The organism is Caloranaerobacter longqiensis, from assembly GCF_050286925.1.
Lineage (GTDB): Bacteria > Bacillota > Clostridia > Tissierellales > Thermohalobacteraceae > Caloranaerobacter.
The window spans coordinates 1-115,343 of record NZ_JBFWFX010000005.1; the positions used below are offsets into that span (position 1 = coordinate 1).

At 28.7% G+C, this 115,343-nt stretch carries 121 protein-coding genes and 2 other annotated features (1 of these 123 running past the window's edge); of the genes, 107 read left to right on the forward strand and 14 right to left on the reverse strand.

What is annotated here, in order from left to right; genetic code table 11:
* The first annotated feature begins 602 nt into the window (after nucleotides 1-602).
* From AB4Y15_RS05745 to hydE, 3 genes are all read left to right on the forward strand, one after another.
* Nucleotides 603-1,580 (forward strand): YeiH family protein, encoded by a 978-nt coding sequence (locus AB4Y15_RS05745; RefSeq protein WP_427339030.1) that lies wholly within the window; start codon nucleotides 603-605, stop codon nucleotides 1,578-1,580.
* A 212-nt stretch (nucleotides 1,581-1,792) separates the two neighbouring features.
* Nucleotides 1,793-2,749, forward strand: a complete 957-nt coding sequence (locus AB4Y15_RS05750) for an ADP-ribosylglycohydrolase family protein (RefSeq protein ID WP_427339032.1) — start codon at nucleotides 1,793-1,795, stop codon at nucleotides 2,747-2,749.
* Between the two features lie 87 nt (nucleotides 2,750-2,836).
* Nucleotides 2,837-4,189 (forward strand): [FeFe] hydrogenase H-cluster radical SAM maturase HydE, encoded by a 1,353-nt coding sequence (gene hydE, locus AB4Y15_RS05755; RefSeq protein WP_427339033.1) that lies wholly within the window; start codon nucleotides 2,837-2,839, stop codon nucleotides 4,187-4,189.
* 28 nt (nucleotides 4,190-4,217) lie between these two features.
* On the opposite strand, the gene AB4Y15_RS05760 is transcribed toward hydE, so the two are convergent.
* Complete coding sequence (locus AB4Y15_RS05760; RefSeq protein ID WP_427339034.1) at nucleotides 4,218-5,162, reverse strand: phosphoglycerate dehydrogenase; 945 nt, start codon at nucleotides 5,160-5,162, stop codon at nucleotides 4,218-4,220.
* Nucleotides 5,163-5,364: 202 nt separating this feature from the next.
* On the opposite strand from AB4Y15_RS05760, the gene spoIIAA reads away from it, so the two are divergent.
* The 11 genes from spoIIAA (at nucleotide 5,365) to AB4Y15_RS05815 (ending at nucleotide 12,267) form a co-directional block, all read left to right on the forward strand.
* Nucleotides 5,365-5,700 carry an anti-sigma F factor antagonist gene (spoIIAA, locus tag AB4Y15_RS05765; RefSeq protein ID WP_427339035.1) on the forward strand — a complete coding sequence of 112 codons (336 nt, stop codon included), beginning with the start codon at nucleotides 5,365-5,367 and terminating at the stop codon, nucleotides 5,698-5,700.
* A gap of 13 nt (nucleotides 5,701-5,713) precedes the next feature.
* Nucleotides 5,714-6,151, forward strand: a complete 438-nt coding sequence (gene spoIIAB, locus AB4Y15_RS05770) for an anti-sigma F factor (protein ID WP_427339037.1) — start codon at nucleotides 5,714-5,716, stop codon at nucleotides 6,149-6,151.
* 5 nt (nucleotides 6,152-6,156) lie between these two features.
* Entirely contained in the window at nucleotides 6,157-6,930 is a 774-nt protein-coding gene (sigF, locus tag AB4Y15_RS05775) for an RNA polymerase sporulation sigma factor SigF (protein ID WP_427339038.1), read from the forward strand.
* Between the two features lie 235 nt (nucleotides 6,931-7,165).
* Nucleotides 7,166-7,771 (forward strand): stage V sporulation protein AA, encoded by a 606-nt coding sequence (locus AB4Y15_RS05780; RefSeq protein ID WP_427339260.1) that lies wholly within the window; start codon nucleotides 7,166-7,168, stop codon nucleotides 7,769-7,771.
* Nucleotides 7,772-7,793: 22 nt separating this feature from the next.
* The gene (locus AB4Y15_RS05785) at nucleotides 7,794-8,210 is read left to right on the forward strand and encodes a stage V sporulation protein AB (RefSeq protein ID WP_427339039.1); all 417 of its coding nucleotides are present in this window, start codon (nucleotides 7,794-7,796) and stop codon (nucleotides 8,208-8,210) included.
* 9 nt (nucleotides 8,211-8,219) lie between these two features.
* A complete protein-coding gene (locus AB4Y15_RS05790) occupies nucleotides 8,220-8,378 on the forward strand; it encodes a hypothetical protein (protein ID WP_427339040.1) in 159 nt (52 codons plus the stop codon).
* Between the two features lie 12 nt (nucleotides 8,379-8,390).
* Nucleotides 8,391-8,834 (forward strand): stage V sporulation protein AC, encoded by a 444-nt coding sequence (gene spoVAC / locus AB4Y15_RS05795; RefSeq protein WP_427339041.1) that lies wholly within the window; start codon nucleotides 8,391-8,393, stop codon nucleotides 8,832-8,834.
* Nucleotides 8,835-8,846: 12 nt separating this feature from the next.
* A complete protein-coding gene (gene spoVAD / locus AB4Y15_RS05800) occupies nucleotides 8,847-9,866 on the forward strand; it encodes a stage V sporulation protein AD (RefSeq protein WP_427339042.1) in 1,020 nt (339 codons plus the stop codon).
* Nucleotides 9,867-9,876: 10 nt separating this feature from the next.
* Complete coding sequence (gene spoVAE / locus AB4Y15_RS05805) at nucleotides 9,877-10,233, forward strand: stage V sporulation protein AE (protein WP_427339044.1); 357 nt, start codon at nucleotides 9,877-9,879, stop codon at nucleotides 10,231-10,233.
* Nucleotides 10,234-10,250: 17 nt separating this feature from the next.
* Complete coding sequence (gene spoVAEA / locus AB4Y15_RS05810; protein WP_427339045.1) at nucleotides 10,251-10,802, forward strand: stage V sporulation protein SpoVABEA; 552 nt, start codon at nucleotides 10,251-10,253, stop codon at nucleotides 10,800-10,802.
* Nucleotides 10,803-10,812: 10 nt separating this feature from the next.
* Nucleotides 10,813-12,267, forward strand: coding sequence for a spore germination protein (locus tag AB4Y15_RS05815; RefSeq protein WP_427339046.1), 1,455 nt, complete (start codon nucleotides 10,813-10,815; stop codon nucleotides 12,265-12,267).
* Nucleotides 12,268-12,285: 18 nt separating this feature from the next.
* On the opposite strand, the gene AB4Y15_RS05820 is transcribed toward AB4Y15_RS05815, so the two are convergent.
* Nucleotides 12,286-15,216 carry a penicillin-binding protein 1A gene (locus AB4Y15_RS05820; protein ID WP_427339047.1) on the reverse strand — a complete coding sequence of 977 codons (2,931 nt, stop codon included), beginning with the start codon at nucleotides 15,214-15,216 and terminating at the stop codon, nucleotides 12,286-12,288.
* A 215-nt stretch (nucleotides 15,217-15,431) separates the two neighbouring features.
* On the opposite strand from AB4Y15_RS05820, the gene AB4Y15_RS05825 reads away from it, so the two are divergent.
* The 4 genes from AB4Y15_RS05825 (at nucleotide 15,432) to AB4Y15_RS05840 (ending at nucleotide 18,604) form a co-directional block, all read left to right on the forward strand.
* Nucleotides 15,432-15,854: a hypothetical protein gene (locus AB4Y15_RS05825; RefSeq protein ID WP_427339048.1), complete on the forward strand. Its 423-nt coding sequence runs from the start codon at nucleotides 15,432-15,434 to the stop codon at nucleotides 15,852-15,854.
* Nucleotides 15,855-15,914: 60 nt separating this feature from the next.
* Nucleotides 15,915-16,571: a sporulation protein YunB gene (gene yunB / locus AB4Y15_RS05830; protein WP_427339049.1), complete on the forward strand. Its 657-nt coding sequence runs from the start codon at nucleotides 15,915-15,917 to the stop codon at nucleotides 16,569-16,571.
* 72 nt (nucleotides 16,572-16,643) lie between these two features.
* Nucleotides 16,644-17,948 carry a GTPase HflX gene (gene hflX, locus AB4Y15_RS05835; protein ID WP_427339050.1) on the forward strand — a complete coding sequence of 435 codons (1,305 nt, stop codon included), beginning with the start codon at nucleotides 16,644-16,646 and terminating at the stop codon, nucleotides 17,946-17,948.
* Nucleotides 17,945-18,604: a HEAT repeat domain-containing protein gene (locus AB4Y15_RS05840; RefSeq protein ID WP_427339051.1), complete on the forward strand. Its 660-nt coding sequence runs from the start codon at nucleotides 17,945-17,947 to the stop codon at nucleotides 18,602-18,604. The genes hflX and AB4Y15_RS05840 overlap by 4 nt, the downstream gene beginning before the upstream one ends.
* Here AB4Y15_RS05840 and AB4Y15_RS05845 read toward each other — a convergent pair.
* Entirely contained in the window at nucleotides 18,593-19,048 is a 456-nt protein-coding gene (locus tag AB4Y15_RS05845; protein WP_427339053.1) for a DUF3189 family protein, read from the reverse strand. The genes AB4Y15_RS05840 and AB4Y15_RS05845 overlap by 12 nt on opposite strands.
* Nucleotides 19,049-19,219: 171 nt before the next feature.
* Between AB4Y15_RS05845 and AB4Y15_RS05850 the strand changes: the two genes are divergently transcribed.
* The 3 genes from AB4Y15_RS05850 to AB4Y15_RS05860 all read left to right on the forward strand — a co-directional run bounded on the left by AB4Y15_RS05850 (nucleotide 19,220) and on the right by AB4Y15_RS05860 (nucleotide 20,882).
* Complete coding sequence (locus AB4Y15_RS05850) at nucleotides 19,220-19,654, forward strand: NUDIX hydrolase (protein WP_427339054.1); 435 nt, start codon at nucleotides 19,220-19,222, stop codon at nucleotides 19,652-19,654.
* A 91-nt stretch (nucleotides 19,655-19,745) separates the two neighbouring features.
* The gene (locus AB4Y15_RS05855; RefSeq protein ID WP_427339055.1) at nucleotides 19,746-20,393 is read left to right on the forward strand and encodes a YigZ family protein; all 648 of its coding nucleotides are present in this window, start codon (nucleotides 19,746-19,748) and stop codon (nucleotides 20,391-20,393) included.
* Between the two features lie 96 nt (nucleotides 20,394-20,489).
* Entirely contained in the window at nucleotides 20,490-20,882 is a 393-nt protein-coding gene (locus tag AB4Y15_RS05860; protein WP_427339056.1) for a CoA-binding protein, read from the forward strand.
* A 25-nt stretch (nucleotides 20,883-20,907) separates the two neighbouring features.
* Here AB4Y15_RS05860 and AB4Y15_RS05865 read toward each other — a convergent pair whose 3' ends face one another.
* Nucleotides 20,908-21,258 (reverse strand): TSUP family transporter, encoded by a 351-nt coding sequence (locus tag AB4Y15_RS05865; protein ID WP_427339057.1) that lies wholly within the window; start codon nucleotides 21,256-21,258, stop codon nucleotides 20,908-20,910.
* Entirely contained in the window at nucleotides 21,255-21,620 is a 366-nt protein-coding gene (locus AB4Y15_RS05870) for a sulfite exporter TauE/SafE family protein (protein WP_427339059.1), read from the reverse strand. Before AB4Y15_RS05870 ends, AB4Y15_RS05865 begins: the two co-directional genes overlap by 4 nt.
* Before the next feature lie 136 nt (nucleotides 21,621-21,756).
* Between AB4Y15_RS05870 and cysK the strand changes: the two genes are divergently transcribed.
* Nucleotides 21,757-22,671, forward strand: a complete 915-nt coding sequence (gene cysK / locus AB4Y15_RS05875) for a cysteine synthase A (protein WP_427339061.1) — start codon at nucleotides 21,757-21,759, stop codon at nucleotides 22,669-22,671.
* 165 nt (nucleotides 22,672-22,836) lie between these two features.
* Here the strand turns inward: cysK and AB4Y15_RS05880 are convergent, their stop codons facing one another.
* Nucleotides 22,837-23,292, reverse strand: coding sequence for a zinc ribbon domain-containing protein (locus AB4Y15_RS05880; protein WP_427339062.1), 456 nt, complete (start codon nucleotides 23,290-23,292; stop codon nucleotides 22,837-22,839).
* A gap of 415 nt (nucleotides 23,293-23,707) precedes the next feature.
* Here AB4Y15_RS05880 and nadE point away from each other — a divergent pair, with 415 nt between their 5' ends.
* The 30 genes from nadE to aspS all read left to right on the forward strand — a co-directional run bounded on the left by nadE (nucleotide 23,708) and on the right by aspS (nucleotide 53,350).
* The gene (gene nadE / locus AB4Y15_RS05885) at nucleotides 23,708-24,433 is read left to right on the forward strand and encodes an NAD(+) synthase (protein WP_427339063.1); all 726 of its coding nucleotides are present in this window, start codon (nucleotides 23,708-23,710) and stop codon (nucleotides 24,431-24,433) included.
* Between the two features lie 12 nt (nucleotides 24,434-24,445).
* Entirely contained in the window at nucleotides 24,446-25,186 is a 741-nt protein-coding gene (locus AB4Y15_RS05890) for a YebC/PmpR family DNA-binding transcriptional regulator (RefSeq protein ID WP_427339064.1), read from the forward strand.
* Between the two features lie 545 nt (nucleotides 25,187-25,731).
* Nucleotides 25,732-26,025: a hypothetical protein gene (locus AB4Y15_RS05895; protein ID WP_427339065.1), complete on the forward strand. Its 294-nt coding sequence runs from the start codon at nucleotides 25,732-25,734 to the stop codon at nucleotides 26,023-26,025.
* 388 nt (nucleotides 26,026-26,413) lie between these two features.
* Entirely contained in the window at nucleotides 26,414-27,148 is a 735-nt protein-coding gene (locus AB4Y15_RS05900) for a hypothetical protein (protein WP_427339066.1), read from the forward strand.
* Between the two features lie 66 nt (nucleotides 27,149-27,214).
* The gene (locus AB4Y15_RS05905) at nucleotides 27,215-27,823 is read left to right on the forward strand and encodes a BofC C-terminal domain-containing protein (RefSeq protein WP_427339067.1); all 609 of its coding nucleotides are present in this window, start codon (nucleotides 27,215-27,217) and stop codon (nucleotides 27,821-27,823) included.
* A 95-nt stretch (nucleotides 27,824-27,918) separates the two neighbouring features.
* Nucleotides 27,919-28,413 (forward strand): crossover junction endodeoxyribonuclease RuvC, encoded by a 495-nt coding sequence (gene ruvC / locus AB4Y15_RS05910; RefSeq protein ID WP_427339068.1) that lies wholly within the window; start codon nucleotides 27,919-27,921, stop codon nucleotides 28,411-28,413.
* Nucleotides 28,414-28,428: 15 nt separating this feature from the next.
* Nucleotides 28,429-29,013 carry a Holliday junction branch migration protein RuvA gene (ruvA, locus tag AB4Y15_RS05915; RefSeq protein ID WP_427339069.1) on the forward strand — a complete coding sequence of 195 codons (585 nt, stop codon included), beginning with the start codon at nucleotides 28,429-28,431 and terminating at the stop codon, nucleotides 29,011-29,013.
* Between the two features lie 13 nt (nucleotides 29,014-29,026).
* Nucleotides 29,027-30,046 carry a Holliday junction branch migration DNA helicase RuvB gene (gene ruvB, locus AB4Y15_RS05920; protein ID WP_427339070.1) on the forward strand — a complete coding sequence of 340 codons (1,020 nt, stop codon included), beginning with the start codon at nucleotides 29,027-29,029 and terminating at the stop codon, nucleotides 30,044-30,046.
* Nucleotides 30,047-30,051: 5 nt separating this feature from the next.
* Nucleotides 30,052-30,267 (forward strand): DUF2905 domain-containing protein, encoded by a 216-nt coding sequence (locus AB4Y15_RS05925; RefSeq protein ID WP_427339071.1) that lies wholly within the window; start codon nucleotides 30,052-30,054, stop codon nucleotides 30,265-30,267.
* 29 nt (nucleotides 30,268-30,296) lie between these two features.
* On the forward strand, nucleotides 30,297-31,919 hold the full coding sequence (locus AB4Y15_RS05930) for a SpoIID/LytB domain-containing protein (RefSeq protein WP_427339073.1): 1,623 nt from the start codon (nucleotides 30,297-30,299) through the stop codon (nucleotides 31,917-31,919).
* A gap of 13 nt (nucleotides 31,920-31,932) precedes the next feature.
* Entirely contained in the window at nucleotides 31,933-32,958 is a 1,026-nt protein-coding gene (gene queA, locus AB4Y15_RS05935) for a tRNA preQ1(34) S-adenosylmethionine ribosyltransferase-isomerase QueA (protein ID WP_427339074.1), read from the forward strand.
* 16 nt (nucleotides 32,959-32,974) lie between these two features.
* Nucleotides 32,975-34,093 carry a tRNA guanosine(34) transglycosylase Tgt gene (gene tgt / locus AB4Y15_RS05940; RefSeq protein WP_427339075.1) on the forward strand — a complete coding sequence of 373 codons (1,119 nt, stop codon included), beginning with the start codon at nucleotides 32,975-32,977 and terminating at the stop codon, nucleotides 34,091-34,093.
* Between the two features lie 54 nt (nucleotides 34,094-34,147).
* Nucleotides 34,148-34,417 (forward strand): preprotein translocase subunit YajC, encoded by a 270-nt coding sequence (gene yajC / locus AB4Y15_RS05945; RefSeq protein ID WP_427339076.1) that lies wholly within the window; start codon nucleotides 34,148-34,150, stop codon nucleotides 34,415-34,417.
* 100 nt (nucleotides 34,418-34,517) lie between these two features.
* Nucleotides 34,518-34,907 carry a TIGR04086 family membrane protein gene (locus tag AB4Y15_RS05950; RefSeq protein WP_427339077.1) on the forward strand — a complete coding sequence of 130 codons (390 nt, stop codon included), beginning with the start codon at nucleotides 34,518-34,520 and terminating at the stop codon, nucleotides 34,905-34,907.
* A 65-nt stretch (nucleotides 34,908-34,972) separates the two neighbouring features.
* On the forward strand, nucleotides 34,973-35,110 hold the full coding sequence (scfA, locus tag AB4Y15_RS05955; protein ID WP_427339078.1) for a six-cysteine ranthipeptide SCIFF: 138 nt from the start codon (nucleotides 34,973-34,975) through the stop codon (nucleotides 35,108-35,110).
* A gap of 120 nt (nucleotides 35,111-35,230) precedes the next feature.
* On the forward strand, nucleotides 35,231-36,580 hold the full coding sequence (gene scfB / locus AB4Y15_RS05960; RefSeq protein WP_427339079.1) for a thioether cross-link-forming SCIFF peptide maturase: 1,350 nt from the start codon (nucleotides 35,231-35,233) through the stop codon (nucleotides 36,578-36,580).
* 22 nt (nucleotides 36,581-36,602) lie between these two features.
* Nucleotides 36,603-37,106 carry a gamma carbonic anhydrase family protein gene (locus tag AB4Y15_RS05965; protein WP_427339080.1) on the forward strand — a complete coding sequence of 168 codons (504 nt, stop codon included), beginning with the start codon at nucleotides 36,603-36,605 and terminating at the stop codon, nucleotides 37,104-37,106.
* A 117-nt stretch (nucleotides 37,107-37,223) separates the two neighbouring features.
* Nucleotides 37,224-38,492, forward strand: a complete 1,269-nt coding sequence (secD, locus tag AB4Y15_RS05970; RefSeq protein WP_427339081.1) for a protein translocase subunit SecD — start codon at nucleotides 37,224-37,226, stop codon at nucleotides 38,490-38,492.
* 16 nt (nucleotides 38,493-38,508) lie between these two features.
* On the forward strand, nucleotides 38,509-39,396 hold the full coding sequence (gene secF / locus AB4Y15_RS05975) for a protein translocase subunit SecF (protein ID WP_427339083.1): 888 nt from the start codon (nucleotides 38,509-38,511) through the stop codon (nucleotides 39,394-39,396).
* Between the two features lie 115 nt (nucleotides 39,397-39,511).
* Nucleotides 39,512-41,191 carry an ABC1 kinase family protein gene (locus tag AB4Y15_RS05980; protein ID WP_427339084.1) on the forward strand — a complete coding sequence of 560 codons (1,680 nt, stop codon included), beginning with the start codon at nucleotides 39,512-39,514 and terminating at the stop codon, nucleotides 41,189-41,191.
* A gap of 12 nt (nucleotides 41,192-41,203) precedes the next feature.
* Nucleotides 41,204-41,608 (forward strand): LapA family protein, encoded by a 405-nt coding sequence (locus AB4Y15_RS05985; protein WP_427339085.1) that lies wholly within the window; start codon nucleotides 41,204-41,206, stop codon nucleotides 41,606-41,608.
* A gap of 65 nt (nucleotides 41,609-41,673) precedes the next feature.
* The gene (gene recJ / locus AB4Y15_RS05990) at nucleotides 41,674-44,214 is read left to right on the forward strand and encodes a single-stranded-DNA-specific exonuclease RecJ (protein WP_427339087.1); all 2,541 of its coding nucleotides are present in this window, start codon (nucleotides 41,674-41,676) and stop codon (nucleotides 44,212-44,214) included.
* Entirely contained in the window at nucleotides 44,205-44,717 is a 513-nt protein-coding gene (locus AB4Y15_RS05995) for an adenine phosphoribosyltransferase (protein WP_427339088.1), read from the forward strand. Before recJ ends, AB4Y15_RS05995 begins: the two co-directional genes overlap by 10 nt.
* Nucleotides 44,718-44,872: 155 nt before the next feature.
* Nucleotides 44,873-47,032 carry a RelA/SpoT family protein gene (locus tag AB4Y15_RS06000; RefSeq protein ID WP_427339089.1) on the forward strand — a complete coding sequence of 720 codons (2,160 nt, stop codon included), beginning with the start codon at nucleotides 44,873-44,875 and terminating at the stop codon, nucleotides 47,030-47,032.
* Between the two features lie 13 nt (nucleotides 47,033-47,045).
* On the forward strand, nucleotides 47,046-47,495 hold the full coding sequence (dtd, locus tag AB4Y15_RS06005) for a D-aminoacyl-tRNA deacylase (RefSeq protein WP_427339090.1): 450 nt from the start codon (nucleotides 47,046-47,048) through the stop codon (nucleotides 47,493-47,495).
* 11 nt (nucleotides 47,496-47,506) lie between these two features.
* Complete coding sequence (locus AB4Y15_RS06010; RefSeq protein ID WP_427339091.1) at nucleotides 47,507-48,127, forward strand: MBL fold metallo-hydrolase; 621 nt, start codon at nucleotides 47,507-47,509, stop codon at nucleotides 48,125-48,127.
* Between the two features lie 183 nt (nucleotides 48,128-48,310).
* Nucleotides 48,311-48,484 (forward strand): hypothetical protein, encoded by a 174-nt coding sequence (locus tag AB4Y15_RS06015; RefSeq protein WP_427339092.1) that lies wholly within the window; start codon nucleotides 48,311-48,313, stop codon nucleotides 48,482-48,484.
* An 11-nt stretch (nucleotides 48,485-48,495) separates the two neighbouring features.
* Nucleotides 48,496-49,974 carry a coproporphyrinogen dehydrogenase HemZ gene (gene hemZ / locus AB4Y15_RS06020; RefSeq protein ID WP_427339093.1) on the forward strand — a complete coding sequence of 493 codons (1,479 nt, stop codon included), beginning with the start codon at nucleotides 48,496-48,498 and terminating at the stop codon, nucleotides 49,972-49,974.
* A 38-nt stretch (nucleotides 49,975-50,012) separates the two neighbouring features.
* Nucleotides 50,013-50,225: a binding site (T-box leader), on the forward strand.
* Between the two features lie 69 nt (nucleotides 50,226-50,294).
* On the forward strand, nucleotides 50,295-51,563 hold the full coding sequence (gene hisS, locus AB4Y15_RS06025) for a histidine--tRNA ligase (RefSeq protein ID WP_427339094.1): 1,269 nt from the start codon (nucleotides 50,295-50,297) through the stop codon (nucleotides 51,561-51,563).
* Entirely contained in the window at nucleotides 51,563-53,350 is a 1,788-nt protein-coding gene (gene aspS, locus AB4Y15_RS06030) for an aspartate--tRNA ligase (RefSeq protein ID WP_427339095.1), read from the forward strand. The genes hisS and aspS overlap by 1 nt, the downstream gene beginning before the upstream one ends.
* Nucleotides 53,351-53,373: 23 nt before the next feature.
* Here the strand turns inward: aspS and AB4Y15_RS06035 are convergent, their stop codons facing one another.
* Genes AB4Y15_RS06035 through AB4Y15_RS06045 form a run of 3 tightly spaced genes read right to left on the reverse strand, consistent with a single transcriptional unit; the run spans nucleotide 53,374 to nucleotide 54,710 of the window.
* Nucleotides 53,374-53,904, reverse strand: coding sequence for a permease (locus AB4Y15_RS06035; protein WP_427339096.1), 531 nt, complete (start codon nucleotides 53,902-53,904; stop codon nucleotides 53,374-53,376).
* Complete coding sequence (locus AB4Y15_RS06040; protein ID WP_427339097.1) at nucleotides 53,901-54,383, reverse strand: permease; 483 nt, start codon at nucleotides 54,381-54,383, stop codon at nucleotides 53,901-53,903. The genes AB4Y15_RS06035 and AB4Y15_RS06040 overlap by 4 nt, the downstream gene beginning before the upstream one ends.
* 3 nt (nucleotides 54,384-54,386) lie before the next feature.
* A complete protein-coding gene (locus tag AB4Y15_RS06045) occupies nucleotides 54,387-54,710 on the reverse strand; it encodes a cupin domain-containing protein (protein WP_427339098.1) in 324 nt (107 codons plus the stop codon).
* Between the two features lie 102 nt (nucleotides 54,711-54,812).
* Between AB4Y15_RS06045 and AB4Y15_RS06050 the strand changes: the two genes are divergently transcribed.
* The 4 genes from AB4Y15_RS06050 (at nucleotide 54,813) to AB4Y15_RS06065 (ending at nucleotide 57,198) form a co-directional block, all read left to right on the forward strand.
* Nucleotides 54,813-55,499 (forward strand): Crp/Fnr family transcriptional regulator, encoded by a 687-nt coding sequence (locus AB4Y15_RS06050; RefSeq protein ID WP_427339099.1) that lies wholly within the window; start codon nucleotides 54,813-54,815, stop codon nucleotides 55,497-55,499.
* A gap of 188 nt (nucleotides 55,500-55,687) precedes the next feature.
* A complete protein-coding gene (locus AB4Y15_RS06055; RefSeq protein WP_427339100.1) occupies nucleotides 55,688-56,443 on the forward strand; it encodes a tRNA threonylcarbamoyladenosine dehydratase in 756 nt (251 codons plus the stop codon).
* Between the two features lie 39 nt (nucleotides 56,444-56,482).
* The gene (locus AB4Y15_RS06060) at nucleotides 56,483-56,908 is read left to right on the forward strand and encodes a SoxR reducing system RseC family protein (RefSeq protein ID WP_427339101.1); all 426 of its coding nucleotides are present in this window, start codon (nucleotides 56,483-56,485) and stop codon (nucleotides 56,906-56,908) included.
* Between the two features lie 20 nt (nucleotides 56,909-56,928).
* Entirely contained in the window at nucleotides 56,929-57,198 is a 270-nt protein-coding gene (locus tag AB4Y15_RS06065; RefSeq protein ID WP_427339102.1) for a metal-sensitive transcriptional regulator, read from the forward strand.
* 219 nt (nucleotides 57,199-57,417) lie between these two features.
* Here the strand turns inward: AB4Y15_RS06065 and AB4Y15_RS06070 are convergent, their stop codons facing one another.
* Nucleotides 57,418-57,867 carry a threonine/serine exporter family protein gene (locus tag AB4Y15_RS06070; RefSeq protein ID WP_427339103.1) on the reverse strand — a complete coding sequence of 150 codons (450 nt, stop codon included), beginning with the start codon at nucleotides 57,865-57,867 and terminating at the stop codon, nucleotides 57,418-57,420.
* 2 nt (nucleotides 57,868-57,869) lie between these two features.
* Nucleotides 57,870-58,646: a threonine/serine exporter family protein gene (locus AB4Y15_RS06075; protein WP_427339104.1), complete on the reverse strand. Its 777-nt coding sequence runs from the start codon at nucleotides 58,644-58,646 to the stop codon at nucleotides 57,870-57,872.
* Between the two features lie 216 nt (nucleotides 58,647-58,862).
* Here AB4Y15_RS06075 and glyA point away from each other — a divergent pair, with 216 nt between their 5' ends.
* The 16 genes from glyA (at nucleotide 58,863) to AB4Y15_RS06155 (ending at nucleotide 78,107) form a co-directional block, all read left to right on the forward strand.
* Complete coding sequence (gene glyA, locus AB4Y15_RS06080) at nucleotides 58,863-60,092, forward strand: serine hydroxymethyltransferase (RefSeq protein ID WP_427339105.1); 1,230 nt, start codon at nucleotides 58,863-58,865, stop codon at nucleotides 60,090-60,092.
* 246 nt (nucleotides 60,093-60,338) lie between these two features.
* On the forward strand, nucleotides 60,339-61,748 hold the full coding sequence (locus AB4Y15_RS06085) for a sigma-54 interaction domain-containing protein (RefSeq protein ID WP_427339106.1): 1,410 nt from the start codon (nucleotides 60,339-60,341) through the stop codon (nucleotides 61,746-61,748).
* Between the two features lie 385 nt (nucleotides 61,749-62,133).
* A complete protein-coding gene (ord, locus tag AB4Y15_RS06090) occupies nucleotides 62,134-63,180 on the forward strand; it encodes a 2,4-diaminopentanoate dehydrogenase (RefSeq protein WP_427339107.1) in 1,047 nt (348 codons plus the stop codon).
* An 8-nt stretch (nucleotides 63,181-63,188) separates the two neighbouring features.
* The gene (gene ortA, locus AB4Y15_RS06095) at nucleotides 63,189-63,503 is read left to right on the forward strand and encodes a 2-amino-4-oxopentanoate thiolase subunit OrtA (protein WP_427339108.1); all 315 of its coding nucleotides are present in this window, start codon (nucleotides 63,189-63,191) and stop codon (nucleotides 63,501-63,503) included.
* Nucleotides 63,496-64,914 (forward strand): 2-amino-4-oxopentanoate thiolase subunit OrtB, encoded by a 1,419-nt coding sequence (gene ortB / locus AB4Y15_RS06100; RefSeq protein ID WP_427339109.1) that lies wholly within the window; start codon nucleotides 63,496-63,498, stop codon nucleotides 64,912-64,914. Before ortA ends, ortB begins: the two co-directional genes overlap by 8 nt.
* A gap of 16 nt (nucleotides 64,915-64,930) precedes the next feature.
* The gene (locus AB4Y15_RS06105) at nucleotides 64,931-65,296 is read left to right on the forward strand and encodes an ornithine aminomutase subunit alpha (RefSeq protein WP_427339110.1); all 366 of its coding nucleotides are present in this window, start codon (nucleotides 64,931-64,933) and stop codon (nucleotides 65,294-65,296) included.
* Nucleotides 65,296-67,524, forward strand: coding sequence for a D-ornithine 4,5-aminomutase subunit OraE (gene oraE / locus AB4Y15_RS06110; protein ID WP_427339111.1), 2,229 nt, complete (start codon nucleotides 65,296-65,298; stop codon nucleotides 67,522-67,524). Before AB4Y15_RS06105 ends, oraE begins: the two co-directional genes overlap by 1 nt.
* Complete coding sequence (locus tag AB4Y15_RS06115) at nucleotides 67,514-68,881, forward strand: GlmL-related ornithine degradation protein (RefSeq protein WP_427339112.1); 1,368 nt, start codon at nucleotides 67,514-67,516, stop codon at nucleotides 68,879-68,881. The genes oraE and AB4Y15_RS06115 overlap by 11 nt, the downstream gene beginning before the upstream one ends.
* Before the next feature lie 40 nt (nucleotides 68,882-68,921).
* Nucleotides 68,922-69,986 carry an ornithine racemase Orr gene (gene orr, locus AB4Y15_RS06120; RefSeq protein WP_427339114.1) on the forward strand — a complete coding sequence of 355 codons (1,065 nt, stop codon included), beginning with the start codon at nucleotides 68,922-68,924 and terminating at the stop codon, nucleotides 69,984-69,986.
* A 302-nt stretch (nucleotides 69,987-70,288) separates the two neighbouring features.
* On the forward strand, nucleotides 70,289-70,657 hold the full coding sequence (queD, locus tag AB4Y15_RS06125; protein ID WP_427339115.1) for a 6-carboxytetrahydropterin synthase QueD: 369 nt from the start codon (nucleotides 70,289-70,291) through the stop codon (nucleotides 70,655-70,657).
* 6 nt (nucleotides 70,658-70,663) lie between these two features.
* Nucleotides 70,664-71,296, forward strand: coding sequence for a 7-carboxy-7-deazaguanine synthase QueE (locus AB4Y15_RS06130; RefSeq protein WP_427339116.1), 633 nt, complete (start codon nucleotides 70,664-70,666; stop codon nucleotides 71,294-71,296).
* A 19-nt stretch (nucleotides 71,297-71,315) separates the two neighbouring features.
* Nucleotides 71,316-71,987: a 7-cyano-7-deazaguanine synthase QueC gene (gene queC, locus AB4Y15_RS06135; RefSeq protein WP_427339117.1), complete on the forward strand. Its 672-nt coding sequence runs from the start codon at nucleotides 71,316-71,318 to the stop codon at nucleotides 71,985-71,987.
* A gap of 61 nt (nucleotides 71,988-72,048) precedes the next feature.
* The gene (locus tag AB4Y15_RS06140) at nucleotides 72,049-73,002 is read left to right on the forward strand and encodes an SDR family NAD(P)-dependent oxidoreductase (RefSeq protein ID WP_427339119.1); all 954 of its coding nucleotides are present in this window, start codon (nucleotides 72,049-72,051) and stop codon (nucleotides 73,000-73,002) included.
* A gap of 151 nt (nucleotides 73,003-73,153) precedes the next feature.
* Nucleotides 73,154-74,479 (forward strand): AAA family ATPase, encoded by a 1,326-nt coding sequence (locus AB4Y15_RS06145; protein ID WP_427339120.1) that lies wholly within the window; start codon nucleotides 73,154-73,156, stop codon nucleotides 74,477-74,479.
* A 35-nt stretch (nucleotides 74,480-74,514) separates the two neighbouring features.
* Nucleotides 74,515-76,131, forward strand: coding sequence for a Spo0B domain-containing protein (locus tag AB4Y15_RS06150; protein ID WP_427339121.1), 1,617 nt, complete (start codon nucleotides 74,515-74,517; stop codon nucleotides 76,129-76,131).
* Between the two features lie 11 nt (nucleotides 76,132-76,142).
* Nucleotides 76,143-78,107 carry a molybdopterin-dependent oxidoreductase gene (locus AB4Y15_RS06155; protein ID WP_427339122.1) on the forward strand — a complete coding sequence of 655 codons (1,965 nt, stop codon included), beginning with the start codon at nucleotides 76,143-76,145 and terminating at the stop codon, nucleotides 78,105-78,107.
* Nucleotides 78,108-78,142: 35 nt separating this feature from the next.
* Here the strand turns inward: AB4Y15_RS06155 and AB4Y15_RS06160 are convergent, their stop codons facing one another.
* Nucleotides 78,143-78,946, reverse strand: a complete 804-nt coding sequence (locus AB4Y15_RS06160; protein ID WP_427339123.1) for a glycosyltransferase family 2 protein — start codon at nucleotides 78,944-78,946, stop codon at nucleotides 78,143-78,145.
* 71 nt (nucleotides 78,947-79,017) lie between these two features.
* On the opposite strand from AB4Y15_RS06160, the gene AB4Y15_RS06165 reads away from it, so the two are divergent.
* Complete coding sequence (locus tag AB4Y15_RS06165; RefSeq protein WP_427339124.1) at nucleotides 79,018-79,314, forward strand: putative Se/S carrier protein; 297 nt, start codon at nucleotides 79,018-79,020, stop codon at nucleotides 79,312-79,314.
* On the opposite strand, the gene AB4Y15_RS06170 is transcribed toward AB4Y15_RS06165, so the two are convergent.
* Entirely contained in the window at nucleotides 79,307-80,875 is a 1,569-nt protein-coding gene (locus AB4Y15_RS06170) for a hypothetical protein (protein WP_427339125.1), read from the reverse strand. The two genes, AB4Y15_RS06165 and AB4Y15_RS06170, sit on opposite strands and share 8 nt — an antisense overlap.
* A 111-nt stretch (nucleotides 80,876-80,986) precedes the next feature.
* Between AB4Y15_RS06170 and AB4Y15_RS06175 the strand changes: the two genes are divergently transcribed.
* The 25 genes from AB4Y15_RS06175 (at nucleotide 80,987) to sigK (ending at nucleotide 105,582) form a co-directional block, all read left to right on the forward strand.
* Entirely contained in the window at nucleotides 80,987-81,625 is a 639-nt protein-coding gene (locus tag AB4Y15_RS06175) for a hypothetical protein (protein ID WP_427339126.1), read from the forward strand.
* A 98-nt stretch (nucleotides 81,626-81,723) separates the two neighbouring features.
* Nucleotides 81,724-82,758 carry a glucose-1-phosphate thymidylyltransferase gene (locus tag AB4Y15_RS06180; protein WP_427339127.1) on the forward strand — a complete coding sequence of 345 codons (1,035 nt, stop codon included), beginning with the start codon at nucleotides 81,724-81,726 and terminating at the stop codon, nucleotides 82,756-82,758.
* Between the two features lie 145 nt (nucleotides 82,759-82,903).
* A complete protein-coding gene (locus AB4Y15_RS06185) occupies nucleotides 82,904-83,353 on the forward strand; it encodes an RrF2 family transcriptional regulator (protein WP_427339128.1) in 450 nt (149 codons plus the stop codon).
* Nucleotides 83,354-83,534: 181 nt separating this feature from the next.
* Entirely contained in the window at nucleotides 83,535-84,713 is a 1,179-nt protein-coding gene (gene nifS / locus AB4Y15_RS06190; protein WP_427339129.1) for a cysteine desulfurase NifS, read from the forward strand.
* Nucleotides 84,713-85,138, forward strand: coding sequence for a Fe-S cluster assembly scaffold protein NifU (gene nifU, locus AB4Y15_RS06195; protein WP_427339130.1), 426 nt, complete (start codon nucleotides 84,713-84,715; stop codon nucleotides 85,136-85,138). The genes nifS and nifU overlap by 1 nt, the downstream gene beginning before the upstream one ends.
* A 223-nt stretch (nucleotides 85,139-85,361) precedes the next feature.
* Nucleotides 85,362-86,456, forward strand: coding sequence for a tRNA 2-thiouridine(34) synthase MnmA (gene mnmA, locus AB4Y15_RS06200; protein WP_427339131.1), 1,095 nt, complete (start codon nucleotides 85,362-85,364; stop codon nucleotides 86,454-86,456).
* 58 nt (nucleotides 86,457-86,514) lie between these two features.
* Nucleotides 86,515-87,054 carry a PRC-barrel domain-containing protein gene (locus AB4Y15_RS06205; protein WP_427339133.1) on the forward strand — a complete coding sequence of 180 codons (540 nt, stop codon included), beginning with the start codon at nucleotides 86,515-86,517 and terminating at the stop codon, nucleotides 87,052-87,054.
* A gap of 43 nt (nucleotides 87,055-87,097) precedes the next feature.
* A complete protein-coding gene (locus AB4Y15_RS06210; RefSeq protein ID WP_427339135.1) occupies nucleotides 87,098-87,259 on the forward strand; it encodes a hypothetical protein in 162 nt (53 codons plus the stop codon).
* Nucleotides 87,260-87,299: 40 nt separating this feature from the next.
* On the forward strand, nucleotides 87,300-88,478 hold the full coding sequence (locus tag AB4Y15_RS06215) for an AI-2E family transporter (protein ID WP_427339136.1): 1,179 nt from the start codon (nucleotides 87,300-87,302) through the stop codon (nucleotides 88,476-88,478).
* 55 nt (nucleotides 88,479-88,533) lie between these two features.
* Nucleotides 88,534-88,739: a binding site (T-box leader), on the forward strand.
* Nucleotides 88,740-89,120: 381 nt separating this feature from the next.
* Nucleotides 89,121-91,760 (forward strand): alanine--tRNA ligase, encoded by a 2,640-nt coding sequence (alaS, locus tag AB4Y15_RS06220; RefSeq protein ID WP_427339137.1) that lies wholly within the window; start codon nucleotides 89,121-89,123, stop codon nucleotides 91,758-91,760.
* Between the two features lie 119 nt (nucleotides 91,761-91,879).
* Nucleotides 91,880-92,134, forward strand: coding sequence for an IreB family regulatory phosphoprotein (locus tag AB4Y15_RS06225; RefSeq protein ID WP_427339138.1), 255 nt, complete (start codon nucleotides 91,880-91,882; stop codon nucleotides 92,132-92,134).
* A 15-nt stretch (nucleotides 92,135-92,149) separates the two neighbouring features.
* Nucleotides 92,150-94,342: a hypothetical protein gene (locus tag AB4Y15_RS06230; protein ID WP_427339139.1), complete on the forward strand. Its 2,193-nt coding sequence runs from the start codon at nucleotides 92,150-92,152 to the stop codon at nucleotides 94,340-94,342.
* Complete coding sequence (locus tag AB4Y15_RS06235; RefSeq protein ID WP_427339140.1) at nucleotides 94,314-95,264, forward strand: aldo/keto reductase; 951 nt, start codon at nucleotides 94,314-94,316, stop codon at nucleotides 95,262-95,264. Before AB4Y15_RS06230 ends, AB4Y15_RS06235 begins: the two co-directional genes overlap by 29 nt.
* A 12-nt stretch (nucleotides 95,265-95,276) precedes the next feature.
* Nucleotides 95,277-95,690 carry a Holliday junction resolvase RuvX gene (gene ruvX, locus AB4Y15_RS06240; RefSeq protein WP_427339141.1) on the forward strand — a complete coding sequence of 138 codons (414 nt, stop codon included), beginning with the start codon at nucleotides 95,277-95,279 and terminating at the stop codon, nucleotides 95,688-95,690.
* A gap of 12 nt (nucleotides 95,691-95,702) precedes the next feature.
* The gene (locus tag AB4Y15_RS06245) at nucleotides 95,703-95,960 is read left to right on the forward strand and encodes a DUF1292 domain-containing protein (protein WP_427339142.1); all 258 of its coding nucleotides are present in this window, start codon (nucleotides 95,703-95,705) and stop codon (nucleotides 95,958-95,960) included.
* A 109-nt stretch (nucleotides 95,961-96,069) separates the two neighbouring features.
* A complete protein-coding gene (locus AB4Y15_RS06250; protein WP_427339143.1) occupies nucleotides 96,070-96,507 on the forward strand; it encodes a Fur family transcriptional regulator in 438 nt (145 codons plus the stop codon).
* A gap of 150 nt (nucleotides 96,508-96,657) precedes the next feature.
* Entirely contained in the window at nucleotides 96,658-98,325 is a 1,668-nt protein-coding gene (locus tag AB4Y15_RS06255; RefSeq protein WP_427339145.1) for a ribonuclease J, read from the forward strand.
* A gap of 157 nt (nucleotides 98,326-98,482) precedes the next feature.
* The gene (locus AB4Y15_RS06260) at nucleotides 98,483-98,836 is read left to right on the forward strand and encodes a YlbF/YmcA family competence regulator (protein ID WP_427339146.1); all 354 of its coding nucleotides are present in this window, start codon (nucleotides 98,483-98,485) and stop codon (nucleotides 98,834-98,836) included.
* A 25-nt stretch (nucleotides 98,837-98,861) separates the two neighbouring features.
* Nucleotides 98,862-99,332: a QueT transporter family protein gene (locus tag AB4Y15_RS06265; protein WP_427339148.1), complete on the forward strand. Its 471-nt coding sequence runs from the start codon at nucleotides 98,862-98,864 to the stop codon at nucleotides 99,330-99,332.
* A 124-nt stretch (nucleotides 99,333-99,456) separates the two neighbouring features.
* Complete coding sequence (mltG, locus tag AB4Y15_RS06270; RefSeq protein ID WP_427339149.1) at nucleotides 99,457-100,491, forward strand: endolytic transglycosylase MltG; 1,035 nt, start codon at nucleotides 99,457-99,459, stop codon at nucleotides 100,489-100,491.
* Nucleotides 100,492-100,589: 98 nt separating this feature from the next.
* Nucleotides 100,590-101,222 carry an O-methyltransferase gene (locus AB4Y15_RS06275; protein WP_427339150.1) on the forward strand — a complete coding sequence of 211 codons (633 nt, stop codon included), beginning with the start codon at nucleotides 100,590-100,592 and terminating at the stop codon, nucleotides 101,220-101,222.
* Nucleotides 101,223-101,233: 11 nt separating this feature from the next.
* Nucleotides 101,234-102,463, forward strand: a complete 1,230-nt coding sequence (locus tag AB4Y15_RS06280; RefSeq protein ID WP_427339152.1) for a peptidase U32 family protein — start codon at nucleotides 101,234-101,236, stop codon at nucleotides 102,461-102,463.
* Nucleotides 102,460-103,098 (forward strand): uridine kinase, encoded by a 639-nt coding sequence (gene udk / locus AB4Y15_RS06285; RefSeq protein ID WP_427339154.1) that lies wholly within the window; start codon nucleotides 102,460-102,462, stop codon nucleotides 103,096-103,098. Before AB4Y15_RS06280 ends, udk begins: the two co-directional genes overlap by 4 nt.
* 62 nt (nucleotides 103,099-103,160) lie before the next feature.
* A complete protein-coding gene (locus AB4Y15_RS06290) occupies nucleotides 103,161-104,807 on the forward strand; it encodes a peptidoglycan D,D-transpeptidase FtsI family protein (protein WP_427339155.1) in 1,647 nt (548 codons plus the stop codon).
* A gap of 70 nt (nucleotides 104,808-104,877) precedes the next feature.
* On the forward strand, nucleotides 104,878-105,582 hold the full coding sequence (sigK, locus tag AB4Y15_RS06295; protein ID WP_427339157.1) for an RNA polymerase sporulation sigma factor SigK: 705 nt from the start codon (nucleotides 104,878-104,880) through the stop codon (nucleotides 105,580-105,582).
* A gap of 38 nt (nucleotides 105,583-105,620) precedes the next feature.
* Here sigK and AB4Y15_RS06300 read toward each other — a convergent pair whose 3' ends face one another.
* Nucleotides 105,621-106,448 carry an SDR family oxidoreductase gene (locus AB4Y15_RS06300; protein ID WP_427339158.1) on the reverse strand — a complete coding sequence of 276 codons (828 nt, stop codon included), beginning with the start codon at nucleotides 106,446-106,448 and terminating at the stop codon, nucleotides 105,621-105,623.
* A 158-nt stretch (nucleotides 106,449-106,606) separates the two neighbouring features.
* On the opposite strand from AB4Y15_RS06300, the gene AB4Y15_RS06305 reads away from it, so the two are divergent.
* From AB4Y15_RS06305 to pilM, 9 genes are all read left to right on the forward strand, one after another.
* Nucleotides 106,607-107,887: an aminotransferase class I/II-fold pyridoxal phosphate-dependent enzyme gene (locus tag AB4Y15_RS06305; RefSeq protein ID WP_427339160.1), complete on the forward strand. Its 1,281-nt coding sequence runs from the start codon at nucleotides 106,607-106,609 to the stop codon at nucleotides 107,885-107,887.
* A 106-nt stretch (nucleotides 107,888-107,993) separates the two neighbouring features.
* The gene (locus AB4Y15_RS06310) at nucleotides 107,994-108,488 is read left to right on the forward strand and encodes a YqeG family HAD IIIA-type phosphatase (protein WP_427339161.1); all 495 of its coding nucleotides are present in this window, start codon (nucleotides 107,994-107,996) and stop codon (nucleotides 108,486-108,488) included.
* A complete protein-coding gene (gene aroE / locus AB4Y15_RS06315) occupies nucleotides 108,488-109,363 on the forward strand; it encodes a shikimate dehydrogenase (RefSeq protein ID WP_427339162.1) in 876 nt (291 codons plus the stop codon). The genes AB4Y15_RS06310 and aroE overlap by 1 nt, the downstream gene beginning before the upstream one ends.
* A gap of 61 nt (nucleotides 109,364-109,424) precedes the next feature.
* Nucleotides 109,425-111,104 (forward strand): type II secretion system ATPase GspE, encoded by a 1,680-nt coding sequence (gene gspE, locus AB4Y15_RS06320; RefSeq protein ID WP_427339164.1) that lies wholly within the window; start codon nucleotides 109,425-109,427, stop codon nucleotides 111,102-111,104.
* An 8-nt stretch (nucleotides 111,105-111,112) separates the two neighbouring features.
* Nucleotides 111,113-112,168 (forward strand): type IV pilus twitching motility protein PilT, encoded by a 1,056-nt coding sequence (locus AB4Y15_RS06325; RefSeq protein WP_427339166.1) that lies wholly within the window; start codon nucleotides 111,113-111,115, stop codon nucleotides 112,166-112,168.
* 25 nt (nucleotides 112,169-112,193) lie between these two features.
* Entirely contained in the window at nucleotides 112,194-113,405 is a 1,212-nt protein-coding gene (locus AB4Y15_RS06330; RefSeq protein ID WP_427339167.1) for a type II secretion system F family protein, read from the forward strand.
* A gap of 18 nt (nucleotides 113,406-113,423) precedes the next feature.
* Complete coding sequence (locus AB4Y15_RS06335; protein WP_427339168.1) at nucleotides 113,424-113,828, forward strand: type II secretion system protein; 405 nt, start codon at nucleotides 113,424-113,426, stop codon at nucleotides 113,826-113,828.
* Nucleotides 113,829-113,866: 38 nt separating this feature from the next.
* Nucleotides 113,867-114,625, forward strand: a complete 759-nt coding sequence (locus AB4Y15_RS06340; protein ID WP_427339169.1) for a prepilin peptidase — start codon at nucleotides 113,867-113,869, stop codon at nucleotides 114,623-114,625.
* Between the two features lie 5 nt (nucleotides 114,626-114,630).
* Nucleotides 114,631-115,343: the 5' portion of a type IV pilus assembly protein PilM gene (pilM, locus tag AB4Y15_RS06345; protein ID WP_427339171.1), read on the forward strand. The gene runs 346 nt beyond the window's last position; the window shows 713 of its 1,059 coding nt (coding positions 1-713); the start codon lies at nucleotides 114,631-114,633; its stop codon lies off the right edge, out of view.

A 115,343-nucleotide genomic window follows, 5' to 3' on the forward strand; every position in this document is an offset into this window, starting at 1 on the left:
TATATATGCCTTGCCGGCAAACTAGTAAACAAAAGGCTTAGCCAACTTCAATAGGCTACCATACCTGCTTCTCCATGTAAATTCTACTGGAATTAAAATAATAACACTTTTCCTTGAGGTGGGGGAATTTTCGATTAATATCGTGGGAACTTTTCGATTAATATAAACATCTCTCAAGTTAGGTGTTCTTATTTTCTCTACATCAAGTGTGATTTTGTTATTTTTAAGAAAAGTTAAAAAACATAAAAGTCAGTAGAATAACTTGTTATAGTTGATTTTGAAGCATTTTTTTCTGTTTTTAAATAATCTAAAAATTCATCAAACAAATCTTCAATATTGTACATAACTACTCATTTCCATTTTGCACAGAACTCGATAAATTTTTAATTGCATAAAATGAAATAATTATTTATAATTCTAATTATGTACTGTAATTTTAAGCATATAATTTGGAGTTCTGTGAAATATTTTTATTTTCAAAAAGCATTCTTAAAAATGTTGATACAGAACTCGGTTTACAGGCTTACTCGTTTTACTATTGTGAGAATTCAAGGTTTAAAAACCTTGATAAAAAACTAAAGAGTATAGAGGGAGTGGTATTTGTGAAAAATGTTAAAAGATTAATACCAGGTATTTTGTTTGTTTATTTGATATCATTTATTTCTATATTTATCAATGATTCAATAAAGCATATTGTAAATTTAGAAGCTTTAACTATAGGTATTATTATAGGAATTTTGTATAATAATTTATTAGAAACTAGAGAAATATTTAAACCAGGTATAAAATTCTCTGCAAAAAAACTTTTGAAGGCAGGAATTATTCTGCTGGGTTTTAAACTTAACTTTAAGTCTTTATTAAACCTTGGACCAAAAGTTATTTTAATGATAATAATATTTGTTCCAATTGTCTTAATAATTGCTTATTATTTAGGCAAATTATTTAAGATGAATAATAAAATTCCTATACTTATAGGAGTTGGTTCCAGTATATGTGGAGCTTCTGCTATAGTGGCAATGGCTCCTTGTATAAATGCAGATGAAGATGATGCTGTAGTTGCAGTGTCTATTATTAATTTTTTAGGAGCTATAGGAGTTTTGGTGTATTCAGCTATAGCTTTAGTTTCAGGAATTAGTGATATTGAATATGGGATTTGGTCTGGAATGTCACTTCAAGGGGTGGCTCATGCAATAGCAGCTGCTTTCGCTAGAGGTAGCGAAGCAGGAGAAATAGGAACATTTGTAAAGATGGGTAGAGTTGTAATGTTAATTCCTGTAGCTATGGTTCTAAGTTTTATATTTAATAAAAAAGAAAAGAGTTCTAGTGTAAAATTTCCGATGTATATATTCTATTTTATAATAGCTGGTATAATAAGTTCATTAGGCATAATTCCAAACCAGCTTTCGATGATATTAGTAAAATTAAGTTCTACTTTTATACTTATGGCTATGGTTGGAATGGGACTTTCAGTAGATTTAAAAAGCATTAAAGATAAAGGGCTAAAATCATTCTTATTTGGTTTAATTTTATTTTCTTTAATATCAATAACTACTAATTTTATAATTACAAAATTAATTTAACAGACTGTAGACAAAATAAAATATTTATGAAAATAACGTTCATGTGAAAGAATTTAGAAAAAACTTAAGGCTCAAATTTTTAGAAAATCTTAACGCACCTATTTATTTCCATATATTTTTTTAAAAGATTAACTTTGTCAACAAGCTCAATTTAAGTTTGTTGATAAATGTGATGCTCAAGCGAAAATTGTGAAAGCTCAGGAGATGATAAAATGAGCAAAAATAAAATATTAGGTGCAATATTTGGGTTTTGTGTTGGAGATGCTCTAGGTGTACCTGTTGAGTTTAAATCAAGAGAAGAATTAATAAAAGAACCTGTAACAGATATGCTTGGTTATGGGACTTATAATCAGCCACCAGGAACATGGTCAGATGATACTTCTTTAACTTTATGTTTAGTCGAAAGCTTATGTAATGGATTAAATTTAGAAGATATAGGGGAAAAATATGTAAAATGGTATTATGATTCTTACTGGACACCATATAATGTAACATTTGGTGTAGGTAATACAACTAAAGAAGCTATTCGTAGAATTTTTAAAGGTGTAAGCCCTAAACAAGCTGGACTTGATGATGAATATTCAAATGGGAATGGTTCGCTTATGAGAGTGCTGCCTTTAGCATTTTATTTAAAAGACTTTAAAGATGAAGAAAAATATAATACAGTACACCAAGTATCTTCGATTACACATAGACATTTAAGAAGTATTTTAGCTTGTAGTATATATGTAGAATATGCAATAAATCTTTTGAAAGGTTGTTCAAAAGAGGAAGCCTATAAAAATATGAAAGAAAATATTATTAATTTCTATTCTAATACTGATTTTAGAAAAGAATTTGATTCATACAACAGGATATTAAAATATGATATTGCAAAGCTAAAAGAAGAAGAAATAAAGTCAAGTGGTTATGTTGTAGATACTTTAGAGGCCGTATTTTGGTGTTTCTTAAATGGAGATGGATATAAAGAAGTAGTTTTAAAAGCTGTAAATCTAGGAAATGATACAGATACAATTGCAGCAATAGCAGGCGGACTTGCAGGTATATATTATGGTATAGAAGCTATTCCGAAAAAGTGGATAGATGCAGTTGCTAGAAAGAATGACATAATTAAGTTGGTTGAGCAATTTAGCAACAGTTTAAATATTAATAATTTAAATGACAATTAATATAATAAGATATTAACTAATTTATGTTATAATATAGAAGGGAAAAAGTACTTTTCAAAATAATTTATTAAATAGAAGAGGGATTTTATGGCACTAATAAACAAGTTTCTAAAGAATAACTTTAAAGAACCATATATTTTAGTTTGTTCATCTAAATCACAGATGTTGTTTAGTAAGGATTTATTAGATAAAGAAGGTATAGAAAATGATTTAATTCCTACACCAAAAGGATTTGGTGGAGTATGTACGACAGCTATAAAGTTTGATAAAAAATTTAAGCAAAAAGTAGAAGAAATAATAAAGAAAAATAATATTGAATATGAAGGAATTTATTCTTTAAAAGATAAATATAAATATGATTTATCTGAAATATTTAATATGAATATTTCAGATACTTTTAGAGATATAGTAAAAAAAATAGAGGCTAATATAGAATTAAACAAGGAAGAAATAAAATATTTGCTAGAAGTAGAAAATGAAGAGTATAATGCATTAATTCGAGTAGCAGATATTATAAGAAAAGAATGTGTTGGAGACAGGGTAGAAATAAGGGCTGCAATTGAATTTTCTAACTATTGTAGAAAGAATTGTAATTATTGTGGGGTTAGAAGGGATAATAAAATAAAAAGATATAGAATGACTAAAGAAGAAATAATAAATGAGGTTGAGAAGTTATATAAAGTAGGTATAAAAACAGTAATATTACAATCAGGTGAAGATCCATACTATACAACTGACAAGTTATTATCAATTATTAAAGAAATAAAGCAAAAATTTAGAATGGGTATTACTTTAAGTATAGGGGAAAGAGACGAAAAAGAGTATAGGCTATTTAGTGATGCAGGTGTTAATAACTATTTATTGAAAATAGAAACTGCAAGTAGAAGATTATTTGAATTAATTCACCCTGATGATGATTATGATATTAGAGTAAAACATACTAGACTTATAAAAGAAGCTGGAATGAGAGTAGGTTCTGGAGGAATGATAGGACTCCCTACTCAAACTATTGATGAAATAGCTGAAGATATTATATTCCAGAGAGATTTTGGTATTCATATGATTGGATTTGGACCTTTCTTACCAGCTAAGGGAACACCATATGAGAATTGTAAACCAGGAGATCTTAAGCTATCATTAAAAGTTGTAGCGGTAACTAGAATAGTATGTCAACATGTGTTTTTGCCAGCTACTACAGCAATAGCTACATTGCACCCAGATGGACAAACTCTAGCATTAAAAGCAGGTGCTAATACAATTATGCTTATTAGTACACCTCCTAGTTTAAGGGACAACTATCAAATTTATTCAAATAAAAATATGGTTGATTTGAGTTTTGCAATAAAGTCAACAAGAGATGCGAAGCGAAAGCTTCCTAAATATTTAAATTATGATTACTTAAGAGAATTAGGATATGAAATCGAAGATGAATTAATATAGAAGCCATCGGCAAAGTGCCGATGGCTTTCTAGTATCCTTTTTTTAAGTCAACTATATTAATTAACTTTTCACCATTGATATATCTTTTCATGTTTTCATATATAACGTTATATCTTCTTTCATTTCTCATTTCTGAAACCCAAGAATTATGTGGAGTTATTATAACATTATCTAAGTCCCATAAAGGATTATTCTCATTTAATGGTTCATTTTCAAAAACGTCTAATGCAGCAAATTTTATTTTTCCGTTTTTTAAATATTTAATTAAGTCAGCTTCATTTATTATACTGCCACGAGAAACATTTACAATATATACGCCATCTTTCATTATTTTAAATTTGCTTTCATTGAGTAAATGATGAGTTTTTTCTGTATATGGAATAGTAAGAACTAAAATATCGCATAAACTTAAAAAGTGGTCAAATTCGGAAATACTAAAGCATTTATCAAAGTACTTTACACTTCTACCTGTAGTGTTTAATCCGTATATATTTACTTCAAAACCTGTGAGTCTTTTTGCTGATTCATATGCGATACTTCCTGTTCCGATAAAACCTATTGTTTTGCCATAAAGCTCTATAATAGAAGTATCAATTTTCCAAAGTTTATTATCTTGCTTTTTATAGAAACTCTTGCTTCTTTTTAGCATTTCTAGTATTTTTAATACAACCCATTCACCCATAGGGATGCTATATCCACCTTTATTATTGGTTAACAAGATTTGTTTTTCCAATAAATATTGTTTAGGAACTTGGTCTATACCAATACTTGATAATTGAATCCATTTTAACTTATGTAATTTAGTAATATCTAAAGAGTTGAAAGGATTATAGCATACAAGAACTTCTATATCTTTTATTTTTTCGTTATAGGATAGTTCTTGTTCTTTAATATACACAATTTCATAGCCTAAATCTTCGATTTTTTTCATTTTTTCTTTGCCATAATCATAGGTAAATAAGACTTTTACCATAATTCACCACCTTTATAATATACTTTGTATATATTATATCAGAATATTTTGATAAAGTTTATCATTATTTTTATCATTATTTTAAGAGGCATTACTGAGAAAATATTACTTAAAATTACAAAATAAGACAATTTTCATTGAAGGGAAAATATATGGCGATAGAGAATAAGTGATAAGATATTAAAAGATAGGGGGGTTAGCTTTGCAATTGAACTTTTATGTAACAGGTAAAACTTTAGTTGTAGGCTTTAGTGGAGAGTTAGATCATCACACTGCAGAAAATATTAGGAAAGAGATAGATAATTATTATGATGAAAAAATGTTAAAAAATATTATTTTGGATTTAGATAATTTAAATTTTATGGACAGCTCTGGTATTGGTTTAATTCTAGGAAGATATAAAAAAGCTATGAATAATGATGGAAAATTATTATTAGTAAATGCAAGCACTAGAGTTAAAAAAATTTTAGAAATGTCAGGAATAACAAAGATAATTAAAATTTATAATTCTGTTAATAATGCTTTAGACAATATATAAAGGGGTGTTTTATATGCATGATAATTACATGAAATTAGAAATACCAAGTAAATCACAAAATGAGGCTTTTGCTAGAGTAGTAGTAGCTTCATTTGCGTCTCAATTAGACCCTACTATTGAAGAATTAGCTGATGTTAAAACAGCAGTATCGGAAGCTGTTACAAATGCAATAATTCATGGTTATGAAAATAAAATAGGAATAATAACTATAGAATGCAGAATAATAAAAAATAAATTGGAAATAATTGTTGAGGACAAAGGGAAGGGAATAGAAGATATAGAGAAAGCAATGGAGCCATTTTATACTTCAAGACCTGAAATGGAAAGATCAGGTATGGGATTTACAGTAATGGAAACTTTTATGGATGAGCTAAAAGTGCAATCTGAAGTAGGTAAAGGTACTATAGTGAAGATGGTAAAAGTATTTAAAAGTATATCATCTGAGGGGTAGATAATATGATCACTAGTACGTTGAGAAAAACCTCAACTGAATTGCTTAGTCATGAAGAAACTATTAAGCTGATAAAAAAAGCACAAGCTGGGGACAAAGAGGCACAGGCAATACTTGTAGATCACAATCTTGGATTAGTTAGAAGTGTATTAAAAAGATTTAATAATAGAGGATACGATATAGAAGATTTATTTCAAATAGGTTGTATTGGTTTGATTAAAGCAATTCAAAAATTTGAACCTAAATATGAAGTTAGGTTTTCTACATATGCAATTCCTATGATTGTAGGTGAGATAAAGAGATTTTTGAGAGATGATGGAATAATAAAGGTCAGTCGATCACTTAAACAAACTGCAGTAAAAGTTAATTTAGCAAAAGAAAAGTTAACAAAAAAATTGGGTAGAGAACCAACTATAAACGAGATATGTGATGAAGTAAAAATGGACAAGGAAGAAGTTGTTATGGCTTTAGATTCTAACTATCAGCCTGATTATTTATATGATGTAATACATCATGACAATGGTTCACCAATTCATTTAATAGATAAAATTGGTAATAATGAAACTGAAGATTCAGAAGTGTTAGATAGAATTGTTCTTAAACAGGCTTTAAATCAGCTTAAACCTATAGAAAGACAGATCATTATAATGAGATACTTTAAAGATAAAACACAGACTGAAATTGCTGAAATGCTAGGAATATCACAAGTCCAAGTTTCAAGAATAGAAAAAAAAGTTTTACAAAACATGAGGAATTATCTAAATAGACATCAAACTTAGATGTCTATTTTTTTGTATTAAAAGAAAGATTGAAGCAAATAATAAGATATGTAAAAGAAATGGAGTGGTTGTTATATGAAAAGATATTTTAAAATTATTATTTGTTTATTTTTATTTATTGTACTTATTACTTTTGGGTGGTATGTATTTCTAAGCAATAAGTCAATGAAACAAATCCCTAGAAGAGCTAAGCTAGTTTTAAATGAAAATATTGATAATAATGGGGTGATATACTATAAAAAATACTAATGTATATTTATTTTTTAAAACAAAAGTTACAAAAGAAAAACAAGAGTCAGTAAGGATAAAAGATATTGCTGATGTTTACTGTGATGATGTAAATTTACAGAAAGCAATACTAGACATTAAGCTAATTAAAATACCTAATGATAAGAAATTTGTGAAAATATCTGTACTTGAAGTAATCAAAAAGATAGAGTCTGAATATAAAAATTTGACTATATCAACATTTGGAGTAGATGAAGTTTTAGTAGATATAAATAATATTAGAGAATTAAATAAGTTTTTACAATTGATTAAAGTATTTTTAATATCTTTGATTCTTTTTATTGGAGCGGGTCTTGCTATAATAAATTTTCATGCTGATGTAAATATGGAAAAATCACATAAGATAATATACTATCTTATAACTGGCAAAAAAACTGATAACCCACTAACATTACAGATAGCATATTCTTTAGGCATTGGTATTGGTATGACCATTTTTTTAAACCAATTCGGTAAGAAAAGGGAAAAAGAGCCTAGTCCATTAGAAATAGAGATGTATAAATTTAAGAAAGATATAGATGATTATAAGATGAATAACAAAAATGAAAGTTAGTTTGTAAAATATGGTGATGAAAATGTTTAATACTATTCTTTTAACATTAATAGGGTTTTCAGGAGGTATTGTAATTGGAAGTGCTTTTATTGCAGTTATCGTATTATTAAATATAATTCCAAGATTAGCTCAAATGTCTCATACAGAGAAATTTATTAATATTTATGAAAAAGTTATGATTTTGTCAGTTGTATTAATTACATTATTAGATTTCTTTGATGTTACGTTAAGGATAAGTGAAATTTATTTAGTTCCAATCGGATTAATCATGGGAATTTTTATTGGAATTTTAGCGGCTGCATTAGCTGAAGTTATTGACGTAGTAGCTGTTTTTGAAAGAAGGGTTAAAATTAAAGATTATATTATTTATATTTTAATAGCTATAGCTTTTGGGAAAACTGTAGGTTCATTAATACAATGGTTAGTTTTAGAAAGATAAGGTGATTAAATGGTAAAAGATATTTCGAAATATTATAAGGAGTTAGGTAAAAGTGTTTTTAAAGAGAATATTAATGAAAATGAATTAAGATATCAAGAAAATGAAATACATTCTGACGATTTAATATCAAAAAGTGAATTCTTTAAAAAAATAAATCAAATTAAGTAAAGGGGTGATTCTATGGATAAGATTAATCCTAAGGATTATAACAAATATGTTCAGGAGAAAATCCCGAAACCAACGTTTTTAAAAAATTCTCTTTGGGCTTTTTTTATTGGTGGGCTTATTTGTACTTTTGGTCAGTTTGTGATAAATTTCTATAAAAATATGGGACTTGATAAAGAAAGGGTATCGACGGCAACAGCAATTACTCTGGTGTTTCTAGGAGCTTTTTTTACTGGATTAGGATGGTATGATAAGTTAGGAAAAAGAGCAGGAGCGGGTTCTATAGTGCCGATAACAGGTTTTGCTAATTCTATTGTATCACCTGCAATGGAATTTAAAAGAGAAGGGTTTATATTCGGAGTAGCAGCTAGAATGTTTACAATAGCAGGACCGGTTCTTGTATATGGATATGGAAGTTCAGTTATAGTAGGGTTAATATATTATCTAATTAAAAAGTAAGGAGGTGTAAATTTGGCTGTTAAAAAAATTGGAAAGCAAACAGTAAGATTTGAAAACCCACCTTCAATTATATCTACTTATAGTATTGTTGGTCCAAAGGAAGGTGATGGTCCACTTAAGGAATATTTTGATCTTATTTTACAAGATGATTTATGTGGTCAAAAAACTTGGGAAAAATGTGAATCTAAAATTCTTGAAGATGCCATAAAGATGGCAATAAAAAATGCACAATTATCTGAAACGGAGATAGAGTATGTTTTAGCTGGAGATTTATTGAATCAAATTATATCATCTTCATTTGCAGTAAGGAATTTAGGTATACCTTATTTTGGTTTATATGGTGCTTGTTCGACAATGGCAGAAAGTTTGAGTTTAGGTTCTATGCTAGTTGATGGAGGCTATGCTGATTATCTTGTTTGTGCTACATCAAGTCATTTTTGTACTGCTGAAAGGCAATTTAGATTTCCGTTAGAGTTAGGTAATCAAAGACCACCAACTTCCCAATGGACCGTTACTGGAACTGGAGCGGCTGTTTTGTCTTCAAATGGTCTAGGTCCATATATAACTCATGTTACAACTGGAAAGATAATAGATGCTGGTATTAAGGATGTAAATAATATGGGAGCTGCAATGGCTCCAGCAGCGGCAGATACTATAATACAACATTTTAATGATACAGGTTATAGAATAGATGATTATGATTTAATAATAACTGGAGATTTAGGTATAATAGGCAAAGAAATAGCTGAAGAATTTATAACTAAAGCTGGTTATGATATTTCGGGTGTATTTACAGATTGTGGAATTGAAATATTTGATCATGAAAGACAGGATACTCATGCAGGAGGTAGTGGATGTGGCTGTTCAGCTGCAGTATTCTGTGGATATATTTACAAATTACTTAAAGATAGAACTTTAAATAGAGTATTATTAGTCTCAACTGGAGCATTACATTCAACGACAAGTTCTCAACAAGGAGAGTCAATTCCAGGAATAGCTCATGCAGTTACTATTAGTAACACAAAAGAATAGGAGGGTTTTAATGGATTATATAAGAGCATTTATTGTTGGAGGTTTAATTTGTGTCATTGGGCAATTGTTAATGGATGGAACCAAGTTAACACCTGCACATGTGTTGGTAGCTTTTGTTACATCAGGAGTAATATTGACTGCTATAGGTATATATGAGCCAATAGTAAATATTGGTGGAGCAGGAGCTACTGTACCATTACCAGGTTTTGGTTATTCATTAGCGAAAGGCGTTTTTAAAGCAGTAGATAAAGATGGTTTAATAGGCATTTTTACTGGTGGTATTCAGGCTACTGCAGGAGGTGTGTCAGCAGCAATATTTTTTGGTTATATAATGTCTTTAATATTTAATCCTAAAACAAAAAGTTAATTATTGGAAGTGATATCTTGAAAAGAAAAGTTATTTTAGTTACTGATGGAGATATTAATGCACGAAGAGCAGTTGAGATGGCTACTGCTAGAATAGGAGGAAGATGTATTTCTAGATCTGCTGGAAATCCAACTCCTTTGTCAGGTGAAGAAATTATTGAATTAGTAAAGATAGCAAAATATGACCCAGTTATTGTTATGGTTGATGATAAGGGTAATCCAAATCAAGGACAAGGAGAGCAAGTTATAGAAGAGATACTTAAAAGTGATGAAATAGAGGTTTTAGGAGTTATAGCTGTAGCTTCAAATACTGAAGGTGTTGACGGTGTTGCAGTAGACTTTTCAATTAATTCTAAAGGGGAAAAAATAGAAAATGCGGTTAATAAATGTGGTACAGAAACTAATAGTAAAGTTTTATATGGGGATACTGTAGATGTTTTAAATAAATATAAAGTACCAGTTATAGTAGGAATTGGAGATATAGGTAAAATGAATGGGAAAGATGATTCAAAAATAGGGGCTCCTATTTTGACTAGAGCAATAGAAGAAATATTAAAAATAACTGAATAAGGTGATAGTAATGAAAGTATATGACGAAAGAATAAATTATATTTCTGAAAAAATAGGTGTAGGAAAAAGTTTTGATGCTGTTAGGAGAGATTTTGAAGTAGCTGGCAAAAATGCCTCTCTTTTTTTTATAGATGGTTTTGTAAAAGATGAACTAATGATATGGATAATAAAAAGGTTACAAGAGGCAAGTAGAGAAGAAATAGTACCAAATACTTTGACTAAGTTAATTAAAAGAAAAATATCATATATTGAATGTGATAGTAGTGAAGATTTAGAGGAAATTCAATATTCTTTACTATCAGGTTCTGCTGTATTGTTTATTGAGGATTTAAAAGAAGCTTTGATAATTGATGTGCGAACTTATCCAGCGAGAGGACCTGAAGAACCAGATTTAGAGAAAGTTACGAGAGGGTCTAGGGATGGTTTTGTTGAAACTATTGTTTTTAATACTGCTTTAATAAGAAGACGGATAAGAGATCCAAACTTGCGTTTTGAATTATATAAAGTTGGTAAAAGGTCTCAAAATGATGTAGTTATTGGTTATATTGAAGATATTACGAATAAAGATTTAGTCGATAGTCTTAAAGAAAAAATAAAGAGTATAGATATTGATTCATTAGTAATGGCTGAAAAGAGTTTAGAGGAATTTATTTTAGGTAGAAACTTAAATCCATTTCCTCAAGCAAAATTTACTGAAAGACCAGATGTAGCTGCAGCACATTTATTAGAGGGGCATATAATAGTTTTAGTTGATACAACTCCTAGTGTAATGATATTACCTGTAAGCATGTTTCATTTTACACAACATGCAGAAGATTACTATCAAAACCCTATTATTGGAACGTACATAAGATGGATAAGATTTTTAGCTATTATTTTATCGTATCTTTTGCCTTCATTGTGGCTCTTATTGATTAAGAATAAGTCTATATTGCCTGAGTTTTTAAAGTTTATTGGCCCTAAAAAATCAGGAGCGATACCATTATTATTTCAGTTTTTAATACTTGAGGTAGGTTTAGATATGTTAAGAATAGCATCGATTCATACACCGAACGCATTAACAACTTCTCTTGGTATTATAGGAGCATTACTCTTAAGTGATTTTGCAATAAAGGTTGGTTGGTTTATACCAGAAACAGTTTTATATGGTGCAATTGCTGGTATAGGAATGTTTGCAACTCCAAGTATTGAATTTGCTATGGCGATAAGAATATTTAGATTAATTTTGCTAATTTTGACTGGATTATTCAATACAATTGGTTTTATAATAGGTATTTTTATATTTTTAATTACTTTACTGAGAACAAAATCTTTTGGAGGCATTAATTATACTTGGCCATTAATACCGTTTGATGGAAAAGCTCTATCTACAGTATTAACTAGAAAACCTATTCCAGAAGTATATCAAAGACCTGATTTTATTAGAGCAAAAGATAAAGATAAGATGGAAGTTGATAAAAAATAAAGAGGCTAAAAAGCCTCTTTAATCATTATTGTTTTCGCTATCATTCTCCTGTGGTTGTATATTTTCTTGGTTGTCCTCAGATTCATTTTTGTTTGTATTTTGCTCAGTATTTTTGAAAAACCATTTATTCAGCCAATCTTTAAAGCTATTTTTTTCATTATGAACATCACATACTTCTGTCGGTAATGTATATTGATAATCTGCTGGAATATATCCGTTATTTTCTTCTGGTATATATGGAGTTTTTCTTTTTATAAATACTCTTTTTTCAACTAGTTCTGGAGGACAGAATTCATTTGCTAGTTTATTTGTACTTGTGTCGATTAATGCTTCTACATGGACATCACAAAACTCAGTTGGTTCTGTTCCTTTTATGAATATTTCTGACCTAACAGTACTTCCTCTTGGGTCTCTTTCACATAAATCTGTTGCTAGCTTACCAGATTCTGTACAGATATTTCTAACAACAAATCCTTGAGGTTTAATAAAGTCTTTAGGTTCAAAACCATTATGGATTTCTTTCATGATATTCTTCCATAAGATAGAAGCTAATTTACTACCTTGTGATAGTTTTATTCCTGGATTATCATTACCTATCCAAACACCAGCAATATAATATGGTGTATATCCAATGAACCAAGCATCTGCTTTATTTTGTGTTGTACCAGTTTTACCTGCAACTGGTATTGTTGTATTATATTGATAAAGTTGAGCTCTCCAACCAGTACCTCTTGTTACAACCCCTTTTAGAATATCAGTCATAAGATAAGCTACTTGAGGTGTAACAACTCTATTTTTAAGAGCTTTGTTTTCATATAAAACATTTCCATCTCTGTCAACGATTTTTGTAAAAGTAATCGGTTCAATATAAATGCCTTGATTAGCAATAGCAGCATAAGCTTTAGTCATATCCAATGGTGTAAATCCTTTTGACAATCCTCCAAGAGCAAGTGCAGCTAGATTTTCATCATTTACTCTTCTATTTTCACTCCTTGACACGAAATTGTCTTTACTTGGATCATTTTCATTAATTATACCTAATCTAGTTAAATATTCGATTGAAGTATCGATACCTATATCTTCTAATACTTTTACTGCTATGACATTCATTGATTGCTCAACAGCTTCTCTTAAAGTAGTTAAACCTAAAAATTTTCTATTCCAGTTCTTAGGCCATAATCTACCTTTACTATCGTAATGAGGAATATCGTCGATTACTGTAGCTGCAGTATAACCGTTATCTAAAGCTGGTAAATAAACTGCTATTGGTTTTATAGCAGAACCAGGTTGTCTTTGTGAATGAACTGCTCTGTTAAGAACTTTATTACCTTTTACATTTCTTCCACCAACTAGAGCTTTTATTTCACCTGTTCTATAATCCATAACTACTACAGCAGATTGTGGTTGTACAACACCTGTTTTATTAATATAGAAATATTTTGGATTAATTAAAAGATTTTTATTTTCATCAATTTTATAAAAATCTTTATTTTGATTTAGAAAACTACTTTTAATAACTACTCTTTTATTTTTGTCTATATAATAATTTTCTTTTGAAATATCAAGTGAACCAACATTATGTGTAACAAGATTTTTATTGTTATCAATAGTATAGTAATCTGTTATATCCACAGTTTTTGGATATATGTTTAACTTTTTATTTTTTATTACTAAATTACCATTAGAAAAATCATAAGTTCCATTTTCGATAATCAAATTATAATTTTTATCTAATAAATTTTCTTTTTTGTAAAGTATGACTTTTTTCTGACTATCTAAAACATTTCCGTACTTATCTTTTGACCAGCTTATTAATACAGGTCCATTAACTTTAGATGTGTCTCCTACTATGACATTAACGAAATTATCATAAATTTTTTCGACTTTATGCTGCATATTAATATCCATAGTAGAATATATTTTTAAACCACCTGTATATAATTCTCTTTTAGCTCCTTCATTTGTATATCCTAACTTATTTACTAAAGTATCTAAAACTTGTTCTTTTACATAATCAGTAAAATATGATGAAATACCTTTTATCTTTTTCTGTCCTGGTTTTATGGCTTTCTTAATATCTTCACTAAGTGCTTTTTGATATTCTTCTTCAGTAATATAGTTTTGTTCTCTCATTAGTTTTAGTACTAATCTCTGTCTTTCAAGAGCTTTATTGTTAAAGACAGCGGTATATTTTGTTCCATATATATCGTATTCTCCAATGATATAGTATTTATCTTTATCAACATTTTCGGATTTTAACAAAATATATGGAGAATAGATTGTTGGACTCTTTGGTATACCAGCTAATAATGCACTTTCTGCTATAGTTAATTCATTAACATTTTTTGAAAAATATGTTTGTGCAGCTTCTTGGATTCCAAAAGCACCTTTGCCCAGATCGACGGTATTAAGATATAGTTTTAAAATTTGATCTTTTGTTAGATGTCTTTCAATTTGTATTGCTATATAAGCTTCTTTGATTTTTCTAGTAATCTTTTTTTCGCGATTTAAATATATATTTCTTGCAAGCTGTTGAGTTATTGTACTTCCACCTTGTACAAGTTTTCTTGCTTTTATATCTTCAATCAAAGCACCAATTATCCTTTTAAAATCTATTCCTATATGTTTTCTAAATCTGGCATCTTCTACAGCAATAAAAGCATTCTCTAAATAATCTGGGACTTCATCAAGATCTTCTATTATCGTTCTGTATTCTTGAGTTTCAATTTTTTCAATTAGATTTCCATTCTTATCTAAAATAACTGAATTTTCACTTAACATAGAATCAATTTTTGTTGGGTCAATTTTTGGTGTGTTTTTAATAACAGCAAATACAAGGCCTCCAACGGAACCAACAATAATAAATGTTACCATTAATAGAACAATTAGTATAAATTTCAGGATACTGAGCTTTTTCTTCTTTTTAGATCTTTTTTTGTTTCCTGTCATAATATTACCTCCTTTAAAATGAGGGCACCAACATCAAAGTTAATTATAACATATAAACAGAAGTTTGTTAAATCAGAGTAGGTTATAGTTACTGTTAAGTAAAAGTTGACGTTTTTATTTCAATGTTGTTATTTTTAATAAAATATTATGTAACCTAAAAATCATATAAACATATTATACTAATGAAAAAACACAGGAACAAAGGAGGTCAAAAAATGGATAATAACAAATTAAACTTTGATTATATGTTTAATAGAATATTATATGATGATATTATTATAAATAAATTTGATGAATTTCTTAAAAAATATGGAGATAAACCTGATAGATATATTTATCAAGAAATAGAAAAAGTTCAAAAAGAAGTACCTGATGCAGTTAAAGTAAGGCACATTAAAAACCTTGAAGCAATTTCTAAATTTGAAGGATTTGTAACAGAAGATATTAAAAGAGAAATTGAAAAACTAAAAAGATTAATAAATGTAGACTCTTCAGAAAACAAAAAAATATCAGATAGAGAACTAGAAAGCCAATTTTTTAGTCCTTCCAGTCTGTTGTTATGGTTCTTATTATTAGTAATAATATACAGAAGGAGATATCGTAGACCATATCATAGAAGACCTTATAGATATTATTAGAATAAAATTTCAAATACAACTTTACCCTTCCTGCATATAATGTTAGGAGGGGTGTTTATTTTGAAACAAGCTAGAAATAAAAAAAAGAAAACATTTATTATATTAGTTGTAATACTAGTTTTAATAATTTATGGATTTATTATAATAGATAGAAATATCAAACCAACTGTTTTAGCTATTTGCGAGGCTAAAGCAAGAATGATAGCAACACAAGCAATAAATGATGCAGTACGAGCAAAAATAAACGAGGATATTAATTATAATGATTTAATTTTTGTAAAATATGATAATCAAGGTAAAATTACAATGATGCAAGCTAATACAGTTTTAATGAATAGCATTGCATCTGAAGTAGCATTAGAAGTTCAGGAAAACATGAGACAAATAGCAGCAAGTAATATAAAAATTCCTTTAGGTAATGCACTTAACAGTCAGATACTATCTCAATGGGGTCCAAAAATAAATATCAATATAGTACCACAAGGTACAGTAACTGTAGATTTTACAACAGAATTTGAAGAATCAGGTATAAATCAAACTAGACATAAAGTTTTTTTAACAATAAAAACTAATGTAAGAATCATTGTTCCTTTGACTTCAGATATAATACAAGTATCAACTAATGTCCCAATAGCTGAAACGGTTATAGTAGGAGATGTACCTCAATACTATATTAAAGTACCAGAAAATGAAATACTTAATGTTATACCTAACTAGATATGTATAGAAATAAATTTCAAATTGGTATATTATATTAATAGCAGAAAATATAAATGCAGAGGTGAATATATGGCAATTTACAGTAATATACCAGAAGATGAAAGAGTTCTGTTAGTAGGGGTAGACTTACAAAAAAAATCACAGATTAGTATAGAAAGCTCAATGAAAGAGTTAGAGGAATTAGTAAAAGCTGCTGGAGGAATACCAATTTCAAGTATTGTTCAAAAGAGAAACAAAATAGATTCTTCTTATTTTATAGGTAAAGGTAAAGTTGAAGAAATTAGATTATATTGTGATGAGTTAGATATAGATACTGTTGTTTTTAATGATGAATTGTCTGGTATGCAAATTAGAAATATCGAAAATATAGTAGAAAGAAAAATTATTGATAGAACTACATTAATATTAGATATTTTTGCAAATAGAGCTGCAACTAAAGAAGGAAAATTACAAGTTGAATTAGCACAATTAAAGTATAGATTACCTAGATTAGTAGGTTTAGGTAAATCTCTGTCAAGAACAGGTGCGGGTATTGGAACTAGGGGTCCAGGAGAGAAAAAATTAGAAATTGATAGAAGACACATATTGAGGAGAATTTCAGAAATTGAGAGACAATTACAAGAAGTAAAAAAAGTTAGAGAAGTTAAGAGAAAACGTAGAGACAAAGCTTCATTGCCAATCGTTGCTTTAATCGGGTATACAAATGCAGGAAAATCTACATTATTGAATACTATTTTAAATATTTGTGGTGAAGATTTTGAGAATAAAGAAGTATTTGCATATGATATGCTTTTTGCTACATTAGAGACAACACTAAGGAGAGCAAAATTGCCTAATGGACATGATTTTTTGATAACAGATACAGTTGGTTTTGTAAGTAAGTTGCCAACTCATTTAATTGAAGCATTTAAAGGTACTCTAGAGGAAATAAAATATGCTGATTTATTACTTCATGTAGTTGATTGCACTAATAAAGATTTAGATATACAAATTAAAACAACTTTAGATATTATTAAAGATTTAAAAGTTTCTGATAAACCTATTATAACTGTTTTCAATAAGGTAGATAAAATTATGGAAGAAGATGTGGTATGTAATATTAATGGGCCAAAATTGTTTATATCTGCAAAAGAAGGCAAGAATATTGATAAATTATTGAACATGATACAAGATTATTTTAGTAGGAAATATTATAAAGTAAATCTTCTAATCCCTTATAGTGATTTAGATATAATGTCGAAATTTTTTGATATGTCTAAAGTAGAAGAATATATTTATCAGGAAGATGGTGTTTTAATAAAAACTGTATTAGATGAAGTAAATTACAATAAGTATTCTAAATATGTAATTGAAAATAAGGATGATACTATATGAAAAAAACTGAACTATCTTGGAGTAATATAAAGAAGTTGAAGGATTACCATATAACTTATTTACTATATTTAGAAGGTAGGAATATTGATGAAATTTCAATTATTAGAAGAATGCCTAAAGAACAAGTTGAAAGACATATTTTAGAATGTAAGATTAGTTTAAGTAAAAAAACATCAGAAGAAGATTTACTAATTAAAATAATCAGTTTAAATAAAAAGGATAGGCTTGAATATTTAAGTAAAGTAAATGAATCTGAAAGAGAAACTTTAGTAATGGAAATATACAAAAGATATATAAAGTTCAAAAATCCTGAGGATAGAATGATTTTAATATGGTTAATAGGAGAGATTAAAGATAAGAGATTACTACCTTTTATTAGAATGGAGCTTAGAAGTAAGTATGTAAATTTAAGGAGATTATGTTGTTCGGCACTTGGCAAAATTAAAGATGAGAAAACAAAGGATTGGTTAGAAGAGGCATTAGAAGATGCCAATCCTCAGGTTAGACAGTATGCAGCAAAGGCTTTAAAATATGTAGGTGATTTAGATACAATTAACAAACTTAGAAAAATAATTGCTGATGAAAAAGAAAAAGGTTATGTAAAAAAAGCAGCTTATAATTCTTTAGTCAGTATTGAAGCAAAATTAGCTAATTAATTTTTTGGTATTCTCAACTATTTTAACTAACTTATTATATGTTAATATTGTACCGTAAGCAACTATAGGACGTCCAAATGTAACAAGATTAAGTCGTCTTGAGCTGAAGCCTCCTATTTTCATTAGGAAATTTACACCATCCATTGTATTGACTAATAATAGTTCGTCTTTATTTCCTCCAGCAAGCTCCCATGCATCTTTTATTGCCGGTATTACAAGATGTGGTACAAATTGTCTGCTTAAAGTAAATACTTTATGTCCATTTTCATCTATGCCTCGGAAGATTATTTTACCTTGGTCTTTTTTATTTAATGTATCAAAATATGATAAAGATAATATATCTTTTAAACTAGGTTTTTTATTATTTGGAAGTATACCAAGATGAATTGCAGATGCTATTGCAGATGAATGAGTTCCACCTACACAATGGTAAATTATATACATTTAATCACCTCGTGAAAAATTAATACAAATATAATTTCCCCAAATTTTATAAAAATAATTATATAATTTAAGTTTTAAACATAAACTAATTGTAAAAGAAAATTTCAGAATTATATTGAAATTTAAAATTTTTTAAACTATAATAAAATTAAAAAGTGGGAGGGAATACCAATGCTGTTTAGAAACTGTGCTGGTGGTGTAGTATTTTATGGCGACAGAGTTTTTATTTTGAAAAATGAAAAGGGTGAATGGGTATTACCTAAAGGGAAAATTCGTGACGGTTTCCTAGCGCATGAAACTGCTGTAAGCAGAGTGAAGGAAGAAACAGGGCTTGAAGTTTCTATTATATCAACTGCTGGGGAGACTAGTTACGAATTTTTTTCTATAACGAGAGGAAGACCTGTTTGCAATGAGATAATATGGTATATTATGGAGGCTAAAAATGAAGATTTTGTTGTAAATAAAGATGAAGGTTTTAAAGATGGCGGATTTTTTGATATTGAAGATGCACTTAAGTTGATTACATATAGTCAGGATAAGGCTTTAGTTAGTTTATCGTTTAAAAAATATCAAAAATTAAGAGATAAACAAGTAGCTTATGTATAGGGCAGTTATTGCCCTTTATTTTTTTTATTCAAATGATTATAATTAAAATAGCTAAAAGAGCTAAAGTTTGAGCACAAAGGGGAGAGGCATAATGAAAAATAGATATAAAACATTACATAAATATGGTGAAGATGAGATTATTATTAACAAATCAAGATTTATTGGATATGCTAAACCTATAAATAGTGAACAAGAAGCACTTGAATTTATTAATGAGATAAGGACTAAACACAGAGATGCAACACATAACGTGTATGCTTATGTTTTCGGTGAAAATAACAACATACAAAGATATAGTGATGATGGAGAGCCTACTGGAACTGCAGGAATACCAGTTCTTGAAGTTATAAAAAAGGAAGATTTGAGGAATGTCGTTGTGGTAGTAACTAGGTATTTTGGTGGAATTAAGCTTGGAGCCGGAGGATTAGTTAGAGCTTATACTAAAGGAGCAAAGATTGGTATTGAAGCTGGGACTATTGTTGAGAAGGTATTATTTAAAAGAATAATGACAAGAATAGATTATACTTTATATGGAAAAGTTGAAAATGATTTACTTAAAGATGGTTATATTATAGATAATGTTACTTATGATACAGCAGTAAATTTATTTATTTTATGTGAAATAGATAAGATAGAGGAATTAAAAAATATATTAATCGATATAACTAATGGTAGAGCACAAATTGAAGAACTAGATGAAGAATATTATTCAGTAAAGAATGGTAAAATACTTAGGTAAAAATGTTTGTTTAACAAAAATATTCAATTTTTTAAGAATTAGAGCTATAATATACATAGGTAGGGTATCTATTATTTAGATAGGAGGGAATATAATATGGATAAAATTGAAATGAATAAAAAAGAAATGTTAGAAAAGAAAGTATGGGCGGTAGTAGGTGCTACAAATAATAAAGAAAAATTTGGCTATAAAATATGGAAAAAGTTGAAAGACAATGGATATGAGGTTTATCCGGTAAACCCTAAATATGACAATATTGACGGTGAAACTTGTTATCCTACATTGAAAGATTTACCTAAAATACCTGATGTAGTTGATTTTGTAGTTCCACCTAAAGTAACGTTAAAAGGTATAGATGATGCACATGAACTTGGAATAGAATATTTATGGTTTCAACCAGGAACAGCAGACGAAGAAGTCATTGATAAAGCTGAGAGTTTAGGTAAAAAAATAGTTTTTCATGATTGTGTTTTAGTAGCATTAGATTAGGAAAAAGGTTCCAATATGGAGCCTTTTATTTTTTTTTATAGCAAAATTCATAAATTCCCATAAAAAATAAAAAAACTGCAAAAATTTTTCTAAGCATTTCTGGATTGATGTTAACTGCAATCATAGAACCTACAAATGCACCAATTAGCCCAGTTATAATTATTGGAAAAGCTATTTTTAAAAGTATATTTTTATTATAGAAATGAATAAATAATGCAGTTATTGCAGTTGGTATAAATACTAAAAGATTAATACCTTGAGCTTCATGTTGAGTTAAGGCTGTAAATAAGATAAGACCAGGAATTAGTATAGTACCACCACCAATACCTAAACCACTTATTATTCCAGAAAAAAAACCTATAATAAACAGAATCATTTAATCACCATCCTAATTGCTGCGATAATCATAAAAATGCCAAAGATTTTCCTTAGTATATTCGTAGGAATTTTATTTAATAATTTTGATCCTATTATACTTCCTAAAATTGCTCCGATAATCACAGGTATTGCTACTTTGTAAACCAACATTCCCTGTTTTAAATAAATAAAAGTGCTAATAAAGGTAATAGGTAAGATTATAAAAATTGCTGTAGCGTGAGCTTTATGTTCTTCTATACCTAATAAAAATACAAGAGAGGGTACTATAATAGTACCTCCACCTGCCCCAAATAGACCATTAATTATTCCTGTTATAAAACCTACTATTAAAGACTTATATATTTTTTTATTTAGTATCATACTATCACCATAAAAGATATTTTATTTGTAAATTTTCCTTAAGTAGCTTTAATTATTCACTTGACAAAAATTAATATAAAAAATATTATATACATATAAACCTATAAGAATACTAGGGAATAAAAGGAGGTTTATTATGATTTATAATAGTATAATAGAAACGATAGGAAATACTCCTATAGTAAAATTAAACAGAACAGTTGATAAAAATAGTGCAGATGTATATGTAAAGCTAGAGTATTTTAACCCTGGAAGTAGTGTTAAAGACAGAATAGCTTTAAGTATGATTGAACAAGCAGAAAAAGAAGGTAAATTAAACAAAAATTCAGTTATAGTAGAGCCTACTAGTGGAAATACAGGTATAGGATTAGCTATGATTGGTGCAGCTAAAGGCTATAAAGTAGTTCTAGTAATGCCAGATACAATGAGTTTAGAGAGAAGAAACTTATTAAAAGCTTATGGTGCTGAATTAGTATTGACTCCTGGTGCAAAGGGTATGAAGGGAGCAATAGAAAAAGCAAAGGAACTTGTAGAGAAAAATGAAAATTACTTCATGCCGCAGCAATTTGAAAATCCAAGCAATCCAGAAATTCATAGAAGAACAACTGCAAGAGAAATTATAGAACAAATGAATGGAGAATTTGATGTATTTGTAGCTGGAGTTGGTACAGGAGGTACTATAACTGGTGTTGCTCAAGTACTAAAGCAAGAGATGAAAAACGTAGAAATTGTAGCTGTTGAGCCTGAAAAGTCACCTGTTTTGTCTGGAGGACAGCCTGGGCCACACGGAATACAAGGTATAGGAGCTGGTTTCATACCAAAAATATTAGATAAAGATTTGATAGATAGTATAGAAAAAGTAAGAGATGAAGATGCAATTAATACAATAAGAAAAATAGCTAGAAATGAAGGAATGTTACTAGGTATATCATCAGGTGCAGCTATATATGTAGCTTTGAATAAAGCAAAGAAATTAGGAAAAGGTAAAAAAGTAGTTGTAATTGCTCCTGATAATGGAGAAAGATATTTAAGTACAGGAATATTTGAGTAAACTATTTACTATCTCCATTAAAAGTGGTATTTTACACTCAAATATTTAAGTATAGTGGCATTATTTTTCATAACAAAGGGTTATCAACATCAAAATAAGATAATTAAATTTTTGATGTTGATAACCTCTAAAACTATGTACTAGGTGTTTGTGATTGTTGCAAAGCTATAATTCCTTTCCACATTCATTACAGAACTTTGCATTTTCATCATTTAATTTACCGCAATTTCTACATCTAATCTTGACAACCTCTTTTGTAACCGAAGAAGATTTCCCATTAAAATTTTTTAAAATATCTATATTTTCAACAACATCATTAATCATTTTCCCTTTTGCAGTATTAAAGGGTTTTAAATCTTCTCTAGCTTTTTCTGGGTCAAGTATGATTCCTGAACCAGCAGCACCTCTTTTCCCAATGTTTTGTAAAATAGCACCTGCGATTACAAGAATCATACCAATTGGAGCTCTAACAAATGCAGAACTAATACCACCAAAGTTTGGTTCATTAATAGCTGTAAATCCAATGAAAAATACAGAGAAGAACATTAGAAAACCAATGATTGTAAGTGAAATTCCTATATAGTATGTAACTTTTCTTTTAGTAGAAATTTTATTTGACACATAATCCCCCCGTATTAGTTTTATTTGGTAATTATTATATAGTAAGTAAAAACAAATTTCAAATTAGTCGTTTAATTATAATATTTGACAGATAAAAATATATTTGCTACCCTATACTATAGGTATATTTAGGTATATTAATATTTATGAAGAAGTAGTGTTTAACATTAGATTTTAACTATTAAGTTGTTAAGGTGTGTTTAAAATTAAGCAGCTTTTTTAAAAATATTGCTTTTATGCTTTTGACTTTCTAGCCCATTTTGCTGACATTGTTTTATATCTGTTTAATTTAGAACCTAACATGAATGTGTTATTACAAATGATAGGTTTAAGTAGCATATATAAAATCATTTAATTTCAATGTTTGGATGTTAAACTTTTGGATATTACGTAACACTTAATGGAGGGTAGTAATATGGAAAATATAGAAAGAGTATGCGATAATTTAGTAAATTGGTTAAGAGATAAAGTTCAAGAAGCGGGATGTAAAGGTTTAGTTGTTGGATTAAGTGGTGGTATTGATTCAGCTGTAGTAGCTGCATTAGCTAAGAGAGCTTTTCCTGAGAATTCATTAGGTGTAATAATGCCGTGTCATAGTAACAGCGAAGATGAAGAACATGCTAGATTAGTAGCAGAAACAATAGGTTTAAAGACAGTTAAAGTTGATTTATCAAAAACGTTTGATAGTTTGTTAGATGAATTAAAAGATGATGGGACTAATCTATTAGCAGTATCTAATATAAAACCAAGATTAAGAATGACAACATTATACTATTTTGCACAAAAGAACAAATATTTAGTAGCAGGTACAGGTAATAAGAGTGAGTTGACCATAGGATATTTCACTAAATATGGTGATAGTGGAGTAGATTTACTTCCTATTTCAGATTTTGTTAAATCTGAAGTAAAAGAGTTAGCGAGATTCTTAGGTATTCCTGAAATAATTATAAATAAACCACCTTCAGCCGGTTTGTGGGAAAATCAAACTGATGAAGGTGAGATGGGATTTAGTTATAAAGAGTTGGATTCTTTCATATTAACAGGTAAAGCTGATCCGAAAGTGAAAGAAAAGATAATCAAAATGAATAAATTGAGTGAGCATAAAAGAAGAATGCCACTGATGTTTAGGAGAGAAGGGTAAAGGAGGTAAATTATGGCAGGACACTCAAAATGGGCTAATATAAAACATAGAAAAGGAAAACAAGATGCTAAGAGAGCAAAGATTTTTACAAAATTAACTAGAGCTATAATAGTAGCTGCTAGAGAGGGAGGAGCAGATCCGGAATATAATACTGCGTTGAAAAACGCTATAGAAAAAGCTAAAGCTGCGAATATGCCAAATGACAATATAGAGAGAGCGATTAAAAAAGGTGCTGGAGAATTAGATGGCGTTAACTATGAAGAAATAACATATGAAGGTTATGGACCAGGAGGAATTGCAGTACTAGTTGAAGTATTAACAGATAATAGAAACCGTACTGCATCTGATATAAGACATTATTTTAGCAAATTTGGTGGAAATTTAGGCTCTACTGGTTGTGTTTCATTTATGTTTGATAGAAAAGGTATATTAATCATAGAAAAAGAAGATGGAATTGACGAAGAAGAACTAATGATGCAGGCAATAGAAGCAGGGGCAGAAGATTTTATAACTGAAGAAGAATATTTTGAAATAACTACAAGTCCAGAAGATTTTGCAAGTGTAAGGGATTCATTAAAACAAGCAGGATACACATTCACAACTGCAGAGATTTCTTTTATACCTCAAAATACAACTAAGTTAACTGATGAAGAGGATATCAAAAATATGACTAAACTTATAGATGCCCTTGAGGACAATGATGATGTACAGAATGTGTACCACAATTGGGAGATGCCAGAGGATTTGGAGTAGTTTAGTCTTAAATATAGTTAAATCAATGAATTTAGCAATTAAGTAAAAAATATAAAGTCTAAAAAATGGCTTAAATGACGACAAACAATACACCTTTTTCATGTTATGTATAATACGAAAAAGGTGTATTGTTATGTATTTATTGAATGATTAGCACTTGTTCAAAAAGTCGTCGACCCCCAGTAGTGCAAAAACCCCTGGGGATCGACGACTTTTTGTTTTTTGCACAAAACGTGTAAATTCCAATGTATAGAAGGGTGAAACCCTAGCATATTAGTAGGAATTAACGCAAAAAATCAATAATTGACAAAATTTTTTAAATATAGTAATATCAATATAAGCGATTGGTTTCTAGCACCTATAAGGAATTGAAACTAGAAGAAAAGCAAATAAAATATCATAGAGGGAAAAGAGTCTCTAGCGTACCTATAAGGAATTGAAAGTTGAAAAAGATTTTTCAAAGCCTTGGAAAGAGTTAAAAATGGCAGAAGATGAGCATTTAACAGGATTTAATTATATGTCGACCATTGAGGAGTTGTATAAAAATGATTGATTTAGATAAATTAATTGAATTATATGGAATGGATGTATCAGATGATTTAGAGGTAAGTCCATTTGAGTATGTTGAAACATTTCTGATTAGAAGTGAGATTGAGAATAATTATGAAAAATTAAATGAGTTTCAAAAGAAAAAGTTAGAAAAATATGATAAGATTTTATTAAAAAGAGCAAAAGAATTTGTTTTCTATTTAAAAGAACCATTTCCGGGCTGGAATAATAAAGAACCTAAAGAACATTGGTGGTGGCATTTGGATAAAGTTTTAAATGATGACAATTAGATTCCTATTTAATATCAATTATAAGTAGGTAGTAAATAGAAGTTTAATAAATAGAAGTTTATAGCATAGTTCTTACTCCAGAGTTGTTTATTTTGTTTGATAATTTTATTCGATACTAAGTAAGAACTTATGCTATTTTTATTTTTTTGATAATGTTAATAGTTAAACTTTTGTCTTTATTTAATTAAAATTAAATTATATTACCTATTGACTTATTAATAATTCTAAAGTAGGATAGATAGAGTCTACTGTTATTTAGAAGATAAAACGAATTAGCTTTATCGTAAGAGAATAATTTAAATAAACACTTAGTTTATCTAAAGAAAAAAGAGTTATATTGTTTAAACCTCCTTTTTTATGGTAATAATTGCTAGATGGAGGGATATCTATGTCGACTGCACCCAAAAAACTATGGGATATATATGAAGGACTTAAAAATCAATTTTTATTTCATAATGATATTAATTCAATTTATATCTTATTAGCTTTATATGACTTAGAAGAAAATATAAGCAATATACATCCTAAATATACATGCACAAAAAGTATTAAAAGGCGTATTAAATATATATTAAAAAGTAGGACAAACAGAGAATTAATAGCACGAAATATAAGTGTATTAATTCATGAAGATATAAATAGATTGGAATTATGTTTTTATTTAGAAGGTTATAAGTACGGCTATAATAATAAAAAGTGGGTAGATAGATTAGAAAAAAAAGCTATAGAATTATATGGCATTGAAGGACTTTATAACAATAATTATTTATTTCACTATGACTTTAGTAATCTTGAGATAATTGAGTTAAGAAGAGCTTTAAGGAGAGAAATTGATAGTAAAGAGAAGAAAGATAGGCAAATAGAAGGTTTAGTTTATACATTTTGCAACAAAATTATAAAAAAGAAGATAAAAGATTTAGATAAGTACGTTGATAAGCAGTTAAAAATAGACTTTAATCCTTATAATTACAGTATCAAAGAAGAAGATTATAAACTAAAGGAAGAAGAACAGGATAAAATTTATCATTCTGTTGTGAGTGTCATTGTAAAAAATGTAAAAGATATATATAAAGATGCATGTTGGTATGCTATCAATGATAAGGTTTTAAAAAGGTATATATAAATATTTGAATGTATATAATTTGGTAATCTGGAAAAAATATTCCTCAAGAGATTAGGAGGGATATTTATGAAAAAGATTTCAAAAGCTGCATTTGTAACTTTTGCATTTTCACTGCTTTTAGTAAGCTTTATATATGGATATAACATAGGGGACAAGAAAGCTATTGAGAAACCTCAAAAGGAACTAACAATTAAAGGTGCAGAAAATAATATTATTGACCATAAAAATGATAGCAATGCTAAAATTATTGAAGAAGAAGAGAATGTTATTGGACCTAATACTGTTATTGAATATATAAATTATTATAAGAAATGCAATGATACTTTAACTCAAATAGAAGAACCAGAAAAAACAATAATAAATTTTAATGAAGAAGATTATAAGAAGTATTTAGAAACAAATCATCCAAATTGGCAATTATTATCTTTTTCAAGTGGAAAAGTTATAGTTAAGAGGGATTTAGATAGGTATTGTCCAAATCATTACATAATAAGTGTCAAAGATAATAAGATTGCTATATTTAAGTTTAATGATATGGGCGAAAAAGTATTAATTGAAATGATAAATAAATCTGTATCAACTTTAAAAGAAATAGATCAGGAAAAATTAAAAAGAGGTATAGTCGTGGATTCAGAAGAAGAAATAGGAGATATTTTAGAAAATTTTATAAGCTAAAAGCTAGGATAATGTTAAAACCTAGCTTTTTTGTTCTAATTAATTGTGGTAAAATATTTATGTACTACTGTATGTTTGCATAGGGAGATGATTTAATGATTATAGTAGGAATAGATCCAGGAATTGCAATAGTAGGTTATGGTATTATTGAAAAAAAGGGGAATAAACTTAAAGCTATAAAATATGGAGCTATAACAACTGAACCGGATATTTCATTACCATATAGATTAAAAATCGTTTATGATGAGTTAACAAAAATCCTTTTAGAATACAAGCCTGATGCATTTGCTATAGAAGAACTTTTTTTTAATAAAAATGTAAAGACTGCTATTACTATTGGACAAGCTAGAGGGGTTGAAATATTAGCAGCTGTTAATTGTGGAATAGATATTTATGAGTATACTCCACTTCAAGTTAAGCAAGGTGTTGTAGGTTATGGTAGAGCACAAAAAAAGCAAGTTCAAGAAATGGTAAAACTGTTATTAAATCTAAAAGAAATTCCAAAACCTGATGATGTTGCGGATGCTTTAGCTGTTGCGATATGCCATGCACATTCTGGTAGGTTCAAAGACCTATTTAAAATTAGATAATATAGGAGGAATTAGATGTTCAATTATATAATTGGAGATGTAAGTGAAATAGGAGAAGATTACATAGTAATAGATAATCATGGAATTGGTTATTTTATCAATACATCAAAAAATACAATTTGTAATTTAAAAGATAACTTAAAAGGAATAAAGATTCATACGCATTTTCATGTGAGAGAAGATGGTATTAGTATATATGGATTTATTAGCAAAGAAGAGTTAGAAATGTTTAAATTATTATTGTTAGTATCTAAGATAGGTCCTAAAGTAGCTCTTGGTATACTTTCATCGTTAACACCAGATAGTATTAAACAAGCAATACTAAATGAAGATATAAAATTACTTTCAACAGCCCAAGGAATAGGCTTAAAGACAGGTAAAAGAATTGTTCTAGAATTAAAAGATAAAATAAAAGATGAGATATTTACGGAAACCAATATTTTTAAAAGTGATTCATCTATTGATGAAGCTGTTGGAGCATTAATTTCTTTAGGATATAGTAGAACAGAAATAAATGATGTTTTATCTAAAACCGATACATCAGGTTTGAAAACAGAAGAAATAATTAAGATTGCCCTAAAGAAATTGTCAACCAAGTAGGGAGGAATAATTGATGAGTAGTATCACAGAAGAAAGTAGAATAATTACAAGTAATTTAAAATATGAGGATTATGAAATAGAAAATACATTAAGACCGAGAAGAATCGATGATTATATAGGACAAAATAAAGTAAAAGAAAAACTTAAGATATTTATTGAAGCAGCTAAGAAACGGAATGAATCATTAGACCATGTTCTACTTTATGGGCCACCTGGTCTCGGAAAGACAACATTAGCTAATATCATAGCCAATGAAATGGGAGTTAATATAAAAATCACATCAGGACCAGCTATAGAAAGACAGGGCGATCTTGCTGCAATATTAACTAATTTAGAAGAAAATGATGTTCTTTTTATAGATGAGATACATAGATTAAATAGAAATGTTGAAGAAATTCTTTATCCGGCGATGGAGGACTACGTATTAGATATAGTTATAGGAAAAGGCCCTAGTGCTAAGTCAATAAGATTAGATTTATCTAAATTTACTCTTATTGGAGCTACAACAAGGGCGGGTTTGTTAACATCACCATTAAGAGATAGATTTGGAGTTATATGTAAATTGGATTTTTATGATGTAGAAAATCTAAAAAAAATAATAATAAGGTCAGCGTATATTTTGGGTGTAAAAATTGATGAAGATGGTGCTAATGAGATAGCGAAGCGTTCAAGAGGAACACCACGTATTGCAAATAGACTCCTTAAAAGAGTCAGAGATTATGCGCAAGTTGTAGAAAATGGGATTATCACAAGAAGTGTAGCACAAAAAGCTTTAGAATTATTAGAAGTAGATGAAATGGGATTAGATAATGTAGACAAAAAATTATTATATACAATAATATATAAATTTAACGGAGGTCCTGTAGGTCTTGATACATTAGCAGCTTCTACAGGGGAAGAAAGTAATACTATAGAAGATGTTTATGAACCGTATTTACTCCAACTTGGATTTATTAATAGAACACCTAGAGGTAGAGTTGTAACCAAAAAATGTTTAGATTATTTCAATATTAAAATAGATGAGTTGGGGTGAAAAAAATGGAGTCATTAGGTAGATTTCTTGTAATAACAGGTCTTATCTTCATTATTTTAGGTGGATTTTTAATAATATTGCAAAAAGTAGGGTTAGGGAAACTGCCTGGTGATATTGTATATCAAAAAGGTAATTTTACTTTTGTTTTTCCAATAGCTACAAGTATTGTTTTAAGTATAATTTTATCAATAATTTTAAATATTTTTTCAAGACTTAAGTAAAAATACGATACGGTTTAAGGGGTGAAATTTTGAATGTAAGAAGAGTTTTGATAATAATTTTAACAGTAATGTTAGTCCAATTTATTTCTCTAAATGTTTTAGGCGATGAAAATGATATCAAATATATAAGAGTAGGTCTTAAAAATCCGATGGTATATAAAGATCAAGCAGTTATTAGCACTAATAATGGTTTTGCTATTGGTACTATAGATAGCAGCTTTAATGAAATATTAAAAACTGATGCAAAGAGTTTATTTATTAGATTAGATGATTTTTATAAAATTGAGAATGATGATTTAAAATTAGTTAATGAAGATGAGCAGCCAGATTATGGACCATATCATTTAGAAATAAAAGGAGAATATGAAGAATATGACGATATAAAAGCTGAAATTACTAATTTAAAAAAAATTGATGTTAAAGCATATCCGTATTATAATGGCAAGTTTAGAATTTGGTTAGGATTTTATAAAACTTATGAAGAGGCATTGACAGAGGCAGGGATATTTTCAGAAAAACTTGGCAAACAAATTAATATAATAGATAAAACTGAAACGAGAATTGTAATTGAGGATACTGAAGGAAATGTTTTATTAGTGTTAAATCCAGATGCAAAGATTTATATTAAAAGTAATGTAGCTGAAGGCTATGAAAGTATAGTAGCTGTAAATGGAAGTAATTATAGAGATTATTTGACTTTAAATAGAGTAGATAAAGAGCTTATAATTATAAATTATCTTCCACTTGAGCATTATTTATATGGCGTAGTACCTAGGGAAATGTCTGTGAACTGGCCTCTTGAAGCACTAAAAGCACAAGCAGTAGCAGCTAGAAATTATGCGTTAATTAGTATGAAAAAACATGAGGATTTAGGATATGATTTGTGTGATACACAACATTGTCAAGTATATGCGGGCTATGATTGGGAAAGTCTAAAAAGTAATAAAGCTGTTGATGAAACTTATGGAAAAGTTTTAAAATATAACGGTGAGTTGGTAAATGCATATTTTCATTCTACTAGTGGAGGACATACTGAAAATAGTGAAAATATTTGGGAATATAAAATTCCTTATTTACGTGGAGTAAAAGATGATTTTTCTATAGGTTCACCAAATGATAGTTGGCAGTTAGTTTTAAACAATAAAGAGATAAAAGAAAAACTTGAAGCAAATGATATAAATATTGGAGATATTTATTCCATTGAACCCTTAGCTCGTTCTGATTATGGTAGAGTATTAGAATTGAAAATTGAAGGAGCTGACGGAGTAGAAATACTAAAAAAAGAAAAGAGTAGAAAAGTATTTGGATATGGTTCATTAAAAAGTACTTGGTTTAATGTAAAGTCAGATGCTGATGTGTATGTTGTTAATGGAACTGATTTTGAACCTGTTAAAACAACTCTAAATAAAGTTTATATTATTTCAGCAAATGGTATAGTTACTAGCACTAGAAATGTGTATTCTCAGGTTAAAATAACAAATGGAGATAAAACCAATATAATGCCTGTAATACCTAATATGTATATTTTTGAAGGTAGAGGTTGGGGACATGGAGTTGGTATGAGTCAATGGGGTGCTAAGAAAATGGCTGAATTAGGATATAATTATAAACAGATATTAGAATACTATTATACTGGAGCAAAAGTAGAGTAAAGGATGTGGTGAAATGAGGAGGCAAGATTTTTATTTTGATTTACCAGAAGAACTTATAGCACAATATCCAATAGAAAAAAGGGATAGTTCAAGACTTATGGTATTGGATAAAAAAACTGGAGCTATTGAACATAAAGAATTTAAGGATATAATTGACTATTTAAATAAGGGGGATTGTTTAGTATTAAATGATACTAGAGTAATACCTGCAAGACTCTTTGGTCAGAAAGAGAAAACGGGTGGGAAGATTGAATTTTTACTATTAAATAGAATTGAAAAAGATAAATGGCAAGTATTAGTGAAACCTGGTAAAAGAGCAAGAGTAGGAACTACATTTGTTTTTGGTGATGGGATTTTAAAAGCCGATGTACTGGATATCGATGAAGAAGGTATTAGAATAGTTGAATTCAAATATGATGGAATTTTTGAAGAAGTACTAGATAGATTGGGGGAAATCCCTTTACCACCATATATAAAGCAAAAATTAGAAGATAGAGAAAGATATCAAACAGTATATTCAAAAAAAGAGGGCTCAGCAGCTGCTCCGACTGCTGGACTTCATTTTACAGAAGAACTATTGGAAAAAATTAGAGAAAAAGGAGTGGAAATTGTATATATAACTCTTCATGTAGGACTTGGAACTTTTAGACCTGTTAAGGTTGATAATTTAGATGAACACAAAATGCATTCTGAGTTTTTTGAAGTTAGTGAAGAAGCAGCAAATACAATAAATGAAACTAAGAAAAAAGGTGGAAAAATAATAGCTGTAGGTACAACAACAACTAGAACTTTGGAGTCATCAAGTAATAATGAAGGATTTGTTGTTCCTAAAAAAGGATGGACAGATATATTTATTTATCCAGGTTATAAATTTAAAGTTATTGATAAACTTATTACAAATTTTCATTTGCCTGAATCTACATTAATCATGTTAGTTAGTGCATTAGCAGGCAGAGAAAATGTTTTAAGGGCTTATAATATTGCTGTTAAAGAAAAATATAGATTTTTTAGTTTTGGAGATGCTATGTTAATAAAATAAGTAAAGGAGGCAACTAATGGCTGTAAAATATGAATTAATTAAAGAATCTACCGAATGTAAAGCAAGATTAGGTAAACTACATACACCTCATGGCATAATTGAAACACCTATATTTATGCCTGTTGGTACTAGAGCGACTGTAAAGACAATGACTCCAGAAGAATTAAAAGATTTAGGAGCTCAAATTATATTAAGTAATACATATCATTTATATTTAAGACCAGGTCATGAATTGATAAAAGAAGCTGGAGGACTTCATAAATTCATGAACTGGGATAGACCAATACTTACAGATAGTGGTGGTTTCCAAGTCTTTAGTTTAGGTGACTTAAGAAAAATTACTGAGGAAGGTGTTGAGTTCAGGTCTCATATAGATGGCTCTAGACATTTTATAAGTCCTGAAAAGTCAATTGAAATACAAAATGCATTAGGTTCAGATATAATTATGGCGTTTGATGAATGTGCACCATATCCTAGTGATAGAGATTATGTAAAACATTCTCTTGAAAGAACAACTAGATGGGCTAAAAGATGTAAGGAAGCACATAGAAATCCAGATACTCAAGCATTGTTTGGAATAGTTCAAGGTGGCGTGTATAGAGATTTAAGGGAGCAAAGTGCAAAAGAAATTGTGGATTTAGATTTTCCAGGATATGCGATTGGTGGATTAAGCGTGGGTGAGCCAAAAGAGCTTATGTATGAAGTACTTGATTATACAGTTCCACTCTTACCTAAAAATAAGCCTAGATATTTAATGGGAGTTGGCAGTCCTGATTGTTTATTTGAAGGGGTAATAAGAGGTATTGATATGTTCGACTGTGTTTTACCTACTAGAATAGCTAGGAACGGTACTGTAATGACAAGTCATGGGAAAGTTGTAATCAGAAATGCTAAATATGCAAGAGATTTTGGTAAACTTGACCCTGAGTGCGATTGTTATACTTGTCGCAACTATTCAAGGGCGTATATTAGACACTTGTTTAATGTAAATGAGATTTTAGGAGCTAGACTTACTACTATACACAATTTGTACTTCTTGTTAAAGTTGATGGAGAATATTAGATTAGCTATTAAGGAAGATAGATTACTGCAATATAAAGAAGAATTCTTTAAAAAATACGGCTATATTAAATAGATGAAGGAATTAAATTGTTAACATAGAATATATAAAAAAGAAGGGGGGGATGGTATGCAACAGTATTCAGCATTATTGACGCCAATTCTATTTTTGGTTATTTTTTACTTTATTTTAATTAGACCACAACAAAAGAAAGAGAAAAAAATCAGAGAGATGAGAAATAATTTGAAGGTCGGTGATGAAATTATTACAATTGGTGGTATTCACGGGAAAATAGTAAAAATTAAAGATGAAATAATAACTATTGAAGTAGGTGCTGATAAAAATAGATTCAATGTTTCAAGATGGGCAATTGGTAATGTTGTAAATAATGAAAAATAATTTCGGTACATAAAAGGCTTCCTATATGGAGGTCTTTTTTCTTGTAATTAATTGGGTTTATTTTGCATAAGTTTAAATAAGAAGTATTGGGGGTGGGGAAATGAGAATAAAGGTTAATGAGGAAAATAATAATTATATGGTTACAACTTTTAAAGGCGTTTTAATAAGTGTTGCAATTTCAATTATATGTATTATTGTTCTGGCAGTAATATTAACTTATACGAGTTTATCAGAAAGTATTGTACCAATTTTAAATTCCATAATTATGATAGTTAGTATTGCTGTAGGGGCAATTTATACATCTATAAGAATTAAAAGAAAAGGATGGCTTAATGGTGCTATTGTTGGTTTATTATATTTTATATTGCTAATACTAGTGAGTTATATTTTTATACGTTCCTATAAGTTTAATAGTCATGTTACAATAAAAGGAATAGTCGCAATAATTACGGGAGCGATTGCTGGAATGATTGGAGTTAATTTAAAATAACACTTTATATTTAAAAATCTATATGTTATAATCTATTAGGAAAAAATTATTAAGGAGGTATATATATGAAGTACATAAATACAATAAGTGGTCGAAGTTTAAAAAGTACAGTTGCAAAAGGTGGATGTGGAGAATGCCAAACTTCATGTCAATCAGCATGTAAGACTTCTTGCACTGTTGGAAATCAAAAGTGCGAGAAATAATTGGTGCTACATAAAAAGTAGTGGTTATCCACTGCTTTTTTTCTGTTTAAAAATGTAAATTTATTTGATTAGATTCAATCTTTAATATAAAATAAAAGTTGCGACAGTATTTAAGGAGGAATGTATATGAATATGCATATGTTTCAGATGAATGGAAAAAACATAGTATTGGATGTTAATAGTGGATCGGTTCACGTAGTAGATGAAATCGTATGGGATATAATTAAACTGTACGAAGATAAAAGTTTAGAATCAATTATTGATGATTTAAAAGATAAATATAGCCAAACTGATATTATAGAAGCTTATAAAGAGATACAAACTTTAGTCGATAATGAGTTACTGTTTACAAAAGAAGAAGAATTAGATATAAATTACAATCCACAAAATATTGTTAAAGCTTTATGTTTGCATGTAGCACATGATTGTAATTTAAAATGTGAATATTGCTTTGCCTCTCAAGGAGATTTCAAAGGACAAAGATTATTAATGCCTTTAGAAGTTGGTAAAAGAGCATTAGAGTTTTTAGTTAAAAATTCAGGTAACAGAAAAAATCTTGAAGTTGACTTTTTCGGTGGAGAACCGTTGATGAATTTTGATGTTGTAAAAGAGTTAGTTAAATATGGCCGTGAACTAGAGAAAAAATATAATAAGAAATTTAGATTTACTATTACTACTAATGGAATTTTATTAAATGATGATAATATGAAGTTTATTAATGAAAATATGGATAATGTAGTACTTAGTTTAGATGGCAGAAAAGAAGTAAACGATAGAATGAGAAAAACATTAAATGGTAGCGGTAGTTTTGATATTATTGTTCCTAAATTTTTAAAACTAGTAAAGTTAAGAGGGGATAAAACATATTACGTTAGAGGTACTTTTACAAGTCATAATTTAGATTTTTCTAAAGATGTTTTAAAACTTTATGAAATAGGGTTCGACAGTATTTCAGTTGAACCAGTAGTTGCAAGTCCAGAAAATGATTATGCAATTTTAGAGGAACATTTAGAAACGATATTGAAAGAATATGAAGAATTGTCAAGTGAATATATAGAACTTAAAAAAGCGGGGAAAGGTTTTGAGTTTTTCCATTTTATGATTGATTTAAGTCAGGGACCTTGTTTAATTAAAAGAGTAGTAGGTTGTGGTGCTGGTGTGGAATATTTAGCAGTTACTCCTGAAGGAGATTTATACCCTTGTCATCAGTTTGTTGGAAATGAAGAATTTAAGATGGGTGATGTTTTCACTGGTGTGTCAAATGAGGAGTTAAGAGAAAAATTTAAAAAAGCTAATGTATTAACAAAAAATGAATGTAAAGAATGTTGGGCTAGATTTTACTGTAGTGGAGGATGTCATGCAAATGCCTATAATTTTAATAAAGATATAACTAAACCATATAAAATTGGTTGCGAAATGGAGAAAAAAAGGATAGAGTGTGCTATATCGATAGTGGCAAATGGTTGCTAAGATAATATGAGGAGGTTTAAGCATGTTAAAAGAATATGAAGGTAAAAAGCCCAAAATACATGATAGCTGTTTTATTGCAGATAGTGCCGAAATAATTGGAGATGTTGAGATAGGAGAGAATACAAGTGTTTGGTACAATACAGTAATAAGAGGGGATGAAAACTCTATTAAAATTGGCAAATATACAAACATTCAAGATGGTTGTGTAATACACATAAGTAAAGAATATGAAACCGTTATAGGAGATTATGTTACAATTGGACATAAAGCAATAGTACATGCATGTAAAATTGGAGATAATGTTTTGATAGGTATGGGAGCTATAATTCTAGATGGTGCTGAAATTGAAGATAATGTATTAGTTGGTGCAGGGAGTATTGTAACACCAGGTAAGAAAATTCCGTCAGGGACTTTAGTATTAGGTTCACCAGCAAAGGTCGTAAGAAAATTAACTGATGAAGAGATTAATCATTTAAAACAATCAGCTGTAGATTATGTTAAATATGCAAAGAAACATAAAGAATAACTTAAAATAAAGCCAAAATATAAATGTAGGGATAATATTACAAAGTTATATATTATTGACTCATTTTTACAGGAGTTATATAATAAAAATAATGATGATTTGAAGGAGGCATAACAAATGAACTTCAAAAGTGTTGCTATTTTTTTATTGATTATTGCATTAGTTGGATTTATTAGTTATTCAGCGATTTTTGGGGTTAATTTAGGTAAGTATGAAATTACGCCTGTAAAAGAAAACATGAAGCTTGGTTTAGATCTGGAAGGTGGAGTATTTGTTGTATTAGAAGCACAAACTGATGCACAAGGTGCAGAATTAGAGAAGAAAATGGAACAAGCAAAAGCGATTATAAGACAAAGAGTAGACGGATTAGGTGTAGCTGAACCTAATATAGTACTAGAAGGTAAAAAAAGAATTAGGATTGAGTTGCCAGGCGTAAAAAATGCACAGGATGCTATTGATATTATAGGTAAAACAGCACAATTACAATTTGTTGATCCTAAAGGTAATGTTGTTGTAACAGGTAAAAATATAAAGAAATCAGAGGTTACTTATCAGTTAAATAGAGAAAAAGGAAGAGAAGAGCCTGTTGTTGCATTAGAGTTTGATAACGAAGGGGCTAAAAAGTTTGCAGAAGCGACTCGCGAATTGGCTAAAAATGCAGACGCTAAGGATAGAATCATATATATAGTTTTAGATGATGAAGTGATTTCAAGCCCTGTAGTTAATAGCGTTATTACAGATGGTAAAGCAGTAATAACAGGTGGTTTTACAGTTGAAGAAGCAGGCAAATTAGCAACTTTAATAAGAGCAGGTGCATTACCTGTTGAGATGAAAGAAGTACAGACTTCAGTTATTGGACCTACATTAGGATTAGAATCGTTAGACAAGAGTATTTATGCTGCGAAAATAGGACTAATTTTGATATTTTTATTTATGTTAATTTATTATAGAATACCGGGATTAATAGCAGATATAAGTCTTACTATATATATATTATTGCTTTTAGGTACTATGATTTATTTAGATGCTACTTTAACTTTACCAGGTATTGCAGGTTTAATTTTATCGATAGGTATGGCTGTAGATGCTAACGTTGTAATTTTTGAAAGGATTAAAGAGGAAATCAGAGCAGGTAAGACTTTAAGAGCTGCTGTTGATTCAGGGTTTAAACGAGCTTTACGTACTGTTATAGATGCTAATGTAACTACTTTTATAGCAGGGATTGTATTATTCAAGTTTGGGACAGGTCCTATTAAAGGGTTTGCAGTAACTTTATTAATTGGTTTAGTTGCTTCAATGATTACAGCAGTATTTATTACAAAATATTTACTAAAGCTTACTATCAAAATGAATATAACTAAAAATACAAAACTCTATGGAGCATAAAAGAGGGGGATTCGACGTGAATATCATAAGAAATAGAAATAAATTTTTCCTTATCTCTTTAACTATAATTGTTATAGGTTTAGTGATGGCAACTGTAAATGGTTTAAATGTCGGCATTGATTTTACTGGAGGAACTTTACTACAGATTGATTTTGGTAAAAAAATACCAGTTAGTGAGATTAGAGAAATTACAGATGAATTTGATAAGAATGCAAGTATTCTTCATGCTGGAGATAATAAAGAGCAGGTTATAATAAAGACGACTTTAGATTTAGATAATAAAGATAGAATAGAAATATTCAATAAGTTTAAAGAAAAATATAATCTTAAAGATGAAGCTTTTGTTCAATCACAAAAGTTTGGGCCTTCTATAGGGAAAGAAATAAGGACTAAAGCATTATTATCAGTATTAATAGCTACTGTTGGTATGCTTATATATATTACTTTTAGATTTGAATTTAAATTTGGTGTTTCAGCTATTGTTGCTCTAGTTCATGATGTTTTAATTACTTTTAGTGTATATGCAATTTTCCAAATACCTGTTAATAATCCTTTTGTGGCTGCTATGCTGACTATAGTAGGTTATTCAATAAATGATACAATTGTAGTTTTTGATAGAATCAGAGAAAATATAAAAATTATGAAGAAAGATAAATACGAGGATATTGTAAATAAGAGTATTTCTCAAACTATAGTAAGATCTATTAATACTTCATTTACAACATTATTAGTTATAGTAGTTTTATATATTTTCGGAGTAGAAGCTATAAAAGATTTTGCACTACCATTAATTGTAGGTATAATAGCAGGTACTTATTCATCAATATTTATCGCTAGCCCTATATGGTATCTGTTAAGAACAAGAGTTTCAGATAGAAATAATTATAATCCTAATAGAGTATAAAGTATTAAACTGCCGTAAGGCAGTTTTTTTCTAAAAAAGAAGAGCTTATGTAATACATATCTTAATCTAAGATAATAATAATGGATATATATACCACTAAAAAGGAGTGGCAGGATTGAAATTATTTTTTTATAAAAGAAGAAAGAAATTAAAAAGATATAGAGAAATAGCAAAGATACTGACAAAATATGGATTCGATATGATTGCAGAAAAAATTGATAATAGAAGTATTATTTCAAAAATATTTATAAAGAGAACTAAAAAATATAGTCAGAAATATACCAGAGGCGAGAGGATTAGATTTACATTAGAAGAATTAGGACCAACTTTTATTAAGTTTGGGCAAATTCTTAGCACAAGATATGATATTTTACCGAAAGATATAGTAGATGAACTGTCAAAATTACAGGATGAAATTACTCCTTTTGACTTGGATACTGCAAAAAATATTATTAAAGATGAATTAGGTAAGGATTTAGAAGATATTTTTATGGAGTTTCAAGAAGAACCTTTAGCGGCTGCATCTATTGGTCAAGTTTATCGTGGTGTTTTAAAGAATGGCAATAAAGTTGTAATAAAAGTACAGAGACCCAATATAAATGAAGTAATAAAACAGGACATAGATATTTTGTATACTCTAGCTAAAATGTTTGATGACATTTTAAAGAAAAAAATGGTTATTAGTGCAAGAGATATTGTAGAAGAGTTTTCTTATTTTATAAAAAAGGAGTTAGACTATACTTATGAAGCTCAAAATTGTGAAAGGTTTAGGATGTATTTTAAAAACGATAAAAGAGTGGTAATTCCTAAAATATATTGGGAGTATACGACAAAAAAAGTATTAGTGATGGAAGAAATAAAAGGAATTAAAGTAAGTGATATTGATGAGATAGATAAAATGGGATTTAATAAGGAAAAGTTATCAGAACTAGGTGCGAAAGTATTTTTAGAACAGATATTTATACATGGATTTTTTCATGGTGATCCGCATCCAGGTAATATTTTAATATTATCAGAAGACAAAATAAGTTTTATAGATTTTGGAGTTGTAGGCTATTTAGATAATTTAACATTTGAATTCATAACTACTCTATTAAAAGCGGCTATTGATAGAGATATAGATAAGATAGTAGAAAGTTTATATAAAATGAATGCAATATCTGATGAAACTGATGAAATTGGTTTAAATAAAGAATTATTTTTTATTATAAATTATTATTTTAATCTGCCAATTAATAAAATTAACTTTGGAGAAGCTTTTAATGAAATTATGACTATAGCTTATAAATATAAACTAAAAATGCCTTCACAATTGACATTACTAATTAAATCAATTATAACGATTGAGGGAACAGGAAAAAAATTAAATCCTCATTTCAATTTATCAAAGATTTCTAAGGAGATTATAAAAGAAATAACAAAAAGGAAATTCGATCCCAAATCTATAGCAAAGAAAATTGTAGACACTGCAACTGTAAATATAGAGAATATTTTTGAAATTACTAATAGAATTAATGATGTATTATATAAAATAGATAAAGATAAATTAAAAATTAAGATGGAGATAGAAGGATTAAGTAAGTTGGAGAAGGAAATATATATAATGACAAATAAGTTAGCATTGAGTTTAATAATCTCATCAATCATTGTAGGCTCATCTATAATAATTCAAGCTCATACAGGTCCTGAAATATTAGGAATGTCAGCTTTTGGATTAATAGGTTTTGTAGCAGCTGGGATTTTAGGAGTATCATTAATTATATCTATTTTATTAAATAAGAGGAATTATAAATAGGGGGTATTTTAAATGGAAATAGGTTTTATATTTTCACTTATTTTTGCAATACTGGTAGCAGTATTTGCTTTAAAAAATGCAGACAGTGTTATGATTGATTTCTTTTTTGCTAAAGTTCAAGTTTCTCAAGCTATAGTTATATTTGTGTCAGCAGCATTGGGGGCAGTAATAGTTACTATATTAGGATTTGTGAGACAGTTAAAACTAACTTTGAAAATAAAAGAACAAGCGAGAAAAATTAAGAAATTAGAAGAGGAAAAGATTTTATTAGAAAGTAGAATTGAAGAAATTATTTCAGAAAAAGATTTAAAATTAGGAACTGATTTTGAAGTAAATAATAATAAAGAAAATGAAATAGAAAATATAAATTCAGAAGAAAATAATGATAAAAATGAAATAATTGACAATGAAAAATAAGAGATTGTGAATACATATTATATAGACTTTAGTGCATATAGAATTTGATGTAGTAGGTGAAATATATGATGAGATATGACAAATTTGTAAAATTATATAATGAAGATTACAGTAATATAAATGAAATTAGTAATGCTTTTAATATATCTAGTATAACTGCGAAAGTTCTTATAAATAGAGGTATTAAAACTGTAGAAGAATGTGAAAACTTTATTAATGTAAGCCTGAAAAATCTATATAATCCTTTCTTGCTTAAAGATATGGATATAGCAGTTGAAAGAATAATTAAAGCAATTCAAAAAAATGAGCAAATATGGATTTATGGAGATTATGATGTGGATGGAATTACTAGTACAACAATCTTAAAGTTGTATTTAGAAAAGATAGGTTGTAATGTTAAATATTATATACCTGACAGAATGACAGAAGGATATGGCATTAATAAAGAGGCTATTGACTATATAGTACATAAAGGTGGACAACTTATTATTACTGTCGATTGTGGTATTACAGCAATTGATGAAGTTGAATACTGCAATGAAAAGGGTATTGAGATTATAATTACAGATCATCACTTGTGTGAAAGTGAGATACCTAATGCTTTAGCAGTAATAAATCCTAATAGAAAAGATAGTGATTATCCTTTTAAGAAACTTGCTGGAGTAGGTGTTGCATTTAAATTGATTCAAGCCATATCTACTAAGCTAAATATTGAAATTCCTTTTAAAGAAATATTGCCTATTGTTGCAATAGGGACAGTAGCCGATGTTGTTTCACTAACAAGTGAAAATAGGATTTTAGTAAAAGAAGGTTTAACGTTAATTAATCAAACTGAAAATATAGGAATTCAGGCATTATTAGAAGTAGCTGGATTGAAAGATAAAGAGATAACAGTTGGACATGTAGGTTTTGTAATAGGTCCAAGAATTAATGCAGCTGGAAGATTAGGTTCTGCTAAAACAGGTGTTGAGCTTTTGACATCTAAATCAATGGAAGAAGCTTTATTGTTAGCTAAAGAGTTAGATAGAGTAAATAAAGAACGTCAGGAAATTGAGATGAAAATATTAAAAGAGGCAGAAGAAATTATTAGAAACGATAGTAGATATGAAAAAGAAAAAGTGCTTGTAATTGCAAGAGAAAATTGGCATCATGGTGTAATTGGAATTGTAGCATCACGAATATGTGAAAAATACTTTAAACCGTGTATTTTAATAGCGATTGAAGGTAATCAAGGTAGAGGATCAGCCAGAAGTATACCGACTTTCGATATATATGAAGGATTAAGTAAAGTAAGTAAGTTTTTTAATAAATTTGGGGGCCATAAACAAGCTGCTGGTTTATCAATTGACAGAGAAAAAATTGATAGTTTTAGAAAAGAAATAAATGAAATTGCTGAAAAATTGCTTATGGAAGAAGATATGATTGATGAGATAAAAGTTGATGATATATTAAAAATGAAAGATATAGACTATAAAATTATAGATGAATTAAAGTTGTTAAAACCATACGGAGTTGGCAACCCTTCTCCATTGTTTGTTAGTAAAGATGTGAAAGTTATTAATATTAAAGCAGTTGGTTCTGAAGGAAAACATTTAAAATTTAGTATTGAAGATGATGAATATGTTATAGATTGCATAGGGTTTAATTTAGGTTACAAAGCACAATATATTAATGAAGGTGATAGGATAGATATTGTATTTATTCCTGATGTAAACGTGTATATGAATGAAACAAAACTTCAATTAAATATTAAAGATATATTTATTAAAAATAAGATTAGCATTGACATTGAAGAAAAGTACTGTTTAAACTTTATTTATAATTTAAGAAAGAAAAGAAATAATACTATTTATGATTTAAGCGACAGAATAATTATTAAAAAAGTCGATGATAGGATAGGATATTTAATTGAATTTTTATATAATAACGATAATATTCTAGTTATAATAAACAATTTGTTAAATGCAAAGAGAATAATTAATGAGTTATATTTTCAAGGAAGAGAGTTTAATAAGAGAATATCTATTAATATTGGAGATGAATTTAAAATTAGGACAAATACATTATTAATAAGTCCATTATATAAAGAATACGATTTAAGTATATTTAATAAAATAATTTTTTTTGATATTTGTTTTGATGAAAACAATTTTTTTGATATAATAAAAAAGTTGATATATAAAGAAATATATTTGTTATTTGATGAAAAAGATTTTAAAATGAATCAAGTTTTTTTAGATAGCTTTGTTCCAAAATTAATAGAACTAAGAGTTGTTTACAAAACATTTCTTTTAAATAAAAAAAATATATTTAAAATTGATATTGAAAGTTATTTTAATTACTTAAATAAAAATTTTAAAATTAAAATCAATAAAAGTAAATTTATTTTTATACTTGAAATACTAAAAGATAGTGATTTGATTGAGTATAAAGTTATTCAAAACGATTATTATATAAAATTAAAACAGAAGCCGAAAGATAGTATCGAAATATTAGAAATACCTATATATAAGAGTGCTAATTTGCTATTAAATAATCAAAGTAAAATGAAGAATACATTTCTAAATTTATTTGAATTAAAGAAGGAGGAAATGCTATGGACTTAAAAAGTAAAATTAGAAACATTAAAGATTTCCCAAAGGAAGGAATAAATTTCAAAGACATAACGACTGTTTTGAAAGATAAAGAAGCTTTTCGCTACTTAATAAATCAAATGGCTGAGAAATTAAGAGATAAGGAAATAGACATAATTGTTGGACCTGAAGCAAGAGGTTTTTTGATAGGTGCTCCTCTAGCTTATGAACTAGGTGCTGGATTCGTACCAGTACGTAAACCTGGCAAATTACCAGCGGAGACAATAAGTGTAGAATATGAATTGGAATATGGTACAGATAAATTAGAAATGCATAAAGATGCGATTAAACCTGGACAAAAAGTTGTTGTAGTTGATGATTTATTAGCAACAGGAGGAACAGTATATTCTACAGTTAAATTAATTGAAGAACTTGGTGGAGAGGTAGTTGCAATTAGTTTCTTTATAGAATTAGAATTTTTAAATGGTAGAGAATTACTTAAAGATTATGAAGTTAATTCATTAGTTAAATTCTAAAAAGACTCAAAGTGTATTATGTTAAAAAATCCCACATCTGTGGGGTTTTTTAACATAAGTAGTTTAGTTAGTAATATTATTATGTTATACTATATTTATATAATTTATTGAAATCATTAAAGTTATGAAAGCTAAAATTTCAAGTAAGAGGGTGGATGAATTTGTTAAACAGTCTTATAGATAAAATAAAGCAGTATAACCCTCATGGTGATATAGATATAGTAAAAAAAGCTTATTACTTTGCAGAAGCTTCACATGAAGGGCAGTATAGAGCATCAGGAGAAAAATATTTTATACATCCTTATAATGTTGCTTTAATATTAGCAGAACTTAATATGGATACAACTACTATAGCTGCAGGTTTATTACATGATGTAGTTGAAGATACAGAAGTAACATTTGATGATATTGAAAGAGAGTTTGGTTTAGAAATTAGAAACTTGGTTGATGGAGTTACAAAGCTAAGAAAATTGAAATTCAGTTCAAAACAGGAAAGACAAGCAGAAAATTTAAGAAAAATGATTATTGCAATGTCTAAAGATATTAGGGTTATTATAATTAAGTTAGCAGATAGACTTCACAATATGAGAACATTAAATTATATGCCTGAGGCAAAAAAGAAAGAAAAAGCTTTAGAAACTCTTGAAATATATGCACCTATTGCTCACAGGTTAGGTATTTCAAAAATTAAATGGGAGTTAGAAGATTTAGCATTAAGGTATCTTGATCCCGAGGGCTATTATGACTTAGTGGAAAAAGTATCAAAGAAGAGAAAAGAAAGAGAAAAGTATATTAATACGGTTATAGAAATATTATCTAAAAAATTAGAAGAAGTGGGTATAAAGAGTGAAATTAATGGTAGACCAAAGCATTTTTATAGTATTTATAGGAAAATGGTTTATCAGAATAAGACTTTTGAACAAATATATGATTTAACAGCTATCAGAGTTATAGTAGATAGTGTTAAAGATTGTTATGGGGTATTAGGTATAGTGCATACAATGTGGAAGCCGATACCTGGAAGATTTAAGGACTATATTGCTATGCCTAAACCTAACATGTATCAATCTTTGCACACCACAGTTATTGGACCACAAGGAGAACCTTTAGAGATACAGATTAGAACATGGGAAATGCATAGAACAGCAGAATATGGTATAGCAGCACATTGGAAATATAAAGAAGGTATAAGTAAGAGTGATGATTTTGATAAAAAATTAAGTTGGTTAAGACAGTTATTAGAATGGCAGAAAGAACTAAAAGATCCTAAAGAATTTATGGAATCATTAAAGATAGATTTATTTACAAATGAAGTTTTTGTATTTACACCAAAAGGTGATGTAATTAATTTGCCAGCTGGTTCAACTCCAATTGATTTTGCATATAGAGTTCATACTGCTGTTGGGAATAATTGTATAGGAGCTAAAGTAGATGGCAGGATAGTACCTCTTGATTACAAATTAAAAAATGGTAATATTGTAGAAATACTTACTTCTGCGAATAGTAATGGGCCAAGCAGAGATTGGTTAAAATTTGTAAAAAGTAGCCATGCAAAGAGTAAGATTAGGCAATGGTTCAAAAAAGAAGAAAGAGCACAAAATATTAATAGAGGTAAAGAGCAAATCGAAAAAGAAGTAAAAAGGCAAGGTTTCAAATTGACTGAAATTTTGAAAGAGGATTGGTTAAATGAAGTGGCTTCTAAATTAAGTTTAAGTAGTATTGATGACTTATATGCTGCAGTAGGATATGGTAGTATTACAGTATCACAAGTAATTCATAGATTAAAAGAGCTTCATAAAGAATATTATAAAAATGATAATAAAGATGAAAATATAGTAAAACAAACTAAAAATAAGAAAGAATATAGACCAACTCAAGGAGTAAAGATTAAAGGCATAGATAATATTATGGTTAGATTTTCAAAGTGTTGCAATCCGGTACCAGGAGATGAAATAATAGGTTATATTACTAGAGGAAGAGGAGTTTCAATTCATAGGAAGGATTGTCCTAATATAGCAGATTTAAGTATACAAGATAGATTTATAGAAGTAGAATGGGACGATGCTAAAAAAGTTTCTTATTTGGCAGAGATACAAATTAAAGCTACTGACAGACCAGGCTTGTTATCTGAGATTACACAATTATTAACAGAGAAGAATCTAACAGTTACTTCATTGAATGCTAGAACAAATAGAGAAAAGATAGCTCTTATAAATCTAGTTCTAGAAATTAAAAGTGTTGAGCAATTAAATGAGTTAATGAGAAAGATAAGAGGTATTAATGGAGTTATTGATGTATATAGAGTTATAACTTAGAAAGGGTGAGAAAATGCGAGCTGTTGTTCAGAAAGTTGCAAAGGCTAGTGTTAGTGTAGAAGGGACTGTAGTTGGTAGTATAAATAGAGGTTTACTTGTACTTTTAGGAGTAGGACAAGATGACAACGAAAAAGATTTAGATTATTTATGTGATAAAATTGCGAATTTAAGAATATTTGAAGACGAAAATGGTAAAATGAATAAATCATTAGTTGATATTAAGGGAGAATTATTAGTGGTATCACAGTTTACTCTATATGGGGACGTAAGGAAAGGTAGAAGGCCAAATTTTATGAATGCAGCTGAGCCAAAAAAGGCAGAAAGCATGTATTTAGAATTTGTTAATAAAATTAGAAAGACAGGTATTAAAGTTGAAACTGGTAAGTTCGGGGAACATATGCATGTAGAATTAATCAATGACGGCCCTGTTACTATTCTATTAGATAGTAAAAAGACATTCTAGGAGGGAGAATAATGATTCTTGAAAGACTGCCTGTTGGAGTATATTCTGCAAATTGCTATATTATTGGATGTGAGAAAACGGGCGAAGCTGTAGTTGTTGATCCGGGTGGAGACGTTGATACTATATTAGAAAAGATAGAAGAGTTGGGATTAAAAGTTAAATATATAATATTGACTCATGGGCATGGCGATCATATAGGAGGAATAATTGAATTAAAAGAAAAAACAAATGCAAAAATATTAATACATGCAGATGATGAATATATGTTAAAAGATAGTGATATTAATCTATCAAGTAAAATGAGTATAAAAAACATTGAAGTAAATCCAGATGACGTGCTTAAAGATGGAGATGTGATTGAAATTGGTAAGTACAATGCTTATATTATTCATACTCCTGGTCATACAAAGGGTAGTATTTGCATAAAATTAGAGAACAATATATTAACAGGAGATACGTTGTTTGCTGGTTCAATAGGCAGAACAGATTTACCAGGTGGTTCACATGATAGTATTATAAAATCAATAAAAGAAAAACTACTAATTTATGATGATGATGTTAAAATTTTTCCAGGACATGGTCCTGCAACAACTATAGGTATTGAAAAGGTAACGAATCCATTTATAGTATAACAAAATCTTCGATTTAAATAAATTTAGGAAGATTTTGCCTATATCCATTATGGAAATTATATTTAAGATTCCACGATTTAATAAGGAATATAATTTCCTATGGATTATAAAAAATACTTAAAAAGTATACTCTCAAAGATAGGTGGAAAACTAATATTAAACTATCTTTTTGGGGGTGTTTTATTGAAAATATCAGAATATATTTACGGAAAGAAAAATTTATATGATGATATTAGTTTAAATGATATAATTGAAATTAGTTTATTAAATATAAGTAAAAATGACATAGCTAATGAATTTTATTTATCAAATAAATCTTTAAATAGATTATTAACAGAAATAGAAAAGGATTATTAAGGGGAATCAGAATGGTTAATGTAATTTTAAAAGGACATGATTTTACTTATGAAGTATTTGAATTATTGAGAGTATTTTTTGTCAATGATGAAATAAAATTTATAGATGAGAAGGCTTTGGTTAATGACCAAAGCCTTTTGATAGAAAGTATATTATATAAAAATAATGATTATTATGTTGCTGAGACTAATATTAAAAAAAGTGATAAACTTTTAAGCTCATCAGTTATTAATGAAGCAGAAAAAATCGGAGTAAAAGATTTTAGTGAAAAGAAGAAAATGAAAACTATAGTTAAAATGTCGATTTATGAAGCAGTTACAAAAGTTGTTGAAATTAAAGCACCTTGGGGGATATTAACAGGAGTAAGACCTACAAAAGTGGTGCATGAACTAATTGATAAAGGTTATAATGACGAATTTATTTTAGAAATACTATTAAATAATTATAAAATGTTTAAAGAAAAAGCTAAATTGATTTTGGACATTGCTAGACTGCAGAGAAAGTATATATATCCTGTTTCAAAGACAAATTTTAGTTTGTATGTTAGTATTCCATTTTGCCCAACAAGGTGTGTATATTGTTCTTTTCCTTCTAATCCTTTAGATAAGACAAAAGATTATGTAAATGAGTATGTTGATAAGTTAATATATGAAATAGATAAGGTTGGAGAATTAACAAAAAATATGAAGATAAATACCGTTTATATTGGTGGAGGTACACCTACATCAATCTCTATTTCATATTTAGAAAAAATAATTGATAGAATCCAAAATGTATTTGGAATAGATAATATAGCAGAATTTACTGTTGAAGCAGGACGTCCAGATACGATATCAAGAGATGTACTTACAAAGCTAAAAAAATTAGGAATTGATAGAATAAGTATAAATCCACAGACTATGAATGAAAATACATTGAAATTAATTGGTAGAAAGCATAGTTCTAAAGATATTTTAAAAGCTTTCAGTTTAGCAAGAGAAATAGGTTTTAGTAATATAAATATGGATTTAATTGTTGGGTTGCCTAATGAAAGTGTTGAAGATATAGTAAAGACAATGGAATTTATAGTAAAATTAAAACCAGATAATTTAACTGTTCATACTATGGCAATTAAAAGAGCCTCAAAACTGAATGAGAGTTTAGATGATTTTAAGTTATCGAAACAAAAAGAAATTGAAAAAATGATTGATATTACTAAAAAATTTGCATATGAAATGGGTATGTATCCATACTATTTATATAGACAAAAGCAGATTTTAGGTAATATGGAGAATGTGGGATATACACTACCAGGGAAAGAATGCTTATATAATATTTTAATTATGGAAGAAAAGCAGACAATTTTAGCTGTTGGGGCAGGTGGAGTATCTAAAATTTTCTTCCCGGATGAAAATAGGATTGAACGTGTTCCAAACGTAAAAAATCTTTATGAATATTTAAAGCGTGTTGACGAAATGGTTGAAAGGAAAAAAAGTTTATTAAGTTATTGACATAAAATAATATTTTAATTATAATAATCTAAAATATTATAAATACTATGAAGGAGAGGAGTAGTTAGATCACTGAGCTAAAGAGAGCCGGTGATGGTGGAAATCCGGTGCTTACATCTAACGAAGACACTCTGGAGTAGATAGTCTGAAAGTGAGTAGGGCTATTCGCAGACCAGCGTTAATGGTAGTAAAGTGGGGTATTATTTACCCAATAAGGGTGGCACCGCGGGATTTAACCTCTCGTCCCTGTCATATAGTTTAGACAGCGATGAGAGGTTTTTTTTCTAATTTATTATAACATATTCTAAGGAGGGAAAAAGATGTCTATTAAAGCACCAAGAGGTACAAAAGATGTATTACCTGCAGACTCATACAAATGGCAGTATTTAGAGAATTTATTTAGAAAGACATGTAAGGAGTTTGGATATAAAGAAATTAGAACACCAATTTTTGAACATACAGAGCTATTTGAAAGAGGTGTTGGAGAAACAACTGATGTGGTTCAAAAAGAAATGTATACTTTTGAAGATAGAGGCGGTAGAAGTATAACATTAAAACCTGAAGGAACAGCTTCTGTTGTAAGAGCGTATATAGAAAACAAGTTATTTGCAGAACCACAACCTATTAAGGTTTTTTACATAACTCCAGTTTTAAGATATGAAAGACCACAAAAAGGAAGATTAAGAGAACATCACCAATTTGGAGTTGAAGTTTTTGGGGCAAACAGTGCATCTGTAGATGCAGAAGTCATAAGTTTAGTATGGACAATTTACAAAAAATTAGGAGTTGAAGATATAGAACTTAATATAAATAGTGTAGGCTGTCCAAAGTGTAGAAAAGAATATAATGAGATACTTAAAAATTATTTATCAAATAAATTGGAAAACTTATGTCAAACATGTCAAGTGAGATATGAAAAAAACCCAATGCGAATTATTGACTGCAAAAATGAAAAATGTCAATCTGAATTAAAAGATGTACCATTGATGATTGATTATTTATGTGATGAGTGCAAAAGTCATTTCAAGCAAGTTAAAGATTATTTATCTATTCTTAATATTAAATTTATTGTAAATCCAAAAATTGTAAGAGGATTAGATTACTATACGAAAACAGCTTTTGAATTTATTTCAACTGAAATAGGAGCAAAATCGACTGTTTGTGGTGGTGGAAGATATGATGGACTAGTTGAAGAAATCGGAGGTCCACCAACACCAGGTGTCGGATTTGGTATGGGAATTGAAAGGTTATTGTTAACTCTTGAAAATAAAGGTATTGAAATTCCTAAACCTGAGAGATTAGATGTTTTTCTTGTTGCAATAGGCGAAAATGCAGAAAAAGAAGCTTTTAAGATACTTTATAATTTAAGAGAAAAAGGAATATCAGCAGAAAAGGATCATTTAGGAAGAAGTATAAAAGCACAATTTAAATATGCAAATAAACTAGATGCTAAATTCACATTAGTGTTAGGAGAAGATGAACTGAATAAAGGATTAGTAAAAATTAAAAATATGGATACTGGTCAGCAAACTGATATCAAGATTGAAGATATATCTAAATTTATTAAAGAGCAAGGAGGTAATAGATAATGGGAGAGGCAATGGGCAAATTAAGGCGCACTACTATGTGTGGTAATTTAAGAGTTGAAGATATTGGTAAAGAAGTTGTACTAATGGGTTGGGTTCAAAAAAGAAGGAATTTAGGTGGTTTAATTTTTGTAGATTTAAGAGATACAACAGGAATTGTTCAAATAGTTTTTGATAAAGATGTATCAGAAAAGGCTTTTACAAAAGCAGATCAGATTAGAAGTGAATATGTAATTGCAGTAAAAGGAAAGGTTTATAAAAGACAATCTATAAATGAGAATTTACCAACAGGCGAGATAGAGGTATTTGCAGAGGAACTAAAAATATTAGATGAAGCAGAAACTCCACCTATTTATATAAAAGATAATGATGATGTTTCAGAAGCTATGAGATTAAAGTATAGATATCTTGATTTAAGAAAACCATCAATGCAACAAAAGTTAAAAATTAGGCATAAGACAGCAAAAATTGTAAGAGATTTTTTAGATGAAAACAATTTTATTGAAATTGAAACACCTATGCTTACAAAAACAACACCAGAAGGTGCAAGAGATTACCTTGTACCTAGTAGGGTTAATCCAGGCAAATTTTATGCTTTACCTCAGTCACCACAGTTATTTAAGCAATTATTAATGGTATCAGGAATGGATAGATATTATCAGATAGTAAAATGTTTTAGAGATGAAGACTTAAGAGCCAACAGACAGCCTGAATTTACACAAATAGATATAGAAATGTCGTTTGTAGATGTAGATGATGTGATTAGCATTAATGAAAAGTTACTATACAGGATTTTTAAAGAAATAAAAGGAATTGAGATAGAACTGCCTATACAAAGAATGAGCTATAACGAAGCAATGGAGAGATATGGTTCTGATAAGCCAGATTTAAGATTTGGATTCGAATTAAAAAATATATCTGACATTGTTGAAAATTCAAATTTTAAAGTGTTCTCAGGAACTATCAGTAATGGCGGCAACGTTAGAGGAATTAATTTTAATGGATGTGCCGAAAAATTTAGTAGAAAAGAAATCTCTAAGCTAGAAGATTTTGTAAAAACATATGGTGCAAAAGGCCTTGCGTGGATAAAAGTAACTGAAGATGGTATATCATCTCCAATAAGTAAGTTTTTAAGTGAAAATGAGATTAAAGCTATTTTAGAAAGAATGGAAGCAAAGCCTGGTGACTTGCTTATGTTTGTTGCAGATAAACCTTCAGTAGTATTTGATGCATTAGGACATTTGAGAGTAGAAGTTGCTAGAAGATTAGATATAATAGATAAAAATGAGTTTAAATTAGTATGGATAACTGATTTCCCTCTTTTTGAATATGATGAGGAAGAAGGTAGATATGTAGCTAAGCACCATCCATTTACACATCCGGTAGATGAAGATATAGAACTTTTAGAAACTGCGCCTGAAAAAGTAAGAGCAAAGGCTTATGATATTGTTATTAATGGGGATGAAATTGGTGGTGGAAGTATAAGAATCAATAATTCTAAACTGCAAGAAAGAATGTTTAAAGCATTAGGTTTTACTTTAGAAGAAGCATGGAGTAAATTTGGATTTTTACTTGAAGCATTTAAATATGGTACTCCTCCTCATGGAGGTATTGCATATGGATTTGATAGATTAATAATGTTGCTTACAGATAGTGATAACATAAGAGATGTAATTGCATTCCCTAAAACACAAAATGCGACTTGTCTATTGACTAATGCACCATCTGAAGCTTCAAAAGAACAATTAAATGAACTGCATATAAGTGTTGAACTTAATAATGAAAAATAAGCTGGGAATATAACCCAGCTTTTTTAGCTTAATTTTTCTGTATTTGGAATATTATCATATTTAACAAATAATGAAACTAAATAAGACATGCATAAAATTGAAATTATAGTTAGAATCCATCTTAAAAACATGAATTTAATCCCTAAAAATTTTGCTTCGTTTAATAACATGGGAACTTTAATAACAGCCCATGAGCTTAGTATTATTACTATGTTTGAAATACTAGCACCTTTTTTAATTAAAGTTCTGCATACAGGAAATGCTGCATATATAGGTCCTGCTGAAAAACTACCAAGAATAAATGATAGTACAATACCTTTAATTCCTGAATTTTCTCCTAAACTATTTAATATGAGCTTTTTAGGTACATTTTTTTCAATTAAAGCCGTTATAACAAAAATTGCAGGCATTATTTCTAACATCTCTTTTACATAATACATACTATTTTTTACTGATAATATAGCTTTATCTGTATTTATCAAGAATAGTACCAAATAGATCAAGATAACAAGAGTTAACAGTTTATTTTTTTTGATTTTTGCTAAAATATTCATATAAGTACCCCCATTAGAAAAGAGATAAATAGAGCAAATATAAAGCTTAAAGCATTTCTTATTATCGCAAATTTTGTACCAAAATTTTTCTTTTCTAAAGGGAAAGTAACAATTCCAACCATTGTTAAAGTAGTTAAGAAAGATGCTATAGGAATTATACTTGCCCCTCTGTCAACTAAAGAACCAACTAGAGGAAAAGCAACAAAAGCTGGAATTAATGTTATACTACCTACTAAAGCAGAAATTATAGTAGATGATATCGCTTTTGAAGTTCCCATAAAATCTTTTATAATATGTGGGGGAATAAATGTCAAAATTAATCCAATTAGAAATAGAACTGCTATGATTTCTCCTATCATATTTTTCATTAAATTTTTAGCCATTTTTATTGAACTGATAGTTTTTTTCTTATCTTTACCTAAAAAAACTATAAAGAGTACAATAGTAATGCCCCATAAAAGTATAGTAAAAAGATCCATTTTTTATCTCTCCATATCTTTTGGATTTGGTGCCTTTACTACAAAAAACTCAAGAGTTTCATCATTAAAATTGTTTACATTCATTTTAGTTTTAAAAGGAATATTTAATATAGTGCCTTTACTATATTCTTGGGGTGAATTGTCATTTAGACTAATAGTCATTGTACCTCTCACAATTATCATGTAAACATTAGAATTTGAATAATGTTCTGGTAATCCTGTATTTTTAGGAAGTATCATGTGATTTAGCACAACATTATCATCATCAATTATTTTTTCGATTAGCCTTTCATTAGAATCATTATAATTAAAAACTTTTTCTATCATAACAAAATCCTCCTTTTATTGTTTTTATTTTTATATTATAATTTCAGTATAAATATAATTCTGTAACTTATGTTACGAATTTAATTCTAAGAGGGGGAATATATGAAATTATTAGAGTATATTCCAGTATTAAAGAAGACAAAATTCTTTAAAAACTTTTCAGATAAAGATATTATTACTTTATTTAATGAAAATAATTATAAAATTAAAGATTATCCAAAAAGAACAATAATATATTTACAGAATCAAGAGTGTAAAAGTTTTGATATGATTCTCAAAGGAGTTGTAACTGTAAAAACAATAGATGAAAATGGAAAAGTATTAACTGTATCAGAGTTTAAAACTGGAGATACTATAGGTGGAAATCTACTGTTTGCTGACTGTAATAAATACCCAATGACGGTTGAATCAAAAATAGAGACAACGTTATTACATATGGATAAAGAATTAGTATTAAGATTTTGTCTGATGGATATGAATTTTTCAAGTGAATTATTAAGGTCGATATCTAATAAAATTTTAATAATTGGAACAAAACTAAAATCTGTAACTATGAAGACTATAAGACAGCAAATAATAGAATTTTTAGCTAATCAGTATTATATGCAGAATACGCTTGAAATTAAATTGAATATGAGTAAAAAAGAATGGGCTGAAAAGCTAGGAGTTCAAAGGCCATCACTTTCTAGAGAGTTGTCTAAAATGAAAAAAGAAGGGCTGATAGATTATGATAGAAAAATAATATATATTAAAAACTTGGATATGATTAATAATTATTTTAACTATTAATAGTTTAGGACTTTAATTATTTGAAGTAAAAACATTAAAAGTTCTTTTATTGATGAAGATGATAAGCTATGCTATTATTTAATTAAGATAAGTTTAATTAATGCAATTTTGTTTTGGAATTTAGTGATTATTAAATTTAACATTAATAATTTAAAATTTAGAATTATTTTAAAGAGGTGTTATAAGATATGTTGCATGCATTTTCAAGAACAGAGATGTTAATAGGCACAGAAGGATTAGAAAAACTTAAAAAAAGTACTGTTGCAGTTTTTGGTATTGGTGGAGTTGGTACTTTTGTAGTCGAAGGTCTAGTTAGAGCTGGTGTAGGTAAATTCGTATTGGTAGATGATGATGATGTGTGTTTGACTAATATAAATAGACAGATTCATGCTACAAGAAAAACTATAGGTAAGCCTAAGGTTGAGGTAATGAGAGATAGAGTGCTAGAGATAAATCCTGATGCAGAAGTTATAACTTATAAGAAATTATATAATACTGAAAGTGCCGAAATGTTACTTTCAGATTCATATTCTTATGTCGTTGATGCTATAGATATGGTTTCCTCTAAATTAGATTTAATAGAGAGATGTAAAAAAAGAGGAATACCTATAATAAGTAGTATGGGAGCAGGTAATAAGCTGAATCCTACCATGCTAGAGGTTGATGATATATACAATACGTCTGTTTGTCCGTTGGCTAAGGTAATGAGAAGGGAATTGAGAAGAAGAGGTATAAAAAGTTTAAAGGTAGTATATTCGAAAGAGAAACCGATAAAACCTAAACTAGTTGGCGGTAATTGTAAAACTGATTGTATTTGTCCAAATAAAGATAGAACTTGTGCTGAAAGAAGACAGATACCGGGAAGTATTTCTTTTGTTCCATCTGTTGCAGGTTTGATTATTGCTTCTGAAGTTGTGAAGGATTTGATAGGATATGAAGAGTAGTAATGAAATTAAAATGAAAATATTTGGGAGGTTTAATAAATGGATCAAATAGGTTTTGTAAGCAGGGTTGATGGGGATAAAGCTGAAGTTATAGTAAGAAGAGTTTCTTCTTGTGGCGATAAATGTACTAGTTGTAAAGGGGGATGTAGTGTACCCGGAATAAAGGCAACCATTAAGAATACATTAGGAGCAAAGCCAGGAGATTATGTAGAAATTAGAATGAATACGAATATAGTATTAAAATCAGCATTTTTGGTGTATGTATTACCGCTTGTTTTAATGGTACTGGGAATAAGTTTAAGTATATATTTATTTAAAAATATGGGATATAGTAATTATGAGAATTTAGGTTTTATAACAGGATTACTATTTTTAGGTTTTTCATTTATAATTTTAAGATTGTATGATAAAAAAATTAAAAAGAATAAGGATTATAAATTTGAGATGGTAAAAATTTTAAAATAAGCATAAATGAGGAGGTAAAAATGGAAGTTATAAAGAATACTAATGATATTATAGTTAGATTAAGAAGAATAGAGGGTCAGATAAAAGGTATTCAACGTATGGTTAATGAAGATAAATGTTGCGGTGATATTTTAATTCAAATAGCAGCAGCTAGGTCTGCACTCAATAAAGTTGGAGGACTAATTTTAGAAAACTATATGAAGGATTGTATTAAAGATTACTTAAATAAAAATAAAGGTGATGAAGTAATAGAAGAGCTAATTGATACTATGCTTAAATATACAAAGTAAATTATATTTTAGTTACAAAAAACTGCTAAAGAATTAGCAGTTTTTTTATAATCCATAGGGAATTATAATAAAATCCCATATTAAAAAAATTAATGTTGATTTTATTGAAACTTTGTCTGGCATGTTTACATGCCAGAGTCGTTATAAACTGTATTAATTTGTGGATAATTTTAAATATAATTTCCGTAATGGATATAGTCAAAATCTACCTTAATTTATTTAAATCGAAGATTTTGTTTTTCTTTTCAGACTAAATATAGTTTTATTTAAAGTAGTAGAAATAATAACACCGCTTGATATAGCTGCTGCTATAAATAGTGTTTCAGTACCCAAATTAGCAGCTTCAATAAATTTTTTTTCAATAATTGATAGCATTGTATAATACATACCAGCTCCTGGTACAAGTGGGACTATTCCGGGTATTATATATACAGTTGCAGGTTTCTTAAACAATCTAGCCATTATTTCTCCTACCATACCAACAGTTATAGCTCCTAAGAATGCACCTGCAACTTTTGATGAGTAGTTAATGTTTACAAAGAGATAAATTATCCAACCTAATGCACCTGTTATTCCTGATTTTATAATAGAATCTCTTGGTATATTAAAAATAATTGAAAAACCTAATGTGGATAAGAAAGCATAAATAAATTCTTTTATATATATCAATTTTACATCCCTCCAAATAATAGAAAAGATAATTTTAAAGTAGCACCAACACCAAAGGCTATCGCTGTTGCAACAATTATAGCTTCTAATCCTCTAGAAATACCAGAAAGAAAGTCTCCGCTAATTGAGTCTCTGATTGCATTAGTTATTGCAACGCCTGGAACTAGAAGCATTATAGAGCCTATAATAATTTTATCCATATTTGTACCAAAACCTAAATTAACTGATATTATAGATAATATTGTTACTATAGAACTACTTATAATATTAGAAAGAAAAAAAGTAAAGTTTTTCTTACTTAAAAATTCCATTACTAGAACTACAATAGAACTTATAATAAAAGTTGAAACGAAATCTGTAAAACTTCCCTTGAATAATAAAGTAAAAAAGCTACCTGCAAAGCCACCGAATATAAGCCTTAGGCTTTTAGGATATGTTTTAATATTATCAATATTATTTAGCATTTCAAAGCCCTTATCGATAGACATATTAGAGTTTACGAATTGTCTTGAAAATTCATTAACAAGTGCAATCTTATTAAGATCAAATTTAATACTTTTAATTCTCTTTATATAAGTTAATACTTCGCCTTTATATTCTACGGAAAGAAATATACCAGTCGGAGTAACAAAAGCTTCTGCAAAATCTATATTTCGTGATTTACAGATTCTCTTTATAGTATCTTCTACTCTATAAGTTTCTGCACCGTTTTTAAGCATAATTTTGCCAGCTAGAATAGCCATAACTAGTAGTCTTTTGATATCGTTTAAAGATTCCATGATGACACCTACCTTTATCTCATCAGTTTATTTAAATCGAAGATTTTATTCAAAGTTAAAAATTTGTAGAAAAATTTCCTATTTTGAAAATATTCTAGTATAATATAATTGGTAGACTTTTTAAGTAGCATAGTTAACTATTTACAAAAGTATTATATAAGAAAAAATAAAAATATCAATACTTTATTTAAATTTATTATAGAAAGGGGAAGTAATATGGATTTTAGTAATCTAAAAAAATTTGATCCTGAAGTGATGCAAGCTATTGAACAGGAAATCGGCAGACAACGTAGCAAGATAGAACTAATAGCTTCAGAAAATTTCGTTTCTCCACAAGTTATGGAGGCCATGGGCAGTCAACTAACAAATAAGTATGCAGAAGGGTATCCTGGCAAAAGATATTATGGAGGATGCGAGTTTGTAGATATCGTTGAGGATTTGGCAAGAGAAAGATTAAAAAAATTGTTTGGTGCTGAACATGCCAATGTACAACCTCATTCTGGAGCAAATGCAAATTTAGGAGTTTATTTTGCAGTACTAGAACCTGGCGATAAAGTTTTAGGTATGAGTTTATCTCATGGTGGTCATTTAACTCATGGAAGTCCTGTTAATATATCAGGTACATATTTTAACTTTGTTTCCTATGGAGTAAATAAAGATACAGAAATGATAGATTACGATGAAGTAATGGAAATTGCTAAAAGAGAAAGACCAAAACTAATTGTTGCAGGTGCTAGTGCATATCCAAGAGTAATAGATTTTAAAAAGTTTAGAGAAATAGCAGATGCAGTTGGGGCTTATCTAATGGTAGATATGGCTCATATCGCAGGTTTAGTAGCAGCTGGATTACATCCGAGTCCAGTTCCTTATGCTGATTTTGTAACAACTACTACACATAAGACTTTAAGGGGACCAAGAGGCGGAGTAATACTTTGCAAAAAAGAGTATGCAAAGAAGATTGATAAGGCTATCTTCCCGGGACTACAAGGTGGACCATTAATGCATGTAATTGCAGCAAAAGCAGTAAGTTTCAAAGAAGCTCTTGAAGATGATTTCAAAGAATATCAAAAACAGATAATTAAGAATGCAAGTGTATTAGCTGAGAGTTTAATAGAAAGAGGGTTCAGATTAGTTTCTGGTGGTACAGATAATCACTTAATTTTAATAGATTTAAGAAATAAAGGGTTAACTGGTAAAAAAGCTGAAGCATTGTTAGATGAAGTAGGAGTAACTACTAATAAGAATACTATACCTTTTGATCCAGAAAGTCCTTTTGTTACTAGCGGTTTAAGAATAGGTACACCTGCAGTTACTACAAGAGGAATGAAAGAGGAGCAAATGGTAGAAATTGCTGAAATAATCAATTTAACATTAGACGAATCAAATGATAGAGACATGATTAAAGAAAGAGTTAAAAAGTTATGTGATAGTTTTCCATTATATTAAAATAACCTATCAGCTATTGGCTGCCAGTTAGCAGCTAGTAGCTGATAGTTGTTAATATAGGTACTAGGTACTAAATTAAAAATGTAAAATTGAAAATGTAAAATGTAAAATTAGTCGATAGTTGATAGTTGATAGTCAATAAACTAAAAACTATCGACTATTGACTAGAGACTAATTGCTGTTATAAGATTACTGCATATTATTATGCAGTATCTTTTTAGTTAGTTTTATAAAAGGGTTGATAATATGATAAGAGAAGAAATATTACAATTAGTACTGCAAAATATTTTGCGCTATATAGATGAGGGTATCCATGTTATAGATAATCAGGGTAATACAATATTATATAATGATGTAATGGCTAGATTAGAGGGATTAGACAAAGAATCAGTATTAGATAAAAACATACTAGATATATTTCCTAGTCTTGATGAAAATTCAAGTACTTTACTTACAGTTATGAATACAGGAAGGCCAATATTTAATAGAAATCAGACATATTTAAATTATAAAGGAAATAAAATTACAACAATGAATACTACTATTCCACTATTTATTAATGATGAAAAGGTTGGAGCTTTAGAAATTGCTAAAGATATCACTAAAATTAAAGCGTTATCTGAACAGGTAATCGACTTGCAGCAGGAATTATTTAAGAAAGACAGAGAAAATGTGAAACCTCGTATTAAAAGATACACTTTTGAGAATATTATAGGCAATAGTAAAGAAATAAAGAAGGCGATTGATATAGCTAGAAAGGCTTCTATGTCAGATTCAACAGTGTTAATATACGGAGAAACAGGAACGGGTAAAGAATTATTCTCACAAAGTATACATTACTGTGGAAAAAGGAAAAATAAGCCTTTTATAGCTCAGAATTGTGCAGCATTACCAGAATCTCTACTTGAAAGCATTTTATTTGGTACTGTAAAAGGTAGCTTTACAGGAGCTCTTGACAGGCCAGGATTATTTGAACAAGCTAATGGTGGAACTTTGTTGTTAGATGAGATCAATTCGATGGGGTTGACATTGCAATCAAAACTTTTGAGAGTATTGCAGGAAGGTTATATAAGAAGAGTAGGCGGTCTTAAAGATATTCCTATAGATGTAAGAATAATTGCAACTACTAACGAAGACCCATTAATCGCTATAGAAAAAGGTACTTTAAGAAAGGATTTATATTATCGTTTGAATGTAATATCAATAAAAGTTCCTTCTTTAAGAGAACGAAAAGAAGATTTAAAGTTGTTATGTGACTATTTTATTAGAAAATATAACAAGAAACTTAATAAAGATGTTTGGATGTTATCAGAACACGTTTATGAACATTTTCTTAATTATACATGGCCAGGTAATGTAAGAGAACTAGAAAATTTAATAGAAGGAGCTATAAATTTTATATCTAAGGACGAACATGTTCTTAAGAAAGAACATTTTCCTTCATATATTGTTGAAGAAAGTACAGAAACTATTGATATTAAAGATATAATAAATTTAGAAAATTCATTACCAGAAATTATATCAGAGGTTGAAAAAAAACTAATAATTCATGCATTAAAATCAACTGGGAATAATATTACTAAAGCAGCAAATAAATTGAATATTAAACGACAGACTTTACAGCATAAAATCAAAAAGTATAAAATAAGATTATAAACGCAAATAAATTTGCATATATATGCAAATTTATTTGCGTTTTTTGTTTTTTTGTAAGAACAAAATCTTCGATTTAAATAAATTAAGGAAGATTTTGTTGAAATCCATAAACGGAAATTATATTTGAATTTATCCACAACTTAAAGTAGTTTATAACGACTCTGGCATGTTTACATGCCAGACAAAGTTTCAATAAAATCAACATTAATTTTTAAAAATATGGGATTTTATTATAATTTCCTATGGATTATAAAAAATCTGATTTAATAGAAAAAACATACTGAAAATTAGCAAAAATGAAAATCATTCAAATTATAAGATGATTGGCAAGTTAATTGCATAATGCTAATGTTGATAAAATAAATATAATTTCGGAGGTGTTTTTATGGAAAATGTAAAAGTTGTAATTTGGGGCTTTGGTGCTATGGGAAGTGGAATGGCTAAAATGCTACTTAAGAAGAAAGGGGTTGAAATAGTAGGAGTTTGTGATAGAAATGAAGCGAGAGTAAATAAGAGTATGTATGAAGTTTTAGGAGTAGAGAGAGAAGATAGACCAGAAGTTATTATTAAAGAAAATATCGAAGATGTAATTACTGAGAAATGTGCTGATGTAGTTCTTTTAGCAACAGATTCATTTACAAAAAATGCTTTTGATAAAATAAAATTCTGTTTGGAGAAGAAGATTAACGTAATTTCAACAGCAGAAGAAATGGCATATCCAATGGCTCAATCGCCAGAATTATCTAAAGAGATGGATAGGATTGCAAAGGAAAACGGTGTCACAGTTTTAGGTACAGGAATAAATCCTGGATTTATTATGGATTTATTAGTAATAGCTTTAACAGGTGCATGTGAAGAAGTTCAACATATAAAGGCATCAAGAATTAACGACTTATCACCTTTTGGTCCAGCAGTTATGACAGAGCAAGGTGTTGGTACAACAGTAGATGAATTTAATAAAGGTGTTGAAAATGGTACACTAGCTGGTCATGTTGGTTTCCCTGAGTCGATTAATATGATTGCTGATGCAATAGGTTGGAAAGTTAGTAAAATTGAACAAACTAAAGAACCTATAATTTCAAATGTGTATAGAAAAACAAAATATGCAGAAGTACAGCCTGGAAATGTAGCAGGATGTAGGCAAATGGGATATGGTTATATAGGTGATGAATTGAAGATTGAAATGGAACATCCACAGCAAATATTACCAGAAAAAGAAGGGGTAGAAACTGGCGATTATATTTGGATAAAAGGTACACCTAATATTAGTATGCAAATTAAGCCTGAAATTCCAGGAGGGATTGGTACTATAGCTATGTGTGTTAATATGATACCTCATGTTATTAATGCTGGTCCTGGATTAAAAACTATGTTAGATTTACCAGTTCCAAGAGCAATTATGGGAGATATGAGAGAACTTATAAAAAGGTAGGGATGCATATGAATAAGGCTAAAAAAGGAGATTGGGTAAGAATTCATAATATAGTACTTAAACCTGAAGAAAGAGCCCCACAAGTTCCAGAAGATACAAAGAAAGTTCCTTTAGAAATGTGGGTAAAAGGTTTTTTACTAAATGAAGAGGCTAAAATTGGTGATGAAGTAGAAATAGAAACTTATATTGGCAGAAAAATTAAAGGTAAGTTGGTAGAAATAAATCCGTATTATAACCACGATTATGGAAAATGTATACCTGAGTTATTGTTTATCGGTAGACAATTGCGTGGTATCCTCAAAGGCGGTGAAGATAATGAATAGAGATATGAGTTATCAGGGTGTTATGTCTAGAAGAAATGAAATAATGAAAAAAGCTGTTGGCATTGATTATGAACGTTTTGAAAGTAAAGGTATAGCGTTTGATTATGAAAGAATGATGAGAGAAACTGGTTATAGTCTACAAGAAATACAAAGAATACAAAGTGAAGTAGGAGTAGGAAATACCCCTATATATGAATTGAAAAACTTAACAGCATTAGCTAGAAAATTAGCACCTAAAGGTAAGGGGGCTAGAATATTTATTAAAGATGAAGCATGTAATCCTTCTGGTAGTTTTAAAGCTAGAAGAGCTGCAACAAGTATTTATCATGCTAAAAAGAAAGGATATAAAGGTGTTATAGCAGCTACAAGTGGTAATTACGGTGCAGCAGTAGCGAGTCAAGCAGCAATGAAGGGACTTAAATGTATAATTGTTCAGGAGTGCTATGATTCAAGAGGTATTGGTCAACCCGAAATAATAGAAAAAGCAAGAAAATGTGAAGCATACGGTGCTGAAGTGCTGCAGTTGACAGTAGGCCCAGAATTATTTTACACATTTTTAAAATTATTAGAGGAAACAGGTTATTTTAATGCATCATTATATACGCCTTTTGGAATTGCAGGTGTAGAAACTTTAGGTTATGAATTGGCAATGCAGTTTAGAGAGTTAGTGGGTAAAGACCCAGATGTTGTTGTAGCAACGAATGCAGGAGGCGGTAACTTAACAGGTACTGCTAGAGGACTTATAAAAGCTGGAGCTTATAATGTAAAAATAGTAGGAGCAAGTGTAAACTTAAAAGGGCTTCATATGGCTAGTGATACACAATTTAATAAAAAATCTTTTACTACTGGACATACAGGATTTGGAATACCTTTTGCTACATGGCCTGATAGATCAGATGTACCTAGGTCTGCAGCAAGACCTTTAAGATATATGGATAGATATGTAACTGTAAATCAAGGAGAAGTGTTCTATATTACTGAAGCATTGGCACAATTAGAGGGACTAGAAAGAGGACCTGCTGGAAACACATCTTTAGCTGCTGCTTTTGCATTAGCTCAAGAGCTAGATGAAGACCAAATTATAGTTGCACAAGAAACTGAATATACGGGTGCTGGAAAACATATTCAACCTCAATTGACATTTGCTAAGGAGAATGGTGTAGATATCATTATTGGCAATCCGGATGAGGAAATACCTGGAAAAAATATTATTTTACCAAGTCATCCAGGACAAATAAAGGCTAGAGATTTAGACCTTGATAAAATTAAAAAATCGTATATTAAAAATTGTATTGAAACAACAAAAATTGATTATGTAACTGAAGAAGATATAGATTTTCTAGTAAAAGATACAAAATCAAATGAGGAGTTTGTAAAACAAATTTTAGATGAATTGGGAGTTAAATATTAATATTGGAGGTGCAAAAATGAAAAGACCAGATGATTTTGAAACTAGAAGACAGCATTTGAAAGATTTAACTGAAGAAGAATTAGAAAAAAGATTTTGGGAGTTAGCAGAGAAAATAGTTGATCCTTTAATAGAATTAGCGTACAAGCATACTTCTCCTTCAATTGAAAGATCTGTATTATTACGAATGGGATTTTCAAGTATAGAAGCTAAGGCTATTGTTGAAGGAGCAGTTGATAGAGGATTATTAGGTAAGGGTGCAGGACACTTAGTATATAGACTTGCTAAAGAAAAAGGTATGGATATTCGTGAAGCTGGTTTGAAACTTGCTGAAGGAGAAATGTGGGATGAAGTTGTTAGCATTTTTAGAGGAGGTGAGCGTTAATGCAGTTAAAACCAAATGAAAAATTAAATATTGAAAATATCTTAAAAGATTTAGATAAATATAGACCTAAGAGAAGAGGTTGGACTTGGAGAAAAGGAACAGGACAAAAAAGAAAAATAGGTGAGTTTGAGTATTATGATACTTCAGAACCTTTAAAGCAGAGTCAACCACTGCCTGCTGCAAAAAGTTTTGATGACATAGATCCGCAGCCTGATTGTATTATAACAACAGAAATTGCATCTGGAAGATTTGAGGACGATATTAGGCGTATGAGAATGGCAGCTTGGCATGGTGCTGACCATATAATGGTAATAAGAACTGCTGGACAGAGCCATTTTGATGGGCTTATTGAAGGTACTCCACAGGGGATTGGCGGTATACCTGTTACAAGAAAACAAGTTAGAGCACAGAGAAAAGCTCTTGATATTATCGAAGAAGAAGTAGGAAGACCTATAAACTATCATTCATATGTAAGTGGAGTTGCTGGTCCTGAAATAGCTGTTATGTTTGCTGAAGAAGGTGTAAATGGTGCACATCAAGATCCTCAATATAATGTTCTTTATAGAAATATAAATATGGTTAGATCTTTTGTCGATGCAGCAGTTGCGAAACGAGTAATGGCTTGGGCAGATATGGTACAGATAGATGGTGCACATAATGCTAATGCAACAGCTATTAAAGCTTGGAAAGTTATGCCAGAACTTATGGTTCAACATGCTATTAACTCAATGTTTTCTGTGAAAGTAGGAATGAAAAAAGAAAATATTTGTCTTTCAACAGTACCGCCAACAGCTCCACCTGCTCCTTGTATGAGATTGGATTTACCTTATGCAGTTGCTTTAAGAGAGTTATTTAGAGATTATAAAATGAGAGCACAAATGAATACAAAATATATGGAATCATCAACTAGAGAGGCCACTGTAACGCATGTTCTAAACTTACTTATTTCCAAATTGACAAGAGCTGATATACAATCAACTATTACACCTGATGAAGGTAGAAATGTACCATGGCATATTTATAACATAGAAGCATGTGATACAGCTAAGCAAGCTCTTATAGGTATGGATGGCCTTAAGGAAATGGTACAACTTAGAAGACATGAAGGCGAATTAGCTCGTAAGGTTAGAGAATTAAAAGAGAGAGCAGTATTGTTTATGGAAGAAATTTTAGAAGTTGGAGGTTATTTTAAAGCTGTTGAATTAGGTTTCTTTGTTGATTCAGGATATTATCCAGAAAGAAATGGTGATGGTATAGTAAGAAAAATTGATGGAGGTATAGGTGCTGGTACAGTAGTTGAGAGAGAAGAAGATTATATGGCACCTGTAACAGCACATTTTGGCTATAATAATATAGCTCAATATGATGAAAGTGCCGTAGATAACCCTTCAAAGCTTATTGGGGGATGTACATTTGAAGACCCAGACAAAATCATTTTTATAGATGAATTAGATGAAAATGACAATGTATATAAGAGACTAGAAGAAACAAGAGAATTTAGAGAGACTAGCAAAATAAAACCTGAAATGGAATGGCAGGGGGATGGAATTATACAGATTACTCTATTCTTGCCTACTGAAGAGAGAGTTGCAGAGGTTGCTGCTATCGAAATAGGAAAACGATTGGGGTTAGAAGATGTTGAAGTTATTCATAAAGAAATTATGCAGTTAGCAGAAGGTACGAGAATAGAATTGAAAGGTAGAGTTCCATTTACAATTGATACTAGCGAGTTAGTTATTCCGCCAAAACCAGAAATAATGTCTGATGAAGAAATAAGAGCTGAAATAGAAGCTAATCCAATGAGAATCGTAGCAGCTACTGTAGGTCAAGATGAGCATTCAGTAGGATTAAGAGAAATAATAGATATTAAGCATGGCGGAATTGAAAAGTATGGTATTGAGTGTCATTATCTAGGAACATCGGTACCTGTTGAGAAATTAGTAGATGCTGCTATAGAATTAAATGCAGATGCAATTTTAGCTTCAACAATTATTAGTCATGATGATATACATTATAAAAATATGAAAAAATTACATGAGCTTTGTGTTGAAAAAGGAATTAGAGATAAGATTATAATAGCTTGTGGTGGAACTCAGGTTTCAAATGAATTGGCAGTACAGCAAGGTGTTGATGCAGGATTTGGTAGAGGAACTAAAGGAGTACATGTAGCTACTTTTTTAGTTAAAAAACGTAGAGAATTAAAGGAGAAATTGAAAAATGAAAATTAATGTTTTAGTAGCGGAAATTGGAAGTACAACGACTGTAGTAAATGCATTTAATGGAATATATAGCTCTTGTCCAACTTTTGTTGGACAAGGGCAAGCTCCAACAACTGTACTTGAAGGTGATGTTAAGATCGGTTTAAAAGGAGCTATTGAAAGTCTAAGAAAAAATATTGGGGCAAGTAAAATTGAATATGACGAATTGCTTGCTACAAGTAGTGCTGCAGGCGGTTTAAGAATGACTGTACATGGTCTTGTTTATGATATGACAGTTAGGGCAGCTAAGGAAGCTGCTTTAGGAGCAGGCGCTAACATTCATCAGATCACATCAGGTAAATTAAGGAAAAGTGATTTAAAGAAGTTAGTTGCTATAAAGCCTAATATTATTCTTATAGCAGGTGGAGTAGATTATGGAGAAAGGGATACAGCTTTATACAATGCAGAATTAATTGCAGAATTAGGGTTGGAAATACCAGTTATTTATGCAGGTAATATAGAAAACCATGATGATATTAGAGATATTTTTGAAGGTACTAACACAAGATTATATATTGTTGAAAATGTATATCCTAAAATTGACCAACTGAATATAGAGCCAACTAGAAGAGTTATTCAGGAAGTGTTTGAAGAACATATAACTAATGCTCCAGGGATGAAAAAAGTACGTGAAATGGTAACTGGCAATATTATACCGACACCAGGTGCTGTAATGATAGCTTCAAAGTTATTATATGATGAAATAGGAGATTTGATAACTATTGATGTAGGTGGTGCTACAACTGACGTCCACTCAGTAACAGAAGGCAGTGATGAAGTAAATAGGATGTTAATAAGTCCAGAGCCTTTAGCTAAGAGAACTGTTGAAGGAGACTTAGGTGTGTATGTAAACATGAAAAATGTTGTAGAAAGACTGGGGGTAGAGAAGTTATGTGATAAGCTTAAAATAGATGAAGAAACAGTTAATGATTTGATAAATAATTATAAACCCATTCCAGAAACTGAATTAGAAAAAAGATTTGTAGAGGAACTTACATTAGAGGCAGTAATAACAGCTGTGAAGAGACATTGTGGACGTTTTAGACATTTATATGGTCCAAGTGGTAAAAAAACTATTGCTGAAGGAAAAGATTTAACAAATGTGAAATATATTATTGGTACTGGAGGAGCATTGACGAGGCTTCCAAATAGAGTTGAAATTTTAAGAAAGATAGCTCTGAGCAATAAAGGCAATGAGTTATTACCTACAAAAGAGGCTAAGATTTTAATAGATAATAATTATATTATGGCTTCGTTAGGTGTACTATCTAAAAAATACCCTGATGCTGCAATTAAGTTATTGAAAGAAAGTCTAAAAATAGATTAGAGGGCTATTGCCCTCGTATTCTTTTGAAAGGATGATTAAAATGCAATATCCATGTGTAGAGATTTCATTGGACAAAATAAAGCATAATACTGAAAAACTTGTTGAATTGTGTAAAAAACATGAGATAAATGTAACTGGTGTAACAAAAGTATTTTGTGGTGAACCCAAAATAGCTAAAATAATGGTAGAGGGTGGAGTACAAATATTAGCAGATTCAAGAATAGAAAATTTAATTAAATTAAAAGATATTAATGTTCCTAAAATGCTGCTTAGACTTCCTATGATAAGTCAAGTAGATGATGTTGTAAGGTATTCTGATATATCTTTGAATTCTGAGTTAAAAACAATAAAAGAGCTATCAAAAAAAGCTGAAGAGTTAAATAAAAAGCATAAAATAATTTTAATGGTTGACTTAGGAGATTTAAGAGAAGGAATATTTGATGAAGAAGAAATTTTTTTAGTAGTATCGGAAATATTAAAACTAGATGGTATAAAACTAATAGGCATTGGTACAAATCTTACTTGTTATGGAGGAGTAATACCAAAATATGAAAATTTAAGTAGGTTAGTTAAAATAAAAATGAACATTGAAAAGAAGTTTAATATAAAATTAGATATTATTTCAGGTGGAAACTCAAGTAGCTTATATTTACTAAAAACTGGTGAAATGCCAAAAGAGATAAATCAGTTAAGGTTAGGCGAATCGATAGTCTTGGGGAGAGAAACAGCATATGGCAAAAGTATTGAAAATACATATGATGATTGTTTTAAACTCATTGTTGAAATTATTGAGGTTAAAGAAAAACCTTCAGTCCCCATAGGAGAAATAGGTATGGATGCTTTTGGTAATAAACCGACATTCGTTGATAAGGGTATTATGAAAAGAGCTATCTGTGCTATAGGAAAACAAGACGTTGATTTAGGAGATATAATACCTTATGATAAAGATATTGAAATATTAGGAGCAAGTAGTGACCACTTGATTTTAGATATTACAAAATGTGAAAAAGATTATGAGGTTGGAGATAATGTAGAATTCAAGTTAACTTATGGTGGTATATTAAAAGTTATGACATCTGAGTATGTGAAAAAGAATTTTAGATAAAATTAGACTGTATACGAAAATTAAATGTAAGAAAAAATAGTTTAAAGCAGGCTAGCAGTTGGCAGCTGACAACTGCTAGCTATAAGTTTGTTATACGAATCGATATATAATTTATAGTTGAACTTACTAATATATTGTGATAAATTAGTAGTATAATATGAAACTTTGATTTTTATAATATTTTGATGATTTTAAGTAGGCTGCTGTTAATAAGTGGCCTTTTATTATTCTTGATTATGAGAATACTTTAAATAGATAATTATTTTGCATAATGTAATAATAGATATGAAAGGAGAAATCTGATGAATAGAACAATAGATATAACAAAAATATTTACTTTTGATAGTGCGCATAAATTAGAAGATTATGATGGAGAATGTAAATTTTTACATGGACATACTTATAAGCTTGAAATTACAATAAGAGGAGAAGTTGATAACAGAGGAATTGTAATTGATTTTAATGAATTAAAGGAGATAGTCAAAGAGAAAGTTATTGACGTTCTAGATCACAAATATTTAAATGAAGTGTTTGATTTCAATCCAACTTGCGAAAATATTTTGCTTTGGATATTTAATGAAATTGATAATGCAATAAAAAAAGATAAATGTTGGCTTAAAAAGGTTGTTCTTTGGGAGACACCAACAAGTTATGCAACTTTAGAAAGGTAGTTGTGTATGTTAAGAGTAAATGAGATATTTTTAAGTATACAAGGGGAAGGCATCTCAACTGGATTACCTACTATTTTTATAAGATTAACTGGATGTAACTTAAGGTGTAGCTATTGTGATACAACTTATTCTTATAATCATGGTAATTATATGACTGTTGAACAAATAGTTGATAAAATCAAAAATTTTGATTACAAAAGAATATGTATAACTGGTGGAGAGCCTCTTTTGCAAGAAGGTATTATAAGATTATTAGACAAATTGACAGATTATGAAGTAAATATAGAGACAAATGGTTCAATAGATATAAGTAAATATAAACTTATTAAAAAACATAGGTTTACTATGGATATTAAAACTCCTACTTCAAATGAACATAAGAAAATGAAATTAAGTAATTTTAACTATCTAAGAGACAATGACGAGATAAAGTTTGTAATAGGGACTTTGGATGATTATAATTGGTCTAAAGAAATTATAAAAAAATACTATAATAAAGGTATTATTACCTTTTCGCCAATTTATAATATGATTGAACCAAAAGAAATTGTTAGTTGGATATTGAAAGATAGATTAGATGTTAGATTTCAGCTTCAATTGCACAAAATTATATGGAATCCAGACGAAAGAGGAGTATAGAAATAAGGAGGATGTGAATATGAAAAAAGCAGTTATCTTGCTTTCAGGAGGTTTAGACAGTACTACTTGTATGGGTATTGCTCAAAATGAAGGGTATGAATTATATCCTATATCTTTTGACTATAAACAAAGACATAGAAGAGAATTAGAAGCTGCAAAAAAAATAGCAGAGTATTATAATGTAAAAGAACACAAGATTATTTCATTAGATAATGTAGGTGGTAGCGCTCTTACAGATAAAAATATAGATGTACCTGAATATAAAGGTGATGGAGAAATTCCAGTTACTTATGTACCAGCTAGAAATATTTTATTTTTGAGTTATGCTTTAGGTTATGCTGAAGTAATTGGGGCAGAAGCGATATTTATAGGTGTAAGTTCTGTTGATTATAGTGGTTATCCTGATTGTAGGCCAGAATTTATAAAAGCTTTTCAAAAAGTAGTTGATGTTGGTACAGCTGCAGGAGTTAAAGGTAAATCTATAAAGATAATCGCCCCTCTTATTAATTTATCAAAAGCAGAAACAATAAAACTTGGTACTAAGTATGGCGTTCCATATCACCTTACAACTAGTTGTTATAATGGAAAAGAAAAAGCTTGTGGAGTGTGTGATAGTTGTGTGCTAAGATTAAAAGGATTTGCAGAAGCTGGAATAGAAGACCCAATAGAATACATGAAAAGTAATTCATAAATAACAATTACACCCCTTTTATCATATATTGAATTATATAATGATGAAGGGGGTTTTTTACATGATTTTAGTTACTGGTGCAGCGGGTTTTATAGGCAGTAACTTATGTGAATTATTATTAGAAAAAGGATTTAAAGTTATAGGTATTGACAATTTTCATAATAATTACGAAAGATGGATTAAAGAATATCATTTAAAATATTGCCTAGGAAATCCAAATTTTATTTTTTTAGAGTATGATATTTTAGAACCGAATATAATTAAGCTTATTGAAGGGTTAAAAATTGACTGTATTATTCATCTTGCAGATATACCAGGTGTAACTGCGTGTAGTGAAATTAATTTTGATGAATATATAAAATATAATATTGTTGCAACACAAAGAATGTTAGATGCAATTAAGAATAAAGGAGTAAAAAAATTGATTTATGCTTCTTCTTCAACAGTATATGGAGATAATGACAGTTTGCCAATGTCAGAATTACACAATCCAAAACCTATTTCTTTATATGGTGTTACTAAGTTAGCTGGTGAGACTTTATGTCATTATTATGGAAAAGTATATGATATTGATATATCTATATTAAGATTTTTTACAGTTTATGGACCTAGGCAAAGACCTGATATGGCATTTCATAATTTCATAAAAAAAATTATAAAAGAAGAAGAAATTTGTATATATGGAAATGGTGAACAAAGACGTGATTTTATTTACGTAGAAGATATTTGTGAAATAATATTGAATTTATTAGATTTAGATCTAAAAAATGAGGTAATAAATGTTGGTGGCGGTATTACTTTAAGTGTAAATGAATCTATTAAGATTATTGAAAAGTTACTAAATAAGAAGGCTATAGTTAAATATATTGAACCTATAATAGAAGAGCAAATTATTACTTATGCTTCAGTTGAAAAACTACAAGATATTATTACGCTAGATAAAAGAACGGATATATATGAAGGATTGAAAAAGGAAATAAGTTATATTAAAAGTTTATATAACTTAAAAAAATAAAGATTATGTTATATACTATTAATATATGACATTATTAGACAATAATTAAGGGAAAAATGTCTAAATATGTATTTAAACAGAATTGTTTTGTAATTTGTTTTTAACTGGAAATCTATATAATATTTTGACAAAACATTAGGGGTGTGGTAGTTTGGATTTATTCACTTTAAATGCAGAGAACTCGTTGAAAAAGCAAAGTCCACTTGCAGAGAGAATGAGGCCAAGAACTTTAGAAGAATTTGTTGGACAAGAACATATTGTAGGAAAAGGTAGATTGTTGTATAGGGCTATTCAGGCTGATAAGTTAACATCCTTGATTTTACATGGACCACCAGGTACTGGCAAAACAACACTTGCAAGAATTATAGCAAATACAACTAAATTATATTTTGAGCAGCTTAATGCAGTAACTTCAGGTATTAAAGATATAAGAGAAATAATTGAAACTTCAAAAGAAAGGTTAGGTTTTTATAATAAAAGAACAATTTTATTTATCGATGAGATACATAGATTTAATAAATCACAACAAGATGCATTATTACCATATGTTGAAAATGGGACCATTATTTTAATAGGTGCTACTACAGAAAATCCATATTTTGAAGTTAACAAAGCTTTGATATCTAGATCAATGGTATTTAAACTAGAACCATTAACTAAAGAGCAAATAAAAACTATTTTATTAAGGGCATTAAAAGATAAAGAAAGAGGATTAGGAAATTTTAATATTGAAATAGAAAAAGATGCATTAAATCATATAATAAATGTAGCTAATGGTGATTCAAGAATTGCACTTAATGCACTGGAATTAGCAGTTTTAACTACTCCTCCAGAAAAAGATGGAATAATACATATTACATTAGATATAGCTGAAGATTGTATTCAAAAAAGAGCTGTTAAGTATGATAAAAATGGTGATGAACATTATGATACAATATCAGCTTTTATTAAAAGTATGAGAGGGTCAGATCCAGATGCAGCACTTTACTGGTTGGCTAAGATGTTACATGCTGGAGAAGATCCAAAATTTATTGCAAGAAGGATTATAATCTGTGCTTCAGAAGATGTAGGAAATGCTGATCCAAATGCATTAAGTGTAGCTGTAGCTGCTTTTAAGGCGTTAGATTTCATAGGAATGCCAGAAGGTAAGATACCTTTAGCACAAGCTGTAACCTATATAGCTACTGCTCCCAAAAGCAATGCAAGTTATGTTGGAATTAAAAAAGCTATGGCAGATGTAGAAATGATAGAAGGACAAGTTCCATATCATCTAAGAGATTCTACATCTAAAAATCTAGAAAAAGAAAAACCTAATAAGAATAGTCAATACAAGTATCCACATGATTATAAAAATTCATATGTAAAACAGCAGTATTTACCAACTAATTTGATAGGGAAAAAATATTATAATCCTACTGAAAATGGATATGAAAAAATAATTAAAGAAAGATTAGAATTTCTTCAAAGGAACGAGTAATTTAAACGAGTAATATTATGAGGTGTGAGCAGTATATGGAGTATACAGTAATTACAAATAAAAAGAAGTTAACTGTATTTTTAATAGTTCTACTTGTATTTTTTATAATTATACCTATTTTTTTGAATATTTTTATTGTTTATAAACATACGTTAAATGTAATTAAAAAGGAAAAAATAAGATCTATGGAACAGCTAATTATAAAGACATTTGAATCTTTACAATTGACTATTGAGGATATTGAAAATAGTGTAGCTGAATTTGCTAACTCCATGGGATTAAGGAAATCATTGCAGGAATATCATAAGTTAAAACCAAAATATCAACATAGTATAGACATATATATTAAGAGAAAACTTAATGAAATTTTAGAGGACAACCCCTATATTAGTAGAATTGTATGTATTACAGAGGATAATAGAATATATACAAATGAAATTGGTAGATTAGATATAAACAATTTTAAATCGAGTCAGGTTTATTCTGAAATAAATTTAAATATAGATGATATATTATGGGGTTATGATTTTACAGGAGAAAAACTTAATTCTAATCTAGAAAATATTTTTTATGTTGTACATAAAATAAAAGATATAGAAAATGAATTAGTATTAGGATATTTGATAGCATATATTGATTTAGATAAATTTAAAGATAAGTATAGGAACATAAAAATAGCAGAATCAGGTGAACTTTATATAATAAATAGCGACTTAAAGCCTATTATTAGTAAACCTAATTATGAAATACCTAAAGAAAAACTGAAAAATATACGAAAAACTGAAACATTAACAATGAATACTATAAAGATAAAAAACGAAGATTTTGTGATTAGTTTGATGCCGATAAAAGCGTTTAAAGGATATTTAGTTGGAATTGTTCCATTAGAAGAATTATATTATTCGACTAAAAAAGCATTAAAAGGAAGCAATATATTTTTAAGCGTTATAGGAATTGTATTATTTCTATGGATACTTATTGTTATTTATATTATATCTAAATTAGTTTCGGAGAAAGAAATGACAAAATATAGACTTTATTTATCGGAAGAAATGAATGAGAAATTGAGAATGTATAAACATGATTTTATGAATCATTTACAAATTATACAGGGATTGTTAGAATTAAAAAAACCAGATAGAGCTTATGAGTATTTAAATAATGTAGCAAAAGAAGGTAAACTTATTAAACAGAATTATGCAATTGGGATTCCAGAGTTAGAGGCAGCTATATTTACAACAATTTCTAAAGCTAGAGAATATAATATAGATGTAAAAATAGAATCTGAAGAGCTTCCAGAAGAGTTACCTGTAAATTTATATGATTTAATAAAGATTTTAGTTAATTTAATAAAGAATGCTGTATATGCTCTTAAGAATACACAAGGCAGTTATAAAGAGCTTGTTATTAGGATATCTAGTGAATTAGATGAAATAGTTTTTGAAATTAGCAATAACATTCCTATAATTCCTGTAGAAATTAGAGATAAAATATTTGAAAAAGGTTTTTCAAGTGATAATAAAGAAGAGAAAGGATTAGGATTATATATAGTTAAGCAATTAGTTAAGAAAAATGGTGGGCGTATAGAATTGAAGGTTGATGAGAAAGGAAATCACTTTTTTGTTTATTTCCCTATGCTAATTAAAGATTAGGTGGTGTTAAATTGAAAACTATTAGTCATGGCTGTACATTAGATTGCTGGGATTGTTGTAAATTTAACGTGATCGTAGATGACAATAGAGTTATTAAGATTGAAGGAGATAGAGAACATCCTTATACAAAAGGTATAATATGTAAAAAAGGTAGAAAACATTTAGAGAGATTATACCACAAAGAAAGAATTTATACTCCCTTATTAAGGAAAGGTAATAAATGGATAGAAATAGATTATAATGAGGCATTAGAAATACTAAGTGAAAGGCTTAGATTTTATATTGAAAAATACGGTTCTAATTGCATATTGCATTATTTTGAATCAGGTTCTGGAGGAGTATTAAAATCAATTGAAAATATTTTTTTTAATTTTCTTGGAGGTATAACATTACCATCAGGAAGTACTTGTTGGGGGGCTGGAATACAAGCACAAATATTTGATTTTGGTGATGTTAAAGGACATTCACTAAAAGATATGTTTAATGCGAAAAACATAGTATTATGGGGTAGAAATCCAGCTAATACTTCAATACATTTATTTCATACTCTTAAAGAAGCAAAGAAAAAAGGTATTAAGATTATCGTTATAGATCCTATTTATACAGATACTGCTAAGATATCGGATATGTTTATTAGAATAAACCCATCAACAGATGGAGCGTTAGCAATAGCGGTAACAAAAATAGCTATAGACAAGGGATATATAGATTTAAATTTTATAAAAAAGTATGTAAAAGGTTTTGATGAATATAAGAATTACATAGAAAAATTAAGTTTAGATTTTTTAATAAAAGAGTGTGGTGTAAAAGAAGAAATAATTGAAAAATTAGCATATATATATGGTGTTGAGAAACCAACTACGACTTATCCGGGATATGGGCTACAGAAATATCATAATGGTGGTAATACAATCAGAGCAATTGATGCTTTAGCAGCTATAACGGGTAACATTGGAAAGAAAGGTAGTGGTGTCAATTATGCAAACAGAATATATCCTGATGTATTAAATTTAGATCCATTTGACAGTATGAAATTTAGCAATAAAACGAGATATGTAGAAATTTCAAAACTATATGATTTTATATTAAACGAGAATAATCCACCTATTAAGGTTTTATTTGTGAGTAAAGCCAATCCACTTGCTCAATTACCAAACTTAAACAAAGCAAAATTAGCGTTTAGCAAAATAGATTTTAAAATATGCATAGATATGTTTATGACTGATACAGCTAGGAATTGCGATCTTTTTCTACCTTGTACAAATACTTTAGAAAGTGAAGATATAGTATTTTCGTCTATGAACAATCCATATATTATTTATAATGAAAAAGCTGTTGAACCAAAAAATAAATTGATGGATGAATATTATTTTTTTAAAGAACTTGCTAGAAAAATGGGTATTAAAAAATATCCAAATGTATCTAAACACGAATATATACAGAAAATTGTGGAACCTTTGCTTAAAATGAATATTACTTTAGAAGATATCAAGAAAGGTTATGTAACAATACAGAATAATGATATTGCTTGGCATGATTTAATATTTAAAACTCCGTCAGGGAAAATTGAAATTTATTCAGAAAAAGCGTCTGAATGTGGGCTAAGTCCATTTCCTATTTATCAGAATAGAAATAGTAAAACAAATAAAATCAGACTAATAACAAGTCATGCTAAAGATTCAATTTTTAGTCAACATTTTATTGATGTAAAAGGTATTTCAAAGGCTTTTATTAATCATAATACAGCAAGAAAACATAATATAAAAAATGGAGAAAAGATTATTCTAAAATCAAAAAATGGAGAAATAAATGTAGAAGTAGTAATAAATGAAAATATACCTGATAATGTTGTACATATGTATACAGGTTGGTGGGAAAAACATGGAAATCCAAATTTTTTGACAGATAATATAGATTCAGATATGGGAGGACAGATTGCATATTATGATACTTTTGTTGAAATAGTAAAAAAATAGCTGAGGGATTTTAAATTCCCCAGCTTTTTTATTAGTTATTCAATTTTCTCAATATAAGATTTGTAATCTTCAACTTTCCCAATTTTAATACATAGTTTCTTAAAATACTCGTCAGTGATTTTCCATGTATGAGTGCTAGTTTTGCCATGTCTTATATAAACATAATTATATTTATCATGAGAGTAAATTTTAAAACCTTTTTTAATACAGTCCTTACAAAAATTAACATCTTCTCCCAGAGTAATATTCCTAAATTTTATTTTCTTAAAAACATCCTTTTTTATTATCATAGTTGGACCTTCAATTCTTGTAAGATAGCGATTTTCTTTTCTAGGGTTTCTAATAGCTAATATTTTACTGGCTTCAAAGTAGACAAAAGTTGTAGATTTTCCAACTATGTCTGCATTCGTTTTTAATAAAGCTATAATCGAACTATTAAGGTAATAAGGAGAATAATAGTCATCATCATCGAATTTAGCTATAATTTCATGTTTACATTTATTAACTGCAAAGTTTAAACATTGTCCGAGGCTTATATTTTCATCAAGCTGATATACACTTATGTTTTGAAAACTAGAAGCTTTTAGTTTCCATTTATTAATATCCATTATATTTTTATTTAAAATTATAATTAATTCTTTTGCTTTATAAAGTTGCCTATTAAAGTTTTCAAAAATATTATTCATATAGTTTGGTCTATTAGTGCATGTTATAACAGATACACCAACATTAATTGATTTGTTGAAACTAGATGTATTTTTGTTTTCATTACAATTCATGAAATACACCCCATTTAGTTTAAATTTATTATAGCTTATTTCTGCAAATGTAATTTTCATTCTACAGAAGGTAGTAACATAATCCATAACCTTAAATATATTAGTATTATAAATATGAAGGGGGGATAATTATGAAGAAAAAATACTTTAAAGATGATAAATACTATATAGCAGTCTTTGACACAAAGAATAATGCAATTCAGTTGTATTATATATTAGAAAAAAAAGGTATTAATAAGTTTCAACTAATTTCGACTCCTTGTCAGCTTAGTTTCGGTTGTAGTTATTCAATTAAATTTAATAACATAGAAGATTTTAAAATACTTAAGAGAGAAGCAAGTAAGTATAATAAACATATTTGTAGAATATATAGAATAGAAAGAATTAATGGTAAAAAGCAAATTAAACAGATTAACGATATTATTTAAAAAATTCTTTTAATTTACTAATTAAATTTTTCTTAGGTGTGCTTTCAATTATGCTTTTCAAATCATTTATTTGTGATTCTAAACATTCAATATATAGTAGATTTTCTTCATATTTTTCTTTTATCGATTTTATTATTTGTGATATGTCTTGGTTTTCTTTTTTATATTTGTCTACTAAATCGTTTAAGCTATCTAATTTAGTTAAAATTGAATTTAAATCATTTTTATCTGATTTTATCTTGTTTTCTAAATTTTTTGTATTATTTAGTAATAATGTTTCTATTTCTTTTTTTATCAAATTAATATTATATGTTTTCGAAAAAATATCTTTTATCTGTCGATTTGTATTGTCAACAAATTCTTTTATATTGTTATTTTCAAAAATAAAAGGTTCAATTTTAGCATTAATTGTATTTATATTTTTGGAACTGTTTGTAATTTTATTTTTCTGATTTATTGTTGTATTTAAGTTTAACTTAGAAATTTTCATATTATTATTTGTAAAATTTTTTGTGTTTGAGATATCTGTATTAAGATATTTACAATATAATTCTATAGTATCAGTAATTTTTGCATATATATGGTTAATTTTTATTTTACTTTTTTCCTTAGGATTATTAGATATATATCTGAAATACTTCCAGTTTTGATTTCCAAGATTATCTAAAGATGTGTCATTTGTCCATGAAAATCCAAAATCTTTAGAAGTCAAACCTTTAATTGAGTTGTTTTGCTTATATAACATACGTAAAACTCCAAAATCTTCATAGATTATAGGATGTGTGTATGTGCTACGAGATAAAGGCAATTCAATGGATTCCCATTTACCTTTTTGATTAGTAATTACTGAACGTTGTTTATAAACGAAACGCAGATTGTTATTATCGAGTTTAGACCAGACTAAATGTATTACATTTCTGTTATCGACGAATATATAAGGATGCAGGTTATCTACCGATACATCAGATACTCTTATAGGATATTTTGACCAATTTTTTAAAAATGAACTGTAATGTGTATAATATATTTGTTGGGTTTTATTTTCTACATTTTTATATACTAAATGAATATTATCAAGTTTATCGAAATCTAAATAATAGGGACTCATATATTTCCCAGGTGTAATGCTAATTACATTTTTCTTTTCCCAAGATTGTTTATTTCCAACAATATGTTGAATAGTCCAAACTGTAGAATTAATAATATTACTAAATGCATAGAAAATATGTATTTCATCTTTTATTACTTTTAGATAGAAATAATCGTATCTATTAGACTTTATATCAAGTGTTGTAAGATTTTTTTCTGATAATGTATCTTTAGAGTAAATGTAGTATATAAGTTCTCCTGTTTTTGTAATGCAAAGTATGTGTATTTTATCATTATTATCGATGTCTACAGAATAATCTATGATGTCTAAACTTATAAGTTCCTTAGATTTTAAGATTTTTCTATTTTCATCATATATGTTACTAAAAATGGTATTGTTTTTATAAAAAATATTGTAGTAAATGCCAGTTGAAGTTCTAATTATAAAGCTTTCTTTAGAATGTAAACTCATAACATTCACCCCACAAAAAATTTATAAAAATATGCACCAAAGTTGCTATATTTCATAATATGAAAGTAAAGATGAATTTATTAAATTAATTATTTAGAGGGGTGAAAATATATGACAAATGGATTTGATCCAAGTCCTGGCGATCCAATAATGGAAAATGACTTAAATTATATTACAGAAACAGTATGTATAATAGCGGATAAAGTATATGCTCATTGTCAACAAAGAGAATGTTTCCCTGAAGTAGAAGTAGATTTAGAAGGCGGAACATTTAAGAGTATCAGATTTAAACCAGGTTTTATTGTAGATGGGACTTTAATTGTTACTGATTTACCAAACAGACCTAATTTTAAAAGAGTAAGATTTACTTTAAGAATACCATATGAAATAACTAGAACAGACGGAACTGTAATAGAAGGATTCTTACCTGATATACTTAAAGATATAGTAATGTTTATTCCACCTGCAAGAGATGAATTTGAGTTTAGAATTGTAGTTGAAACTAGGTCGCAAGTATTAGATACACCAACTGAAATTGATGGGTTATTGAGGTTTGCTGTTGGTACTTTCTTGATTATTAAAGTAGTCGGCAGAGTACAATTGTTAATACCAGCATTCGGATTCTGTCCTGAACCACCAGAGTGTGAAGAATTTAGTCCTGAAGAAAATATTTGTAAACAATTTGATTATGAACCATTCCCTGATTTCTTCCCACCACAATTTGAAGATTTATTTCCAGAAATAGAGTAATGTATTTAAAAAAGAGGTGCAAATAGCACCTTTTTTTTGTAGCTAAAATTAACAATATAGTAAAATAAACATAATGTATTAATGAAAGGAGGAAGGGCATGAAAGGTATAATATTATCTGCTGGTAAAGCTACAAGATTATATCCATTAACTAAAGATACTCCAAAAACGACATTGAAAGTTCTAAATAAGTCAATTTTAGAACGTATCATAGATTCGTTTGTAAAAGTGAATATTAAGGAAATAGGAATAGTAATAAATGGAAAAGAAGAGAAATATATTGATATTTTAAACCGTTTTCATTATAAAAATGTTAATATTCGGTTTTTCTATCAAAGAAAACCTTTAGGAATAGCACATAGTGTACTACAAGTTGAAGATTTTATTGACGATAATTTTGTTCTGATATTAGGGGACAATATCTATGATATAGATTTAAAAGAAAATATAAGGATGTTTTATCAGGAAAAAAGCAGTTGTCATTTAATAGTGAAAAAAGTAAAACAACCTGAAAGATTTGGTATAATTGAAGTATTAGGAGATAAAATCATAGATATTAAAGAAAAACCTAAAATAGCGACAAGTAATATGGCAATAACAGGTATTTATATATTTGATAAAAGTATTTTTGAAGCGTGTAAAAGCATAAAGCCATCGAAAAGAGGAGAATATGAAATAACTGATGCTATAAAATATCTTGTAGATAATAATTATAAAGTAACGTTTAGTGAAACAAAAAAATGGTGGATGGATCTAGGTACACCTGATGATATTTTTAAAGCTAATAAATATCTTTTAAATAAAATAAATACATCTATTGAAGGTTATATAGATGATACTTGTAAAATACATGGAAAAGTTAAAATCGGTAAAAATACAAAATTAATAAATTCTTATATTAATGGACCTGTTTTTATTGGAAAGAACTCTTTTGTAAGTAATTGCATAATAGAGCCATATACTATAATTGGGGATAATGTAAATATAAAAAATATTAAAGTAGAAGGAACTTCTATTTACAATACGGTTTTATTAAGAAATAGTAAAATTCATATTGTTGAAAGTATAGTTATCGATAATATAGTGTATTATAAAACTAAGGATAATATATTTAACTATTATTACATTAAATAATTGTGTTTGTTTAAGGGATTTAAAAGTCCCTTATTATTTTGTCAAGTTTTTTTAAAATATTTGAATGTTGACAGATTTAGTAGGTTATAATATACTTAATATAGAATTCCAAGTGATTCACTAGGGATTATAAAGAGGTGATAGTATGAAGTTATCTACAAAAGGAAGATATGGTTTAAAAGCAATGTTTGAATTAGCAAAGAGATATGGAGAAGGTCCAATACCCCTGAAAAGTATTGCTGATAGCCAAGATATATCAGAAAATTATTTGGAACAACTTATTTCTGTTTTGAAAAAGGAAGGTATTGTAAATAGCGTACGTGGAGCACAAGGAGGATACTTACTAGCATACCATCCTAAGGATATAACAGTTGGTAGAATTTTAAGAGCTTTAGAAGGTGATTTAGCTCCTACTGATTGTGTTATTAAAGATGAAGCTTTTAAATGCGATAAAGAAGATTTCTGCGTAACAAAAACTATTTGGATCAAGATAAGAGACAGTATAAATGAGGTAATTGATTCAGTGACTTTACAAGATATGGTCGATGAACACTATAAAATGAATAAAAATAAGGGTTATATGTATTATATATAGCAAAATCTTCGAATTAAATAAAAATTAAGGAAGATTTTGCTGAAATCCATAAACGGAAATTATATTTATAATTAATTATACACTATTTAAAAAGGTATATAATTTCCTATGAATTATAAAAAACTCTTTTATTGTGTTAAAATAATAAAATGAAATTTATATGTTTATAGGAGGTTTTCTTATGATGAAATATGTATATATGGACTATGCTGCTACAACTCCTGTTAAAAAAGAAGTTTTAGAAGAAATGATACCATATTTTACAGAAAAATATGGTAATCCATCAAGTATATATAGAATAGGCAGAGAGTCTAGAGCAGCAATTGATGAAGCTAGAGAAAGGGTAGCTAAAATAATAGGTGCTAAATCTAAAGAAATTTATTTTACAAGTGGAGGTTCAGAATCTGACAATTGGGCTATTAAAGGAGTTGCATTTGCAAATAGAGATAAAGGTAATCACATTATAACTAGTAAGATTGAACATCATGCAGTACTACATGCTTGTGAATATCTAGAAAAACATGGTTTTGAAGTTACTTATTTAGATGTAGATGAATATGGTATAGTTGATTTAGAGCAGCTTAGAAATGCTATAACAGATAAAACTATTTTAATTACTATTATGTTTGCTAATAATGAGATTGGAACTATACAGCCTATTGAAGAAATAGGTAAAATAGCAAGAGAAAAAGGAGTTTATTTCCATACTGACGCAGTTCAAGCTATAGGTAATATTGAGATTGACGTTAATAAACTTAATATAGATTTGCTTTCTATGTCAGCACATAAATTTTATGGTCCTAAAGGAGTTGGTGCATTATATATCAGAGAAGGTGTTAAAATTCATCCTTATATACATGGTGGTGCTCAAGAAAAAAATAGAAGAGCTGGAACTGAAAATGTTGCAGGAATAGTAGGATTAGCAAAAGCACTAGAATTAGCCTATGAAAATTTAGAGGAGCATAATAAAAAGCTAATTTATTTAAGAGATAAACTTATTAAAGAAGTTACTAGTAAAATTGATTATGTAAGAGTAAATGGGCATCCAGAAAAAAGACTACCAGGAAATGTAAATTTCTCTATAGAATTTGTTGAAGGTGAAGCTTTACTATTGAGTTTAGATATGATGGGAATAGCTGCATCTAGTGGTTCTGCATGTACTTCTGGTTCTTTAGACCCATCACATGTATTACTTGCAATAGGATTGCCTCATGAAATAGCACATGGTTCACTAAGGTTTACATTAGGAGATTTCAATACAGAAGAAGATGTGGACTATGTAGTTGAGAATTTAGTTAAGATTGTAGGAAGATTAAGAGAAATGTCACCATTGTATGAGAGTGTAAAGGAGGGTAAATAATGTATTCAGAAAAGGTTATGGATCATTTTATGAATCCTAGAAATGTAGGTGAAATTGAAGATGCAGATGGAGTTGGTCAAGTAGGAAATCCTAAATGTGGAGATATAATGAAAATATACTTAAAAATAGAAGATGGTATTATAGTAGATGTTAAGTTCAAAACATTTGGATGTGGTTCTGCAATTGCTTCTTCAAGTATGGCTACTGAATTAATCAAAGGGAAAAGTATTGAGGAAGCAGTTAAATTGACAAATAAGGCTGTAGCTGAGGCTTTAGATGGGCTTCCTCCTGTGAAAATGCATTGTTCAGTTTTAGCTGAACAAGCAATTAAAGCAGCTCTTTTAGATTATGCTAAGAAAAACAATATCACAATAGAGGGTTTGGAAGATTTCAATCCAGATGAAGACCCACACGGACATGAATAAAATCTTCGTTTTAAACAATTTATAAGGAAGATTTCATTAAAATCCATTACGGAAATTATATTTAAAATTATCTACAATATTAATAATGTATATAATTTCCTATGGATTATAAAAAAGCTACTGCTAAACAGTAGCTTTTTTCAAAGTTAAATAAATTGCATACTTTAAAAAATTGAGGCAAAATATATTATTATACAAAATAGATGATAGATAGAGGTGGATTATGGAAAAAAAGAAAGTTGTAATAGGAATGAGTGGTGGTGTTGATAGTTCAGTTGCAGCATATTTACTTAAAGAAATGGGTTATGAAGTAATAGGAGTTACAATGCAGATTTGGCAAGAAAAAGACCCTAATGTTATAGAAAAGGAAGGAGGATGTTGTTCACTTTCAGCAGTTGAAGATGCTAGAAGAGTTGCTAATCATTTAGGTATACCTTACTATGTTATGAATTTTAAAAACGTTTTTAAAGAAAAAGTCATAAATTATTTTATAGATGAATATGGTAAAGGAAGAACACCAAATCCTTGTATAGCTTGTAATAGGTTTGTTAAATTTGAAGAATTATTAAGAAGAGCTAAATCACTTGGTGCAGATTATGTTGCAACTGGTCATTATGCTAAAATTGTATATGATGAAGAAATAGGCAGATATTTATTAAAACGCTCTGAAGCAGTAGGTAAAGACCAAACTTACGTGCTATATAATTTAACACAGGACCAATTAAAACATATACTGATGCCTTTAGGTAATATTGGAAACAAAGAAAAGGTTAGAGAAATAGCAAGAGAATTAGGTTTAATTGTGGCTGAAAAGCCAGAAAGCCAAGAAATTTGTTTTATTGAAGACAATGATTATGGTAAGTTTATAAGAGAAAATGCTAAATATAAAATTGAACCTGGGTATTTTGTAGATACTGATGGAAATATTTTAGGAAAACATAAGGGAATAACACACTATACAATTGGACAAAGAAAAGGTTTAGGTTTAGCACTTGGAAAACCAGTCTATGTTATACACATTGATCCTGAAAAAAATATAGTAGTTGTTGGTGATGCTGAAAAAGTTTTTGGTACTGAGCTTATTGCAGATGATTTGAACTTTATACCATTTGAAAAACTAACAAAACCATTAAAAGTTAAAGCTAAAATTCGATATACTGCAAAAGAAACAGATGCTACTATATATCCTATTGAAGAAGATAAAGTTAAAGTTGTGTTTGATACACCAGTTAGAGCTATAACGCCAGGTCAATCTATTGTATTTTATGATGAAGATATTGTTGTTGGTGGTGGAACAATTTTGAAGAAAATATTATAATTGAATTGTGGAATAATAAATTATATAAGAAATAAATCTATAAAGTGAGGTCTTTTTAGTGAAAAAAGCCAGTGAAATCATTGGATTACCTGTAATGACCAAAGTTTCTGGGAAGAAAATAGCTGTTATAAAAGATTTAGTTTTTTCAAGAAAGAAGTTTAGAATTCTGGCTTTAATGACATATGAAGGAAGTGTTTTTAAGGAAGCGAAAATAATAAAATATAAAAATGTAATAAGTATTGGAAAAGATGTTATTATAGTTGATAAAGAAAATGTTATTGAATCTGCAGCAGATATACCTGACATTTTTCAATTAATAAAGGAAAGAAAAAAAATAATAGGCGAGGATGTAATAACAGAAGCTGGAGAAAATATAGGGATAATAAAAGATATAATAATAGACGAAGATAATGGGAAAGTATTAGGGTTTATTTTATCTGATGGTTTGATTCAGGACATTATGGATGGTAGGAATATACTACCTTATATATATGGTATTACCTTTGGTGAAGATGCCTTGATAATTTCAAATGAAATCAAAACAGAGTTTGATAAAAGTAAGGAATATTTCAAAAAACTGTTAGAATTAGAACGGTAAAAGAGTAATAAACTAAGTATAAACGATTAAAGGAGTGTATAAAATGAAAGGTAAATTTGTAAAAGGAGTTATTACTGGTAGTATAATTGGTGCTACAGCAGGAATATATGCTGCAAGTAGAATGACTCCTAGACAGAGAAAGAGACTAATGAGAACAGGTAAAAAAATGATTTTTACTATGATGGATAATATGGGATGGTTTTAAATAAGGCAGCTTTGCTGCCTTTATATATGAGGAGGTTATTATGCAAAATTTAGTTAATTTTATCATTTATTTAAGAGAAATTTTTATTGTGTGTTTATTAGGACTTATAATTTATTTTTTGGTTAATATCGGGAATAAATATGTAGAATCAACTAAACGGATTTCAATTTCAAAAAGGAAAATTATTAAAATTATAGCAACTTTATTAACAGTTTTTTTTATTTACATAATTTATAAGATTACTAAAGATGTAACGGGATTATTTACACCATTTATTTTGGCAATAGGATTATCATATCTTTTAAATCCTATGGTTAATAGTCTGGAGAAAAAAAAGGTACCACGAGCTTTAGGAGTACTTTTAGTATATTTGATTTTAATAGGATTTATACTTATTATTTCTTTTTCTATATTTCCTAAACTTACAAGCGAATTTAAGAAATTAATCGATGTTTTGCCGAACTTTTTTAATGATGCTTATGAATTCTTTAATGAACTCTATATAAGATATTCAAAAAATATTGAAAACTTACCACCTGAATTACAAGGTATAAACGAAGTAGTTAAATCAAATCTTGATAAAATACAAGTTACTATAATGAATTCTCTAAAAAACTTTACAAATTCTATTATGCAAGTTTTTTCAAAGGCATTTAGCTTTATTTTAATTCCAATTTTAACTTTTTATTTCCTAAAAGATAAAGATTATTTTAAGAAAAAAATAATTCTGCTTATTCCAAAGGTATATAGGCATGATGTTTTATATGTATTTAGAGAGATTGATGTGATATTAGGAAAATTTATCAGAGGGCAGCTCATTGTTGCAGCTTTTGTTGGAGTAGCTACAACTATTGGACTATTAATTTTGGGTATTGATTTTGCATTGATAATAGGGATAATAGCAGGTATAGCCAATGTTATACCTTATTTTGGGCCTATAATAGGAATAATACCTGCACTTGTATTTGCATTGATGAAAAGTCCTCTAAAAGCTCTATGGGTTATCATCTTGTTTACTGCAATTCAACAATTCGAAAGTGGAATAATTTCTCCTAAAATTGTAGGCGAAAGCGTAGGCTTACATCCTGTAGTAGTAATTTTTTCATTGTTACTTGGAGGAAGTTATTTTGGGATATGGGGGCTTTTATTAGCAGTTCCTACTGCAGCAATATTAAAGATAGTAATAAACTTTATAATTAATAAACTTATTAGATTATAGACAATATTGACAAGAATAGATATTTTATTTATAATCCTTATTGAAGAAAATATTGTTAACAACGATGATGGGGAGTAGTAGGTATTACGAGTCTTATAGAGAGAATACCCATGGCTGGAAGGTATTTAGACGAGTGTACTGAAGCAGCCCTTAAGTTGAGACTTTGAAATTATAGTAGAGGTCTACGGTTATTCCGTTATCATATTTGAGCGACTTTATGGTAAGTAGGGTGGTACCGCGGGTTCTTCTCTCGTCCCTAATTTAAGGGGCGAGTTTTTTTATAATCCATAGGAAATTATAATAAAATCCCATATTAAAAAAATTAATGTTGATTTTATTGAAACTTTGTCTGGCATGTTTACATGCCAGAGTCGTTATAAACTACTTTAAATTGTGAATAAATTCAAATATAATTTCCGTTTACGGATTTCAACAAAATCTTCCTTAATTATTTTAATCAAAGATTTTGTTCTAATCCATAGGAAATTATAAACTTTATTAAATTGTTGATAATTTTAAAATATAATTTCCATAATGGATTTCAACAAAATTTACATGTTACTGATTTTTAAACAAAGATTTTGTTTTAATCCATATGATATTATAATAAATAATATAAAATTTAAAGAAAGGGTGAACTAAATGAAAAAATTAGGTTTACATGAAATACGTAGTGAGTTTTTAAACTTTTTCAGAGAAAAAGGACATCTTGTAGTGCCAAGTTATTCATTAATTCCTAAAAATGATAAAAGTTTACTGCTTATAAATGCTGGAATGGCACCTTTAAAACCATACTTTGTAGGGAAAGAAGAACCACCAAGAAAAAGAATGGCAACTTGTCAAAAATGTGTTAGAACTGGTGATATAGAAAATGTTGGTAAAACTGATAGACATGCAACTTTCTTCGAAATGTTAGGAAATTTCTCATTTGGAGATTATTTCAAAGAAGAAGCAATTAAATGGGCATGGGAATTTATAACTGAGAGACTACAAATACCTGAAGACAAATTGTGGGTATCAGTTTACTATAAAGATGACGAAGCTTTTGAAATATGGAATAAGATTATAGGTATTGACAGTAATAGGATAATTAGATTAGGTAAAGAAGATAATTTCTGGGAATTAGAGATTGGACCTTGTGGTCCTTGTTCTGAAATCTATGTAGATAGAGGAGAAAAGTACGGTTGTGGTAAAGATGATTGTAAACCTGGATGTGATTGTGATAGATATGTAGAAGTTTGGAATTTAGTATTTTCTCAATTTGATAAAGATGAGAATGGTAATTACAAAGATTTACCAAACCCTAATATAGATACTGGTATGGGTCTTGAAAGAATAACAGCAGTAATTCAAGGAGCGAATAATATTTTTGAAATTGAACCAATTAAAAGTATATTGAATAAAGTGGAAGAAATAAGCGGTGTAGTTTACGGAAAGGATTATAAGAACGATACTTCAATAAGGGTAATTACTGACCATATAAGGGCTATTACTTTCTTAGTAGGAGATGGTGTATTACCAAGTAATGAAGGAAGAGGTTATGTTTTAAGAAGATTAATTAGAAGAGCTGCTCGTCATGGAAAACTATTAGGGATAAATGAAAAGTTCTTGAGTAGGTTGTCTAATGTGGTTATTGAAAACTGGAAAGAGATCTATCCAGAATTGAAAGAAAGACAGGTTCAGATTAAGAATGTAATTGATATAGAAGAAGATAAATTTAATGAAACAATTGATCAAGGTATTAATATTTTAAGAGAGTATATAGAAAAGATTAAAAATAGAGGAGAAACTAAATTAGATGGTGAAAGTGCATTTAAATTATATGATACTTATGGCTTTCCATTAGATTTAACTAGGGAAATATTAGAAGAAGAAGGTTTAACAGTAGATGAAATAGGATTTAACAGAGAAATGGATAAACAACGAGAAAGAGCAAGAAAAGCAAGAGCTGAGAAAGATAGTCAAGCTTGGGATATAGATATAGAAGGATTTGATATTAATAAAGAAAAAACTGTTTTTAAAGGATATAATAATATTAGACTAGAAACGGAAGTATTAAGTATTATTAAAGATAATAAAGTGGTCAAAAAGCTTGAAAAAGGACAAGAAGGTATTTTAGTTTTAAAAGAAACACCTTTTTATCCTGAAAGTGGAGGACAGATTGGAGACAAAGGTGAATTATTAAATAATAATTTTAAATGTGAGGTTTTTGACACCAAGAAAGGTAGCAAAGGTGTTATTCTTCATAAAGTAGTTGTAAAAGATGGCGAAGTTTCAGAAGGAGATAAAGTAGAAGCTATTGTAGATGAGAAAAAGAGACTAGATGCGGCAAGGAATCATTCTGCTACACATCTTTTACACAGAGCCTTAAAAGATATTGTAGGTGAACATGTAAATCAAGCTGGTTCTTTAGTAGAACCTGATAGATTGAGATTTGATTTTACACATTTTGAAGGATTAAATAAAAATACACTTGAAGAAATAGAAAAATTAGTTAATGAGAAGATATTGCAGTCATTAAATGTAGATACTTTTGAAGTTCCTTTAGATGAAGCTATAAAAATGGGAGCAGTGGCTTTATTTGATGAAAAATATGGTGAAAAAGTTAGAGTTGTAAAAATGGGTGATTATTCTCTAGAATTATGTGGTGGTACTCATATTAATAATACAAGTCAAATTGGTATGTTTAAAATTGTAAGCGAAAGTGGAGTAGCATCTGGTATAAGAAGAATAGAGGCAATAACAGGTATAAAAGTTTTTGAATATCTAAATGATATGGAAAAGAAAATAAATTCGTTAACAGAACTACTTAAAACAAATAAAAAAGAAATTTTAGATAAAGCAAAAGCTTTAATTGAAGAAAATAAATTATTGGAAAAAGAGATTAATAATCTTAAATCCAAAATAGCAAGTTCAAAAGTAAATGACATTATTAATGAAAAAATTGAAGTTAATGGATTGAACTTGATAGTTAAAAGAATAGACGATATGGGTATAAATGAATTAAGGCAATTAGGTGATAGAATTAGAGATAAAATGAAATCTGTTTTAGTTGTTTTGGGTTCAGTTAAAAATGATAAAATTTCATTTGTTGCTATGGCTACAAAAGATTTAGTTTCAAAAGGCATACATGCAGGAAATATAATTAGAGAAGTGGCGAAAGAAACTGGTGGTGGTGGAGGTGGTAGACCGGATATGGCCCAAGCAGGTGGAAAGGATGTATCTAAAATAGATATTGCTTTATCAAAAGTTGTAGATATAGTAAAAGAGCAATTATCATAACTTTTAAGCATGTACTCCTGACCCTTTACGGGTCAGGTTTTCACCATAATAATTATAAATTTAAAGGAATATGTATATAATTGTAGAATATATGATATAAATAAAAGGGAGGTGCTGTTGTGAAAGAGATAATAAATCATACTGTAAAGTTTAATGTAGAAAAGGAGAATGTTACTGAAGCTAGAAAGATAATTATAAGTGTATACAATGCCCTAAAAGAGAAAGGATATAATCCGATAAATCAAATGGTAGGTTATATACTTTCTGGCGATCCAACTTATATTACAAGTCATAAAAATGCAAGAACTTTAATTAGAAAGCTAGAAAGAGATGAATTGTTAGAAGAATTATTAAAAAACTATTTAGAAAGCTAAAATGGAGCGATTGTTTTGTTAAAAACGTTAAGAAAGAACTTGTTTAGAATTTTAATTATAGTTATTATACTAATAATATGTGAAAAAAGCTTTTCAATTTCTGAGTCTGATGAAAGAAAAAAAGTAATTATGGTAATTTTAAATAGACTAACATTTGAAGATTTGAAATATATGGACAACCTGCATGCTTTAATCAAAGATGGAAGCATAGGTATAATGAATACAAGAGGTTTGTATAGATATAAAGGGGCAGAATCCTATGCAACTATTAATGCCTCTGGAAGGGTTAGTGCAACATATTCAAATTCAAAAAGTTATAATTTGAATAATAATATATCTAAAATTTATAAGAGAAGGTTAGGAATTATACCAGAAAAATATCAGATTGTTAATACTGAAATTATAAAACTTAACGAATTAAATAAAAAGAACAAATTTAACGCTAAAATTGGAGCGTTAGGTTACGCTTTGCATAAAAAAGGTTTAAAAACAGCAGTATTTGGAAATTCAGATACTGCTGATAATATTATTAGGACAAATTGTCTAATTGCTGTTGATTTTAGAGGACTTATAGATTATGGAGATGTAGATAATATTTTAATTAAAGATGATTTATATCCATATGGAATACGTACTAACTATAAAAAAATATTAAGAGAATTAAAGGATTTGAATGATAAAGCCTCACTAGTAATTATTGAAACAGGCGACCTGGATAGGTTATATTTTTATAGAGATAATTTAACAGATATAATGTATTCTTTACATAGAGAAAAAATATTGAAAAAAGCTGATGAGTTTATAGGACATTTAGTAAATATCATTAATAGAAATTCAACAAGACTTATAATAATAAGCCCCAATATGGGAGATGATAAGATAGAAAATGCTAGTGAGTTAACACCTTTAGTATTTTGGGGCGATGGAATACCTAAAAAAGGGGTTTTGTTTTCAAAAACTACAAAAAGAAAAGGTATTGTATCTAATATAGATATTGCTCCTTCAATTACAAAATATTTAGGTGTTGATTACAAAGATTTTACTGGGACTGATATTGAATTTAAAGAATATAGTGATAATTTAGCATTTGTTAAGCAATTAAGTTATAAAATTAAATTTGTTTCAAATATTAGAAAACAGTCTTTGAAATTCTATGTAATTAGTGAAATGATTTTTATTATAATTGTAATTTTTATTTTGTTATTTAAAGGGCTACTAACAAAAAAACTATTACGGATTATTAAATTAATACTTATGTTAATAATTATTATACCTCTTGTCTTTTTAATTGTATCAAGTTACAATATAATGGATACTTGGAAATATGTAAAATATATAAGTATAATATCTTTTTTTATATTGATGTTAGCTTTAGCTTTTAATTCTGAACGTAAATTGCAGTTTGTTGGTGTTTTAACTTATATAACAATTCTAATAGACCTTTTTACAAATTGTGAATTAGCTAAAATGTCTATTATTGGGTATGATCCAATAATAGGTGCTAGATATTATGGGATAGGTAATGAGTTAGTAGGTATTCTGATTTTCTCACTATTTACTACGATTACTTTTATATTTAAAAATAAACTGAACAAATTATTTTTATATATACTGCTTATCTTTAATACATATTTATTAATAAGCTCAAATTTTGGAGCAAATCTAGGAGGAGGTTTGACCTTAGCATTTATATTAGTCTACATAATGTTTAATGATTTTTTAAAAGTTAAAAAGAATTATTTTAATATAGTAAAAGTATTATTGATGTTATTATCTGTTATTTCTATAATTATAGTTACTAATGCTATATTAAGTAATAATACAACGCATATAGATAGTTTTCTTAACAGGATATTATCTGGAGATATTAACTATATTTATAATATAATACTTAGAAAGTTACTGATGAATGTTAAATTATTTAAAGTTTCTATTTGGGGTGAATCACTTCGAATAAATATTATATTATTTATGATTTTATTAATAACTCAAAAAAATATTGTAAAAAAGATTTTAATTAAAAATAAAAACATAGCTTTTGGATTTAAATGTTCTATACTTAGTGCAATTTTTGGGTTGCTTTTAAATGACTCTGGAGTTGTTATAGCGGCTTTAATACTTTTATTAAATGTAACTGCTCTAATGTACTTAACAATATCAGAGTTGAGGATGTGGCATAATGGAATACAGAAATCTTGGGAAAACTAATATTAAGGTATCAAGGATATGCTTTGGTTCTTTAACAATAGGCCCACTTCAAGCTAATTTACCTATTGATACAGGTGCTAATATAATAAAATATGCTTATGAGCGTGGAATTAATTTTCTAGATACAGCTGAATTATATGACAATTATGAATATATTAAAGAGGCGCTAAAAACTATACCAAGAGAAAAGTATATTATAGCAACAAAATCTTATTCTTATTCAAGAGAAACTGCAGAAAAAAGCCTTTTGAATGCACTAGAGAAATTAGAAACTGATTATATCGATATTTTTTTACTACATGAACAAGAAAGTGAACATACAATCAGAGGTCATTATGAAGCAATTGAATATTTTTTAAAAGCTAAAGAAAAAGGACTGATAAGAGCTTTTGGAATTTCAACACATAGAGTAAGAGGTGTATTAGATTCGTTGAAATTTGAAGAGATTGAAGTTATACATCCTATAATTAATAAGTTTGGTTTAGGAATACAAGATGGAAATTCAGAAGAAATGATTAATGCTATAAAGAAAGCGTATGAAAAAGGTATTGGTATATATGGAATGAAACCTTTAGGTGGTGGACATTTAATAAATAGAGTAGAAGAAGCTTTTGAATATGTTAAAAATATACCATATCTTCATTCGATAGCTATAGGCATGCAATCAATTGATGAAGTTGATGCGAATGTTAATTTGTTAGAAAAAGGGAATATACCAAAATTTTTAAAGGAAAGACTAGGTAAGAAGACTAGAAGACTTATAGTTCAGGATTGGTGTATAGGATGTAAAAAATGTGTTGAAACATGTAAACATGGCGGAATTGAAATTTTAGAAGGTAAAGCCAGAGCAGTTACGAATAAATGTATTTTTTGTGGGTATTGTGCAGCAGTATGTCCAGAGTTTTGTATAAAAGTAATATAAATGGAGGTATGTATGAAAAGGATATTAGGGCTTGATGTTGGGGATAAGACTATTGGAGTAGCAGTTAGCGATCCCTTGTGCTTAACGGCACAAGGTGTAAAAACAATTAAAAGGAAAAGTATTAAGAGTGATTTGAATGAATTAGAAGAAATTATTAATCATTACGGAGTTAATGAAATAGTAATTGGTTTACCTAAAAATATGAATAATTCATTGGGCTTACAAAGTGAAAAAGTTATTAAATTTGCAGAAAAAATAAAAGAAAGATTTAAAGTTAATATAGTATTTCAAGATGAAAGGTTAACAACTGTAATTGCTGAAAAGACACTAATTAATGCTGATGTAAGCAGAAAAAAAAGAAAAAATGTTATAGATAAATTAGCTGCTGTTTTTATTTTACAATCTTATTTAGATAAAATACGATAGGAAGGTGATAATATGACAGATAAACACGAGACAATAATACTTATTGATGATGAGGGCAATGAAATAGAATTTGAGGTGATAGCTACATTTGATATTGAAGATAGAGAATATGCTGTTTTGCTTCCTGTTAATGAAGAGGAGGACGAAGCTTATATATTAAAAATTGAATATGACGAGGATGGCAATATGATTTTGGTAAATATAGAAGATAAATCAGAGTTTGATGATGCTGTAGCTGTATATGAAGCTATTATAGATGAGATAATTTAAAATTATAAAACTTATATTAAACTATTGAAATTTTAAATTAACATATTTGTTGACTTTTCCATAATATAGTTATAGACTAATATATAGAATAAGAAAAGCAGGTGAAGTGATGGAAAATTTGATAGAAAGTTTAAAAGAACAACTTAAGGAAAGAGGCTATAAATTAACAACACAAAGAAGAATTATACTTGATGTAATTTTAGAAAATCAAGGGAAACATTTAAGCCCAGAAGAAATATATGAAAGAGTTAGAGGGAAATTTCCTGAGATAGGTTTAGCTACTGTCTATAGAACTTTGCAATTATTTGAGGAATTAAATATAATTTATAAATTAAACTTTAATGATGGTTGTAGTAGATATGAATTGAATACTAATAGTGGCGATCACCAACATCATCATTTAATCTGCTTAAATTGTGGTAAGGTTATAGAAGTTCAATTAGATCTTTTGGAAACATTAGAAGAAGAGATTGAAAAGAGTGGGGAATTTAAAATTGTAGACCATAACTTGAAATTTTTTGGGTACTGTAAAGATTGTAAAAAATAAATCCCATAGAGGGATTTATTTTTTCATTAAGATTGAAGATTAATTAAAAGTAAATATATTTTTTGGTTAAAATATTTAATGAACGTAATATGATTATGATAGCATATGAGTTAATGCTTTATAAGAAACATAAACGAGGAGTGTGATAGGGTGTCGAAAAAGACGTTAAATAAGTTAAAGATTATTCCATTGGGCGGTTTGTTTGAAATAGGTAAGAATATAACAGTAATAGAGTATAATAATGACATTATAGTTATTGATTGCGGACTAATATTCCCAGAAGATGAAATGTTAGGAATAGACGTAGTAATACCTGATATAACTTATCTCTTGAAAAATAGAGAGAAAGTAAGAGGTATAGTTTTAACGCATGGACATGAAGATCATATAGGAGCTTTACCTTATATATTGAAAAAGATTAATGTCCCTATTTATGGTACGAAGTTAACTTTAGGACTTGTAGATTACAAGCTAAGGGAGCATAATATAAAAAACGTAAAGTTAAACGTTGTAAAACCTGGAAAATCAGTAAAATTAGGATGTTTCAATGTAGAGTTTATAAGAAATAATCATAGTATTCCAGATTCAGTTTCTTTAGCAATACATACTCCTGTAGGTATTGTAGTACATACTGGAGATTTTAAAATAGACTATACACCTATAAATGGAGAGGTTATTGATTTGCATAAATTTGCGGAATTAGGTCAAAAAGGTGTATTAGTTTTAATGGCTGAAAGTACGAATGTAGAAAGACCAGGTTATACAATGTCAGAAAAAACTGTTGGTGATACTTTTAATGATATCTTTATGAAAGCAAAACAAAGAATAATTGTAGCTACTTTTGCATCAAATATACATAGAATACAGCAGGTTATTAATGCAGCAATTATGTTTAATAGAAAAGTAGCTGTATCTGGTAGGAGTATGGTTAATGTAGTTAATGTTGCAAAGGATCTAGGATATTTAGATTTACCAGATGGAGTATTAATAGATATTAATGAAATAGATAAGTACCCAGACAATGAGATAGTAGTTATAACAACAGGTAGTCAAGGAGAGCCGATGTCAGCTTTATCAAGAATAGCATCTTCCGAACATAAAAAAATGGAACTAATGCCTGGAGATTTAGTAATTATTTCTGCAACACCGATACCTGGTAATGAGAAAATGGTAGCTAAAGTAATAAATCAGCTTTTCAAAAAAGGTGCTGATGTGATTTATGAAACACTAGCTGATGTTCATGTATCGGGGCATGCTTGTCAAGAAGAGTTGAAATTAATACATACTTTATTAAAGCCAAAGTTTTTTATCCCAGTGCATGGCGAATATAGACATCTGAAGCAGCATGCTCAATTGGCAGAAGAATTAGGAATGCCAAGAGAGAATATTTTTATTGCAGAAAACGGTTCAGTAATTGAATTCACAAAAGATAAAGGGAAATTTGGGCAACAAGTAATTGCAGGTAATATTTTAGTTGATGGTCTTGGAATAGGTGATGTTGGTAATATTGTACTTAGAGACAGAAAACATTTGTCTGAAGATGGATTGATTGTAGTAGTAGTAACAATTAGTAAGGAAAACGGTAAGGTAATAGCAGGTCCAGATATAGTTTCAAGAGGTTTTGTTTATGTAAGAGAATCTGAAGATTTAATGGAAGAAGCTAAAGAGAAAATTAGAGCTGTTTTAGCTGAATGTGAGAAAAATCATATTACTGACTGGGCTACTTTAAAAGCTAGTATTAAAGATGAGCTAAGAAACTTTTTATATAGTAAAATTAAACGAAATCCTATGATTTTACCTATAATAATGGAAGTTTAATGTCGTGGCTTATTGCTGCGGCATTTTGCTAATTTAGTATATAGGAGTAATTTTATCTTGGCTGTGTAGATATTTTGATTTTATATATATAACAGATATTATTTTTATACATATAATGGATTGTATATTAAAAAATTACTTTAAAAGGAGTGATTTTATGAATGTTTATGATGCAGCTCACAATTTAGCTAGAGCAATTAAAAATTCAGAGGAATATAAAGAATATATGAAAAAACAAGAAAAAGTTTTTGCAAACGAAAAGACAAAAGAAATGGTTATAGATTTTAGGAAAAGAACTATGGAAATTCAAATGGAGCAGATGACAGGTAAAGAAGTATCTAAAGAAAAATTAGAACAACTTAAAAAGTTAGAGGAGATAATTATGAGTAATCCTGTTATACATGAATACTTTATGGCAGAAATGAGATTTGGGCAAATGATGAATGATATTTATAAAATTTTGGGAGAATCTATAAATATAGATTTGGGAATTGAAGATATCAAAAGATAACAAAGGGTAACTAAGGAGGTTTCTGATGAATACAAGATTTTTAACTAAAGCAAGTGTAATTGCTGCTTTATATGTCATACTTGTAGCATTAGAAATACCATTTGGTACATTAGCTTTTGGACCTATACAGATAAGAGTAGCAGAAGCGTTGGTATTATTACCGTTAGTAGAAACAGCTGCAATACCTGGGGTTTTTATTGGATGTTTGATTGCAAATTTTATTCTAACTTTTACTTCAGGTTTTGGTTTAATAGATATTATAGGTGGAAGTTTAGTTACATTGATTGCAGCATTTTTAACGAGTAAAATGCCTAATAAATTTCTAGGAATGTTACCTCCAGTTGTTTTGAATGGGATTGTTGTTTCATTATGGGTTTCTTATTTTTTTAATATGCCTTATTGGCCTACTGTTGCAACGATTGCTTTGGGAGAATTGATTGCTGTAGGATTGTTTGGAAATATTGTTTTATATGTTTATGAAAGAACAATAAAATAAAAATTTATATAAAGCGGTTTATCCGCTTTTTTTAATAAATAGAAATGGAGATTTTATTATTACACCTTGTAAAAAGAAGCATAAAATTATATAATTAAAGGAGTAAAATAAAGGGGGACAAGCTATGGCTAAAGCCCTAATTAAAAGTAGAAATAAAGGGATTAAATTAGGCTTAATATTTTTTATTTTAGTTATCTTTATAATTACGATTTATATTAAAGAGCAAATAAAACCTGTAAATATTAAAGGTGATTTTTACGATATTACTATAAAAATTCCTTCGGGTAGTACTACTACAAAAATTGCAGAAATACTAGAAGAAAATTCGTTAATTAGGAATAAATATATTTTTAGAATTATTGTTAGAATGAAAAAAGTTGATGGAAAGTTAAAGGCTGGCGAATATTCACTAAATAATAAAATGGATTTATATCAGATTATAGATACTTTAGTTAAAGGTAGTTCTAAAGAGACTGTAACATTTACAATACCAGAAGGCTATGAACTATCATTGATTGCAGAAAAACTTAGCAAACAAAATTTAGTTAATAAAGAAAGATTTTTAGAACTTTGTAATAACGTTTCATTATTTAAGAAGAAGTTTGATTTTCTTAATGAACTTCCAGAAGGATCGACCTTAGAAGGCTATCTATTTCCTGATACATATGAGGTTTATAAAGATGCTAAAGAAGAAGATATTATTAATAAAATGTTAACTAGATTTGATCAAGTTTATAATGATAAAATTAAAGATAAAGCGAAAAAGTTAAATTTGACGATGAATGAAGTAATTACACTAGCATCAATTATAGAAAGAGAAGCTAAATTAGATAGTGAAAGACCTTTAATATCAGCTGTATTTCACAATAGATTAAAAAAAGGTTGGTTACTACAATCATGTGCAACAGTTCAATATGTATTAGGGGAAAGAAAAGAAAAACTAACTTATGATGACTTAAAGATTGATTCTAAATATAACACTTATTTGTATAAAGGTCTTCCACCAGGACCTATTGCATCGCCTGGTATAAAATCAATAGAAGCAGCTGTAGAACCGGCTAATGTTGATTATTTGTTTTTTGTAGTTAATGAAGATGGAAGTCATACTTTTTCAAAAACTTTTAATGAGCATATAAATGCCAAAAATAAAAACAAGTAATAAATTTTAAGATTAGAGAAAATAATACGTGGTATATTAGCCACGTATTATTTGTGTAATATTAATTGTAAGGGGAGATAGTTTTGTGTAGTATAAATATGGATTACATACAAGAATACATAAGGAGCGTTTTGCCTAAAAGTTCAGATGTTTTAAAAACACTTGAGGATTATGCTAAGAATTATAATGTACCAATAATACATCCTGAAGTTGCACAGTTCATTAGAGTGATAATACAGATAAAAAATCCTAATAGAATTTTAGAAATTGGTACGGCTATAGGCTATTCTGCTATAGTGATGGCAGAAGCTTCTAAAAAAGATTGTGAAATAATAACAATAGAAAGAAGAGAAGATATGGTAAAATTGGCAAAGGAGAATTTAAAAAGAGCTGGTTTGGATAATAGGATAAAAGTATTACATGGTGAAGCACAGGAAATTTTACCCAATATAAAAGATAAATTTGATTTAATTTTTTTAGATGCAGCTAAAGGTAAATATATGGAATTTTTACCTTATTGCATAGAAAATCTAAATGACGGAGGAGTTATAATTTCAGATAATGTACTTTTTAAAGGAATGGTTGCTAATGATGATTTAGTAATAAGAAGGAAAAAAACAATAGTTAGAAGAATGAGAGAGTATTTAAAATACATATGTAATACTCCAATTCTCGAAACGAGTATTATACCTATTGGTGATGGCATTGCTTTGACAATTAAAAAAGGATAGGAGGTAAAATGATGAAAAAACCGGAATTACTAGCACCAGCTGGTGATTTAGAGAAACTTAAGATGGCAATAATTTATGGTGCAGATGCTGTTTATCTTGGAGGGGAAAGATTTGGGTTAAGGGCTGGAGCTAGAAATTTTAATATTGAACAATTAAAACAAGGTTTAGAATTTGCTCATAAGAGAGGAAAAAAAGTCTATGTAACATTAAATATAATACCACATAATGAAGATTTTAAAGGTTTAAAAGAATATATTAAAGATTTATATAAAATGGAAGTGGATGCTGTAATTGTATCGGATCCAGGTGTGTTTAGTCTTGTAAAGGATGTAGCGCCTGATTTCGAAATTCACTTAAGTACTCAAGCAAATACGACAAATTATTATACAGCAAATTATTGGTATAAGCAAGGAATTAAAAGAATAGTCGTAGCAAGAGAGTTATCTTTAAAAGAAATTAAAGAAATAATTGATAAAACACCTGATGATTTAGAAATAGAAGCTTTTATTCATGGGGCTATGTGTATATCTTATTCTGGTAGATGTCTGTTAAGTAATTATATGATATTTAGAGATGCAAATAGAGGAGAGTGTGCTCATCCTTGTAGATGGAAATATTATATTATGGAAGAGAAAAGGCCGGGCGAGTATTTTCCAGTATTTGAAGATGAGAGAGGAACTTATATTTTTAATTCAAAAGATCTATGCATGTTAAAGCATATTCCTGAACTAATAAATGCTGGAATTAGTAGCTTTAAGATAGAAGGACGAATGAAAAGTGCTTATTATGTAGCAACTGTTGTAAGGTCTTATAGAATGGTTATTGATAAATATCTTGCTGATCCTGAAAATTATGTTTATAATGATAAATGGTTAGATGAAATTAAAAAGGCTAGTCATAGAGATTTTACAACAGGGTTCTACTTTGGAAAACCAACTGGTGAAGATCAAGTGTATGGAAGTAGTTCCTATATAAGGACTTATGATTTTACAGGATTGATTCTTGAGTATGATAAAAACTCAAAAATCGCAACTGTTGAACAGCGAAATAGAATGTTTGTTGGGGATAAAATAGAAATTTTTGGTCCTAATAAGGAACATTTTACACAAATAATTGAAAAGATGTGGGATGAGAATGGAGAGCAGATTGAAGTAGCTCCACACCCACAACAAATAGTAAGAATAAAAATGGATCAACCAGTAGAACCATGGAATATAATAAGAAAACTAAGAAAGGAATGATAAATTTGAAAAGACCAATTCTAATAGGTATTACAGGAGGAACTGGTTCAGGTAAGAGTACAGTAGCTCAGGAGATTTTTAATTCATTGCCAGAAAAAAATATTGTAATTATTGAACAAGATTCATATTATAAGGATCAAAGTCATTTAACTTTTGAAGAAAGAATAAAAACTAATTATGATCATCCACTAGCTTTTGATAATGATTTGTTAATTAAACACTTAAATGATTTGCTTGAAGGAAAAGCAATTGAGAAACCAATTTATGATTTTGAGACACATAATAGAAAAAAAGAAACGGTGAGAGTAGAACCTAAAGATATAATAATATTAGAGGGAATTCTAATATTAGATGATGAAAGAATAAGAAATCTACTAGATATAAAGATATTTGTCGATACGGATGCAGATATTAGAATTATTAGAAGGATTACAAGAGATATAAAAGAACGAGGCAGAACACTGGAATCTGTAATCGAACAGTACTTAACAACAGTAAGACCAGCGCATATGCAGTTTATTGAACCTAGTAAAAAATATGCTGATATAATTATACCTGAGGGGGGATATAATAAAGTAGCGATAGATTTAATGGTTACAAAAATTAAATCAATAATAGCACAAAAACAAAAATAATAACTTATACCTCCAGTAGATAATGGAAATACTTATATTAGTTATCTGTTGGAGGTATTTTTATGAAGTTAAAAAGAAAATTAATACTTTTTTATTGTACTGTATTATTTATTTTTGGATTAATTGTTGCTAGATTATTTTATATTCAAATTATTAAGGGAGAAGAATATAAACAAGCAGCAATAAGACAGAGAACTATAGAAGTTCAAATCAAACCTTCTAGAGGTATGATTTTTGATAGAAATTTTATACCTTTAACAAATAAAAATAAAATTAAAACTATGTTTATATTTAAAAATATGTGCGATGAGAAAAAGTTATCAAGAATATTAGAAACTTTAGTCGATAAAAATTCTATTGAAAAATATACAATTTTAAGCAATGGTAATGTAATTGAAATTCCACTAAATAGTAAAGTTAATGAGCTAAAAAAATTAAAAGATTTAAAAGGAATTTATGTCGAAGATAAAATTAAAAGATACGATAGAAAAAATATATTATCACATGTTATTGGCTATATTAATAAAAGTGAAAATAAAGGAAAAAGCGGTATCGAGAGAGCTTTTGATAATATATTAAAATTAGATGATTCATATGGAAAAGTAGCTTTAGTTGTTGATGGGAAAAAGAAATTAATACCAGGCATTGGAGTGATAGATACACTAAAAAAAAGAAGTGAAAAAGCTACTAGTGTAAAATTAACAATTGATTATAATATTCAAAAAGTTGTAGAAAGAGTAATGGATTCAGAAAATAAAAATGGAGCTGTAATAGTCGCTGATGTAAAGAGTGGAGATATTTTAGCTATGGTTAGTAGACCTAATTTTGATCAAGAAAATGTTGCAAAGTACTTTAATAGTAACGATATGGAATTATATAATAAAGCAATACAAGTATCTTATCCTCCAGGTTCTCTATTTAAAATAATAGTACTTGCAGCAGCATTAGAAAGCGGAAAGATTGATTTAAATAAAAAATATTTTTGTAAAGGTTATGAAGAAGTAGGTAATATTAAAATAGCTTGTCATTCGCATAAATCAGGTGGACATGGAGAACTGGATTTGGAAGAAGCATTTTATAACTCGTGCAACTCTGTTTTTATTCAAATAGGAAAGACAGTAGGAGCTAAAAAGATAATTCAAACTGCAAAAAAATTTGGGTTTGGAGAGTCAATTGATATTGGACTTTTAGAAGAGGTTGAGGGCAATTTACCAGAAGGGGATGATATACTTGGCCCAGTAATAGGGAATATATCAATAGGACAAGGAAGTATTGAAGTAACGCCACTTCAGATAACTAATATGATTATTACAATAGCTAATAATGGCATTATGAAAGACATGTCTATTGTGGATAGTTTAGTAACTGAAAATGGACGTATTATAAAGAAAATAAAAAGAGATAAGCCAAAAAGAGTTTTAGATTCTTATTATGCAAAACTCATACAGGGGTATATGGAAAAAGTGGTTACTATGGGTACAGCTAAAAATATTTCAATGGATGAAATTGGAGGCGCTGCAGGTAAAACTGGTTCAGCTCAAGCTGTTTATAATAAAAAGAAAACTATACATGCATGGTTTGCTGGTTATTTTCCAAAAAGGAATCCTAAATATGCAATTACCGTTTTAATAGAAAATGGTATTTCAGGTGGGAAAACTGCAGCACCAATATTTGAAAAAATAGCCAAGGAAATACAAAAAATTAAATAGATGTACTAGCACACCTTCATTTTAAAAAACATATAATCTAGTAGGACCTTTTGTGGAGGTGTGCTTTTTTATGTTTACGACTTTATTAGCCATTTTAGGAGTACTTCTTAAACCAGTTGTTTTATATGTTGGTTATATAACTAATACAAATTCTTTTCCAAATCCTTTAACTCCTGAAGAAGAAGACAAGTATTTGAGATTATACGAACAAGGAGATGATAATGCTAAAAATATTTTGATAGAGAGAAATTTAAGATTAGTTGCTCATATAGTAAAAAAATATCATAATACAGGTAAAGAAATTGATGATTTAATATCAATAGGAACAATAGGTTTAATAAAAGCAATTACTACTTTCGATAGAAAAAAAGGAACAAGATTAGCGACATATGCAGCAAAATGTATAGATAATGAAATATTGATGTGCATACGTTCATCAAAGAAAATTAAATCTGAGGTTTCGCTGCAAGATCCTATAGGAATGGATAAAGAAGGGAACGAAATTTCATTAATAGATATATTAGGTACTGACCCTGATGAAGTTGTTGATAAAGTAGATTTAAAAATGCAGGTAAATAAACTTTATAAGAAAATGGATAAAATATTGAAAGTTAGAGAACGCCAAATTATTGAGTTAAGGTATGGCTTATTAAATGGATGCTGTAAAACTCAAAGAGAAATTGCGAAAATGCTTGGGATATCAAGGTCATATGTATCAAGAATAGAAAAAAGAGCAATAAAAAAGTTAAGCAGAGCACTTAATTATAACGAATAAAACACTGTATACAGAGATACAGTGTTTATTTTTCTATTTTAATAAATTTTTTCTAAAACATACTCAACTACTCTCGCAGGTAAAATTCGTTTTAGTAACGCTACGAATTTATATTTAATTCCAACAACAATTCTAACAGGTGGATTTTTACTATTTAATATTTTTGCAAATGCTTTTACCACAACTTCTGGGCCTGGGCCATTTAATTCATCTCTTATCATAGTTTCGACAGCTTTTTTATGTCTTTCTTTATACGCTGGATTAATTAAAGCAGCTTTGGCTGTTTTTCTTGAAGAAGTAAAATTTGTTTTTATATCACCTGGATCAATCATAGAAACTTTAATTCCAAAAGGTTTAACTTCCATTCGAAGACACTCAGTCATTGCCTCTACTGCATATTTAGTTGCACTATACATAGATTGAAAAGGAAGTGCAATAAAACCTGCTACAGAACTTATATTTACAATCAGACCTTTGTTTTGTTTTCTCATTATAGGTAATACATGTCTTATAACCGACATCATTCCAAAAAAATTTGTATCAAATATTTCATGTGCTTCATCATTAGATATATCTTCGACAGCGCCACCTAGAGCATAGCCTGCACAGTTAAGTAGTACGTTTATTTGTCCTTCATTTTTTACTATGTAATCTATAGCTTGTTTAATAGATTTTTCTTGTGTCACATCTAAAGGTATCATTTGGATTGTTCCTTCTCTATTTTCGGCAAGTGAATCAGGGAATGTAGCTTTTCTAGAAGTACCATAGACTATATATCCATGTTCTTTTAAATATTCGGCACATGCTTTGCCCATGCCTGAAGATGCTCCTACTACAAGTGCAACTTTTCCATATATGTATTTCACAAAACTCCCTCCTTTATTCTATACACAATAAGTATTCTATAATTAGAAAAAAAATCCTTTTTATTTGTGCACAATTTTGTGCAAAAAAATTTATTAACTAGAAGGGAAAACTTACAATTTATAGAATATTATATTTATTAATCTTAGGAGGGGTGCAAATGAGTATAGTAGAAGAAAAAATAAGAAAGAAAGTAGATTCATCTTATTTAAGTTTGGCTGATTTTTACGACATACCAGACAAAGATATTATGGGAAGAGCTAAAGAGTTTAAATTATTTCAAGAAGATATGTATAATAAGAGACATTTAAACTACAGAAGAATATCATTAACTGGTTCAGGGCCAGTAATGAAAATTATCGATCCATATACTGGTGAAGAAAGAGAAATGATATATTTAGCTTCAAATGATTATTTGAATTTGACAAAACATCCTAAAGTAATAGAAGCAGGTAAGAAAGCACTATTGAAGTATGGAGCAGGTGCTGGAAGTGTACCATTATTAGGTGGAACTTTAGATTTACATATTGAACTTGAAAAAAAGGTAGCCAAATTTAAAGGCTGTGAGGCAGCTATACTTTATACTTCTGGTTTTGGTTCAAACGCAGGTACATTATTATCCTTATTAGGAGAGAAGGATGTTGCAATATTAGATTTATATGTGCATGCGAGTATAATAGATGGTTGTAAGAATACTAATGTAAAATTCTTCAAACATAATGATATGGATTCACTTGAAAAGGTATTAAAGAGAGTTAAAGATAAATATAGGACAAAATTGGTAGTAGTAGATGGTGTTTATTCTATGGATGGAGATATAGCACATCTAGATCAAATTGTTGAAATTGCTCATACTCATGGAGCATATGTTATGGTTGATGAAGCTCATGCAACAGGTGTTATAGGTGAAAATGGTAGAGGTACTCCTGAATATTTTCATATAGAAGGTAAAGTGGATATTGTAGCAGGGACTTTTAGTAAGGCTTTAGGTGGTGTAGGTGGTTTTATTGCTAGTAATAATGAATTAATTGAGTTACTACGTTATTATTCTAGAACTTATATGTTTTCAACAGCTCCTACACCTCAAGTAACAGGGTCATTAATAGCTGCTTTAGATGTAATTGAAAATGAACCATCTCTTAGAGAGAGTTTGTGGAAAAATATTAAGTATATGCGAGAAAGACTGTTAGATTTAGGATTTGATATTGGCAATGCCGAAACTGCTATATTCCCAATTATTATAGGAGATGACTATAAAGTAAAAGAGATGTGTAGAATGTGTCACGAGGCTGGAGTATATGTAAATCCAGTTTTATATCCAGCAGTACCTAAAAGACTTTCAAGATTGAGAATAAGTATTATGGCTCAACATACAAAAGAACAATTAGATTATACTTTAGATGTGTTAGAAAAAGCAGGTAAAAAGTTGGAGATAATTTAAGGGAAGTTTGACTTCCCTTTTTTTATGCAAAGTTTTAAGGTTAATAGTTTTCTTTAAAAATAGAAGTGAATATGTTATATTAGATTTAATGGAAAGAGGTGATTTAATGAGTAAACTTTTGCCAGATCTATATGTAAATACTATATTCGATATTGATTTAAAATCATTAAAAGCTAGATGTATTGATTCAATTATAGTCGATATCGATAATACTCTTGTATCATGGGAGACTGAATATGCATCAGAGGAGATAATCGATTGGTTTAAAAGAATAAAAGAATTAGGTTTTAAATGTTGTATTATTTCAAACAACACTAAAGATAGAGTCGTTAAATTTAATAGAAATTTAGAAGTTTATGCAATTCATAGAGCTGCTAAACCGAGAAAAAAGCCATTTCTAAAAGCAATAAAGTTTATGAATACCACACCTGATAAAACAGTTGTTATTGGAGACCAAATTTTTACTGATATTTTAGGAGGAAATAGATTAGGAGCTTATACAATTCTAGTAGTACCGATTAGCAAGAAAGAATTTTTTTGGACTAGAATTATTCGGAAATTAGAAAAAAGGATTTTAAAGAAAATTGAGAAGGTGAATTGATGATGAAAATTAATTCTCTAACAAAACTTTATTGTTTAATTGGAAATCCTGTTACTAAGAGTTTATCACCTAGCATACATAATTATTTATTTGATAATGAAAAAGAAAATGCCGTATATATGGCGTTCAATATAGAGAAAAAAGATTTAAAAAATGCAATTAATGGCTTTAAAGCGATTAATGTTAAAGGTTTTAATGTAACAATTCCGTATAAAATAGACATTATAAATTTTATTGATCAGTTGAGTTATGAATCTGAATTAATAGGTGCTGTAAATACTGTCAAAATTGATAATGGAAAATTAATAGGATATAATACAGATGGATTAGGTTTTTTAAAGACATTTGAAGAAAGGAATATTTCTTTAAAAGGTAAGAATGTTTTAATTTTAGGTGCAGGTGGTGCAGCTCAATCTATATCATTAACAGTTGCAAATGAAGGAGTTAAAAGCTTAACTATATTGAATAGAACAGTTAGTAAAAGCAAAAAGCTTATTGAAAAAATTAAAAATAAATTTCCTGAAATAGAAACTAGTTATGGTAGTTTAAATGAAATACATATAGACTTAAAAAAGATTGATGTACTAATAAATTGTACTTCGGTAGGAATGTATCCAGAAGTTGATAAAATGCCAATAGAAATAAATGGATTTAATAAAAATGTTATTGTATATGATATAATATATAAGCCATTAGAAACAAAACTTGTTAAATCAGCAAAAAAAGAAGGTATGATTGCTATTGGCGGTTTAGACATGCTGATTTATCAAGCTCTACTAAGTGATGAGATATGGCTTGGTAGAAAGTTAGATATAGAAAAAATGAAAGATACGATTAAAAAAAGGATTTTGTTAGAGAATAGAGAAGTTATATAATAATTTTTATGATAAAATAAATTATGGCGATTCCGGCCAATAAATATAGAAGGTGAAATCAATGAGTAGAAGTAAATTTCGTTTAGGTGAATTGTTAATTTCAGCAGGGAAAATAACAGAAGAACAGTTGAAAAATGCTTTGGAAGAACAAAAAAAGACAGGAAAAAAGTTAGGAGAGTTACTAGTTGAAAAGGGGTATATAAAAGAGGGAGAAATAATAGAGGTACTTGAATACCAGCTTGGGATTCCTCATATGGATTTAGACAAATACTTTATAGACCCTGAAGTACCTAAAATAATACCGGAAAAATTAGCTAGGCGGCATACTTTAATTCCTATAAAAAAAGATGGAAATAAACTTATAGTAGCGATGGCCGATCCGCTAAATATTTTCGCTATTGATGATATAAAGATTGCAACTGGACTAGATGTAGAACCAGTTATTTCAACCAGAAAGGACATATTAAATTCAATAGAACAATACTATGGTAAAGAAATAGCAGAAAAAGCTGTAGAAGATTTTAAGAAACAGTATAATGTTGATGACATTAATGAGATTGACGAGGAAATTATTACTCAAATAAATAATGCACCAGTAGTTAGATTAATTAATTCTATAATCAAACAAGCAGTTAATAGTAGAGCAAGTGATATACATATTGAACCATTTGAAAATAGATTGAGAATAAGATTTAGAATAGATGGCCAATTGCAAGAGATTATGTCGCCATCAATATCTACTCATTCTGCTATAGTAACAAGGATAAAGATTATGGGTAAAATGAATATTGCTGAAAAGAGGATACCGCAGGACGGTAGGCTAGAAATGAATATTGATGGGAGAGAAATAGATTTACGAATTTCAACAATGCCGACAGTTTATGGAGAAAAAGTAGTTATAAGACTTTTAGATAGAGGGAATTTTTTATTTAACAAAGAACAATTAGGATTTATTGATGAAAATTTATTACGTTTCGATAAAATAGTTAAAAATCCAAATGGTATTATTTTAGTTACTGGACCTACAGGAAGCGGTAAGACGACGACGTTATATGCTTTATTAAGAGAATTAAATTCAATGGACAAAAATATTATTACTTTAGAAGATCCGGTTGAATATAAGTTGGATGGAATAAACCAGGTTCAAATAAACAATAAAGCAGGACTTACATTTGCAACTGGATTACGTTCGATATTAAGGCAAGATCCAGATATTATCATGGTTGGAGAGATTAGAGACGAAGAGACGGCAAGGTTAGCAGTAAGAGCTGCAATAACAGGTCATTTAGTAATAAGTACAATGCATACTAATGATGCTCCGTCTACAGTAGCAAGACTTATTGATATGGGAATAGAACCATATTTGATTTCTTCATCACTCGTTGGAGTTATTTCTCAAAGATTAGTAAGAAAAATATGTGATAATTGTAAAATATCTTATACACCTGACCAGATTGAAATAAAAAGTCTTAATATAGATGAAAATACTAGACTTTTTAAAGGAAAAGGGTGTAGTCAATGTTATAATACAGGATATAAAGGAAGAACTGCAATACATGAAATTATGATTATAGATAAAGAAATAAGAAGGCTTATTGATGAAAATGCTAGTAATGATATTTTAAGGATTAATTCATTAAAAAATGGTATGATAACACTTAGAGAAAATTGTAGATATTTAGTTTTAGAAGGCATTACAACTTTTGAAGAATTAATGAGAGTAACATATACTATAGAATAGGTGATGATATGAACATTTCTGAGTTATTAAAAAAGATTATTGAATTAGGCGCCTCAGACTTACATATTACAGTAGGTTATCCACCTGTTATGAGAATTAATGGGGAACTTGTGAAATATGGAGAAAAAACATTAACTCCAGAAGAAAATACTAGTCTTGTAAAACAGATACTTGATGAAGATAAGTTTAAACAATTAGAAATAAATGGCGAGATAGATACTTCCTATTCAATAGCAGGTTTAGGAAGATTTAGAGTTAATGTATATAAGCAAAGAGGTACATATGGAATGGCGATACGTGTAGTATCGCTAAGAATTCCTACAATTGAAGAACTTGGATTACCTGAGATTGTAAAGGAATTATCAAGAAAACAAAGAGGATTGATATTAGTAACAGGACCTACTGGTAGTGGAAAGTCGACAACATTAGCTTCTATGATAGATTGTATAAATAAAGAAAGAAGTTGTCATATTTTGACATTAGAGGACCCTATTGAATATTTACATAAACATGATAAAAGTATTATAAATCAAAGAGAGATTGGCAGTGATTCTAGAGATTTTGCTAGTGCTTTAAGAGCTGCATTAAGACAAGATCCTGATGTAATATTAGTTGGTGAAATGAGGGATTTAGAAACTATTTCGATTGCCATTACAGCTGCCGAAACAGGACATCTTGTACTGTCGACTCTGCATACAATAGGAGCAGCTAAAACTATTGATAGAATTATAGATGTTTTTCCTCCTCATCAGCAACAGCAGATTAAAATACAATTATCTACCGTATTAGAAGGTATAATATCGCAGCAATTGTTGCCTAGGGTAGATAATAAAGGAAGAGTATTGGCATTAGAGATAATGATAGCGACACCTGCAATAAGAAATCTAATCAGAGAAGGAAAAACATATCAGATACAGACAGCAATACAGACAGGAATGAAATTTGGCATGCAGACAATGGATAATTCGCTTATAAACCTCTTTAAACAGGGGTTAATAAGTAAAAATACAGCATTAGATTATGCAGTTGATAGGGAATTTGTAAGTAGATTTATAGGATTTTGATAACATTTAGGTTAGGGGTGAATATATGCCCGTCTACAGATATAAAGCAGTAACTTTTGATGGTAAGAAAATACAAGGGCAGTATAATGCGAATTCTAAGATTGAAGTTATTAATATGCTAAAATCAGACAATATTTATCCAATTGAGATTAATGAAGTGATAGGCAGCAAGGATATAAAAGATTTAAAAATATTTAATAGGGTAAAGACTAAAGATATTGCTGTGTTTTGTAGACAATTTTATACAATGTTAAATTCTGGTGTTACTATTGTAAATTGTTTAGAAGTACTTAAAAATCAGACTGAAAATAAAAAATTGAAAAAAACTTTAGGACAAGTTTTCGAGTCAGTTCAAAAAGGAATGACATTATCTGAGTCTTTAAAAAAACACAAAGATGTGTTTCCAGAATTATTAATAAATATGGTTGAAGCAGGGGAAGTAAGTGGTAACTTAGATACGATAATGGATAGAATGGCGATTCATTACGAAAAAGAGAATAAAATTAATAATAAAATAAAAAATGCAATGATATATCCAATAATATTAAGCATTGTAGCAACGGTAGTAGTAATTTTCTTATTGACAGTAGTAATGCCTACATTTGTATCAATGTTTCAACAGAGTGGTGCAGCACTACCAGTTCCAACACAGATTTTATTGGGTATTAGTGATATAATAAAAAATTATTGGTACTTAATTATAACATTAATTACAGTTTTAATATATCTTTTCAAAAAGTATTATGCAACTGAAAAAGGAAAAGCGTATATTGATAAGTTAAAACTTAAAATTCCTGTTTTAAATAATTTAATAAGAAAAATTACTACGAGTAGGTTTACAAGGACATTATCAACATTATTATCTAGTGGGGTTCCTTTAATAAGAGCTTTGGAAATAGTCTCAAAAATAGTTGGGAATAGAGTAATAGAAGAAGGACTAAATACAGTTAAAGATGAAGTAAGAAGAGGGTTGGATTTAGCATCATCTATAGAGAAATTAGAACTTTTTCCACCTATGGTTGTATCTATGATAAGAATTGGTGAAGAGTCTGGTTCTCTTGATGAAATATTGGACAAGACTGCAAACTTTTATGATGAAGAAGTTGAAGATTCCCTACATAGATTGACTTCATTAATAGAACCAGTAATGATTATAATTATGGCGTTAATAGTAGGCTTCATAGTAATTTCAATGGTAATGCCTATGTTTGATATGATTAGTACTGTAAGGTTTTAATGAAAGGAGGTGAGAAAAGTGATAAAGGCTATAAATAAAAGATTAAGAAATAGAAAAGGATTTACCTTAATAGAGTTAATTGTAGTAATAGCTGTTTTGGGGATATTAGCTGCGATAGCTGTACCTAGATTTATAGGTATTCAAGAAGAGGCAAAGGAAAAAGCAGATATTGCTACTGCTAGAAGTTTAGCTAAAGCAACTGAATTAGCTATTGCTAAGGAAGAGATTACTCTTCCGAGCTCAGGCGGTACTAAAACAGTTGATATTGATAAGGATCTAGTTGGTAATGGTCTATTAGATGATAAACCAACACCTCAGTCTAAGAGTGGAAAATTTCTAGTTATAATTGATGATAAAGGTAAAATAGAAGTAGGTATAGACACAGATAATGATGGTGATATAGATACAACACTTTATCCTTAAATAGGTATTAAGTAATTAGCTTTTAGGAGATGTAAATAATGTTTTTATTAATAAACTTTACAGGCCTAATTATAGGTTCATTTCTTAATGTGTGCATATATAGAATACCAAAAGGTGAATCAATAGTTTATCCACCTTCTCATTGCATGAGCTGTAATACAAGGTTAAAGGCATTTGATTTGATACCTGTATTTAGTTATTTGTTAAATAAGGGAAGGTGTAGATACTGTGGGGAGCGTATTTCCCTACAGTATCCATTTATAGAATTACTTAATGGATTAATTTATTTATTACTATTTTATAAATTTGGGTTAAGTTTTAATTTGATAAAATATTTATTTTTGACAAGTTTACTTATAGTAATTAGTGTTATTGACTATAAACATCAAATTATTCCTGATAGTATTTTATTATTCGGATTTTTAGTTATACTTATCTTTAAATTATTATATTATTCAAGAGTTGAATTATTAAATAGTATTTTAGGCCTATTGATTGGTGGATTAATATTTTCAATTATTGTAATCGTGTCTCGTGGAGGAATGGGTGGAGGAGATATTGGACTTATCGCATTATTAGGATTTTTCTTTGGCTGGAAACATCTGCTTTTATTAATGTTGTTATCTTTCATAATAGGTGCGTTTTTTTCCATTATACTGTTATTGCTAAAAATTAAAAGCATGAAAGATTTCATACCATTTGGACCATTCATTTCTATTGCTGCTATTATTACCATATTTTATGGGGATATTTTAATTTCATACTATATAAATTACTTTTTTAATTACATGGGGTGAAAATATTGTTTAATAGGGAAGTTATTTCAATAGATATAGGAACAAGATATATTAAGATTGCCATAGGCAGAGAGAAAGATAACTCCATTATTATTAATAATGTTTTTAAAATTGATACACCATCAAATTCTATTAAAGATGGCAGTATATTAGATTTAAATTCTATTAAGAGTTCAATTAGTAATAAAATACTGAAAGAAAAGATTAAAGCCAAAAGAGCAATTGTTACAGTGCAGAGTTCATCTATAATAAAGAGAGAACTGGTACTGCCTAAAGTTAAAGAAGAAGAACTAAATTCTATTATTAACATCGAAATAGAACAATATTTACCTATTATGTTGAGTGATTATTTAATAGATTATAAAGTGTTAGAGGAATTTGAGGAGGATAATGTAAAAAAAGTAAGGATATTAGTTGTTATAGCCCCAAAAGTTTTAGTTGAAAAATATTTAAAGCTTATAAGAGAATTGAAATTGAAACCTTATGCTTTAGACATCAATTCAAATGCAATTTCTAAATTGTTTAGTTCAGATTTATTAATAAATGGCGAAAATTACAGTTTCGATAAGACTGTTGCAGTTATAGATTTAGGGAGTGAGCAGATTAATGTAAATATTATATCAAATGGAATTCTGTCTTTTAGTAGACTGATAAATAGTGGTGGTAAAGAATTAGATATAAATATTGCAAATTCATTTAATTTAAATCTTGATGAAGC

Excerpts from the sequence above, each read along its gene's own strand:
- ortA (WP_427339108.1), top strand. The coding sequence starts at position 63,189 with ATGAATAAGGCTAAAAAAGGAGATTGGGTAAGAATTCATAATATAGTA.
- AB4Y15_RS06210 (WP_427339135.1), top strand. The coding sequence starts at position 87,098 with ATGAAAGGTAAATTTGTAAAAGGAGTTATTACTGGTAGTATAATTGGT.
- AB4Y15_RS06340 (WP_427339169.1), top strand. The coding sequence starts at position 113,867 with ATGTTTTTATTAATAAACTTTACAGGCCTAATTATAGGTTCATTTCTT.
- oraE (WP_427339111.1), top strand. The coding sequence starts at position 65,296 with ATGCAGTTAAAACCAAATGAAAAATTAAATATTGAAAATATCTTAAAA.
- secD (WP_427339081.1), top strand. The coding sequence starts at position 37,224 with ATGAACTTCAAAAGTGTTGCTATTTTTTTATTGATTATTGCATTAGTT.
- AB4Y15_RS05870 (WP_427339059.1), bottom strand. The coding sequence starts at position 21,620 with ATGATACTAAATAAAAAAATATATAAGTCTTTAATAGTAGGTTTTATA.
- cysK (WP_427339061.1), top strand. The coding sequence starts at position 21,757 with ATGATTTATAATAGTATAATAGAAACGATAGGAAATACTCCTATAGTA.
- gspE (WP_427339164.1), top strand. The coding sequence starts at position 109,425 with ATGAGTAGAAGTAAATTTCGTTTAGGTGAATTGTTAATTTCAGCAGGG.
- AB4Y15_RS05855 (WP_427339055.1), top strand. The coding sequence starts at position 19,746 with ATGAAAAATAGATATAAAACATTACATAAATATGGTGAAGATGAGATT.
- AB4Y15_RS05820 (WP_427339047.1), bottom strand. The coding sequence starts at position 15,216 with ATGACAGGAAACAAAAAAAGATCTAAAAAGAAGAAAAAGCTCAGTATC.
- AB4Y15_RS06085 (WP_427339106.1), top strand. The coding sequence starts at position 60,339 with ATGATAAGAGAAGAAATATTACAATTAGTACTGCAAAATATTTTGCGC.
- nadE (WP_427339063.1), top strand. The coding sequence starts at position 23,708 with ATGGAAAATATAGAAAGAGTATGCGATAATTTAGTAAATTGGTTAAGA.
- hflX (WP_427339050.1), top strand. The coding sequence starts at position 16,644 with ATGGCAATTTACAGTAATATACCAGAAGATGAAAGAGTTCTGTTAGTA.
- hydE (WP_427339033.1), top strand. The coding sequence starts at position 2,837 with ATGGCACTAATAAACAAGTTTCTAAAGAATAACTTTAAAGAACCATAT.
- AB4Y15_RS06010 (WP_427339091.1), top strand. The coding sequence starts at position 47,507 with ATGATTCTTGAAAGACTGCCTGTTGGAGTATATTCTGCAAATTGCTAT.
- aspS (WP_427339095.1), top strand. The coding sequence starts at position 51,563 with ATGGGAGAGGCAATGGGCAAATTAAGGCGCACTACTATGTGTGGTAAT.
- AB4Y15_RS06310 (WP_427339161.1), top strand. The coding sequence starts at position 107,994 with ATGAGTAAACTTTTGCCAGATCTATATGTAAATACTATATTCGATATT.
- AB4Y15_RS05895 (WP_427339065.1), top strand. The coding sequence starts at position 25,732 with ATGATTGATTTAGATAAATTAATTGAATTATATGGAATGGATGTATCA.
- alaS (WP_427339137.1), top strand. The coding sequence starts at position 89,121 with ATGAAAAAATTAGGTTTACATGAAATACGTAGTGAGTTTTTAAACTTT.
- AB4Y15_RS06185 (WP_427339128.1), top strand. The coding sequence starts at position 82,904 with ATGAAGTTATCTACAAAAGGAAGATATGGTTTAAAAGCAATGTTTGAA.
- ruvA (WP_427339069.1), top strand. The coding sequence starts at position 28,429 with ATGTTCAATTATATAATTGGAGATGTAAGTGAAATAGGAGAAGATTAC.
- AB4Y15_RS05865 (WP_427339057.1), bottom strand. The coding sequence starts at position 21,258 with ATGATTCTGTTTATTATAGGTTTTTTTTCTGGAATAATAAGTGGTTTA.
- AB4Y15_RS06045 (WP_427339098.1), bottom strand. The coding sequence starts at position 54,710 with ATGATAGAAAAAGTTTTTAATTATAATGATTCTAATGAAAGGCTAATC.
- sigF (WP_427339038.1), top strand. The coding sequence starts at position 6,157 with ATGATCACTAGTACGTTGAGAAAAACCTCAACTGAATTGCTTAGTCAT.
- udk (WP_427339154.1), top strand. The coding sequence starts at position 102,460 with ATGATAAATTTGAAAAGACCAATTCTAATAGGTATTACAGGAGGAACT.
- AB4Y15_RS05905 (WP_427339067.1), top strand. The coding sequence starts at position 27,215 with ATGAAAAAGATTTCAAAAGCTGCATTTGTAACTTTTGCATTTTCACTG.
- spoVAE (WP_427339044.1), top strand. The coding sequence starts at position 9,877 with ATGGATTATATAAGAGCATTTATTGTTGGAGGTTTAATTTGTGTCATT.
- scfB (WP_427339079.1), top strand. The coding sequence starts at position 35,231 with ATGTATATGAATATGCATATGTTTCAGATGAATGGAAAAAACATAGTA.
- AB4Y15_RS06050 (WP_427339099.1), top strand. The coding sequence starts at position 54,813 with ATGAAATTATTAGAGTATATTCCAGTATTAAAGAAGACAAAATTCTTT.
- orr (WP_427339114.1), top strand. The coding sequence starts at position 68,922 with ATGCAATATCCATGTGTAGAGATTTCATTGGACAAAATAAAGCATAAT.
- AB4Y15_RS06280 (WP_427339152.1), top strand. The coding sequence starts at position 101,234 with ATGAAAAAACCGGAATTACTAGCACCAGCTGGTGATTTAGAGAAACTT.
- AB4Y15_RS05790 (WP_427339040.1), top strand. The coding sequence starts at position 8,220 with ATGGTAAAAGATATTTCGAAATATTATAAGGAGTTAGGTAAAAGTGTT.
- hemZ (WP_427339093.1), top strand. The coding sequence starts at position 48,496 with ATGGTTAATGTAATTTTAAAAGGACATGATTTTACTTATGAAGTATTT.
- ruvX (WP_427339141.1), top strand. The coding sequence starts at position 95,277 with ATGAAAAGGATATTAGGGCTTGATGTTGGGGATAAGACTATTGGAGTA.
- AB4Y15_RS05995 (WP_427339088.1), top strand. The coding sequence starts at position 44,205 with ATGGACTTAAAAAGTAAAATTAGAAACATTAAAGATTTCCCAAAGGAA.
- AB4Y15_RS06275 (WP_427339150.1), top strand. The coding sequence starts at position 100,590 with ATGGATTACATACAAGAATACATAAGGAGCGTTTTGCCTAAAAGTTCA.
- mnmA (WP_427339131.1), top strand. The coding sequence starts at position 85,362 with ATGGAAAAAAAGAAAGTTGTAATAGGAATGAGTGGTGGTGTTGATAGT.
- tgt (WP_427339075.1), top strand. The coding sequence starts at position 32,975 with ATGGCTGTAAAATATGAATTAATTAAAGAATCTACCGAATGTAAAGCA.
- ruvC (WP_427339068.1), top strand. The coding sequence starts at position 27,919 with ATGATTATAGTAGGAATAGATCCAGGAATTGCAATAGTAGGTTATGGT.
- AB4Y15_RS06160 (WP_427339123.1), bottom strand. The coding sequence starts at position 78,946 with ATGAAAATTACATTTGCAGAAATAAGCTATAATAAATTTAAACTAAAT.
- glyA (WP_427339105.1), top strand. The coding sequence starts at position 58,863 with ATGGATTTTAGTAATCTAAAAAAATTTGATCCTGAAGTGATGCAAGCT.
- queD (WP_427339115.1), top strand. The coding sequence starts at position 70,289 with ATGAATAGAACAATAGATATAACAAAAATATTTACTTTTGATAGTGCG.
- AB4Y15_RS06215 (WP_427339136.1), top strand. The coding sequence starts at position 87,300 with ATGCAAAATTTAGTTAATTTTATCATTTATTTAAGAGAAATTTTTATT.
- AB4Y15_RS06150 (WP_427339121.1), top strand. The coding sequence starts at position 74,515 with ATGGAGTATACAGTAATTACAAATAAAAAGAAGTTAACTGTATTTTTA.
- scfA (WP_427339078.1), top strand. The coding sequence starts at position 34,973 with ATGAAGTACATAAATACAATAAGTGGTCGAAGTTTAAAAAGTACAGTT.
- AB4Y15_RS06060 (WP_427339101.1), top strand. The coding sequence starts at position 56,483 with ATGGATCAAATAGGTTTTGTAAGCAGGGTTGATGGGGATAAAGCTGAA.
- queA (WP_427339074.1), top strand. The coding sequence starts at position 31,933 with ATGAGGAGGCAAGATTTTTATTTTGATTTACCAGAAGAACTTATAGCA.
- AB4Y15_RS06165 (WP_427339124.1), top strand. The coding sequence starts at position 79,018 with ATGAAGAAAAAATACTTTAAAGATGATAAATACTATATAGCAGTCTTT.
- AB4Y15_RS05900 (WP_427339066.1), top strand. The coding sequence starts at position 26,414 with ATGTCGACTGCACCCAAAAAACTATGGGATATATATGAAGGACTTAAA.
- AB4Y15_RS06140 (WP_427339119.1), top strand. The coding sequence starts at position 72,049 with ATGATTTTAGTTACTGGTGCAGCGGGTTTTATAGGCAGTAACTTATGT.
- AB4Y15_RS06265 (WP_427339148.1), top strand. The coding sequence starts at position 98,862 with ATGAATACAAGATTTTTAACTAAAGCAAGTGTAATTGCTGCTTTATAT.
- aroE (WP_427339162.1), top strand. The coding sequence starts at position 108,488 with ATGATGAAAATTAATTCTCTAACAAAACTTTATTGTTTAATTGGAAAT.
- AB4Y15_RS06170 (WP_427339125.1), bottom strand. The coding sequence starts at position 80,875 with ATGAGTTTACATTCTAAAGAAAGCTTTATAATTAGAACTTCAACTGGC.
- dtd (WP_427339090.1), top strand. The coding sequence starts at position 47,046 with ATGCGAGCTGTTGTTCAGAAAGTTGCAAAGGCTAGTGTTAGTGTAGAA.
- AB4Y15_RS06330 (WP_427339167.1), top strand. The coding sequence starts at position 112,194 with ATGCCCGTCTACAGATATAAAGCAGTAACTTTTGATGGTAAGAAAATA.
- AB4Y15_RS06175 (WP_427339126.1), top strand. The coding sequence starts at position 80,987 with ATGACAAATGGATTTGATCCAAGTCCTGGCGATCCAATAATGGAAAAT.
- AB4Y15_RS05890 (WP_427339064.1), top strand. The coding sequence starts at position 24,446 with ATGGCAGGACACTCAAAATGGGCTAATATAAAACATAGAAAAGGAAAA.
- queC (WP_427339117.1), top strand. The coding sequence starts at position 71,316 with ATGAAAAAAGCAGTTATCTTGCTTTCAGGAGGTTTAGACAGTACTACT.
- AB4Y15_RS06130 (WP_427339116.1), top strand. The coding sequence starts at position 70,664 with ATGTTAAGAGTAAATGAGATATTTTTAAGTATACAAGGGGAAGGCATC.
- AB4Y15_RS05985 (WP_427339085.1), top strand. The coding sequence starts at position 41,204 with ATGGAAATAGGTTTTATATTTTCACTTATTTTTGCAATACTGGTAGCA.
- AB4Y15_RS06235 (WP_427339140.1), top strand. The coding sequence starts at position 94,314 with ATGGAATACAGAAATCTTGGGAAAACTAATATTAAGGTATCAAGGATA.
- AB4Y15_RS06290 (WP_427339155.1), top strand. The coding sequence starts at position 103,161 with ATGAAGTTAAAAAGAAAATTAATACTTTTTTATTGTACTGTATTATTT.
- AB4Y15_RS05965 (WP_427339080.1), top strand. The coding sequence starts at position 36,603 with ATGTTAAAAGAATATGAAGGTAAAAAGCCCAAAATACATGATAGCTGT.
- AB4Y15_RS05825 (WP_427339048.1), top strand. The coding sequence starts at position 15,432 with ATGGATAATAACAAATTAAACTTTGATTATATGTTTAATAGAATATTA.
- AB4Y15_RS05925 (WP_427339071.1), top strand. The coding sequence starts at position 30,052 with ATGGAGTCATTAGGTAGATTTCTTGTAATAACAGGTCTTATCTTCATT.
- AB4Y15_RS06325 (WP_427339166.1), top strand. The coding sequence starts at position 111,113 with ATGAACATTTCTGAGTTATTAAAAAAGATTATTGAATTAGGCGCCTCA.
- sigK (WP_427339157.1), top strand. The coding sequence starts at position 104,878 with ATGTTTACGACTTTATTAGCCATTTTAGGAGTACTTCTTAAACCAGTT.
- AB4Y15_RS06180 (WP_427339127.1), top strand. The coding sequence starts at position 81,724 with ATGAAAGGTATAATATTATCTGCTGGTAAAGCTACAAGATTATATCCA.
- AB4Y15_RS06075 (WP_427339104.1), bottom strand. The coding sequence starts at position 58,646 with ATGGAATCTTTAAACGATATCAAAAGACTACTAGTTATGGCTATTCTA.
- AB4Y15_RS05860 (WP_427339056.1), top strand. The coding sequence starts at position 20,490 with ATGGATAAAATTGAAATGAATAAAAAAGAAATGTTAGAAAAGAAAGTA.
- AB4Y15_RS06040 (WP_427339097.1), bottom strand. The coding sequence starts at position 54,383 with ATGGATCTTTTTACTATACTTTTATGGGGCATTACTATTGTACTCTTT.
- AB4Y15_RS06245 (WP_427339142.1), top strand. The coding sequence starts at position 95,703 with ATGACAGATAAACACGAGACAATAATACTTATTGATGATGAGGGCAAT.
- AB4Y15_RS05840 (WP_427339051.1), top strand. The coding sequence starts at position 17,945 with ATGAAAAAAACTGAACTATCTTGGAGTAATATAAAGAAGTTGAAGGAT.
- AB4Y15_RS05785 (WP_427339039.1), top strand. The coding sequence starts at position 7,794 with ATGTTTAATACTATTCTTTTAACATTAATAGGGTTTTCAGGAGGTATT.
- AB4Y15_RS06260 (WP_427339146.1), top strand. The coding sequence starts at position 98,483 with ATGAATGTTTATGATGCAGCTCACAATTTAGCTAGAGCAATTAAAAAT.
- AB4Y15_RS06250 (WP_427339143.1), top strand. The coding sequence starts at position 96,070 with ATGGAAAATTTGATAGAAAGTTTAAAAGAACAACTTAAGGAAAGAGGC.
- AB4Y15_RS05850 (WP_427339054.1), top strand. The coding sequence starts at position 19,220 with ATGCTGTTTAGAAACTGTGCTGGTGGTGTAGTATTTTATGGCGACAGA.
- AB4Y15_RS06065 (WP_427339102.1), top strand. The coding sequence starts at position 56,929 with ATGGAAGTTATAAAGAATACTAATGATATTATAGTTAGATTAAGAAGA.
- AB4Y15_RS06055 (WP_427339100.1), top strand. The coding sequence starts at position 55,688 with ATGTTGCATGCATTTTCAAGAACAGAGATGTTAATAGGCACAGAAGGA.
- AB4Y15_RS05845 (WP_427339053.1), bottom strand. The coding sequence starts at position 19,048 with ATGTATATAATTTACCATTGTGTAGGTGGAACTCATTCATCTGCAATA.
- spoIIAB (WP_427339037.1), top strand. The coding sequence starts at position 5,714 with ATGCATGATAATTACATGAAATTAGAAATACCAAGTAAATCACAAAAT.
- AB4Y15_RS06115 (WP_427339112.1), top strand. The coding sequence starts at position 67,514 with ATGAAAATTAATGTTTTAGTAGCGGAAATTGGAAGTACAACGACTGTA.
- AB4Y15_RS06305 (WP_427339160.1), top strand. The coding sequence starts at position 106,607 with ATGAGTATAGTAGAAGAAAAAATAAGAAAGAAAGTAGATTCATCTTAT.
- nifU (WP_427339130.1), top strand. The coding sequence starts at position 84,713 with ATGTATTCAGAAAAGGTTATGGATCATTTTATGAATCCTAGAAATGTA.
- ortB (WP_427339109.1), top strand. The coding sequence starts at position 63,496 with ATGAATAGAGATATGAGTTATCAGGGTGTTATGTCTAGAAGAAATGAA.
- AB4Y15_RS05815 (WP_427339046.1), top strand. The coding sequence starts at position 10,813 with ATGAAAGTATATGACGAAAGAATAAATTATATTTCTGAAAAAATAGGT.
- AB4Y15_RS05750 (WP_427339032.1), top strand. The coding sequence starts at position 1,793 with ATGAGCAAAAATAAAATATTAGGTGCAATATTTGGGTTTTGTGTTGGA.
- hisS (WP_427339094.1), top strand. The coding sequence starts at position 50,295 with ATGTCTATTAAAGCACCAAGAGGTACAAAAGATGTATTACCTGCAGAC.
- ruvB (WP_427339070.1), top strand. The coding sequence starts at position 29,027 with ATGAGTAGTATCACAGAAGAAAGTAGAATAATTACAAGTAATTTAAAA.
- yajC (WP_427339076.1), top strand. The coding sequence starts at position 34,148 with ATGCAACAGTATTCAGCATTATTGACGCCAATTCTATTTTTGGTTATT.
- AB4Y15_RS05950 (WP_427339077.1), top strand. The coding sequence starts at position 34,518 with ATGAGAATAAAGGTTAATGAGGAAAATAATAATTATATGGTTACAACT.
- AB4Y15_RS06000 (WP_427339089.1), top strand. The coding sequence starts at position 44,873 with ATGAATTTGTTAAACAGTCTTATAGATAAAATAAAGCAGTATAACCCT.
- AB4Y15_RS06035 (WP_427339096.1), bottom strand. The coding sequence starts at position 53,904 with ATGAATATTTTAGCAAAAATCAAAAAAAATAAACTGTTAACTCTTGTT.
- AB4Y15_RS05760 (WP_427339034.1), bottom strand. The coding sequence starts at position 5,162 with ATGGTAAAAGTCTTATTTACCTATGATTATGGCAAAGAAAAAATGAAA.
- mltG (WP_427339149.1), top strand. The coding sequence starts at position 99,457 with ATGGCTAAAGCCCTAATTAAAAGTAGAAATAAAGGGATTAAATTAGGC.
- nifS (WP_427339129.1), top strand. The coding sequence starts at position 83,535 with ATGATGAAATATGTATATATGGACTATGCTGCTACAACTCCTGTTAAA.
- AB4Y15_RS06105 (WP_427339110.1), top strand. The coding sequence starts at position 64,931 with ATGAAAAGACCAGATGATTTTGAAACTAGAAGACAGCATTTGAAAGAT.
- ord (WP_427339107.1), top strand. The coding sequence starts at position 62,134 with ATGGAAAATGTAAAAGTTGTAATTTGGGGCTTTGGTGCTATGGGAAGT.
- recJ (WP_427339087.1), top strand. The coding sequence starts at position 41,674 with ATGATGAGATATGACAAATTTGTAAAATTATATAATGAAGATTACAGT.
- spoVAC (WP_427339041.1), top strand. The coding sequence starts at position 8,391 with ATGGATAAGATTAATCCTAAGGATTATAACAAATATGTTCAGGAGAAA.